This is a genomic window from Paenibacillus sp. ALJ109b, assembly GCF_010747435.1.
GTDB classification, from domain to species: domain Bacteria; phylum Bacillota; class Bacilli; order Paenibacillales; family Paenibacillaceae; genus Paenibacillus; species Paenibacillus taichungensis.
On sequence record NZ_JAAIFP010000015.1, the window covers coordinates 173,014 to 268,864 of the forward strand.

78 protein-coding genes and 1 riboswitch (1 of these 79 cut by a window edge) are annotated in these 95,851 nt (G+C 47.9%); of the genes, 19 read left to right on the top strand and 59 right to left on the bottom strand.

The genetic code is table 11. The annotated features are described in order from the left end of the window. A protein-coding gene (locus G3352_RS16795; protein ID WP_163758160.1) for an ABC transporter ATP-binding protein crosses the window boundary here: on the top strand, positions 1-226 show its 3' portion. Its footprint begins 1,487 nt before the window's first position; only the last 226 of its 1,713 coding nucleotides appear in the window; the start codon falls outside the window, past its left edge; it ends in the stop codon at positions 224-226. A 227-nt stretch (positions 227-453) separates the two neighbouring features. On the opposite strand, the gene G3352_RS16800 is transcribed toward G3352_RS16795, so the two are convergent. The 15 genes from G3352_RS16800 to G3352_RS16870 form a co-directional block, all read right to left on the bottom strand. Beyond that, positions 454-1,368: a class I SAM-dependent methyltransferase gene (locus tag G3352_RS16800; RefSeq protein ID WP_163758162.1), complete on the bottom strand. Its 915-nt coding sequence runs from the start codon at positions 1,366-1,368 to the stop codon at positions 454-456. A 211-nt stretch (positions 1,369-1,579) separates the two neighbouring features. Then, positions 1,580-2,803: an MFS transporter gene (locus tag G3352_RS16805; protein ID WP_063566966.1), complete on the bottom strand. Its 1,224-nt coding sequence runs from the start codon at positions 2,801-2,803 to the stop codon at positions 1,580-1,582. Positions 2,804-3,044: 241 nt separating this feature from the next. Then, entirely contained in the window at positions 3,045-5,108 is a 2,064-nt protein-coding gene (locus G3352_RS16810; protein ID WP_163758164.1) for a molybdopterin-containing oxidoreductase family protein, read from the bottom strand. Positions 5,109-5,560: 452 nt separating this feature from the next. Further along, positions 5,561-6,415: a formate/nitrite transporter family protein gene (locus G3352_RS16815; protein ID WP_163758166.1), complete on the bottom strand. Its 855-nt coding sequence runs from the start codon at positions 6,413-6,415 to the stop codon at positions 5,561-5,563. 212 nt (positions 6,416-6,627) lie between these two features. Continuing rightward, a complete protein-coding gene (locus tag G3352_RS16820; protein WP_163758168.1) occupies positions 6,628-7,989 on the bottom strand; it encodes an FAD-dependent oxidoreductase in 1,362 nt (453 codons plus the stop codon). A 367-nt stretch (positions 7,990-8,356) separates the two neighbouring features. Then, positions 8,357-8,839 (bottom strand): glutathione peroxidase, encoded by a 483-nt coding sequence (locus tag G3352_RS16825; protein WP_163758170.1) that lies wholly within the window; start codon positions 8,837-8,839, stop codon positions 8,357-8,359. Positions 8,840-9,025: 186 nt separating this feature from the next. Further along, entirely contained in the window at positions 9,026-9,838 is an 813-nt protein-coding gene (locus G3352_RS16830; protein ID WP_163758172.1) for a ferric iron reductase, read from the bottom strand. A gap of 90 nt (positions 9,839-9,928) precedes the next feature. Then, positions 9,929-10,816 carry an ABC transporter ATP-binding protein gene (locus G3352_RS16835; protein ID WP_090995058.1) on the bottom strand — a complete coding sequence of 296 codons (888 nt, stop codon included), beginning with the start codon at positions 10,814-10,816 and terminating at the stop codon, positions 9,929-9,931. 438 nt (positions 10,817-11,254) lie between these two features. Continuing rightward, a complete protein-coding gene (locus tag G3352_RS16840; protein ID WP_163758174.1) occupies positions 11,255-14,422 on the bottom strand; it encodes a GAP1-N2 domain-containing protein in 3,168 nt (1,055 codons plus the stop codon). Continuing rightward, positions 14,419-15,678 (bottom strand): TRAFAC clade GTPase domain-containing protein, encoded by a 1,260-nt coding sequence (locus G3352_RS16845; RefSeq protein WP_024632789.1) that lies wholly within the window; start codon positions 15,676-15,678, stop codon positions 14,419-14,421. The genes G3352_RS16840 and G3352_RS16845 overlap by 4 nt, the downstream gene beginning before the upstream one ends. A gap of 44 nt (positions 15,679-15,722) precedes the next feature. Beyond that, positions 15,723-16,370, bottom strand: coding sequence for a beta-mannanase (locus G3352_RS16850; RefSeq protein WP_163758176.1), 648 nt, complete (start codon positions 16,368-16,370; stop codon positions 15,723-15,725). A 20-nt stretch (positions 16,371-16,390) separates the two neighbouring features. Continuing rightward, complete coding sequence (locus G3352_RS16855) at positions 16,391-17,674, bottom strand: vWA domain-containing protein (RefSeq protein WP_163758177.1); 1,284 nt, start codon at positions 17,672-17,674, stop codon at positions 16,391-16,393. 226 nt (positions 17,675-17,900) lie between these two features. Continuing rightward, complete coding sequence (locus G3352_RS16860) at positions 17,901-20,432, bottom strand: transcription initiation factor TFIID (protein ID WP_163758179.1); 2,532 nt, start codon at positions 20,430-20,432, stop codon at positions 17,901-17,903. A gap of 1 nt (position 20,433) precedes the next feature. Next, positions 20,434-23,823 carry a tubulin-like doman-containing protein gene (locus tag G3352_RS16865; protein WP_163758181.1) on the bottom strand — a complete coding sequence of 1,130 codons (3,390 nt, stop codon included), beginning with the start codon at positions 23,821-23,823 and terminating at the stop codon, positions 20,434-20,436. A 277-nt stretch (positions 23,824-24,100) separates the two neighbouring features. Next, positions 24,101-25,894 carry a vWA domain-containing protein gene (locus G3352_RS16870; protein WP_163758183.1) on the bottom strand — a complete coding sequence of 598 codons (1,794 nt, stop codon included), beginning with the start codon at positions 25,892-25,894 and terminating at the stop codon, positions 24,101-24,103. A 266-nt stretch (positions 25,895-26,160) separates the two neighbouring features. On the opposite strand from G3352_RS16870, the gene G3352_RS16875 reads away from it, so the two are divergent. Together G3352_RS16875 and G3352_RS16880 are read left to right on the top strand one after the other, a co-directional pair. Next, entirely contained in the window at positions 26,161-26,325 is a 165-nt protein-coding gene (locus G3352_RS16875) for a hypothetical protein (RefSeq protein ID WP_161490672.1), read from the top strand. 2 nt (positions 26,326-26,327) lie between these two features. After that, entirely contained in the window at positions 26,328-27,260 is a 933-nt protein-coding gene (locus G3352_RS16880; RefSeq protein ID WP_099857405.1) for a hypothetical protein, read from the top strand. 236 nt (positions 27,261-27,496) lie between these two features. On the opposite strand, the gene G3352_RS16885 is transcribed toward G3352_RS16880, so the two are convergent. The 23 genes from G3352_RS16885 to G3352_RS16995 form a co-directional block, all read right to left on the bottom strand. Then, complete coding sequence (locus G3352_RS16885) at positions 27,497-29,053, bottom strand: DEAD/DEAH box helicase (RefSeq protein ID WP_163758185.1); 1,557 nt, start codon at positions 29,051-29,053, stop codon at positions 27,497-27,499. A gap of 566 nt (positions 29,054-29,619) precedes the next feature. After that, entirely contained in the window at positions 29,620-31,071 is a 1,452-nt protein-coding gene (locus G3352_RS16890; protein WP_163758187.1) for a SulP family inorganic anion transporter, read from the bottom strand. 749 nt (positions 31,072-31,820) lie between these two features. Continuing rightward, the gene (locus G3352_RS16895) at positions 31,821-33,491 is read right to left on the bottom strand and encodes an ABC1 kinase family protein (RefSeq protein WP_076287511.1); all 1,671 of its coding nucleotides are present in this window, start codon (positions 33,489-33,491) and stop codon (positions 31,821-31,823) included. Beyond that, complete coding sequence (locus G3352_RS16900; RefSeq protein WP_053782782.1) at positions 33,492-33,869, bottom strand: phasin family protein; 378 nt, start codon at positions 33,867-33,869, stop codon at positions 33,492-33,494. It lies immediately after the preceding gene. 72 nt (positions 33,870-33,941) lie between these two features. Further along, complete coding sequence (locus tag G3352_RS16905; protein WP_163758189.1) at positions 33,942-34,580, bottom strand: ThuA domain-containing protein; 639 nt, start codon at positions 34,578-34,580, stop codon at positions 33,942-33,944. A 35-nt stretch (positions 34,581-34,615) separates the two neighbouring features. Then, the gene (locus G3352_RS16910) at positions 34,616-35,338 is read right to left on the bottom strand and encodes an SDR family oxidoreductase (protein ID WP_240343108.1); all 723 of its coding nucleotides are present in this window, start codon (positions 35,336-35,338) and stop codon (positions 34,616-34,618) included. Between the two features lie 274 nt (positions 35,339-35,612). Next, a complete protein-coding gene (locus G3352_RS16915) occupies positions 35,613-36,449 on the bottom strand; it encodes a uroporphyrinogen-III synthase (protein WP_163758191.1) in 837 nt (278 codons plus the stop codon). 129 nt (positions 36,450-36,578) lie between these two features. Beyond that, positions 36,579-37,784: a GerAB/ArcD/ProY family transporter gene (locus G3352_RS16920; protein WP_163758193.1), complete on the bottom strand. Its 1,206-nt coding sequence runs from the start codon at positions 37,782-37,784 to the stop codon at positions 36,579-36,581. 54 nt (positions 37,785-37,838) lie between these two features. Next, complete coding sequence (locus tag G3352_RS16925) at positions 37,839-38,060, bottom strand: hypothetical protein (RefSeq protein WP_163758195.1); 222 nt, start codon at positions 38,058-38,060, stop codon at positions 37,839-37,841. Next, the gene (locus tag G3352_RS16930; protein WP_163758197.1) at positions 38,053-39,300 is read right to left on the bottom strand and encodes a Ger(x)C family spore germination protein; all 1,248 of its coding nucleotides are present in this window, start codon (positions 39,298-39,300) and stop codon (positions 38,053-38,055) included. The genes G3352_RS16925 and G3352_RS16930 overlap by 8 nt, the downstream gene beginning before the upstream one ends. After that, positions 39,257-40,717, bottom strand: coding sequence for a spore germination protein (locus G3352_RS16935; RefSeq protein WP_240343109.1), 1,461 nt, complete (start codon positions 40,715-40,717; stop codon positions 39,257-39,259). Before G3352_RS16935 ends, G3352_RS16930 begins: the two co-directional genes overlap by 44 nt. A gap of 303 nt (positions 40,718-41,020) precedes the next feature. Then, positions 41,021-42,007, bottom strand: a complete 987-nt coding sequence (locus G3352_RS16940; RefSeq protein WP_163758201.1) for a siderophore ABC transporter substrate-binding protein — start codon at positions 42,005-42,007, stop codon at positions 41,021-41,023. Between the two features lie 40 nt (positions 42,008-42,047). Further along, on the bottom strand, positions 42,048-42,806 hold the full coding sequence (locus G3352_RS16945) for an ATP-binding cassette domain-containing protein (RefSeq protein ID WP_163758203.1): 759 nt from the start codon (positions 42,804-42,806) through the stop codon (positions 42,048-42,050). Next, positions 42,800-43,762, bottom strand: a complete 963-nt coding sequence (locus G3352_RS16950; protein ID WP_163758273.1) for an iron chelate uptake ABC transporter family permease subunit — start codon at positions 43,760-43,762, stop codon at positions 42,800-42,802. The genes G3352_RS16945 and G3352_RS16950 overlap by 7 nt, the downstream gene beginning before the upstream one ends. Positions 43,763-43,764: 2 nt before the next feature. After that, positions 43,765-44,718, bottom strand: coding sequence for an ABC transporter permease (locus G3352_RS16955; RefSeq protein ID WP_076287502.1), 954 nt, complete (start codon positions 44,716-44,718; stop codon positions 43,765-43,767). A 243-nt stretch (positions 44,719-44,961) separates the two neighbouring features. Then, complete coding sequence (locus G3352_RS16960; RefSeq protein WP_163758205.1) at positions 44,962-45,297, bottom strand: hypothetical protein; 336 nt, start codon at positions 45,295-45,297, stop codon at positions 44,962-44,964. A 48-nt stretch (positions 45,298-45,345) separates the two neighbouring features. Continuing rightward, positions 45,346-46,047 (bottom strand): pirin family protein, encoded by a 702-nt coding sequence (locus G3352_RS16965; protein ID WP_163758208.1) that lies wholly within the window; start codon positions 46,045-46,047, stop codon positions 45,346-45,348. A 227-nt stretch (positions 46,048-46,274) separates the two neighbouring features. Then, entirely contained in the window at positions 46,275-46,685 is a 411-nt protein-coding gene (locus G3352_RS16970; protein ID WP_063567226.1) for a DoxX family protein, read from the bottom strand. A gap of 40 nt (positions 46,686-46,725) precedes the next feature. Further along, positions 46,726-47,586, bottom strand: a complete 861-nt coding sequence (locus G3352_RS16975; protein WP_163758209.1) for a M56 family metallopeptidase — start codon at positions 47,584-47,586, stop codon at positions 46,726-46,728. A gap of 1 nt (position 47,587) precedes the next feature. Then, entirely contained in the window at positions 47,588-48,004 is a 417-nt protein-coding gene (locus G3352_RS16980; protein WP_076287498.1) for a BlaI/MecI/CopY family transcriptional regulator, read from the bottom strand. 243 nt (positions 48,005-48,247) lie between these two features. Next, the gene (locus G3352_RS16985) at positions 48,248-49,711 is read right to left on the bottom strand and encodes a catalase (protein ID WP_163758212.1); all 1,464 of its coding nucleotides are present in this window, start codon (positions 49,709-49,711) and stop codon (positions 48,248-48,250) included. A gap of 314 nt (positions 49,712-50,025) precedes the next feature. Further along, positions 50,026-50,832, bottom strand: coding sequence for a winged helix-turn-helix transcriptional regulator (locus tag G3352_RS16990; RefSeq protein WP_099857384.1), 807 nt, complete (start codon positions 50,830-50,832; stop codon positions 50,026-50,028). Then, entirely contained in the window at positions 50,808-51,203 is a 396-nt protein-coding gene (locus G3352_RS16995) for a Fur family transcriptional regulator (RefSeq protein WP_076287495.1), read from the bottom strand. The genes G3352_RS16990 and G3352_RS16995 overlap by 25 nt, the downstream gene beginning before the upstream one ends. Positions 51,204-51,479: 276 nt before the next feature. Between G3352_RS16995 and G3352_RS17000 the strand changes: the two genes are divergently transcribed. Next, positions 51,480-52,607 (top strand): GGDEF domain-containing protein, encoded by a 1,128-nt coding sequence (locus G3352_RS17000; RefSeq protein WP_163758214.1) that lies wholly within the window; start codon positions 51,480-51,482, stop codon positions 52,605-52,607. A 131-nt stretch (positions 52,608-52,738) separates the two neighbouring features. Here the strand turns inward: G3352_RS17000 and G3352_RS17005 are convergent, their stop codons facing one another. Then, positions 52,739-53,677 (bottom strand): aldo/keto reductase family protein, encoded by a 939-nt coding sequence (locus G3352_RS17005; RefSeq protein WP_063567219.1) that lies wholly within the window; start codon positions 53,675-53,677, stop codon positions 52,739-52,741. 204 nt (positions 53,678-53,881) lie between these two features. Beyond that, entirely contained in the window at positions 53,882-55,528 is a 1,647-nt protein-coding gene (locus G3352_RS17010) for a cellulase family glycosylhydrolase (RefSeq protein ID WP_163758216.1), read from the bottom strand. A gap of 302 nt (positions 55,529-55,830) precedes the next feature. Between G3352_RS17010 and G3352_RS17015 the strand changes: the two genes are divergently transcribed. Then, entirely contained in the window at positions 55,831-56,844 is a 1,014-nt protein-coding gene (locus G3352_RS17015) for a LacI family DNA-binding transcriptional regulator (protein WP_163758218.1), read from the top strand. A 49-nt stretch (positions 56,845-56,893) separates the two neighbouring features. On the opposite strand, the gene G3352_RS17020 is transcribed toward G3352_RS17015, so the two are convergent. Beyond that, the gene (locus tag G3352_RS17020) at positions 56,894-58,534 is read right to left on the bottom strand and encodes a hybrid sensor histidine kinase/response regulator (protein ID WP_163758220.1); all 1,641 of its coding nucleotides are present in this window, start codon (positions 58,532-58,534) and stop codon (positions 56,894-56,896) included. 375 nt (positions 58,535-58,909) lie between these two features. Here G3352_RS17020 and G3352_RS17025 point away from each other — a divergent pair, with 375 nt between their 5' ends. The 3 genes from G3352_RS17025 to metE all read left to right on the top strand — a co-directional run bounded on the left by G3352_RS17025 (position 58,910) and on the right by metE (position 64,390). Then, complete coding sequence (locus G3352_RS17025) at positions 58,910-60,871, top strand: anaerobic ribonucleoside triphosphate reductase (protein ID WP_163758222.1); 1,962 nt, start codon at positions 58,910-58,912, stop codon at positions 60,869-60,871. After that, positions 60,868-61,374, top strand: a complete 507-nt coding sequence (gene nrdG, locus G3352_RS17030) for an anaerobic ribonucleoside-triphosphate reductase activating protein (RefSeq protein WP_163758224.1) — start codon at positions 60,868-60,870, stop codon at positions 61,372-61,374. Before G3352_RS17025 ends, nrdG begins: the two co-directional genes overlap by 4 nt. A 258-nt stretch (positions 61,375-61,632) precedes the next feature. After that, a riboswitch (cobalamin riboswitch) is annotated at positions 61,633-61,830 on the top strand. A 220-nt stretch (positions 61,831-62,050) separates the two neighbouring features. Further along, positions 62,051-64,390 (top strand): 5-methyltetrahydropteroyltriglutamate--homocysteine S-methyltransferase, encoded by a 2,340-nt coding sequence (gene metE, locus G3352_RS17035; protein ID WP_163758226.1) that lies wholly within the window; start codon positions 62,051-62,053, stop codon positions 64,388-64,390. A 102-nt stretch (positions 64,391-64,492) separates the two neighbouring features. On the opposite strand, the gene G3352_RS17040 is transcribed toward metE, so the two are convergent. After that, positions 64,493-67,312 (bottom strand): glycoside hydrolase family 3 C-terminal domain-containing protein, encoded by a 2,820-nt coding sequence (locus G3352_RS17040; protein WP_163758228.1) that lies wholly within the window; start codon positions 67,310-67,312, stop codon positions 64,493-64,495. Positions 67,313-67,692: 380 nt separating this feature from the next. Between G3352_RS17040 and G3352_RS17045 the strand changes: the two genes are divergently transcribed. The 5 genes from G3352_RS17045 to G3352_RS17065 all read left to right on the top strand — a co-directional run bounded on the left by G3352_RS17045 (position 67,693) and on the right by G3352_RS17065 (position 72,133). Next, positions 67,693-69,237, top strand: coding sequence for an FAD-dependent oxidoreductase (locus G3352_RS17045; RefSeq protein WP_163758230.1), 1,545 nt, complete (start codon positions 67,693-67,695; stop codon positions 69,235-69,237). A gap of 274 nt (positions 69,238-69,511) precedes the next feature. Then, positions 69,512-69,841 (top strand): PadR family transcriptional regulator, encoded by a 330-nt coding sequence (locus G3352_RS17050; protein WP_076287486.1) that lies wholly within the window; start codon positions 69,512-69,514, stop codon positions 69,839-69,841. Continuing rightward, complete coding sequence (locus tag G3352_RS17055; protein ID WP_163758232.1) at positions 69,834-70,424, top strand: HAAS signaling domain-containing protein; 591 nt, start codon at positions 69,834-69,836, stop codon at positions 70,422-70,424. The genes G3352_RS17050 and G3352_RS17055 overlap by 8 nt, the downstream gene beginning before the upstream one ends. Before the next feature lie 2 nt (positions 70,425-70,426). Next, the gene (locus G3352_RS17060) at positions 70,427-71,329 is read left to right on the top strand and encodes a DUF4097 family beta strand repeat-containing protein (RefSeq protein WP_163758233.1); all 903 of its coding nucleotides are present in this window, start codon (positions 70,427-70,429) and stop codon (positions 71,327-71,329) included. Positions 71,330-71,413: 84 nt separating this feature from the next. Then, positions 71,414-72,133, top strand: coding sequence for a 3-ketoacyl-ACP reductase (locus tag G3352_RS17065; protein ID WP_064641804.1), 720 nt, complete (start codon positions 71,414-71,416; stop codon positions 72,131-72,133). 220 nt (positions 72,134-72,353) lie between these two features. Here the strand turns inward: G3352_RS17065 and G3352_RS17070 are convergent, their stop codons facing one another. Both G3352_RS17070 and G3352_RS17075 read right to left on the bottom strand, forming a co-directional pair. Further along, positions 72,354-72,902, bottom strand: a complete 549-nt coding sequence (locus G3352_RS17070; RefSeq protein WP_064641803.1) for a helix-turn-helix domain-containing protein — start codon at positions 72,900-72,902, stop codon at positions 72,354-72,356. A gap of 56 nt (positions 72,903-72,958) precedes the next feature. After that, positions 72,959-73,327, bottom strand: coding sequence for a glyoxalase superfamily protein (locus G3352_RS17075; protein WP_163758235.1), 369 nt, complete (start codon positions 73,325-73,327; stop codon positions 72,959-72,961). Positions 73,328-73,548: 221 nt separating this feature from the next. Here G3352_RS17075 and G3352_RS17080 point away from each other — a divergent pair, with 221 nt between their 5' ends. The 4 genes from G3352_RS17080 to G3352_RS17095 all read left to right on the top strand — a co-directional run bounded on the left by G3352_RS17080 (position 73,549) and on the right by G3352_RS17095 (position 77,098). Beyond that, entirely contained in the window at positions 73,549-74,223 is a 675-nt protein-coding gene (locus G3352_RS17080; RefSeq protein ID WP_163758237.1) for an alpha/beta hydrolase, read from the top strand. Further along, positions 74,223-74,993, top strand: coding sequence for a DODA-type extradiol aromatic ring-opening family dioxygenase (locus G3352_RS17085; RefSeq protein WP_163758239.1), 771 nt, complete (start codon positions 74,223-74,225; stop codon positions 74,991-74,993). Before G3352_RS17080 ends, G3352_RS17085 begins: the two co-directional genes overlap by 1 nt. Before the next feature lie 199 nt (positions 74,994-75,192). Next, positions 75,193-76,194 carry a cation diffusion facilitator family transporter gene (locus G3352_RS17090; protein ID WP_163758241.1) on the top strand — a complete coding sequence of 334 codons (1,002 nt, stop codon included), beginning with the start codon at positions 75,193-75,195 and terminating at the stop codon, positions 76,192-76,194. A 403-nt stretch (positions 76,195-76,597) separates the two neighbouring features. Further along, positions 76,598-77,098, top strand: coding sequence for an NfeD family protein (locus tag G3352_RS17095; protein ID WP_076287481.1), 501 nt, complete (start codon positions 76,598-76,600; stop codon positions 77,096-77,098). A 407-nt stretch (positions 77,099-77,505) separates the two neighbouring features. Here the strand turns inward: G3352_RS17095 and G3352_RS17100 are convergent, their stop codons facing one another. After that, positions 77,506-78,585, bottom strand: coding sequence for a YiiG family protein (locus tag G3352_RS17100; protein WP_163758244.1), 1,080 nt, complete (start codon positions 78,583-78,585; stop codon positions 77,506-77,508). Between the two features lie 163 nt (positions 78,586-78,748). On the opposite strand from G3352_RS17100, the gene G3352_RS17105 reads away from it, so the two are divergent. Next, on the top strand, positions 78,749-79,381 hold the full coding sequence (locus G3352_RS17105) for a hypothetical protein (RefSeq protein ID WP_163758245.1): 633 nt from the start codon (positions 78,749-78,751) through the stop codon (positions 79,379-79,381). A gap of 237 nt (positions 79,382-79,618) precedes the next feature. Here the strand turns inward: G3352_RS17105 and G3352_RS17110 are convergent, their stop codons facing one another. Genes G3352_RS17110 through G3352_RS17125 form a run of 4 tightly spaced genes read right to left on the bottom strand, consistent with a single transcriptional unit; the run spans position 79,619 to position 83,402 of the window. Continuing rightward, entirely contained in the window at positions 79,619-80,692 is a 1,074-nt protein-coding gene (locus G3352_RS17110; RefSeq protein WP_076287478.1) for an ABC transporter substrate-binding protein, read from the bottom strand. Continuing rightward, the gene (locus G3352_RS17115) at positions 80,689-81,495 is read right to left on the bottom strand and encodes an ABC transporter permease (RefSeq protein WP_064641797.1); all 807 of its coding nucleotides are present in this window, start codon (positions 81,493-81,495) and stop codon (positions 80,689-80,691) included. The genes G3352_RS17110 and G3352_RS17115 overlap by 4 nt, the downstream gene beginning before the upstream one ends. Further along, on the bottom strand, positions 81,470-82,303 hold the full coding sequence (locus G3352_RS17120) for an ABC transporter permease (RefSeq protein WP_024632841.1): 834 nt from the start codon (positions 82,301-82,303) through the stop codon (positions 81,470-81,472). Before G3352_RS17120 ends, G3352_RS17115 begins: the two co-directional genes overlap by 26 nt. Further along, positions 82,293-83,402, bottom strand: a complete 1,110-nt coding sequence (locus tag G3352_RS17125) for an ABC transporter ATP-binding protein (RefSeq protein ID WP_079695543.1) — start codon at positions 83,400-83,402, stop codon at positions 82,293-82,295. The genes G3352_RS17120 and G3352_RS17125 overlap by 11 nt, the downstream gene beginning before the upstream one ends. Before the next feature lie 257 nt (positions 83,403-83,659). Here G3352_RS17125 and G3352_RS17130 point away from each other — a divergent pair, with 257 nt between their 5' ends. Further along, positions 83,660-84,931: an MFS transporter gene (locus G3352_RS17130; RefSeq protein WP_163758247.1), complete on the top strand. Its 1,272-nt coding sequence runs from the start codon at positions 83,660-83,662 to the stop codon at positions 84,929-84,931. A 37-nt stretch (positions 84,932-84,968) separates the two neighbouring features. Here G3352_RS17130 and G3352_RS17135 read toward each other — a convergent pair whose 3' ends face one another. The 10 genes from G3352_RS17135 to G3352_RS17180 all read right to left on the bottom strand — a co-directional run bounded on the left by G3352_RS17135 (position 84,969) and on the right by G3352_RS17180 (position 95,598). Continuing rightward, positions 84,969-85,439, bottom strand: coding sequence for an NUDIX hydrolase (locus G3352_RS17135; protein WP_163758249.1), 471 nt, complete (start codon positions 85,437-85,439; stop codon positions 84,969-84,971). 141 nt (positions 85,440-85,580) lie between these two features. After that, positions 85,581-86,786 carry a nitric oxide synthase oxygenase gene (locus tag G3352_RS17140; protein ID WP_163758251.1) on the bottom strand — a complete coding sequence of 402 codons (1,206 nt, stop codon included), beginning with the start codon at positions 86,784-86,786 and terminating at the stop codon, positions 85,581-85,583. A gap of 128 nt (positions 86,787-86,914) precedes the next feature. Beyond that, positions 86,915-87,394 carry a Dps family protein gene (locus G3352_RS17145; protein ID WP_163758253.1) on the bottom strand — a complete coding sequence of 160 codons (480 nt, stop codon included), beginning with the start codon at positions 87,392-87,394 and terminating at the stop codon, positions 86,915-86,917. Positions 87,395-87,734: 340 nt separating this feature from the next. Next, positions 87,735-88,472, bottom strand: a complete 738-nt coding sequence (locus G3352_RS17150; protein WP_163758255.1) for an HAD family hydrolase — start codon at positions 88,470-88,472, stop codon at positions 87,735-87,737. Positions 88,473-88,712: 240 nt separating this feature from the next. Further along, a complete protein-coding gene (locus tag G3352_RS17155; protein WP_163758257.1) occupies positions 88,713-90,470 on the bottom strand; it encodes an adenine deaminase in 1,758 nt (585 codons plus the stop codon). Between the two features lie 119 nt (positions 90,471-90,589). After that, positions 90,590-91,648 carry an ABC transporter ATP-binding protein gene (locus G3352_RS17160; protein ID WP_063567191.1) on the bottom strand — a complete coding sequence of 353 codons (1,059 nt, stop codon included), beginning with the start codon at positions 91,646-91,648 and terminating at the stop codon, positions 90,590-90,592. Between the two features lie 18 nt (positions 91,649-91,666). Then, complete coding sequence (locus G3352_RS17165) at positions 91,667-92,458, bottom strand: ABC transporter permease (protein ID WP_024632851.1); 792 nt, start codon at positions 92,456-92,458, stop codon at positions 91,667-91,669. A 4-nt stretch (positions 92,459-92,462) separates the two neighbouring features. After that, positions 92,463-93,281, bottom strand: a complete 819-nt coding sequence (locus G3352_RS17170) for an ABC transporter permease (RefSeq protein ID WP_163758259.1) — start codon at positions 93,279-93,281, stop codon at positions 92,463-92,465. 199 nt (positions 93,282-93,480) lie between these two features. Beyond that, positions 93,481-94,419, bottom strand: a complete 939-nt coding sequence (locus tag G3352_RS17175) for a nucleoside hydrolase (RefSeq protein ID WP_163758261.1) — start codon at positions 94,417-94,419, stop codon at positions 93,481-93,483. 108 nt (positions 94,420-94,527) lie between these two features. Continuing rightward, a complete protein-coding gene (locus G3352_RS17180; RefSeq protein WP_163758275.1) occupies positions 94,528-95,598 on the bottom strand; it encodes an ABC transporter substrate-binding protein in 1,071 nt (356 codons plus the stop codon). Positions 95,599-95,851: the final 253 nt, after the last annotated feature.

Genomic DNA, 95,851 nt, shown 5'->3' on the forward strand with positions numbered 1-95,851 from the left:
GACCTCAGCTCTTGATACCGAAACGGAAGCCGCCATTCAGTTGGCTTTATCTGAGCTGGCACAAGGACGTACAACGCTGATCATCGCCCATCGACTGGCAACGATCAGACACGCCGATCGTATTGTGGTTGTGGAGAACGGCGGCGTAGCCGAGCAAGGCAGCCATGATGAACTTCTGGCACGTCAGGGCTCGTATAGCCGATTGCATCAAGCCCAATTTGGATAGGTTGCGAATTATTGTGGATTATAAAGTTTAACGAAATACATTCACGTTATTACCACAAAACCAGTTGCAGGACTGCCTAATTGTGGAATTTGACGCTAATAACACGCGCTCGCCTCGTTAGACAGTACTAACGTTAAAGGGATGTCCCCCGTCATGTTCAATGACTTATGGGACATCCCTTTCTTATTCAGATCCTAATCTGTGATAATCATATCAGGAATAGGATTTTATTTTTTGACCGCATAGATGAAATGATTTGTTTCGAAGGCAGACAAGTCATCTGTACGATTGCTGAAATACCGATCCTGTATATGCTCCGGCGATAGATGCTCATATATGAGAAGTCCCATATCCGCCAATAACCGCTCCATCTCCTCGTAAGTGAAGCAGGATTGCATCGGCTCGCCCCCCATTGCAGCCATCTTAACCATATTTTCAACCCGGTTAAACCTTCCTTTTTCCTCAAAGAGATGCTCATCTGCATAATCCAATACAATGGAGCTCCCCGTTGGAAGATTCAAAAATACATGTCGGAGCAAGTTGGACAGATCTTCTTTGGTCAAATAATACGAAACGCCTAACAGAGTCACCATCGTCTTTAGCTTCTTCAAGCCTTCATTAGTCAAACGTTCATACGAAGGCTCATGGGTAAAATCCATTGGCACGAGATGAAGATTGTCCGGAATGATCAGATCGGCTTGATGCAGCCGCTCCCGCTTGAATTGCTGTGTTGCCGGATAGTCCACTTCAAATAGTTCCAGCATGTCCTTCAATTCCGGATGCCTCAAAGCAAATGTATCCATCCCTGCGCCAAGAATGACCACCTGCTTCAATCCCAACGTAATCTCATGCAACACTACATGCTCAAAATAGGCAGCCCGAGCCAATGTTATTGGAGATAACTGTATTTGCGTAATCCATTTTAGAATCGTATCTGGATCGTCCTTGATCAGGTGAGCCATGTCCGGATTGAAAAAATGGATACCTTGAATCATATTCTCGCGAATACCCGCAAACTCTTGAGGAGTAATAAGCTCTTTAGCTATATAATCATCGAAAATAAGAGGTGTATCGTATTGGCAGTGGTAGGCTCGACCAAAAGCCGAAATCAGGGATGTGATGCTGGACTCATTTTGCTTCATATTTTTATCCTCCCGTACAAACAAAAATAAGATTCCCCCTGGCCAGGAGAACCTTAGTATATACGGAATGTTTTTATATGTAAATTATAGCATAAAAAGATTTTTTTGTCAATCTACATTTACAGGATGATCCGACAGATCAAAGTGGCTTTCTTTGTCCCTCCACTCCAATCTGCCCTCTTCCTCCTTCATACCACTCAACCCGAAAAGGCTAAGCGTCCAATCCGTACTCCTTCACTTCACGGTTGCGGTTCAGCACCGCATGCAGTACAAAACCAAGCACCGCAATAACCGCCGTACCAGTCGCCAGCCACGCTACAGGGATCAGTCCCTGTTTGTCGTACATGACCCCCATTGCATATGGCCCGATAACCCGTCCAACCGCACCGATACCACCGGAGATCCCGATGTAGAAAGGTGCCGCTCTTCCGGCATGCTCTGAGATGAATGCCGGCGTAGCAGGTGAGATCAGCATTTCCCCAAAGGTAGCCAGTACCATCGCAAGCACCATACCCGGATAGCTATACATGGTGATCATGACGATGTAGGCCATGCCATAGAACACCGCACTTGCAGTCATCTGAGCAGTCGATGTACGGGCCATCGTACGCTTGACCCAATTGGTGAAGGGTTGTCCCACAAAGATCAGCACCCCGTTCAGGGTCCAGAGCAGACCGTACATTCTTTTCTCCATACCCTCGGAAATAATATACGGAGACACACCCGTATTCCAGATGGAATTACCGAACAGCAGGAACAGCACGCCCAGGCTCATGAACAGATATAATCTGGTGTTGCCCAGCAGCGCCCAGACGCCCGGCCCATCGGGAACCGTTTTGCGTTTGGTCAGATGTACTTCGCCCTGATCCGGTTCTGCCCGCGACAGATAATACCAGAAGAAAATCGCAAATCCTGCGGAGGTCACCCCGTTCAGTACAAAGCTGAGGTGATAAGAAAAGTCAGCCAAAAAACCACTGAGCGCTGTACCAATCGCCACACCGATATTGTTGGCGACATAGATCACATTGAACAATTCCCCGCGTCTCTCCGCAAACCGGAAGCCAATAAAGGCTTGAATAGCTGGTAACGACAATGAACTGAACAGGCCGATCCAGCCCATGGCACATATAAATACAACCCAATACGCGCTAATCCACGGCAGAGCAAACAGCCCTACCGCATTTAACGCCAGCGATCCGATGATCAGCTTCTTGACACCCACCCTGTGGTACAATGCACCGCCGAGCAATTGCCCGAAGATGCCGCCCAGCGACTGGATCAGAATAACAAACCCCGCGTTCGCCATCGTGCGTCCAAGCTCGTCAAATACATACATCGTGGTCAGCGGCCACATCAAGGCACTACCTGTCGCATTGACCAAACTTGCCAGCAAAAATATTTTCACTTCTTTTGGATACGTATCCAGCCATCTCATCATCTTGTTTATTCTCCTTAAGTACCTTCAAAAAGCATTTTTCCATAAAAAATAGACCCTTGCCCTGACGGCATAATTAGCCAGAGCGAAGGCCACTTGAATTTAGAATTTAGAATTTAGAATTTAGAATTTAGAATTTAGAATTTAGAAATTTGAATTCCGAATCTGGCTCTCTTTATCATTCTGCTTACGATCTATCCATTGTTCATCTTACCTGAAAAGATCCGATCTGCAAGCACATTCATTGACGCTTCACTTCGACAGTGGCCGAGAAGAATGTTGCCCCGTTCCCCATGTCGGAAAGACGATTGGACGTGAGCGAGTTCGCCCGCTGTTTTTTGCCATTGCCATCCCACCATAAGCCTTGACTGATCACCGTTCCTGGCAGCATGGATTCACTCACCTTGGCGGTTAGTTCGATCCGGCCACGGTCGTTCCATACGACCACAGCATCCCCGTCTTCCACCTGTCTGCGGGCGGCGTCCTCCGGGTGCATTTGCAATAATGGCATCTTCTCCAGACGTTGATGTTTGGCCGAATTGGCAAAGCTGGAATTCAGGAAATTATGATTTGGCGGCGACAGAAACATCAGCGGGTACACATCCGCTGGTCCAGCTGGGTTTTCTCCGTCATACCCCTCAACGAGAGCACTATACGTAGGTAACGGCGGCAATCCCTTCTGTGCCATCGTTTCCGAATACAGCTCAATTTTCCCCGAAGGCGTGGGCAACTGATCCAAATAGGAGGCATGTGCAGACATATCCAGCTTGACGAAATGATGCTGCTTCAGCCCCTCCAAGGTTACTCCGTTCATGTAGGGATTGCCCGTACCCTGAAGTGCTTCCTCGATCATCTGTTCCGGTGTCTCCCCGAAAATCTCCGGGTCATACCCCATCGCCTGTCCGAGCAAAGAAAACAATTCAACATTGCTTTTACTCTCACCCAAAGGCACAATGACTGGCTCTTGCAAATGAACATATTGATGCCAGTAGGACGTATACAGATCCGTCGTTTCAAATGAAGACGTCGCAGGCAGCACAATATCCGCGTATTTCGCCGTATCCGTCATGAATAGGTCATGGACTACCGTAAACAGATCCTCCCGTGCAAAACCTCGCTCCACCCGCTCGGTATCTGGTGCCACCACCAGTGGATTGCTGCAGTAGACCATCAACGCCCGGATCGGCTGCTCCGCTTCCAGCAGTGCTTCGCCAATCCGGTTCATGTTCACCACGCGCGGCTCCGGGTTCTGCCGCAGCTCCGGACGCTCGAGCGCATCGCTATTCGTGCTCGCGTAGCTGTTGGTACGAATAGCACCCCCGCCGCGCTTCAGCCACTGGCCAGTGATGGCAGGCAGACAGGCTACGCTGCGTACATTCATGCCACCGTTGTCGTGATGCTGGAGGCCATTGCCGATATGAATATGGGCTGCCTGTGCGTTACCATACAGCTCAGCCAGCTTCACGATGTCCGCCTCCGGCACACCTGTAATACGTGCAACGCGCTCAGGGGTGTAGCTGCGGACATGATCACGAAGTGCCTCATGGCCGACGGTATATTTTTGCATAAAAGCCTCATCTGTCAGTCCCTGCTCAAACAATACATGCATTAATCCGAGTGCCAATGCACTGTCTGTACCCGGGTAAAGTGGGATGAACCAGTCTCCCCATTGGGCGGTCCGATTGCGATGGACATCAATAACGACGATTTGGGCACCCTTTTTGCGGGCTTTCTCAGCCAGAACAACCTGATGCATATTGGTGCTGACGATGTTGCCTCCCCACACCAGAATGACATCCGCGTGCTCTGTATCCTCGGGCAAGGTTCCCCGGTTCGCACCCATCGTATATTTCCAGCCAGTATTTCCTGCTGCATTACAGATGGTCTGTTCGAGCATGCTCGCACCTAGCGCATTGAAAAATCGACGATCCATGCCGTCCACACCAAGAATGCCCATGTTTCCATAGAAGCTGTAGGGCAGGATGCTCTCCGGTCCGTAGGTAGCTGCCAGCGAACTGAATCTCGCCGTAATCTCGCCGATGGCTTCGTCCCAACTGATTCGCTCGAACTGGCCATCGCCCTTGGCTCCGATGCGTCGCATCGGATATTGCAGCCGCTCGGGGTGATACACTCGCTCCGTCATATTTCGAACCTTGTTACAGATGGCACCTTTTGTAATCGGATGGTCCGGATTGCCCGCTACCTTCACGATCTTACCGTTCTCCTTATGAAGCAGCAGGCCGCAAGTATCCGGACAATCGAGCGGGCAAACTGCCGGGAATACGCCATTCTCCTGATCGATCATATACAAGTTCCTCCCCCTTCAAAGCTATCCTCATATCATATCTTCTTCATGGTAATCGCGTAAAGAGAACAGTCTTTTTTTACTGCCACAACCGCTCCGAATTTTTTTTAAAAAAATCTTTTCCCCTTTGATTCATTCTCGAAATTCAAGGGTAAATTAAAAATAAGGCATTAGGCTAGTGTTTCCCCACTTCCTCCTCATGCCATATCATGGACCACTCCCGAAATTCGCCATGAACAGGTTTCGTTCCCCCGAACCTTGTCATGGCGAATTTATTTTGCGTGCATATTTTTACATTAAAAAAGGCGATTCCTCTTCCGCCCATCACAGCAGAGAGCCATGACTTGAACGAGATCAGAATCGCCTCTCCTGTTTACTTTGACTTGTCTTTTCACTCGTTTTCGCACTTGTACCACGGTTACAACGCTACTCTATTACTCGGAAAAATGCTGCTACGCCTGCTTGCTCCACATCGGTCTGGCTTCTGTCTCCACAGGCTGGGCCACCGCCATTGCCACCTCAGGCTTCACTTCCGGCTCATGCTTGCGCAGGTACACCATCCAGTAAGCAACCGCCACAAACAGCGCCCCTCCCGTCAGGTTGCCAAGCCATACCGGAATGAAATTCATGATGTATTGCCCCCACGAATAATGCCCTTCGAAGATCGCCGCAGGAATCAGGAACATGTTGGCGACAACGTGCTGGAATCCAATAGCTACAAAGGCCATCGTTGGGAACCAAATGCCCAGTACTTTTCCACTCATCGTATCCGATGCGTAGGACAGCCATACTGCGAGAGCTACCAGCCAGTTACACCCGATCCCGGATATAAAAGCCTGAAGGAAGCTGTCGTCCAGCTTGTGTCCAGCCATATCCACTACTTTGGTCAAATAGGCACCTTCTGCCGTCAGACCGAGCACATGCCCAAATGCATAGGCCACAAAGAGCGCTCCAAGGAAATTACCTATCGTCACTAAGGTGAGATTCTTCAACATGTTGCCCGTGGACAGTTTACGTGCAATCGTCGCAAGTGGGACGGCCATCATATTGCCTGTCAGCAGTTCCCCACCGCCAATCAGCACCAATATTAAACCTACCGGGAACACTGCTGCACCAATCAGATTAACCAAGCTGCCCCACTCGGCCGGAGCAGAAGCAATGACCCGAATATCCAGCAGAAATCCAAGCGCAATAAAAGCACCTGCCAGAAAACTGAGTATCAATACGGAGGACACCGGATTTTGAGCTTTCTTCATCCCCGTATACGCCGTATATTGTGCAACCTCAAGAGGTGTTTTTGCTGCCATAACGATCCTCTCCTTCACAGTTCATGAACATCATAATTCAACCTGTTTTGTTGATATGTTCATTGTATCGCGAAGGTTTCAAGAGGTTTGTTACTTTTATCACAAAGTCTGAAAACTACATTTTAATATTTCCGTTGTATGTTGCTTGATGTGCAGAAAAATAAAAAAAAGAACTGCCGCATAATGAATGCGGCAGTTCTCAGATATTATGGTTATACCATCGCTGGTGTTTTTACTTCTACTGGAGGCAACGCCTGAAGACCAGCCGAGTTCAGGAAGTTCCACGGTTTGTTGTAGTGTGGTTGGAAGAAGAAGTCGATGAAGGCCAGCTCATCTACCGTCATGTTGTTCTGGATGCAGACAGAGATCGTATTAATCGACTGTGTCAGATCAGCTTGTGACATGACCTGCGCACCAACAATGCGGCGCGTAGCCTGTTCATAGATTACTTTGAGCAGCAGCTTCTCTGCCGTTGGCATGAACTCTGGACGGTAAGCATCTTCAAGCGTTACAGCTTCAACCACCAGACCCTCATCCGCAGCAGATGCTTCCGTCAGACCTGTACCTGCAATATTTTGCTCATAAATTTTAATTCCTGATGTGCCTTGTGTACCCATATATCGTGTCGTAGGACGAACCAAGTTCCGTGCTACGAGTGTTCCCATCCGCACTGCATTGGTTGCCAGTGGAATGTACGCTGCCTTGCCGGTTGGGTTGTAATGAATTGCACAGCTGTCTCCAGCAGCGAAGACGTCTTTTTGACTGGTTTGCATATATTTATCCACGATGATTGCGCCGTTTGGCAGCATATCCACTTGGCCTTTGAGCAGCTCGGTATTTGGACGGAAACCAATGCACAGAATAACGAGGTCTGTATCGAACTCTCCTTTGGATGTAATGACCTTGTTCACTTTGCCATTCTCTCCGGTAAATTTCTGTACAGTTTGGCCCAGTGCCAGCTTGATGCCGTGTCCAGTTAACGTTTCTTCAATGGCATCCGTGAACTCGGGGTCGAGATATTTATTCAAAATCCGATCCACGCTATCAATCAGTGTAACTTCCTTGCCGTTCATTTGGAAAGCCTCCACCAGTTCAATGCCGATATAACCTGCTCCTACCACGGTAATACGTTTGGCATGTTTAGCTTTCTCAATAATCGTGTTGGAATGGTTGTAGTTTTTGCAAAGTAAAATGTTATCCATCTCGATGCCTTCCAGCTTCGGTACGACAGGCCATGAACCTGTGGTTACAATCAACTTGTCAAAGGTATCTTCAAATTCTTCCCCGGTTTTCAGGTTTTTAGCCTGAAGTGTATGGCCCGCCGTATCCACTGCAGTTACTTCATGCAGCATTTTGGTAACGACGCCTAGCTCGGCCAGTTGATCTGGCGAAGAGTAGAACAGTCCGTCAGGATCTTTAACCACGCCCCCCACATATAGCGCAATGCCGCATGATAAGAAGGAGATATTGTCATTGCGCTCATACACCGTGATGGTAGCATCCGGGTACAACTTGGCGGTGTTAACGATAGCTGCGGTTCCTGCGTGTGTACATCCGATAACTGCGATTTTCATAAAAAGTTCCTCCTCGAAATATATAAATAAGATATTGAATTTAACGTCATTGTAGTTGTGAAAAAATTCACTACTATGAGAATGGTGTTATGTGATTTATTTCACTTTATACACTCATTATAATGTGATATTTTTCACATTGCAAGAGGTTAATCAAAATAAATTTTGGTCGAAGGGGTTTTCTTTACGAGCAAGCGAGTTATCGACTCATCTTTAATAACTTCAGTTTTCCCCGCTAGTGGCTGATTTATGCTCCCAATAAGCGCCGTAACTACGGATGAAGGCCGTATACGAAGAGGAATGCGCTGGAAAATTGGATCAAAAAAAGCCTGTCCTCCAATACTGGAAACAGGCTTTATCATTCATTTTATACGCCAAGCAGCTTTTCGATCTCTGCAGTCATGGCTTCAGGGGATTCTTTTGGTTCAACACGCCCTACAACTTCACCTTCACGATTCACGAGGAACTTGGTGAAATTCCATTGGATGCTGTCGTCTTCACCAACACCAGGTTGCTGCTCACGCAAATACTTGAACAAAGGATGAGCATCCTCACCATTCACGTCGACTTTGGCAAACACCGGGAAATTAACGCCGTAGTTGATTTGGCAGAACGATTCCGCTTCCTCGCTGGTACCCGGCTCCTGGCCGCCAAACTGGTTACAAGGGAAACCCAGTACAACCAAACCTTGATCACGATAGCGGTCATAGAGCTTCTGCAATTCACCGTATTGTGGAGTCAGTCCACACTTGCTGGCTGTATTGGCGATCACCAACACTTTGCCTTGATACAGATCGAGTGGAACTTCCTGATTTGCGGTCGTTACCGCCTGAAACGAATATACGGACATGACTGATTCCTCCCATGAGTATGATGTAAGTTTGGGCTGCTGTATGTACTGTACCGAATGACCATGCGGCACACAGCCTGTCTCTATATTATAGACCTGAGGCGATCAATTACCAAATCTGTGATTAAACCCTGCTCAAGTTCATATCGTAAAAACCTTCGTCCGTCGACATGGACATATTCCCTTTTAGCCTGACTTCGCCGCCATAATAGCATCATAACGCTCTTGCCGCTCTGCCTTCGTCAGTTTGGGACAACTGTAGCAATAGTTCTGACCGCCATACACTTGATGGTGCAAGCAGCAGACTGGTTTCATCAGCATGGTTTCTCCAGGTTGATGCGGATTATCAATCTCCACCGGTTTGAAGGTTAGCAGGTTCTTCTTCAACCCCAGAATCTCTGGAGACATCGCGATTACATGCTCATACCCTTGTATAACCGTTTCACGTTCCGTCTCCGTGATGTTCATCTGTAACGCTGTCGTTTTGAACCATCTCAGCATGGATGCGAGTTGTGCCCACATCTGACCTGGATTTGCTCCTCCAGCAACAGCCACACCTTCAATCAGTGGACGCAGCTGTTCACCGTAATATGCGGTTAATACATCATTACGCCAAGAGGATGGAACGACTTGAGATCCTTCCATCAGATTCGGATGTGATTGCTCGATTGCATTGTTCAGTTGAAAACCAATCACCGGACGGTCATCCTTTACCTCCAGCTGCATATCTATGTTCTTCAGAGACAGATCCAGATAGGTGTCACATAACGCCGTCATGTAGTGAACCCCAATCATCAGACCACGAACCGAATGCATGAAATAAACAGCCGCAGAGCGAAGAGAATCGGCCTGAAGATGCTCATTATAAGCATCAAGCATAAGTTTGGCTTGCTCCGGATGTCTTAATTCTGACAAAGGCATGCCAAAGACCGGTTCATCGATCGTCCCGGTTGTTATTCGTCCATATTGCTGTAACCAGGTGTAGTTGATTTCTCCCATTCCTGTAGACCTCCTAGAATGCGAATGAGCCGCGTGCATAACGCACAGCGGCTTCATTCTATAGTTTAGGACCACATATGGTCCGTTTCATTAACTTCCTGTCGCGTGACGAACACGTTGCTCTGTCCGTCCTCCAGCATGAACCATTGCACTGTTCATGACCACTTGTTCTGGAGGTGCTGATTGCTGACGTTCACCCGCAAGGGCGTAAGGCAAGCAGAGCGGTACACCGGAACGTGGATCAATCACGATATCAGCTTCAATGTTAAATACTTCGCGCAGCACATCGGAGTTCATAACCTCTACAGGTGAACCTGTAGCGATGGCTTTACCTTTCTTAATACCAATCATGTGATGCGCATAACGGGAAGCATGGTTCAGGTCATGCACAACCATAACGATTGTACGGTTTGCTGTGGCATTCAGTTGCTCCAGCAATTGCAGTACTTCAAGTTGGTGAGCCATATCCAGGAACGTTGTTGGCTCGTCCAGGAACAGAATGTCTGTCTCTTGTGCAAGAGCCATGGCAATCCAGGCACGTTGACGCTGTCCACCGGACAGTTGATCGATTGGACGATCATGGAACTCCGTCATGCCTGTCACTTCGATAGCCCATTCAATCATGCGTTTGTCTTCAGCACGCATCGAACCAAAACCTTTTTGATAAGGGAACCGTCCGTAGGACACAAGTTCGGTTACAGTAAGTCCTTCAGGAGCTGTTGGATTTTGTGGCAAAATCGCAAGCTGCTTGGCTACTTCACGCGTAGACTGCTTATGGATGGACTTCCCGTCGAGCAATACACTACCTGCTTTTGGATTCATGATCCGTGCCATTGTTTTCAGGATGGTAGACTTTCCTGAACCATTGGCTCCAACAAGTGCTGTAATTTTCCCTTGAGGAATTTGAATATTCAGATCTTCAACAATCAGTCTTTCCTCATAAGCGATATCCAACTTGGACGTCTCCAGACGAAACATGCGATCATCCCTCTCTCATTTATCCCGGTTATGTATTCCGGCTATGACAACGAAAACGAAATTATAGTTCAGCTTATTTCCGGCGCAACAAGATCTTATACTCTAAAGATACTGATAATCATTATCATTTGTCAACAGTAAATACCAAATTCCATGACGGTTAAGAGCTGTTTTTGAAATGTTTTACTAGAAATCGGTCAGATTGTCCGCACTTTATGTGAGAGCTTTTCTCATCGTGTACGTGCATTTCATCGCTTTGCGTATGTTTATCCTTGCCCAGCATTTTAATAATGTGTCCGAATTGTGAAAAACAGGCCTGTATTGATTCATTTTTGTATATGTCATCCTCCATCGCTTGAACAAAAACAAAAATACAGCCCCTACGAAATTCTTCGAGGTGGCTGTATTCACATGAATAACACATTCAATTAATGCCGCTTAGAGCTTCGGTTCCGGGACTAGGTTGATCACAGTCGTTCCACTCTGAACACTCACGATGTCCTTCAGATCAAAATCGGCCGAAAGCTCCACTTGGTGCCCATAAGGATACAGACGATCTGCTTCTGCAACAGTCAGGTTTTCCACTGAAGATGAATCTGCTCTCGTAGACTGAGATGGATCTGAAGCCGTGCCGTCTGCATCTCCCTGTCCTGTGCCTTCATCCGTAGTGTCAGAGGCTGTGCCAGTACCTGCATCCGTCGTGCTCCCTGCTGCTGGGTCTGAAGTGTTGTCCTCCGTTGAGGCTGAATCTGCCCCCTGCTCGGCTTCTCCGCTCTGCTGAGTATCGTCCACATTATCAGAACCTGCTGAGCTTCCTTCAGACGTACCCTCTGAGCTGTCACCAGCTGTACCTTCGCCATCCGGCTCCTCATTTCGGTTGAAACTCTCCCATTCACCCTCAGCATTGAGCTTCTGTGTAGTACTATCTTTCAAGTTCCATTGGAGAGTGTCCGTTTGCAAAGCATTGCTGTCCGTTTCGTCTCTGTAACGGATCACCAACTGGGCAGGCGTCTGTGTACCGTCGTCCGCTTCGGATGCAGGAACGAGGTAGGCGATCTGTTCAGCGAGCTCCACCACCGGTTCAGCGGGAACAACGGGCTCCTGTGTCGGTGGAGGTGATGCCGCAGGTGTCCCCGCCTTATCGCTCATCAAAGCGTACGTGCCTCCAGCTATACCAAGAATCAGGATGACAATGACCGATCCTAGAAAAAGGTTCTTCCTTTTACCTGTCAGCATGCGCACCAGCGGGGAAGCCAACTCTGTTTTGGCGCGGTCGTAGGCCGGCTTCATCGTCTTGCTTGCTCTGGCATAATAGGGTTTGAAAGCTGACTTTGACTTGAAAGCTTCGCGATCATGGGACTTGAAATAAGCCACGATTGCATCCGAGTATCCCTTATGTGCGTTGGAGCCGCGAATAAACAAACGTTGATTCCCCGACCACTCCATAAATTGATACAACACTTCTGTGCGTCCTGAACTACTGTAGATAAATTCAATCAGGCCTGGATAATCGAGTCTGTTGCTGCCGCTACCACCGCGATAGAAAGCCAGTGGCAGTGCTTCAAATGAAGCCGTATCCGGGCGCTCGCGAAGCTCTCCGGCAAGCCAGCGACGCGTCCAGCGCTGGAGCTCATTACGTTCGGCCAAAGAGAGGGATTCCAGTTCCTCTTCCTCACGCCCTTCACCGCTAAGCCATGCTCTCGCTGCCAGCATCATGTTTGTACGCGCAGATACATCTGAGCCCTGGCGAGCAGCCCAGTCCCGAACCTCGTTTCCGTGCAACAAAATATCAATGCTTAACAGCTGTTCACGGTTAACCCGCTCCAGATCGAGATCCTGGATCATAAACAAGTTAATAACGTAAGCCAGCTTATCTGCGAGCCGGGTTAAATCCTCCTGATACGCTGGTGGTTGGACAGCGGGCCCAGGTCCACCTTTCTGGTTAGCGCGAACTGAAGCTCCAGACTGTCCAATCCGGGCGGTAATACCCGTGTCTAGGGAGCCTGCAACTGGTACACGATCCAATACACTAACCCGCTTAAGTGCCTCATTGGCAGACTGAACAGGGTTGGGTGCAGAACACAAACGTTCACGCAGCTCGGTTGAAGTCCGTTCCAGCAAGAAACTATTGTGAATGGCAGACGGGTGAGATGTAATCCATCTCTGGATCACTTCCACAACATCCGCAGCTGATTCCGTGCGTTTCAACTGATTATCCAGATAGGGCTCAAACAACAGTTTGGTCAGTGATTCGTTCGCGAGCACTTTGTCGAAGAAAGCACGGCTTAACAGGCTGTCCCGATCCAGCAAGCCGTACAGTTCCTGCACTGCACGCATACGTTTCTGCGAACGGGCGTTATTAATGCCATAGATGAAATAATCCACAATTCGGGACTGTACGACTGGCGCAGCGACCCGAAAATACTCCCCGATGCGTGCTGCAACTGATTCCTCAGGTACATTCTCCCGTTTGACGCTGTCCAGCTCACGACTAAGCAACGTCAGGAACAACTCATTCAAACGAGAACGTTGCTGCGCTCCGCCTTCAGGCTTCAAGTAGGTGAGCAATCCACTTAGGACATCGCTTTTGTTATCCAGGTACAACTCTTCCATCCCCTGCTCCAGACGATAGAACATAGAAAGTTCCCCGTATGCTTCAATGGAGAGCTCCCGTCCAGGTTCCATTCCAGTTAGCATCTCATCCGCAAAAGTATAAAATGAATCGGCTGCCGCAGGTTCGTGCAGCAATGACCAAGCGAATTCCGCATATGGAAGCTTCGCCACAGATGCATCTGCATGGGTAACTCTGCCCGATACCAGATCAAAGGTGAAATCCTTCTCCGTATTCCGATCTTTCGGACGCAGCGTGCCCCGCTCCACAAACTGGAGGTGGATGCCTTTCTTCGCCTGCGGCTCCTTCGCAAACGTCATGAATCCCAACTGCCGCCGGAATGCGTATGGTAAAGCCGTATATAACAAACGCAGCAGTCCCTTGGCTCCGGCAGTAACTTCCTCAGCGGGCACATCCAGCGCTATATATACCTTCCGACGTGTCGCTACAGCTTGCATGACGGCGTAGAGCAGACGCTTGAATACCACCTCGTCCATTTTCAGAGCACTAAGAATCTGGCTTGGGGAGCTTTGTCCAACACCAGCTGCACGTGGCAATTCAGTAAGCGCAGGCAGCACTGTGCCTTGTTCGATGTCATAGGACGTGGCGAACACAGCATCCAGCCAGCCGCCTTGCTTCATCTGCTCTTCCGAGCGTTCAGGAGACAAGACATAGTTATGAGCGAAAAAGGCGCTGCGCAGCCCGGTAAAATCAGCGGACTGGTACACATTTTGCCCAAGAATCGTCTCACCGCTCTCCAGATGCAGCAGATGAATGGACGGCGGGAATTTCGTCTCATCCTTCTCACTCCGCCCAGTCAGCTCCGCTGGAGCGTCATAGACGCAGTAGGGATGAAGCACTTTTTTGATAAAAGAAGGGTCCAGTCCCGGCGATGCGGCAACCGTATCGAACCCCTCCGTTGTGCGGAACACCCCGCGCCGCTCTCGAGTATACAGCTGTTGTTCAATTGGCGGGGTTACGGAAGAACGCATCATCCCACTCTCCCCTCAATGTACTTCAGCTTGTACAACAGCCAGAGGAAGGGTTCATCCACGCGAATCGGGCTAACCACACCCTGCAATTTCATATCCACCGGATTGCTGCCCAGCGCAGATACTGCGAAATAGGCTGTATCCTTGAAGTACACATCCATCGTGCCCTTGAACGGACGGTCCACCTTCTCGATAAAACGCCGGATCTCCCCGTCGATATTTTCGAACTCAGTTAAGTCAAACCAATCGCGGTGCACCATGTTGCGGAAAACATTACTGTTGGATTTGATATAATCGCCCTCTTCGTCCTTGAGGGAGTGCAGCATGTCACTTTTGGTGAGTACAACGGCTGTCGGAATATTCGTCTTGGCTTTGTCCTGGTACGCGATAAAGTCACCGAACATCGTTAACACCACATCACGCGGCTCATCGTATCTTGGCGTCCACTCGCCTGGCTCGTTGCCAAGGTTGATGCGGATTTTGTCCCGGATAGAACGAATCTGAAGCGGGTCCACCATGAACAAAATACCTGCCGAGTTCTTGATATGCTGCCCGTGAAGTCCCAGATAGTCCTGCTCCACCATACCTTCACCAGCGACGTCAAAGAACACCAGTGTCAGCGGGGCTTTATCTTCATCCTTGAATACAAATTGGAAAATAAACGGCTCCTGCAGTTTCTCCTTCTGCGTTGAATCCAGCAAATCGCCCCGCTCGAATAGCGGTTCTTCATAATCGGCTCGAAACCGGCGGCTAATCTCCGCATTCAGCGGCATGCAGGCCGCATCAAAATGATCGGCTGTGTAATGCTGCAATGTATGAATCAATGAAGTCATGTAGACGGATTTACCCACCTGGGATGCACCGATAATGGAAATGATATTGCTTGGTGCTTTGCCTGCTGTGACAGGCAGCTCGTTATGGCACTGTGGACACAGCCGACGCCGTGTAACCACACCATAACGATCGTTCAGGCCCATCACAATATTGTCCGAATAAATGCGATGTTCCTCAGGTACATCATGCGGAGCCAGCACAGCCTCCATATCAAACACCGTATCCAGTCCAAACCGTTCGCGATATCGATTGAGCTTCGCATCTTCCCCAAGTGCGTAGTCCTCATCGTCGTCGCGATGATGCGCAGCCCGGAACACAACCTCCTCCGGTGAAAACTTGCTGAAGCAATACGGACATACGATATCGTAAAACAACGGCCGCTCTTCCGGCTGCTGTCTCTTCAAAAATCGACTAAAAAAGCTCATAGCCGCTCCCCTCCCCTGATCAGTTAGACAAAAAGCCTAACTATCTAGTCTGATATAAGCCTATAGGCGGCTCCATACTTTGGTCCGTCCGTGAAGAACAACCTCACGTAATCGTCCTTGGCTACCTCCACGGGTGGCATTTCATTTCTCCCGGGAGCAAAATCACTCACAAAAGGGTACACCGTGCCATCTTCCTTATTTAACGGAACCCCGCCTTGCTTGCGGACATAACAGAGTGCTTCCTTCGGAACAGGTGCTTCCGTTGTAACGGTCATCAGTACACTTTTTCGTTTCTGAAAAAAACCGCTCTTGTACCGGATCGAAAAGCGAATATCCGCCTTGCCTGCACTGGCAACTACCGTGTTGTCTCCATCACGCTGACGCACCAGAACTGGCCCGTCCTCCTCCATCTGACACACATGCACCGTGTAACGAATTGCACCAAAACCCGTGATTCGATCCATATATCCATTGCTCGCCTTATATTCTTCTTTTGTGTATAACTTCAGCTTGCCCTGTGCAGCCTGCTCCCCGGTACGATCATCACCCATCATATCGAGCTCCAGCCGTTCAACATATACAGCTTCCACGCTCTCTGGCCAGAGCCAGCGAAGTGTACACTGGCTCTCATCCACTGCAAGTGTCAGTCTGCGAATCAGGGGCGCTGAAGGGTCTGCATCCGTAAAACGCATCTATCGCCTACCTCCAGACGTTAAAATCCTTTGCTGCGCGAATCTCTTGCCCGCTGACCGAATCCTTCCACCGAATTGGTTCCTCCGCCAGCATCGCGGCGTCCACGCGTCTTCCGCGGTGTATTTTCCTTGATCGGAATGATCCAGCTGAACAGGGTTAACACACCAGATAAGATGAGCATCGCTCCGAATCTTACAAATGTATCGCCAACCGTTGATCCGTCCAGGCCCCATTCGAGCAGAAGTCCTGCCAATAAACCAGACACGGCACCCCCAATTCCGAAACTGAGTGCGAGATGACGATTATCGAATACAAGTCCTAGCGACACGCCCAGTGCGACACCAATCAACAGTAAGGCAACCACTCGGAAAATAGCCAGATACGTACTGTGCTCCATCATGCCTGTACGTTCGGTCACCAGCGTTCGTTCATCAATCGTATCGTAAATTTGCTGGAATGCCAGATTAAGTCCCCCGGAATCCGGCACATCATAGTACATACCGCCCGTTTGCTGTGCGATATGACGAAGCAAGTCGGTTCCGGAAGGGTCCACCAGACTCAGACCTACCGTATTGACGGCAATCTGTTCATTCGCATACTCAGACAAAATGCTGGATGTGTCTGCATCACTGAATCCATCGGATAACAGGATTGCTACCGTTCCGCGTTTCGGGTCCTGTTTGCCCTTAATCTGCTCCATCGCTTCCCGCAGTACTGCATCGAAATTAGTCCCGCCCGAGGTCGTCACGATGCTGTCTATTTTGCTGTACACCTCTTTTTTAGCAGCTTCGCTGTCCAACGGGGTGAACGACTGGAGCAGCTCGGGTTGATCATCAAAGGTAATCACAGCCACCTGTTTATCGCTTTCCATTTGGCTGATCAGTGTTTTGGCCGCTTCAAAGCGACCGTTATCCGGGTCTGTCTCACTCATACTGCCTGAGTTATCGATCATCAGCACGATATCCTTGACTTGCTTCACACCGCCTGGGTTAATCTGATACAGCAATTGCAGGGCAAGTCCGACGACAAACAACAGCGCCAGCGTTGCTGGAACAAGCAGTTTCCAAGATAGTCCCAGATATCGCAGCTTCCAGGAAGCTCCGTTCAGCTTTGGCGAGATCATCTCTGCGAGTAAACAGAATAATCCGACGCTAAGCGCCAACACGCCAAAGTATAGTCCCATCAGCAATAGACGGGGCATTTCCCCGAGCCATTGACGCAGCATGATTTCTCCAGCCGCAAAGCCCACAGCTCCGCCAATTAGGCTGAACAGGACCAGGAGAAGATTAATTTTTCGCTGCATGTTTGCATGCATCCTTTCCAAACCAGCCGATGAACGGCTGAATTAATACGAAACCGGATGAAGAAAAACAAGAAATTTCATGTTCATGAACGGAAAACAGATCGACGACGTCAAGCCACTCCCGGATACAGCGAGCCAATAAGATGCACTTTGCCCGGCTTCAGGCCCCTGGTTCCGTCGTCCATCTGTACCTCCCTTCCGTCCATATAAGATACAGCCTTATGTTTTAACGCATGGGTGACAGCTTCTCGGCCAGATCGGAGGGATGGAGCTCATAACCATTCTCCGTATACGAATCGTAATACACCCGACCATTGCGATACACCATCAGGTCTTCCAGATGGAAGCCCCCCATCAAATTCAGCTTCTCCACACCACTGCTCCGTTCTTCGTATACCACACCCAGCTTATAGATCCGTGACGTTTCTTCGGCATGCGCCGCATAGTCCATGAAGGCACTATGATGATCACCAAAGAAATATTTTTCTTCATAACGATGTTCCTGCGTATAGTCGAATACTCTTACCCGAACGACTGCCTGTTCCTCCAGTGTGCGATACAATCGGCGGAACAGATCATCACGGGTCAGTACATTTTTGTCGCCATACGTAATGGTAACATTCGCCCGTAACAGCAATTCTTCTTCGAAAGGTACCCGGAGCGGTTCTGCTGTAAGCAGCATCACATGACATACCTCCATCAGGCGTTGCAGGAGTCGCTCGTTTCCTTCTGTGGCAAGCCGGTTCATGTCCCCCATATAGCGGTCCTCGAACCAGACATCCCGTCCACGCTTCGCTTCCAAATCTGCGATTAACACTTCCGTCACTTTGCCATAGTACTCCATTACGTTCTGACCGATATATTCATCTGCAGACGCTATGCTCTCTACCGCTGTCTCACGCAAAACACGCTCCAGCGTTGCCAGTGTTTCCGTTACGCTGCGGCTGAACGTATGCAGTTGTTCCATCTCTGTGTCGTAGACACGAAGCAGCTGCAATTCATTCTCCAAACGCAGCAATTCAACTTTCGGCACATACACGCGTTCCAGCAAACAATCGATCAGGTTGCGCACGTTCTGTTTATCACGGAACAAGGCCCGTTTGAACGATTGATCCTCTACCCGCTCCTGCTGACGCTGCTCAAGCAAGGCACGTGCAGATTCAAGCTGCACCGATTTATCACGAATCAGTCCAAGCAAAGCCTCACGCACGCTGCCGAACCCATTGTCACTCCAGGCGGCCCACTGAAAATAGCCAACCTCAGGATGCTCCGTACGTGATTGCTCAGCTTTGCGACGAAGGGAGTCTTCTGTGCTGCGCTGACGTACTCGTTCCTCGGCAAGACGGACCACGTTATCACGGAAGTACGCCTCTGCGCCTTGCCCAAACAGTGCTCTCTCCGCTTCACGCAGCGAGAGCGGCTTCAGATCGGAGAAGCTGACGTTATGCGTCATTATGCCGCTCATGCCGCTCACCAGATCCTCATCGGGAAGAATCCCTTCCACTTTGCGCTCTACCGAAGCCCCATCCAGTCCAAAAAAGGCAAGCTTGTCCTTGATGCTCCACTCAGGTTCTTGCTGCATCCGCTCAAGCAAATAACGATACAGATGATACAACACCGCGAGTGCAATAGGTTTGTTCGGCCGTCTAATCTCGGCAAAACCTGCACTGGCATAACCATGCTGATCCGAGGTCGTACGAATGTTATTTTTGAACGATGTATTGTTATACGTGTTGGCCCCTGTGCTTGTCACTGAACCAGAGTTATCTCCATCCTGCTTCCGGTTCTTGAGCAGGCAGATTCGGCAGATGATCTCGGCATTTTCGATCCACCCGCCAGGTACGCCAGTTCCCCGCTCGTTTTTGTCTGACAAAATATATACGAGATCGAATAGTGGAGAAGCGGGATGTACAACCGGAATGGAGATACCGTCCTCCGTAACCAGCAGATTGCCATTGAACGTATAGTCCAGCCCCTGCATGTAATCCAGTTCCCGCAGAAAAGCGAGTCCCGCCGCGCTTGCATATCCAAAGGAATCGACCTGCTCCATCTCGCTGACCAGCACATGCAAATCGGTCTGTACCGACTTGAAGGATTGAGCCAGTATCGTCTCAGTTAGCTTGGTAAGCTCCGGCAACAATACATTCAATGGATCATCTGCTCTGGTCACAACGGTCACGTAGATTCGATCGAACGATGAATATAGGCGTCCATATTCGGCAATACGATTACTCACCCGCCGCAAAGTACGATTCAGACCAAAGAGTGCCTGATCTGAATCGTGAAAACTGCGATGAACATCCTTGCGAAGCGTTTTGGAAGGTCGATCTGTCTGTATGGTGGACAAGGGAAGCACGTGACGTGTCACCTGACCATCATCCGAAGTGCTGCCATTCCTTGCATCACTTAAGCCGTTAACACGCGCATATCCTGAATGAGCACCCGCACTGTAATGGTCATGCTTCGTTTGCGCGGGGTCATGGTCACGATGTTGGGCATGCTCCTGATTTTCCGTTCCAATCTGTACATAGACTACACCTTCTCCGTTATCCCACTTCAGCCGGTTGATTTCCTGGACAGCAGACACTGCCGGAGCGACCTGGTCACCCACAAACAGGAACAACGCAGGGTAATGGATGCTGCTGCGACCATCACCCAGGCTGCCTTGACGCTCCTGCTCAGTTGCATACTGTGCTGCATACTTCTCCAGATTGCGTTTCAGAGCATAGTTCGAGCTGAACTCCATCCCGGCCGCCATCTTACTTCAGCCTTCTGCGAATGTCATTCAGTTTCGATGACATCGTTCTGTAGAACTGATAGATATCTTCCCCGTTCGCCAGTTCCACTCGCTCGTATTCCAGACGATCACGGGACTCCATGAACAATGCAGCCAGATCATCCAATTTCGTAAGCAGTGGCGTGATATCTTCGGAAGCGGTCAGGTCGTTATCGCGGCGGGACGCTTTGCGCAGCAATGTGCTGCGATCCTTCTCTGCCAATCCACGGAAGTTGCCAAACACTTCATATTCGGCAAAGTTGCGGCTCTTCATCAGGTTCGCAAACGGCTCCCACGCGTCTTCTTCCGGATCACGATCATAGACGTATAGCGCGCCTTTCTTCACGATGGTATCGGTGTATAGTGCTTCGATGAAGCGGTCATACCACTGCTCCTCGTCCTGATGCTGGGCGAGAATGCCTTCCAGCTCGGCGACTTTGGCCGAGATGGCGTTCATCTTCGCCAGTTCTTCACGTACCCGCGCGATCAGCTGCGGGGAACGCACCAGGTTTTCTTTGGCCATATCTTCATTAATACTTCCGAAAATGTCCTTCACCGACACCCGTGGCAATCCTTCGGATTGCAGGCGTTTCAATTCCATGACTGCCCGCTTCACTTCACCCAGGTTCGGGGTGGTGGACGTCAGGCGCATGTCGTAGGCACCCAGCTTCGCAGACAGGTCAAACGGTTCCGTTGTCACAATTGCATAGCGGTTGCTTGTATTCTCATCAATGGATTTGGCTGTCACAATGTTGTATCCAAGCGCCTGCTCGAATTCGGTACGTACACGGGCATTGTACTGCTTCACCCGGGCATTCTCGTACACATCTCCCCATGACTTTTCTGGAATTGGCGACGGCAGATAGGTCCAGTTATTCTTTTCGGTTTGCACCAGATGGCGTCCGATACCTTCTTTGTCCAAAATGGTACGTTCATAACTTTCCTCATATACTTTGAGTGGTGTGTACACAAACAATGGTACCCCGTTGCGAGTGTTCAGCCAGAAGATCCGGTTGCGCACTTCACTTTCCTTAACGGTAAAATGAGATTTGCCCACCGCATTATTCTGATAATTGCGAATCCCTCTCAGAATGCCCGGGGCCTGTGCCGGCACCGATACGAATCCCCAGGATGGGAAATGCAGACTGCCCGTGCTGTTGCTCAGATTGAACACCGGAACTGCCTCATCATCCAGTTTGCCTGCAATGAAGCGTTCCACGAATTTCTCTACCGACTCGTCCTGTCCATATTTGATAACCAGGAAGTCCTCCATCGAGCGGGTAATCAGATCTCCGAACTTCTCGGTCAAGAAATCAGAGATGGAGCTGACGATATCGATCTCGTTTTCTTTCACCCACTGGCTGGAGTTCTCCAGCAATTCACGCGAGAAATCACGGATCAAATCATCCGTATCGCGCTTGTCCAGCAGTCCATCCACCACACTGACGATATCCGGCACACTTACAACGTTCCAGTAATACGTTTTGTTGCCTTTGTGATCGGACTGTTCTTCGCCGCGTGTCAGGATATCCCCGTTTTTGGAGAAGATCGAGCTAAGTGCGTTCAGCGTTTCAGTAAATACGTTATAAATGCGGCTGTTCTCCTGGTTCAGCAATTCGTACAGGTCCTCGTAGAACTCGATCATCTGATCATTGCGTTCCACATCGGCGTGCAGCCAGTACTCATGAATTTTTGCTTCGATATAAGCATTCTTCTTCTTCTCTTTGGAGACAAACGCACTCTTCGCATCGCCCAGCTTCTCTTCGGACTGCTCCTGAGCGGCCTCAATGTCACGCGGAATGCGGAAGACATTTTCACGCAAGGTTTCAATGTATGACTGAATCATCTTCAGCACACAGAAGCCTTTTTCCGTGTAGATCAGACGGGAGACATAGAATGGACCCTGTTCAGGATGCAAAAACATACGCCGGATCTGTTCGGTGAACTGACCCGCAATTTCTCCCGGCAGTTGCTTCTTCGCCTTGATATATTCTTCACGGGCACGAGCCAGGAAGTTCTGCTCCAGTTCGGTGTCCATGTTCACGACCTGTGATTTCACCACATTGCCATAGGAGAGACGCTCACTGTTCTGATAACCTGGCAGCGGCTCCGGCACACGGGCTTCAAAGGACTTGACCACACTTTCGAGATCAATGCCCAGCTTGCGGGCAAACTTCTCGGTATCCTCCTGGTTCGGTGCTTTGGAGAACATGGTGTTCATTTTGTCGAACATGCGGTAAGCCAGATAAGTCGTCATTTCTTCAATCGGTAGTACCGCTGAGGATGCACCGATAATGTTGTAATCATAGTTGGCCGGATAGGCTTTGTTCATCTGTGCAATGTTCGTGCGAATGTTGCTAATATAATCGTGGATGGCAAACTCCTCGCCGGATTGCTTTTCCTCACTCGCCATAAAGTTAGTGATGTTCTCGGCGGTGACGTTCATGCAGTAATCATAGGCGTTCTCCAGCAGTTTGCCTTCCGTGTTGGTTGCGGAAATCAGATGACACAAGTTGAACGGTGGCAGCGGTGAATTCACCGTCAGAATGTTGCCGTATTTCTGAGAGAAACGCTCCCCCCGGCTATCCACGTTCATCCAATAATCCAGTTCCTTGAGCGCAGCGTATCCATTCTTGCGGATGTACTCACGAGTGTGCTCACTCAAGCTTTTATTGGACAGGTTCACGTCTGGGGTGAACAGATATCCAAGCGTGTTCACACGGTCAATCCCGGCAGAGCCGTGATCGCGTTCGATAATCCCTCGCACAATATAGGAAATATCGAGGAAGCAACCACTTCCCGTACCGCCGGAAAGACCTGTCAGCAGGAACACCATCAGTTTCTTGTTGGTGCCTACAGATAATGTTTTGATCTTTTTGTCGATCGCCTGCACGACCTGGTTAATCTTCGTGAAAAGCAGCAGTCGTCCAGCCTGGCGCACCCCTGCAGCGCCGTTCATGCCATCGGTGATGCTCAGCTCCGGAGACAGCCAGTCCGTAATATACGGCTCCAATACGCTGCGGTTCTGAAGCAATCCACCAATCTCGGCATTGGACAGCAATACGAATTCATTAATTGGATCGAGTCCGATGCCTTTATACTTTTTGGCGCGATCCTGTTCGTTGGTTTCAAAAGCAAGAAACTCCACGTTGGACGGTTTGTCCATTTTTTTCTTGGATACCGGGTCCTGTGGCAACTTGAAACGTCGGTTAATCTGGTATTTAAGACGCAACAGCGCATCGATACCTGTTCCTCCAAGACCGATAATCAGAATCGGGTTATCAATCGTATCGACTCTGATCTTCTCACTGACAATACCTCCGCCAAGCGATACATCCAGTTGCTGAATATGTTCTCTAACAATCGGTTTCATTCGTTGTCCTCCTTAGATTAACGCAGTCGGAACTACAACATAATTACACTTGCTACTCCGATGACAGAACAACCTTCCGATCGCTGTTATCCCCTGATTTTTTGATTTATTTTACAAAGGTGAAAATCTGGGGATAAGGGCGCAGCATATGCTTACGAAGCAGCTTTCTTCCAGAAAGCTTTTAACTCCGCTTCTTCAGGTTATTTCTGTCCTCTACGTTCTTGTGTAAATGGTTAGATCAAATTATATAGCTTACATTCACTTAGGCCATAATTCTTCACACCAGATACTCAATTAAAATGGTCTTATCCGCCTGTTGCAGCGGGATGCTCAGTCGGTCACCGTTCTTCAGTTCAACTCCTGAGCTTGCATCAACGGCACGGCCGGATTTCTCCAGCGTTCCGCCTGCGGTGTTGCGGATTATAATTCGATCCCCATTGCTGGGCGTAAATACATACTTCTCGGTTTCCTTCAATTCAGGGTCCAGCTGTAACAGCTGGTGCAGATGGAATCTGCCCCGGAAGGATGCCAGCTTTTTATATTGCGGGTACGACTTGTCCCCGGTATTTTCATCGCGAATTTCGACAACCATCTGTCCGACAAATCCACGGTTTTTGCGTTTCAACCAGCCTAGCAGGAACCATACACCCACAGCTACCACGATCAAGGCGATCACGCCCAAAATAACAGGCATCCATGGAAACGGCTTATCCTGATCGCCCGCAGGAGTCGTTGGCTGAGTTCCGCTACCGGCTGCTCCGCCCGCATTGATCGTAATTGGAGCACTTTCCCGGTAGAAGCTGTCTTCTTCTGCACGGATAACAAGCTCGTAGTTATGGTTGTCCGGCACTTCGAACGTTCCGGCGAACCCGGAGCCCGTGTTTTCGAGCGGCTGCTCCGTGCTTTTGCCTGTATCCTGATCGTTTACGACCAATGTCGCCTTCATATCGGCATACAGATCATTATCCTGTAGAGGCTGTCCTCCATTCTCTAGCTTGGCGGTCATATCCACTTTGTCGCCCTTCGTATAGGACTTGGTCTTAATTGGGTCCACAACGAGCTGGAGATCATAGTTGAACAACAGGTTGATATCGATGCTGTCTTTCGGAGCCCCTTTTACCCGAAGTTTCCAGTCACCTTCCTGAGGCTTGAGCAGCTTCACCAAGGAATAACTCTTCGAAGTCGAGAGCTTGGCTGCGTCAGAGTTGAGATCTACGGCCTTGCCAGAAGGATCGGTCAATTCAATCTGGACTTGTTTTGAAGACATAATTGAGATGTTGGCTTCAAGTACACTGTCGTTCGGTACGTTCACGGTAACTTCCTGATAACTGCCGTTTCCTGTAATGGAGGGCAGCTTCACGACATTCAGTTTGGCATGATCAGCGAAAATCTCACTCAGAATCTGGGGTAGATCATCCGGTGTATCTGTGATAAAAGACTTGCCTCCGGTCTGCTGAGCCAGATCTGCAAGTGCGTCCTTGTTCAGTTTGCCGTCTGCGTTCAGTCCAATCGTATAGACGGGAATCCCCTGATCCTGTGCTTCCTTGACGGCTTTTGCCAGATCCGCATCGGATTGAGACTGGGTGCGACCTTTCGTTTTGTTAAAATCGTTGTTGCCGTCAGCCAGCAGCACGATCATTGGTGAGTGAGATGCGTCTGCCCCATGGTTCAGCACATTCACTGCTTCAGCCACTCCGACAGAGATATCGGTATATGGCCCTCGGCCGAGCTGATCAATAAAATCTTTCAGGCTGCTCTTGTCCGCATCGGACTGAATCTCCAGCAATGCCTTTTCCCGCTCCACCTGATCGGTGTAAGCGACAATCCCTACCTTGTCCCCCTGGACCGGCAGCATATCAATAAACATTTTCATGGCTTCATTGCTGATCTTGTCACGGTCACTTGTATTCATTGAATTACTTACATCGGCTACAAGTACCGCATCGATTCCGCTTGTCTGTGCCTGAGCCGCTGCAGCATGTGGCAGCAACGCCTGAGGTAGCAGCAGCGTTAGAAATGCCAGCAGAACCAGAGTTCCGCTGAGCCAGCGTATTTTGCTTGTCCGCAGCATTGGGTGTACTCCTTCACGTTTGAGATTAAAATGGGAATAGTTTATTATAGGCGTCAAGCCTTAAGGAAATCTTAACAGTCTACTAATAAATTCTGAAAAGCACCCCTATCTTCAGTTACAGTTTTGTAATGACTGACAAAAATCGACGAATTCACGTCATTAACTGGCATGAAAGTTCCAACTATGGAAATATGATATAGTTATTGCCAGCAAACTGCAATATAACGACTTGATCAGTAAACATTATAACTACGCATATTTTAACTATGCCTAGAAAGGAACGGATTATGGTTACATACGGATGCCTCGCCATATTGTTTCTTTTTGTCATTATAAAGGTGATTGCGTTCCTGCTTCATCGGCGCAAACCCGTTTCCCGGGAAGATGCCGATCGAACCCTCTACACTATTCTGAATGGCGAGCGTGATTGAGCATGAGCACTAAACAAGTTGTATCCATCAGACCTTTTATAAGAACAACGCATGCGTTTCAAAAGTTGCGTGTCTGCAAGCGGTGCGGCCAGTATACCTGCCTGTGGGAGGATCACTGTACTGCCTGTGGGCGCGGCACCCTTGCTACAGTGGAAGAACGCGCCTCTTCCCGCGTGAAACGCCGGATCGCACGCGACCTGTTCATCACAGTAATTCTTGGTGCAGTTGCTACCTATTTTGGTGAAACCATAGACCAAACGATGGCGGCGGCCAGCGTCTCCCTGCTGCTTCTGGCTGGATTGATCTTCATGCAAAAGCGATCCTTCCAAGTTGAACAGCAGCGTGAACTTAAACGCATGCTGCGTCAGGATGAGGAAGCGATTCGCCAAGGCATTAACCGGAATTGGGCTCTTGTCGCAGAAGCGCGCAAGCAGGATGAAGCGCTCGCCTATGAAATGCTCAGGGAAATCGGTTCACTCGTCTATAACGACCGGATTCGTCTGCAGCAGGTTGCGCTGCTGCAATCCTTTGTACTGCGCAGTGATATGGATCTGCAGCTCAAACCTCTGCTGCTGCGCAGCTTCGAGCGGCTGCTCGCTGAATATATCGGTGAAATCGCACGGCTGAAGCCCGAATTGGTCCGTGAAGATGCGATCAGGTATATCGCCACGTACGAAGTGAATATTTTGCAGTTGCACAACGGGATTCAGATTCTGACAGCTGTAGCTGCCGCTGCTGTACGGAAAAGTAAATATATTGAGTTGTTCCCAAGTCTTATTACCCGCTACGCGCGCTTTATGCCCAAAGATCGGTTTATGCGGCTCTATCGAACTCTGGAGCTGTATCCTGGTAAGGCACGCGGTGGTCTGGCGGAGTCGGTTGGTCGGGTCTATAACGAGAAATATCGGGATTCGTACGCAGATGTTCGTGTGTAGAGTTGATGTATATGGACTCGAAATGTAAATTAGTGCAAACTCAATCCCTGCTATATAGACGAACCAAAATTCATTTACCCCTGCATGCGTATTGGATTCACGCGTGACATTGTATAGTTTTTATCATATAAGCTTCGACGAAAAAACACCCCATCCTTAGGTCTAGGATGAGGTGTTTTGATATTTGGAAAATATATGGTGTCCTTCCAGACTACTTGCCATGGGTTTTATCGTTTTTACCGCCCGCGACGAGAATCGCGGCGGTCGCTCTTGGCCGGCCCGCGCCCTGCGGAGTCCGGTCGGCGTGAACCTTCACTGCGCCCGGAGCTGCGCTTGTCGGCGCTACGGCCGCCCCAGCCGCTGCTGCGCTCATCGCCGCTGCGACCTGCACCACGTCCGCCTTGACCCGCTGCACCGCGACTGCTGTCGCTGCTGCGCGCGGAACCACGGCCTGCGCTGCGCTCGTCGCCACTGCGGCCGCCACTACGACCACCGCTGCGTCCACCTTCGCCGCCACGGGAACCACCACGACCACCACGTCCGCCTTCGCTGCGGCCGGTACGACCTGCGCCGCGACGGGCACTGCCTGTCCCAGCGGAGCGTCCGCCAGAACGTTCTTCATCACCCTGACTGTTGATGGAACGTCTATTGGCTCCAGTTGATGCTACCGGACCTTCACTTGTCCATTGGATACGGGACAGCTTCTGGTTGGTGCCTTCCTCAATACGAGCAAGCTCCGGTCTGTCGTGTTGTGTTGCAAATGTCACGGCAAGGCCCGTGCCGCCTGCACGACCCGTACGGCCGATCCGGTGGATATAGCTTTCCGCATCATGCGGCATATCGTAGTTAAATACATGCGTTACGCCTTCAACATCCAGTCCGCGTGCAGCAACATCCGTAGCAACGAGGATCTGCAATTTCGCGTCACGGAATGCTTTCATTACATTCTCACGCTTGGATTGGGACAGGTCCCCATGAAGTTCATCGCTCGCATAACCTGCTTCACGCAAATCTTCATTCAGCTTGGAGGCACGGCGTTTGGTCCGACAGAAAACAATCGCCAGGTACGGGCGATACGTATCAATCATGCCGCGAAGTGCCTCAAGTTTGCCACGATCCGTGCACTCCAGCACCTGCTGGCGAATCTGATTGATCGGAATTACGGACTTGGAGGATACCTTCACATCTTCCGGGTCTTTCATATAGTTCTTCGCCAGGATGCGAATGCCTTTTGGCATCGTTGCCGAGAACAGCATTGTCTGACGTTTATGTGGCAGTTCACGAAGAATGGTCTCCACATCATCCAGGAAGCCCATGTGCAGCATTTGGTCGGCTTCATCCAACACCAGTTTTTTCACATTATCCAGCTTCAACGTGCCACGACGCAGATGGTCCAGGAGACGTCCCGGCGTACCAATCACGATCTGTGTACCGTTTTGCAGTTTGCGGAGCTGTTTGTCCACATCTTGTCCGCCGTATACCGCGAGAACATGTAGCTTATCGTCGTTTGCAGTCAGCTTCTTCGCTTCTTCCGTAATTTGCAGCGCCAGTTCCCGCGTAGGGGCAATAATCAGTGCTTGCGGCGAGCGGTCGGATACATTAATTTTCTGTATAATCGGCAGCAAAAAAGCCAGCGTTTTCCCTGTTCCCGTCTGCGCCTCAGCAATAATATCGCGCCCACCCAGCAATACCGGAATCGAACGCTCCTGTACCGGAGTCGGCACGGCGATACCCTGATGTTTCAGGATCTCGCACCATTCCGGGCGAATGCCCAGTTGTTCAAAGTTTGCCAATCGTTACACCTCTGTATATTCATTTAGATAAGTCCATTTCATAATTGCTTTCACTTGGCTTCAATCAAGACTAGTTTTCCGTATATCAATCATGATTATGAAATGAATTTTTTAAAAAGCAATCGGTCCGTTGCTCTTCTTCTCCATACCCTGTAGTTTACACGTTAGTCAAGCAAAACAAAAGGGGATCGGGCGTTACTTTCCTGCATTTGTCCACAAATGTCCCGGATCGTTGTGTTTAAAGCGTTAACGAATCATACAGACCTTATACCGCAATCATGACACTCTAAGGAATTGTAACGAACTTCAGCCCTGCTATTCCGGCTAGATTTAGCGAAAAAATACAGATAGCGGGCATATAAATCGCCTAAGGTTCGTTAGAATATCGGAAGCTTGAAATTACAGGAAATAGGACTTGTAGGGGGCCTTAGACCTCAACTAATTAAGCATTTTGCTACCCTATAACAAAAAAGGGCCATCCCTGTCATGATCCATCATGACTTGCAGGACAGCACCTTTTATCATCTATCAATGTTACTCATTTGGATTTAGCTATAGCTATTAAATTACGAACTGTGCCCTTGCACCGTGGCAAATCCACTTTTTTCAAGCAAACGAGAGCTTTCCTCGTTCAGTCCGCGCAGATGTACCGTTTTGCCTAGCTTGGCATATTTGAATTTAACTTTACCAATGGCAACAACCGCCGTGTTATCCCAAATATGTGAGCCACCAAAATCAATTGTGATTTCCTGCGGATCAGCCTCAGCATTGAACTCATCGACGAAGCGGGAAGATGAACCAAAGAAGAAAGGTCCGTGGACACGGTACACCTTCTGCCCCTGCTCCTCATTTGCCTGCACACGAATCTTGGTCTGTTTCCAACCAAAATGAAGCACACTAAGAACAACGCCGACCATTACACCAATAGACAGATCGTGGGTATACACTACAATAGCAACTGTGACTACCATAACAAAGGCTTCCGCACGTGGCACACGCGCAATGTTCTTGATAGAACTCCAGTCAAACGTACCGATGCACACCATAAACATCACACCTACGAGCGCGCCCATTGGCACCTCTTTCACTACACCGCTAAGCAATAACAACAATATGGCCAGAAAAGCGCCAGCCGTAAATGTGGATAATCGACCTCGACCACCAGATTTCACATTAATAACCGACTGTCCAATCATCGCGCAGCCACCCATGCCGCCGAAAAGGCCATTAACAAAGTTGGCAATCCCCTGACCACGTACTTCACGGTTTTTGCTGCTCTTGGTCTCGGTCATTTCATCCACAATCGTTGCAGTCAGCAAAGATTCCAGCAAACCTACCAGAGCCATCGTGAACGAATAAGGCAGAAGGATCATTAGCGTATTAAGAGACCAGTCGATATTCGGCAGATGGAACATAGGCAGGGTACTCGTGAGATTCCCCATATCCCCTACCGTTTTGACATCCAGATGTAATAGCGCCGTAATGATCGTCATGATTACAATAGCAATCAGTGGAGCCGGAACGCCTTTGAAAAAACGTGGCAAAATATAAATGATCGCCAGCGTACCCGCTACCATCGCATACATAATCCAGTTCGCGCCCGTAAAATGGGTAAGCTGAGCCATAAAGATGAGAATCGCCAGTGCGTTCACAAACCCGGTCAATACGGAATGAGGCACAAATGTAATAAACCGACCCACCTTGAAAATCCCCAGAATAAACTGAATAATACCTGTCAGAATTGTAGCGGCAAACAGATATTCCACGCCATAATCCTTGACGAGTCCCACCATCAGTACCGCCATAGCACCCGTTGCTGCCGAAATCATGCCCGGTCTTCCGCCTGCAATCGAGATCACGATGGCAATCGTAATTGAAGCGTACAATCCGACCATCGGATCGACACCCGCAATGATCGAGAAGGCAATCGCTTCCGGAATAAGCGCCAGCGCTACCGTAATACCTGCCAGCACATCTCCGCGAATGTTACCAAACCATTGTTGTTTTAAAGTATTCATATCGTCCTTTGCCGGTCCTCCTACGTATTTAAACTCAAATTTGTCTTATCACCTGAACGGCAATGGAATGGTTCGTCACTGACCAACTACAACAGACAACACAAAACAGCGGAATACCCTCCGCAAAAATTCGTCTATATAAGTTAAATTACATGTTGGATTAACCATGATATTGGATAAGGCATCCGATACCATGTCCGTACATGTCTCGTCCGTTCCAGTGTGTACCTCTTATTTCCACTCCAACATTCAGGTGTCCTGCCTCCGAGAAATCGTGAACCAATCATGATGTCTCTAGGTTTTCCCCTCTCAGAAAAACCGGGTCCGTTAATGTACTGACCTATTATTATAGTCATAGTAAGCGATATGTACTAATAAAAATAAACTGAAAAAACAGAAGCATATCTCGTATTATCTTAATATTGCGTTATTTTCCTCCAACATACTCTCTTCTTAAACAAACTATTCTCATAAAAATCTGTTGCGACTCTATCCTTTAGCCCGACCGTTTTTATTTAATAAATATCTTACCAGATAAAACATAGCCAAAATTCCTGTAATTGCTAGACAAACAAATATGGCATTCATGGTTATGGTCCGAGCAATTACGTAATATGTAAAAATTCCAGTTAAAAACGATGAAATCAAGTTACTGATCATCTTTTTCAAACATGCCTCTCCCTTTCACAAATAAAAATAACCCGCAAAGATCCTTTTAAAAAAGTCTCTTTACGGGTCTTGTTGTTATACTAAAATCTCCCCGATTTAAATATCGAATAAAGCAGGAAGGCTACCATCAGAATAGCTACCAGAAAACCGATCTCAATGACCGGAATATCCCACAGCATGGTTGATTGATGACTAATCGAAGAACCGATGATCAATCCAACCATAATGATACAAAATGCGAGCAGTACAATACTGAAAGACAGCCGATTACTGATCTGGTCCATTCTGCGCATGAGCGCGTCCAGTTCAGGGACACTGATCTCCAGTCTCAACTTACCTTTGCTAATAATGGAAGACAATTGCCTTAACTGCCCAGGCAGACCCATGACACTTTCGGCCATATCCGCAGCACTGCGGAACAGACGATTCTTGATCCGCCCAGGATTGAAGCGTTCCTTGATAAGTTTTCGACCAAAGGGTTCTGCCATATCCACGATACTCAAGGAAGGATCAAGATGTTCGATAACACCTTCCATCGTGAGCAGTGATTTCCCTAACAGCAGAATGTCGGCAGGCATCACAACCCGATGACGCTGAGCCACGCCGAACAGATCATTCAATGCTTGACCCACGCTGATTTTGGAAAAGGGAATATCGTAGTATTTGCTGCGCAGCTTGTCCAGATCGCTATGAAGCCCTCGCAGATCCATATCATCCGGCATCATGCCCAGCTTCTCAATCGCCCGGATCATGCTATCCGTATCTTTGCGCATCAAACCAATAATCAGCGAAGCCAGGTGCTGCTTCATCTCATCACTCAGACTGCCTACCATGCCAAAATCGATAAAGGCAAGCCTGCCATCCTTCAGAACCATCAGATTGCCCGGGTGTGGATCGGCATGAAAGAACCCATGAATGAAAATCTGATTCAACAACGAATCTACCAGTCGCTGAGCAATGTTATTGAGATCATGCCCACGTTTAATCAACTCATCACGGTCATTGAGCTTGATGCCTTCAATGTACTCCATAGTGAGCACACGAGAAGAAGTTTGATCCCAATAGATCACTGGTATTTTCACTTTGTTTTCCTGCTGATATTGCTGTGCAATCTTTTCCGTATTACGGCCCTCGACGGTATAATCCAGCTCAGCCATCAGTGCCTGGGCGTACTCTTCTACCATTTGGGGGATCTGATATTGCTTCACCCAATCCCAGCGTTTCTCCGCCATCGCTGTCAATTCTCGTAAAATATCCAGATCACGCTGAACGATACGCGATATGCCGGGCCGCTGAATCTTAATAGCTACGGCCTCACCGCTTCGGAGTTTACCCAGATGCACCTGTCCAATACTAGCCGCAGCCACAGGGGTATCCTCGAACCGGGAAAAGATCTCCTCCAGCGGTGTATCCAATTCCTGTTCCAAAATACCCCGTGCCGTCTCCGAGGAAAACGGCGGGACCTGATCCTGCAGCTTCACCAATTCCCGGATCACAGACTCAGGCAACAAGTCTGCCCTTGTGCTTGCCAGTTGCCCCAGCTTAACGAAAGCTGGCCCCAGCTCCTGCAGCACGAGTCGTATGCGTTCACTCAATGTCTTGGTGGTGTGGGCTTCACGCGACATCCACCGCCGGGGTATGGCCAGCAACTGGAACAAACCCAGCTCCTCGACCATATAACCGAAGCCATGACGCACCAGCGCCATGGCAATTTCCCGGTATCTGCCGACATGTTTGATTCGCACAGCCATCTACTCGATCTCGTTTCCTTTGAGAGGAGGAACTTCAAGTGGAGCTGGGGATACATCAGGTTGAAGCTGTGGTGTGTGACCCAGTTCCGCAAGCTTTTTCTCAAGCACGGCAACACGCTGTTCCAAACTGGTTACATCACTCTCGGATGGAACGCCCACTTCCTGAAGGACGCGCTTGACCTGTTCGTGAATCATTCTTTTGAACTGGCCCTGCTCTTCATCGCCCCGTTCCATCAGGCGTTCAACCAATGCTTTGGATTCACCAGGCGCCAGTTCCCCGCGCTTGACCAGATCATCCACGGTTTTCTCAATTTTCTCCTTGCTTACAACAGTAAGACCGAGCCCTAACGAGATTGCCTTTTTGAACAAATCGCTCATTCTTGTCATCCTCCTCTTCGTTGATCTCTATAGTATAACCCTAATCAGCTGCTCACAAAAGAAACGGTCCGGCTATACGTAACGCGCAGCCCATTTTCCTGCCTGCAGAATTAACTGACGATAGGTTTCATGGGCAAAAGATGGTACATGATGTCCTGGCATAAGGTAAACAATGCGTCCAAGACCATATCTATGCGCCCATGCTGCAGGTTTCGGTCCTTCTTCGGATTGATATTCAAGCAGAATCTTTGTTTCGGCAAATGAACCGAATTCGAACAGATACGGTTCTTCTTCCATTGTAAATCCCGAAATGCCTTCAGTCACTGGATGGCTCTCTGCCGTTACTGTGAACTCCAGTGGGGCATAAGGTGGATGATGCAGGAATTTGGCACCGATCATCTGCTTCAGCTCATAACGATTTTGGAGCGAAATCCCGTTATGTATAATGACCAGTCCACCTCCATTACTAACATAGGACAATAAGCCTGCTGTCTGCTGTGGAGAGACTTTTCCCTTCCAATCATCCATGTAACAGATACATACATCAAATCCGGTTATATTTTCTTGCAGCAGCATGTTGCGATTCTCACTGCACTGCACAGTCATAGTATCGTGGAAAATCCGGCTAATTTCCGCATCCACACCTTGCAGCGGATGCCAGTCCGGATGAGTATAATCACCAAGTAACAACGCTTTTTTACGATGATCCATCAATAAAAACTCCTTTCAAATTACCTATAACAGAATTACCAAGGAAGGTTCTCCCCCTTGTAATCTACATACGCGGGCTGATCTCCCATGAACTCCTTATGGCGATCGATGAGTGCTGTGATATGTTGAGCCGATTGATCTGGCGTAAGGTCTGCATCGGTATTCAATTCCCCGCTCATATAACTCTGTACCCAGCCGGGATGTATCAGCATCACTTGCCCACCCTCATTCTTCAGACCATTGTGCACAAGGCGAGCCTGCATGTTTAACGCAGATTTGGACATACAATAGGCAAACCACCCATCTCGGCTGCACTGCTCAATACTGCCTGCCTCCGAAGATATATCGACAATCAGCTTGTTTGTCCCTTGCAGAAGGAGGGGCAATAGGGCATGAGTCACACGCAATGTCCCCAAGGTATTTACGTTGAATACTTCTGCCATCTCCGCCATATTTAACGGTCCGCGGATATGATCCGTAATACTTCCTAGTATAGCCGCATTATTGATAAGCATATCCAAATGCTCAGTATCCAGCTTCAGTGTCTCCGTGAACAAAGCTACGGACAGATCATCCGCAATGTCCAGTTCGATGATGCGTAAATGTTTTGGATAGGCATCCGTCAAAGTACGAATTCCTTGGGACTCTTCCATGTCCAACCCTGCCGCATAAACGATATAACCTCTCTTCAGCATTTGTGCCGTCAGAGCCAACCCCAGTCCCCGGGCAGCCCCGGTTACACATACGGTTTTCATCATGCTGTCCCTCCCTCACAAGCTTAATCTGTCTTTAATTCATTCCACATTATTATCCAAAAACCTTTAATTATGAATGGGTACAACTAACTTCACGACCAAAGTCTCAGGTGAATTCCCTTGAATCAGAGTCGTTCAGCTTATAGAAAGTGAACCGATCACATAAACAAAAACAAAAAAAGTTCTGACCCGTATTTCGGATCAGAACCGGGAACAACGTGGCATCTTAAATGCGTTACATTCAACGCATCCATATGAGTCCAGACGAGATCACATGTTACTGCAGAAGATGAGCCTTGTCCGCAGATCGGGCAGCGTAATAACGCCCCAGTTCAACGATTAGTGCACCCATCTTCTCATCCTCTGGGACCACGAGCGCCTCAATACCTTCTTCACGCATCGCGTTTGCCGTAACCCTGCCCACCGAAGCAGGCACTACGCTTTGTCGGAAGGCTTCCTGCATGGATTCTAGTTTTCCCTTTGACGCCGCGTGCTCAACCAAAAAACGTACTTGCGGCCCACTTGTAAACGCGACAGCATCAACTTCATGCAGCAAAATATCATTCAACAACTGTTCCAGTTCACCCTCTTCGGGCGGGACGTGACGATATGGAAGCACCTGACGTACTTGAGCCCCTTGTTCCTCCAGCCAATCGACCAATTTGGGCGCAGTTTCCCCATGCAGTTGCAACATGACCTTCTGTCCCTTAAGTTCATGAGGCGCAAATTCACGAATCAGCCCGTCTGTGCTGCCATCATCATCCCGCACCAGCGGGGTCAGTTTACGTTTTCGGAGTGCATTGACTGTTTTGTACCCTCGTGCTGCAATCAAGGATCCCGATAATACGTCCAGCAATTGATCAGCAATCTCCATATCCTCAGCCATATCAAAAATAGCGTCCAATCCCATACCCGTGGTTAATACCGTCCAGTCTGGCGGGTCGGATATCCAGGATACCAGACCATCCCGAATATTACGATCGTCCAGAAAAACAGTTCCCTGTGCAGGCCGGACTAGTGGAATCCCGCCCATTTTCTCAACCAGCAAGGACATCTCTTTGGATTTTCGTGGTCCTGTCAATGCTACGCGTATACCTGTCAAATGTTGAGCCATCCATGTTCCCCCCGTTAATTCAGCCGAATGTCATCAGTCTGACTACAGTATACAGGGTACTTCTATGGAGGGAAACTGAGTTTACCCTCTTTTAGGTGGTTCATCTATAACGATTTTTGATGGGATATATCAGGAAGGCTGTAGTTCTCCACCCTGATGTCCTTCACGTTTGTCCCCGTCGGAATTCTCTCTGCCCTGTGATGCTTTCCCTTGTTTGTCCTCTTTTGGTTGCTGCTTTTGTTTCTGGTTATCTGTTGTCCGTCGATCATTCGCACCTTTTTTGCGAGGACGAAGGAACACGAAAAGTATGATGGGAAACAGTACCTCGAACACAATCCCAATCCATGTCCATTCCCTTGTAAAGCGGAAGAGTTGAACAGCGTTTTTGAAAAACCAGAAACCGCAGACATATCCGATCAAAGCGACTGGCCCCGTCATGATCTTACCTGAGACTTTCGGGATCATTCGTTTCATTCCCCAACAGACAAAGTACAGATCAAATGCAATTTTAGTAATCATCGTAGGTAGAGTTGCCGCTGCTAGTGCAAGGTCAAACCGATCAAGGAAATCACTGATTTGCAGTTGCCTTGCAAGCTCATAGGAGGGATATACCAGTCTGGATGCGATTGGTACCCCCACCGCCAAGATGGTTTCGATGATAATCAGCATCATTACCAGAGCTGCAATCGTAATCCCCCACATGACGGACTTGAATCGAAAATCACTGCCTTTGATTACAAAAGGGATTGCAATCATCTCTCCAAAAAAGGAAAATATGTACCAGCTCCCCTTGCCAACACCAGCAACATCAATGTCAAAATACGGCATGAGATTATCCATGTTTATTTGCTGAATGAGCATAAACGGCACAATCAACGAATTCAGCAGAAACAAAGTAACATACAGCTCAGACATCCCAATTAAAGATCCCAACCCTCCCCTTACGATAAAAACAGACATGACCAACAGGGTCAATACAATTATGGAAATAGGGGTCGTCTCCAGTAAGGTAATACTTACATAGTCACCGATTAGCCGGATATCACGGGCAAATATGAAGAGAAAAAACAGAATATACAACATACCTGTCACACGACCCAAAAAGGGGAAACGCTCCACCAGAGATTCAAACAGATCCTGCTTGGGGAACCGTCGCTGAACACGGCTTAACATCCATAGTGATGCCACCATGACAAGAAACACAGGGATATAGGATAAATAGGCGTGCTGTTCAGCATAAAAAATAGCTTGTGCATGGGGCTGCATCATCGTACCTGTAATACTGAGCAGAATGATGAGCAGTACCAACTGACGACTGGTCACTCCCTGATTCATGAAATACCTCCTTTCTGTCTTATCTTTCATGCTTCGGATTCGTTGAAACAAGCCTTACGGTAAAGGTAGCCAACGCTGAATCACTTGGGTAAGCCATGTCGTGACGAAGACTGTTTTGCTCAAATTCGTTACATAGAACCAAATCCCGGCGCTGATGGCGATCAGTCCGTAGGATAACCAGCTATTAATGGCGGCTGCCTGCCTCACATGTTTGAAGTCCATGATAATTACGGCAATAACCATACCCAAATAAGTGAACAGCAGCGGCTTAATCATGGACAATATCCTCCTCTTGTAATCCAATCGGTTTATTAATAACCCCTACATTTTCAATAATGATGTGTGGTTCAACGATTACCTTTACATCCGGATAAATATCATCCCACCGATCCTTTATTTTCTTCCATTCCTTGGGGAGTTGCTGATGAATGGAACGACCCAGACCCAAAATATCCGCAGGATATTGTTTTTGAATCAGCCTGATCCCTTCCTTAATGTCATCTTCAATTTTCTGGTGAAGGGCCTGAGTAAGGCTCTTCATTTCCTGGGCTCGCAAATCACCATAATTGGATTCGTTATCTACCATGACTCCCTTGGCATAAAGTTCAATCGTCACCGACACTTTTCCATTTGCAATATGAGGATGCAATGAAGAGTTGTTTTCGTTCAGCTTGATGAAAAAATCACCTTTCCCACGAGGAGCTTTGACCATAATTTCTGGCTCGTTGGCTTCACCCATAGCCAATATAAGTGCATCAGCAGGAGCTTTCTCAATCATGCCTATCAGTTTGTCCTTCTTAAAGATAGCGAGTCCATCCAACTTGATGTTCGTCTTAACGTCCTTCCAATTGCTCGGCACATTGTCAACGGCCGAGGCGACTGGCAGAAATGGATCTACTCCCTCGGAAAGAATCGCATCCGTGAATGTCTTGAGGGAACGTGGTCTGCGCATATTCAGGAAGCATAATTCACGCACCATTTCCGAAGGGAATTTTTCAATCGGCGCATCGGTATCCAGCACCTTGTAAGCAGGCCCCTTGGTAATGATTGGTAATGCTGAGAAGCGGTTAAGCGGGAAACGTGTAAATAAATCCAGCATGGGGGCAACGCCATCACGGGCAAGATCTTCTCCAATCAGCATAGTACGCCGATGGGAATAATAAAGTTGACGGGAGAGTGCTTTTTGACTCTCAATAGACGTTCCACGCAAGGTTTTGGCTGTATTGGACAACATGAACCAAGATTTATCCCCGCTGGTGCCTCCACCGCCGCCTTCACTCCCGGAGGAACCGGACTGACCCGGGAGAGCAATTTGCAGACTTGATCTGTAATTGTTCTCCTCCTTGTCAATAGCAAGACCAATGACAAAAGCGACATCATTAATTTCCTTCCGATCCCAGCAACCTGATATGAAAATAGTACATAGGAGCAGTATGGCTACCGCCCGTCGTTTACGGATGAGAACCATGTGCTCACCACCCTTCTTCTGCTTCAGGCGAACCGTTGATCTTTTCATTCATCCGCTGCTGGTCACGATGAACCGTTGAAGGACGATTGATCATCTTCCACCATGGTGCACGAATAACAATATCCTTGGTATCTGTTTTGCTATAGGGACTGAGGCCTGACAGATAAGGTACACCGAAGGAAGTCATCTGCGTCAGATGCACGGAGATCAGCACCAGTCCAATGACAATGCCATACAAACCAAGCGCCCCGGCAAGCAGCATGATGGGGAAACGCAGCAAACGAACCGTAATGGCAAAGTTAAAACGAGGAATCGTGAAAGACGCAATGCCTGTCATGGATACGATAATAACCATGGGGGCAGAGACGATTCCCGCCTGAACCGCTGCCTGTCCAATCACAAGTGCCCCCAAAATACTGACGGCCTGACCTACCGTTTTGGGTAACCTGACCCCCGCTTCTCGCAAAGCCTCGAATGATAGCTCCATAATGAGGGCTTCAACCAGTGCAGGGAATGGAATGGCCTCCCTTGCACCTGCAATACTCAAAATCAGCGTGGTAGGCAACATATCCTGATGGAAGGTTGTAATGGCGATATAGAGTGCAGGCAGAAATAGAGCGATAGCTACAAACAAAAACCGAATCCACCGCACCAGATTGCTGATAAAGAACCGTTCGTAATAATCCTCACTCGCCTGAAGCATCTGCCACATGGTTACTGGGGCAATAAGTACAAACGGACTACCATCCACAAAAATGGCAAATCGCCCTTCCAGCAAGTTGCCCGCTACTGTATCCGGACGTTCGGTATAATGCATCTGCGGAAAAGGGGAATACGGATGATCTTCTATCAATTCCTCAATATAACCGGACTCAAGAATTCCATCGATTTTGATCTTATTGAGGCGTTTTTTGACATCCTTAATCAGCTTGGGATCAGCAATATCGCTGATGTAGGTCAGTACAACATTGGTTTTGGTCTCAGTTCCAATCGTCATGCTTAACATCTTAAGTGCAGGTGTTTTCAGCTTAAAACGAAGCAAAGCTGTGTTCACCCGCAATGTCTCGGTGAAGCCTTCGCGTGGTCCTCGGATAACCGACTCGGTTTGGGGTTCCTCGACACCGCGCCTCACACCGCCCTTGACGTTAAATAGCCAAGCCTCTTTGCTTCCGTTGATCAACAGCAGCGCAGAGGATTCCAGCACACCCTCCGCTGCGTCTGCCCAGGTATCCACTTTCTTCACCTGCGTCAGGGCGATACGTGTATCATCCAGAGGGGCAGCAGGTTCATCGGTTCTTTGCTCAATCAAACCGCGAATTAGAGGACGGAGCATATGATCCTGAATATCTGCCGAATTCACGATGCCCTCGATGTACACCAGAAGTCCTTCTACTTCATTAGAAATCTTGACATTGCGGAAGATCACATCCGAACAATCCGAGAATATATCTTCCAGTGCCAACATATGGCTTTCATGTGAAAGGCTTATCGGTTGCCTCAAAATGGGGGGAGACGGCAGCCCTAAGGGGATGTGTTTCTTCTTTTCTGAATCCCCGGAACCATCTTTCCCTGATGTTTTGTCCGCCATATGCCGCCCTCCGTTCCTGTTTTTTATACAAGGTAGCTTGTGCCAGAGCGCTCAGAATTATGTGGTCTTTTTATAAAATTCCCAATGGCTTATTCCATTCAGGCAACAAAAAAAGGCCTCTGTATGGATAACAGAGACCTTTGGGGACCTAATTAAAAGTTTGAATCAATCTTCATTCACTTAATTGATACTCTCGTCCACTTCTTTAATCATTTCTTGAATGGATTCCAAACCACCGCCGGACAAGTACCAGTAATCCGGGTCAAGATAAACAATGTGTCCATCTTTATAAGCATTCGTATTTTTGACCAAATCGTTCTCGATCACCTGTTTGGCTGGAGTTGCCTCACCACTGCCTGCAACCACCGCACTCCGATCTACCACGAACAGATAATCCGGATTTTTCTCCATAACATATTCGAAGGAAACGCTCTGACCATGGATAGACACTTCAATATTTGCATCTGCGGGAGTAAAACCGAACACATCATGAATGATACCAAATCGGGAACCTGCACCATAAGCGCTCAATTTACCTTCGTTCGTCAGAACAACCAGTGCATTCTTTCCAGCAGCCGTTACTTTATCTTTCAAAGCTTTAACAGAGGTATCAATCGATGCCAGTGCTTCTTCTGCTTCTTTTTCTTTACCAAAGATCTCTCCAAGTGTCTTCACATTTGAAGTCAGAGAGTTCATATAATCTTCTGTATCTACCGCCATATAAATGGTCGGTGCGATTTCGCTCAACTCTTCATATGAGTCTTGCAGTCGTCCTGAGATGATAATCAGGTCAGGCTTCAAGGCATTTACTTTCTCAAAATCAGCCTCTTTCAAACCGCCAACATTGGCGTACTTTGCATCGTTATACTTTTCCAGATAAGAGGGAACTCCTTCCTGAGGTACACCGGCAACCTCTACTCCAAGCTGATCCAATGTATCCAGCACCCCATAGTCGAACACAACCACTTTCTCCGGATTCTTCTTCACTGTTGTTTCGCCAAGTTTATGTTTAATGACGATTTCATCGTTGGACTGACCTGCTGCTGCATTCGCTTCTGATCCTGTGCCACTGCTGGCACCTGTATTTTCTGCTGTTTTATTTCCACCGCAAGCTGCCAGAACAACCGACAACACCACAAGCAACGTAAATAACCAACCCTTTTTCATAAATAGACACCTCTCGCTCTCTCTATATTGGTTTAACTTTTTAAGCAAAATACACACAAATCTTACGCCCATCAATCCATTGCACAGGGATGTGCATGTCATATACTTTCTGCAATACATCCGTATTAATGATGTCCTCCGTCTTACCTTCCTGCACGACACGCCCATCTTTGAGTGCCACGATATAGTCTGAGTAACAGGAGGCAAAATTGATGTCATGAATGACAATAACAATCGTCTTGCCCAATTCATCCACCATTTTGCGAAGCACCTTCATAATCTGCACGGAATGTTTCATGTCCAAATTATTCAATGGTTCATCGAGGAGAATATACTCGGTGTTCTGCGCGATAACCATGGCAATGTAAGCCCGCTGTCGCTGTCCACCGCTTAGCTCATCTATATACTTTTTGCGGAATGGAGCCAGTTCCATATAATCGATGGCTTCCTGAATCCACTGCCGATCCTCTGCCGTGAGTCTTCCTTGTGAATAAGGAAAACGCCCAAAAGCAACCAGATCCTCCACCGTCAACCTGATATTTATGTGATTGGATTGTTTGAGAACTGATATTTTTTTCGACAGATCCTTGTTCTTCCAGCCTTCAATCTCTTGCCCTTCGATCAGGACTTGTCCGGTATCCTTGCTGATTAGTCTGGTGATCATGGATAATAATGTGCTTTTGCCTGCACCATTGGGGCCAATAAATGACGTGATTTTCCCTTTGGCAATATTCAGTGATACGTCATCCACTACCCGGACGCCGCCGTATTGTTTGGTTACATTTCTGACTTCTACCACGACTTATTCTCCTTTAGCAGTAAATAGATGAAGTACACACCGCCTATAAAATTGATAATGACACTTACTGTTGTGGCAAAAGTAAATACTCGCTCCACAATGAGCTGCCCACCGACCAATGAAACCACAGCTATAATGACTGAACCCCAGATCAGCACTTTATGACGATGTGACCGGAATATCTGATGCGCCAGATTCACGACCAGCAGTCCCAGGAACATGATTGGTCCAACAAGCGCTGTGGAGATTGACACCAGAACCATCACAACCAGCAGCAACCTTTTCACAATGTATTGGTATTCCACCCCGAGATTAACCGCATGATCTTTACCAAGAGACAGTACGTCGAGATACTTAGTAAACTTCTGTGCATACAGCAAGATCAGTATAATAGCCACCATTGAGATGATCAGCAGATCCGTATTCACATTGTTAAAACTCGCAAACATCTTGCCCTGCAGCACAAGGAACTCATTAGGATCAATCAGTACCTCCATGAAGGAGGACATGCTCTGAAACAGCGTACCCAGAATAAGGCCAACGAGCAGCAGCAAATAGATATTGCGCCCCCGTTCTCTACGGAACATGAACTGATGCAGGAGTAAGGCAAACAGGGTCATTAACAGGACAGATACTGCAAAGTTAAGATTTTTGTTCACAAAGCTGATATGCGTGCTCCCAAACACAAACACGGCAAATGTCTGAAACAACATATACAGGGAGTCGAGCCCCATAATACCAGGCGTAAGAATTCGGTTGTTAGTTATCGTTTGGAAAATGGCAGTGGAGTACGCGATGCAAGCACCCGTGAGCACAATAGCAAGAATCTTTTTCCCTCTGCGAGGCAGAATATAATCCCAGTTGCCCCCGGATTGAATGACCAGAAATACACCAATCAACAGCACTGCCGCTGTAATCAAAATGCCAAATTTCCAGGTATTCGCCGTATACTTCATTCTCATGATTCATAAGCCTTTCTTCGAAGCAGTAAATACAGGAACAACACACTGCCCACAACGCCCACAGTCAAACTGATGGAGAGCTGATAAGGATAAATAATCAATTGACCCAAAATATCGCAGACCAGAACAAAAATCGCACCGAGCACTGCCGTATGAGGCAATGTATCCCGCAAGTTGTCACCCTTATACAACGTCACAATATTCGGTACTACAAGACCCAGAAACGGGATTGTACCTACCGTAATAATGACGACGGCTGAAACCATGGCAACCAGAATCAGTCCGAGATTAACCACTTTTCGATAAGCCAGTCCAAGGTTGGTTGAGAAATCTTCACCCATGCCCGCAAGTGTAAAGCGATTAGCAAACAGATATACGATAATGAGCAGCGGAATACTGATATAGATCAGTTCATAACGTCCCTTCATAATCGTGGAGAAGTCACCTTGCAGCCAGGACGACATGTTCTGGATCAAATCGTTCTTGTAAGCAAAAAAAGTCGTGACTGAGCTTACAATATTGCCAAACATCAAACCAAGGAGAGCGATGTATATCGTATCCTTGAATTTGACTTTCTCCAGTATCCGCATAAAGATTAGCGTTCCAGCCAGTGCGAAAGCAAAAGCGACCAGCATTTTTTGCAGTGGAGAAGCACCAGGAAACCACATCAAAGTAACAAGGATTCCCAACCGGGCTGAGTCCATTGTTCCGGCCGTTGTCGGAGAAACAAAACGGTTGCGTGTCAGCTGCTGCATGATTAGTCCAATGACACTCATACTGATACCTGCGACAAGGATGCTGATTAGGCGGGGAAAACGACTGACTTGTAACACCTGAAGCTGGACTGGGGTCAAATGAAATATATCCATGGGCGAAATGTCTGAATTGCCAATAAACAGGTATACGATAGACAAAAAAGCCAGTACGATCAACATATAGCCTAACTTCATCTCTCTACTAATCCCCTCACCAATAGCCGTAAAACACTTGTAGTTGTTCTACTTCGTGTCATTTGATATTGATACTCATTATCAATTAGGGTAATTATATCGATATTAATTTCGTTATGTCAACCTTCCTTTGTTTCTCTTTTGCGAAATTTCATGAAACAACCTGAAACACATATAATTCAAATTTAATTGTATATAAGGAAAAAGACCTTCCAATTGGAAGGTCTTTTTAAAATCATTCGGTTAGTCAGCAAAATAATCTTCAGGAATATAGCGGATCTCAGATTCCGCATATATCGTCAATGTATGGCGTTCTCTATCATACTGCACCCGGTCTCCCTGAACGTAATACCAGTGCTTCACCAAGGGCTGATCTTTACGCTGTACAAAGCGAAACACATTGAGCTCCTGTCTAAGCTCCATAATGCTATCCACCACCTGTTGTTCCAGACCCGTAACGTTAAAAACAAATCCAGTGCCTTCTTTTTGATAGCGATAGGACATCGAATCTGTTTTGCTGTTCACCAGCCCTCGCCCAGTCACTGCATGCTTAACCATGAACCATTCCTGCTGCGTCATAAAAGTACATCCTCCTTTGATCTTGGAGTTTCATTCCATTTCGGTAATCTAGGGCAGATCGATCAACATATAGAAAGCGTCCTCACTTGCATCCAGATTCATGGATGTCGTCTGTTCCACACGAGCCGTATCCCCTTCATTTAGCTGATACTCTCCGTTCAAGCCAAGCTTGCCTTCAATGGCAAAAATGTACATGCGGCGATCTTCCGCCTGTTCATATGTTAATGCCTGGCCTGCGGCCAATCGGCCAAGATAGATGGTCATATCCTGATGAATGGATGCGATACGCGCCCCACCTTCAGGGGATACCACGGGTACGAGTGCTCCCGCGAGTGCGTCCGGATCAAAAGAAGTTGTCTCATAAGACGGCTCAAGCCCTTTCGTATGTGGCATGAACCAAAGCTGTAATATACGCACTTCTTCAGAATCCGAGGCATTGTGTTCGGTATGGATCATGCCACTGCCTGCTGACATGCGCTGAATCCCACCAAATGATGTTACAGCCACATTGCCCAGGTTATCTTCATGACGCAACTTCCCGTTAAGCACGATGGACACAATCTCCATATCACTATGCGGGTGTGCACCGAAACCACGTCCAGGAGCAATTACATCGTCGTTAGCTACCCGCATGGGTCCTAACGCAGTATTCTCCGGGTCCTGATATTCACCGAAGGAAAAGCTGTGATTGCCGCGCAGCCAGCCCCGGTCGAAGCTGGAGCGGGAATCGGATGGAATGACGTTAATCATAAAGCGCACCCTCCTATATGTTCTCTTATTTTTTCTTAGTAGCATACTTATTCTCATTGTACCAAATCGATGGGCTTGTCGTCCAAAACAAAAAGCCTTTTCTTGGTTTGAACGGTTCACACGTAAAAATCGCGCGTAATCCGAACTAGCGAGAAAAGGCTTCTATGCAGGATATACCTGCTTGAATAAACTTGTTAGTCCATCCCTATTGGATGGTGATAAACCCGTTATGCACTCACATTCTGACGAGCGTTCCCTTGTCTGGAGAAGAAATGATCCACCGCCAGGAAACGGCTGCCTGTGAAGAGCAGTGTCAATGAACCCGCCAGCAGCAGGTAATCAAACTCGGTACCACTCATGAACGGCTGTCCCACTTTGGCAGTGAGCAGAACCCCACCCATCACTACGATGAACAATGCAGCAAATACACGTGTTCCCAAGCCCAGAATCATGGCTGCACCACCCACCAGCTCAATGATCGCTACAACCGATGCCAGAAAACCAGGAATGCCGATACTTTCAAAGAAACCGACTGTACCGCTAATTCCACCTTCGAATTTGCTCCAACCATGTAATACAAAGATGAGACCAATCATGATCCTTGAAAAAAACAAACCAATCTCCACACTTCTATTCATATTCATCTTCCTCCTTGGAGTATAAGTTCAACGTTACCTTTCACCCAATTGACCAAACAAACAAGACAGACAGCAGCAGGACCACTGTGGCAGAAATGAATACCGCATAGCGGGGAAGCGACAGTGAAACATCCTGTTCCGGGTCTAATAGACGGGAAATACGTACATTCACCGAAGTATCGGCAAAAGACGATTGAATAGCTGTCTCTCTAATTCTCCAAGGTTCAGGGCAAGCCCGGATCAGTTTGAGCAGTGCACTACCAATGCCCGCAGCGTTCCCTGTACGTTCAATTGCTTCATTGTCAGCCAGTATTTCTCTAATGATATTGTAATGTTTTGAAGTATGCTTCAACACCGGAATATAAGGCATCATCACGGCAAATACCGACAATAATGTCGTCTTGAGTGGATCACGATGCCACAGATGGTGCACTTCATGATACACAACCGCTCTTTCTTCTTCAGCATCCAGCATCGTGAGCAGCCCTGTGGAAAGCACAATACAAGGTTTCCAGAGACCAATCGTAAATGCCACCGGTGATGGCTTGTCCACCACAATGAATCCAGGTTGTTTCAGATGACGGTACCGCGCTTGAAGATCCTGAGACATGGCCCTATCTTCCATTGACCGAAGCTTCCTTACCGCTGCACGTGTCTTAATCATCCGATCGAACAGCAACCAGCCTGTACCTGCAAAAGTCAGGAGAACCAGTGCCATAAGAACATGCCCCATGGATAACCAGCCCAGCCTGCTCATCCAGTGATTACATAGCCAGAGCAGATTAAACGGAATGTCCCAACCGAATATTTTGTACATCGCGTACATGAACATCTGCATGAACACGAATAACGGAATGCCAAACCCGACGGTAAACAACAGCTTCGAGCGGGCCTTCCACATGTCAATCGCTATCCTTTTTCCATTGCTTAATCTTCTGCTCCAGACGCTCAATCAACCCTGCATCTGCTTCATCCAGCGCATCCAGCATGTGATTCACAGCAAGTACCCCGAATTCATCCACCAACTCATGTGACAATTCCTTGGATTGGTCGTTCATAAACTCCTCCCTGCTCTGTACCGGATGGTACAGTGACGTTCGGCCCTTCTGCGACTTGTGGAGCAGTTCCTTGTCCACGAGGCGATTCATCACCGTCATGACAGTATTGAAATTAACGTCTTTATCTTTTTCTAATGCGGTTTGCACTTCGCGAATGCTGCTGCCTGGACGCGCCCATAAAATGTCCATAATCTTCGCCTCCAGCGGACCGAAAAACCGGTTCAGCCCACGCTCACCCACTTTAAAATTGTGTATTCTCATGTTCAGACACCCCTCACACTACCCATTGTAGTGCCAACAAACGAGAAGTCAACCTCTATGTCAGCTATTTATTGTAAATGATTTGTAAATATGTTTTCCATTTCAGAATATTATTTGGATGCACAAGATCAGCTTATCGTTAAAAAAAGCATAAAGACCGGGTAGGTCTGCTATTCTGCAGACCTGCCCGGTCTAATTCATAAATCGATTATTCATTTCTGAAATAATGATGAAATCAGTGCTTTATTTACGATCCTGTGAGGGCATAAATGCGGAAATATCCACACCGAGTCCATGAGCCAAACGACCACCGAGCTGTCCATCTGCCTGGAAGAAATGGCACAAGGCACGCAACTGGGTCTGTTCCGGTACAGCCTTCAAATCATTGATCAGGTTATCAAGCAGATGTTGCTGCTCCAACGCCGTGAATGAACGGAACAGCTCCCCTGACTGCGTATAGTTATCGGTCTTCTCAATTTTCTCACGCGTAACATGACCCTGTAACGGAGCTTGACTGTCACGATATTCAGGTGCTTCCTCCGGGCTGTTGCCCGAGCTGTTCGGTTCATAGTTTACCGGGGACGGGTCCTGATTCACATTCATCAATCCATCACGCTGATGATTGCGAACCGGAGCATAAGGGCAGTTCACCGGAATCTGCAAATAGTTTGGTCCGAGCCGGTGGCGCTGTGTATCCGGATAGGAGAACAGGCGGCCTTGCAGCAATTTATCTTCGGAAGGCTCGATTCCAGGCACCAAAGCGCTTGGTGAAAAGGCTGCTTGCTCTACTTCTGCGAAGAAGTTTTGTGGATTTCGGTTCAATGTCATGGTTCCGATTGTCTGGAACGGTAGTACATCTTCCGGCCAAGTCTTGGTTGGGTCGAGCGGATCGAAGGCGAAATCATCCATCTGCTCCGGCTTAAGCAACTGTACCTGCAGCTTCCACTGCGGGTATTGCCCGTTTTTGATATGATCGTGTAAATCCCGGGTGGCATGGTTAAAATCCTGTCCTTGCACCTCAGCTGCCTCTTGACGTGAGAAGCCTCGTACGCCTTGAGCCGATTCCCACTTGTATTTCACATAATGGACTTGCCCTTGAGCATTAATCCATTTGAAGGCGTGTACGCCGAATCCATCCATTTCACGGTAACTTGCTGGCGTACCCAGATCGGAGAACAACCAGGTCATCATATGAGTCGACTCGGGTGATAGTGTCATGAAGTCCCAGTAGCGTGCAGGGTCCTGGATATTCGTATCCGGCGCAGGCTTCAGGGAATGAACCATATCCGGGAACTTCATGGCATCACGGATGAAAAAGACGGGTAAGTGGTTACCCACAATATCGTAGTTCCCTTCACGGGTGTAGAACTTCACGGCAAATCCACGTGGATCACGCGCTGTCTCCGGCGAACCCGTACCGTGAATTACAGTCGAGAACCGCACCAGTACATCCGTCTCTGTTCCCGGGTCTTGTAAGAAATCGGCTGTCGTATAAGCCTTCATGCTCTTCTCCAGCGTAAACACGCCATGTGCACCAGCACCTCTCGCATGAACGACCCGTTCCGGAATACGCTCACGGTCAAAGTGTGCGATCTTCTCAAGCAGATGATAATCCTCAAGTAATGTGGGGCCTCTTCTTCCTGCGGTACGGGAGTTTTGGTTGTCACCTACGGGTGCGCCCTGATTGGTTGTCATGCGTTCTGTCATATCGTTATCCTCCTCATGTTGGTCTCATGCCTGCTGTATATACTCTATTAAAATCATATTCGCCATCGGTTTAAATATACATTTAGACTTGATCTAACTTTTAAATTGATTCTAACATGTCCCACTCACCCCTTGCATGAGGTTCGTATGAGGTTAAGATGAGTTTCTTGCTCATTTCATGAATGAAATATGAACATCAACTTGGAGTGAGATGAGCATTGAGCCATTCCGATTGGCTTGATCTACTATATCTAGTGGATATATCCGCATACGAGTGACATGAACAGCATTTTGTGTGCACAAAAAAAAGCGGACTAATCCGCTAGGCGGTAGCCCACTCCTCTTACCGTTACTATATATTGAGGCGAAGCCGCGTTATCGCCAAGTTTTTTACGCAAGCTTTTGATATGAACATCCACCACATTGCTTCCACCCGTAAAATCAGTCTCCCAAATATCGCTGAGCATCTCCTCACGGGAAATCACTGCACCTTTGGCATCAATCAGCTTCAGCAGCAGATCATACTCTGTCTTGGTCAAATGAATGCGGTCATTATTGCGATGCACGCTCATCCGCTCACGATCCAGCCAAAGATCCTTGAAGGCAATACGTTGGCCTTCCTGAGGAAGAAATCCTCGTTTCGGTGCTGCAGGACTATTGCCGATCATGCGTTGCACACGATACAACGCTTCCTGCGGACGAGCCGGCCAGACCAGTAATTCCTCTTGAAGCATCGGGCCACTGGCACTGCCAATCATCTTCTCCCCGACCAGATACAGACATGGTGTTGCATGCTCCGCTTCACGATTCAATCGGCTGCTGATTCCCGCAAAAGCATCAATGGTTCCAGCAACAGACAGGTCATAGATCAACAGATCAAATACAAGCCGTTCATGCAAATCAGGCTCCCAGCGGTGGAACACCAGCACATCGAAACAGCTATCCGTAAGTGCCTTAACCAGTTCATGAACTTGCCCGGGCATCGGACTAATCAGAATGACCCGTCTCGTAACCGGACAATTATCCACAAGGGGGGTTGAATCCGCAAGGGCAGGCTTGACCCGGAGCGGCAAACGACGACCGGACAGGTTGATTTTTACTTGACCCGTTTGTTTCTGCATTCCGCGCAGACACCTCCAAAGACCACATGAGCGTGATCAATCGCATACCCGGTTTCCTCCGCGACTTGCTTCATCCATTGCGGAGGAACTTCCGTCATGACTTCATCTACCTTGCCGCATACTTCACACATAATATGTTGATGTTCGTCCATGCGGGCATCATAACGACTGGCCGTTTCGCCCAACTTGAGCTCCCGAATCAATTCTTTATCTGTTAAATATCGGAGTGAATTATATACCGTACCATAAGCCAAATTATAACCTTGCTCCACCAGACGGTTCATCACTTCTGCTGCCGTTGGATGGTCTTCGGAATGACGGACTACATCGTAAACGGCTTGACGCTGTATCGTCAGATTTAGAGTTCTCACCAGCAATTCTCCTTTATTAACCCATTCAATAGTATATAAGATGACACAGCAATCTACTGATTGCTATGATTCCCTGAAACATCAAAATCAATTTTGATTTAGATTAAGTATAAATCTCATTGTATAATGAAGTCAATATCCGACTATTTTATTCATGAATAGTAATATCCAAACCATCTTCTACGTAGCCGTTACCGCTACTTGGGATAATATGGTTCGCTACTATACTGCTTTTCAGCTAAAATATAGTAATGTGCGCTAAAGGAGGGATGCTTGTTGTTAAGCACGTTTTTCGTCAATCTCTGTGTCATGATCACGTTCATGTATGTGTCCGGAATCATAGCCAAATTCTATCGTATCCGCGTGCCCTTTCCCTCGATGCGTGTTCAGATGATCGGTGGTCTGCTGTTCGGGATCTATGGAACGGTACTGATGAACTATTCCTTTCCTTTAAATGAAACTACCATTGTAGATTTACGTCATTTGGCCATTGTCACAGCAGCCGTATATTTAGGAGGACTGGCTTCGGTCATCTCGGGACTTGTCATTTCCATCCTGCGTATTGTCATATTTGGAATGTCATCCGCTGCCATCGATGCAGCATTCGTCATGACGATCATCGGACTGTCCGGTGTATATTTCGCCTATGCTCCTTGGTCCCGATTAACCAAAATTATTACTATGAACCTGCTGGGTATGACGCTGATCTTTGTGATCCTGATGCTGAATACAACCAGCATGAACTCATTATTGAAAGTATATCCTTTACAGATGACCATTGCTTTTGTCGGTGGAATCTTTATTTATTTCATCGCAGAATTCATTAATAAATCGAATGAAATGTTGTTCCTGCTCGAACGCAAAGCGACCACCGATCACCTTACCAACCTCAGTAATCGCAGACAATTTGAGAAATCACTTGAGTTTGAACTAGAACGGGCACGTGAGTACAAGCAAAAACTATCGCTGTTGGTCATCGACATTGATCGGTTCAAAAAAGTAAATGACACTTTCGGTCATACTTCAGGTGATGCGGTTCTAAAACAACTCGGACAATTGCTCATTGAGCATGCCCGCTCAGCAGATATCGTCTCTCGGAACGGAGGCGAGGAATTCGCTATACTATTGCTCGATTGTGGTCATCACCAAGCCATGGCCATTGCCGAGTCCATCAGACAATCGGTCGAGAAGTACCATTTCGCGCTGCCTGATGGCAATACGATCCGGCTGACTATCTCTATCGGGGTCGCTGTTTTTCCAGATCACTGTGACGACCGGGATGATAACGATTTCTTTGAACAGGCAGACCGTGCATTATATGAAGCCAAAAATACGGGCCGGAACCGGGTATGTGCCATTCCGTTGCGTTCCAGGTCGCTCCCCAGCGGCCAAAACTCATTCTAATCTCACACTCAAAAGGGATGTCCCCATAGCCTACAGGCTAGCCGAGACATCCCTTTCTTATCTCACCATTTTGCATCCTTCGAATCAACTCGCTTACGGATACAAGAACAACCTGTGGAGTTGAGTTTGCCTTAAGCTAAAATTTGTTCGATTTCTTCAACGATAGCAGCATCCAGCTTCACACCGGAAGCGGCTGCGTTCTCTTTCACCTGTTCAGGGCGGCTTGCTCCTACAAGCGCACTGGACACGTTATTCTGGCGCAGAATCCACGCCAGAGCCAATTGGCCGACCTTCAAGTCCAGCTTGTCCGCCACTTCAATTAACTGGCGAACCTTGCCGATCCGATCAGCGTTAATCTTCCCTTCATCCCATCCCAGCTTCGCTGCCCGGCTGTTCTCGGGAATATCGGACACCGAAGTGTATTTCCCGGTCAACAATCCTTGTGCCAGTGGGGAGTAGACAACTTGTCCAATACCTTTGCGCTCGCCCAACGGGATGATTTCACTTTCGATGTAACGGTCAAACATGTTGTACACTGGCTGGTTTACCACGATATGATCCAGCAACAGGCGGTCAGCAGTACCCAATGCAGCTTCCATCTGTGCCGCGGTCCATTGACTAACACCTACGTAGAGCACCTTGCCTTGACGCACCAGATCGTCCAGTGCTCGCAGTGTCTCTTCAATTGGTGTTTCGGTATGATAGCGATGGCAATAATATATGTCTACATAATCAACACCCAGCCGTTGCAAGCTGGCTTCGCATTGTTCCTTAATATGTTTACGGGATAACCCTTGGTCATTTGGACCGTCACCCATTTTACCAAATACCTTGGTTGCAAGGACATAGGAATCGCGGGAATACGCTTTCAACGTCTGCCCCAGCAGTTCTTCTGCTGCACCCCGCTCGTACACATTGGCTGTATCGAAAAAGTTGATGCCTTCATCGAATGCGGCTTCAATTGATTTCACCGCGTTTTCACGTTCCACATATCCTCCGTATGTCAGCCAGCTACCCAGGCTAATCTCGCTTACTTTCAGTCCGCTTCCACCTAATCTACGGTATTCCATTGAATGCACATCCTCCTCTAAACTGATTAATGATGAAGTTCCCTTTCTATTGTATCGTATTCGGCTCGGATTAAAAGGGCTTTGGAGAAGAATTTGGGAAATAGATAGGGATGAATATGAAAAGCTCCGCTAAAAGAGCGGAGCCTCGATACGCGTCAAATATTACCCAGCCACCACATTTTAATGAATGGGCACTAGCTCATTTTAGTTAGCTGTTACGATAAATTGTTCCCATGCTCCGCCCACAGCGTTACGATTGGCATACAGCACGCCTCCGTTATTCAGATCCGAACTGACATATTTACCGTTCGCCACGGATTTGAAGGCAACCAATCCTCCGCCCAGATCTTCTCGGGTAAACTTCTCCCATGTGGATGGGTATGTGGCCGAGGCGATCAAACGCCCGCCATTATTCAGATCGGCTTGCACATATTTAATATTGCTCATCGACAGGAAGGATACCGTCCCATCCGAATTCTGGATGATTTTGAACCTTTCCCAATGTCCGGCAGTATCCCGATTGGCTATCAGCGCATCTGCACCGCCATTCTCTGCGCTGACAAAAGTGCCATTAGCGTTGGCTTTCAGGCTGGACCATGTTTCTGTAAAAGGAGCCGTTCCCGTATGTTTCTTGACCACATTCTGGAACGAAGTATTAGAGGCAAAGTTCGCCGTTGTGAACTTGCTCCATTTGGAAGCAATCGTTGCTGCACTGTCGGTATTCAGGTTCGGTGCCGGGTTATTGTTGTTATTGTAATAACCCCAAGTTCCGCCCCCTTTGACCTTATAACTCCAGTTCGTCCAAGAAGCATTCAGTGCATTCAGTCCGGACAGCCACTTCTCGGTCAGATCATCCTGGCCAAAAGAGAACTCGCCCGCTAAAACCGGAACATTCCAATTCTTCTGATAGGACGCCATATCCTTCAGCCAGCGATCCATCTCCGAATTGGTCAAATCCCAGTTGTTATAGTCCGTGAATTGATAATGGTGCGTCTGATACATCACATTCGTCCAGCCATAAGTCGTTGGTGGTGAAGCTGCCCACCAGTCGAAGAATGCCGCGATGATGATCATGTGATCGGCATCCTTGGCACGGACAGCTTTGTACATCCGGTCATAGAAATCCATCTTTTGCTTGATTTGAGCAGCATTTTCACCCGTTCCCATGGTCACAAGAGGTTCATTGAGCAAGTCGTACGCAGCAACGGTTGGATTGCCTTTGTAACGTGTTGCCATCCGTTCCCAGATCTGAATAGTCCAGTTCTGGTATGTAGAATTGGTCCACAGTTGGTTGGAATTCTCCTGACCGCAGGAATGCCATGGACAAGCTGCTCCCGGTGCACCGTGCAGATCGAGAATGACATACAGGTTCCGTTTGCCCGCTTCATCAATCAGCCAATCCAGTTTGCGGAACGTAACCGAATCAGGCTTCATGACACCGCTGGTGTTCATAAAATCCTCCCAATAGATCGGCACACGCACAACGTTCATGCCCCAGTACTTGATGTTATCCAGATCACCAGCCTGAATCCAGGTGTCCTGATATCCATTGATCAGACTCTGTGCACCCGATTCCCCAAAACGATTCGTCAACGTGCGACGCAGCGTGTACTCATCTACTGCTCCAGAGGGCGTCATCCATTCTTCCTGCAGCAGCCAGCCACCCAAATTTGTTCCACGCAGATTCACCACATTGCCTGTACCCGAATTATTGCGGACAACCGTCCCGTTAGCCTTCAGGAAATCCCCTGATCCAAAAGCCGCACTTGCCTTCGGTGAACCTACGGCCGAAGCCAGCAGGCCCAGCAGCAGACAGCTGCACAACAGCATGATAGTGCTCTTCTTCAACATGTTGACGCCTCCCTTAAATGGTCATATCTTGAGGTATGACTGAACCAGGATGCAGCACTCACGACGGGTAACGATAATGCTATATAAACAGCGGGTATACGGGGGTACGATCCATGGATGTCCGCTATTTATCACAAGTGAAGGGGTGGTGAAATCGATTACATTTTATCGAATATTAAACCCTTTATCTCTCCACTATCCCCAATTATTGTTTCAAACGGTTATAACTTGTAATCGTTTTCAATTGGAATTATAATGAATTTGAATTAATTGTCAATCACTTATTTGGAGTTGTGAAGAATATGGATGTCAAAATCATTGATGTAGCTGCCATTGCAGGTGTGTCCCCGGCAACTGTATCGCGGGTCATTAATCAGCACAGCAAAGTAAGCACCAAGACCAAAGATAAGGTGATGCGCGCCATCGAGCAACTGGGATATCACCCCAACGCAGCAGCCAAGAATCTTCGTTCACAGCGAACGATGACGATTGGCGTCATCGTTCCGGATATTAACAACTCCTATTATGCCGAAATTATTAAAGGCATTGAGAACATCGCCTACGCCCGCCATTACAAGGTCATTATATGTGATGCTCATAACCTGAAAGAGCGAGAAGTCGATTATCTCAATTTGCTGCTGGATCGGACCATTGACGGTGTCATCATTATCACGCCCATGCTGGCGGATGAGGAATTATTCCACCTTGCAGATAAGGGGTATCGCATTGGCATCGTTGGCAAATACATTGAACATGATCAGATCCCGTGCATATATACAGACAACGTGAAATTTTCCCAGGAAGTTGTTCAGCATCTCGTTGAGGCCGGACATCGGAATATCGTTTTCTTAAACGGTTATCCTGAAGCAATCGACAGCTATGAAAGGCTAGAAGGCTACTTGAAGGCCCTGCGCAATCATCAGATTCCGTTCCGTCCCGAACTGATCGAGAATGGGAACTTCAATGAGGAAGGTGGGTACGAGGCCATCAAAAGATTGTTTAACAAAGGCCTGTCCTTCTCCGCTGTATATGCGGCAAATGATGAGATGGCGCTAGGTGTATACAAAGCATGTACGGAATACGGAATACGCATTCCCGAGCAATTGGCTATCGTAGGTGTAGATAACAATCGAATCAGCAAATACATCCATCCTACGCTAAGTTCGGTGAACCAACCCAAGTATACGATGGGGGCCATTCTTATGGAGAAGATGATTGATACGATGAATACGAATGAATTTCAGGATAAACGTGTATTTAAAGTCGACTCGGAGCTGCTTGTTCGAGGTTCCTCTTCCTTTAAAATAACAATATAAAGCGCACCCGTGACAGGTGCGCCTAGTTTAATTTTATTTTCTCATGTTCTTAATGCACAATGATGCTTAACGCATTCAACAAATCAGCCTGCTTCACCGGCTTGGTCAGGACCGCATCGAAGACTTCTGCTTCATGCGGATCGATATGCATGCCATACGGAATCAGCACTATGACCGGGGAATCTGTAACCAGGCGCTTCAACTTGTGTACAAAATCCACAGCACCGCCCTCCAGCAATCCCATATCCACAACGGCCACATCCGGCTTAAAGCCCTCCTGAATCCAGTCGTACGCTTCGGTCGTAACCGAGGTCATATGCACATCCATCTCCCATCTGCGCATCAGGGAAGAGGCCCCTTGCAGAATGTCAGGGTCCTTGGCAAGCAGCACCTTTTTGCCCTTAAGTCGATGCTGAATATTGGCAAGCTGAGGCAGTTCCCAATGTCTGCGGAGCGGCAGGCAGATCTCGAATTCTGTCTCCTTGTCTCCCATGCCATGCACCTGAATACGGCCGTTCATAAGGATGGCGAGGTTTTGGCTGACCGCCAGTCCGAGATTGGTTCCAACCAGCTTCTGTGTACTTATATTTCCGTCCAGATTGTTAATTGATCTAAGCTTATTGTCCGAAGACAACATGCGTCCGGTGTATTTCACTTGGAGTTGAAGGATACCCTCATCCTCTGCATCTCCACCATCTACGGTTGCTGTAATCAATACCGAACCTGTCCGTGTTGAATCTAGAGCATACTGAATGACATGGGCCAATAGTTGCCCGATCTTGATTTCATCCCCGACAAAAACCTGGGACACATTCAGATCAAGGTTCAATCCCAGCTCAATGTTCTTGCTCAGCGCCAGTCCCGCATAGAGATAAACGGTATTTTCAATCGTCGCTACCAGATCAAATGGATCATCATGTACGACCGTTTTGCCTGCATCATTGACGTTATTAAAACTCATCATGTTATTCAACAGGGAAAGCAGAATATTACCGCTGGTTTCAATCATATTCACATATTCTGTCTGCTCGTCCGACATATCCGGTGTACGCATCAGGTCGGTTAATCCCAGAATGCCGTTCAGGGGATTACGAATCTCGTGGCTCATCAGCGACAGCATCTGCGTCTTGGTCATCGCCTCAGACTCCGCACGTTCCTTCTCTGCCTGCAATTGCTCTTGTAATTGCTCCGAATCATTCAGCTTCTGTTCCTGAACTTGAAGCGTATCTTCCAGATCCACCACATACCCGAGAAAAACGGCCATGGCCTGCAGTGTTTTCATATCCGTTTCACTGATCACATAATCAGGATCATCCATCAGACAGATCGTACCGAACGTTTCCCCGGACCTCCGCATAATGGGAATCCCTACAAAGAAACGATTTCCCAGTCCGCTTGTTACGTCCATTGATTTCGTAAGAGGATGTTCACATGTATCCGTGATGATCAGACTGCTGCCCTTATCTCTTAATACCAGGCTGCAATATGAAGCTTCAAATGGAAGTTCACTACCTTTGGCGATCAACTCTTCCTCGCGGTTAAAAGCCTCGATAATAACATTGGTCACGCCATCATTCGTGGCAACGAAGATGGTGTTCACCTTTAAGATTCCGCTTAATACGTCAACAATATGGGACGCGGCTTCCTGTATATTTTCATAGAAGCCCCTTGTAATGCTTACCGTTCCCATGACTCACCCCTCTTGTCTTAGCTGCATTTCAAACCCGTATTCCACAGTATGATTCAATCGATTAACGAGGGTTCAATATTCCGAAACAGCTGTCACAAACTATTCATATATGAAGTTTTCTATCCTTTTTTTTCAAGCATCGTCAACTGAACTTGCACGGTAAATAGAAATTATACGCTTACCCTGAAGCTTTGAAAACCTCTATCATTCAGGGCTATAAATCATGACAGTCGACCAGCTTCTCCCATGTGATCATTATCACACCTAAATAACAATATATAGTTTATAAATGGATAAAGAAACTCTACATGTAGTGTTCAGTGAATGAACATTATCCCTATACAATTTCAATTTCATTATTTAGGAGGAACTGATATGAACATGCTTGAGTATGCCTCTCCACCGGCATCCGATCAGCTATCTGACCTGGGAAGACGAATTATTGGTGCTGAAGACGCCGATACGCTGAGGGAGAATGCCAATCTGAACGGAGACTCATTCAGCGGCAAGATGAGCAGGCTCGGTTCGGAGACCGCCAAGTGGCATGCTCTGCGTCATGTGCTGCCTAAGGAGCTCGCTCTAGCTGTGGAGAACGGGGATCTGTATGTACACGATCTGGATCAGTATGCCCTTGGAACGACCAACTGTATCTTTATTCCGTTCGACCGGCTGCTGGCCTCCGGATTCAATACCGGCAACGGTTCGGTTCGTACACCACAGACGATCATGTCTGCCATGGCACTGGTGGCTATTATTTTTCAATCCCAGCAGAACAGCCAGTACGGCGGTGTATCCGCCAATAAAATCGACTGGGATCTCGCACCTTATGTGAAGCGTTCGTTTCGTAAGCATTACCGGAAGGGACAACGGCTGTTCGAGGAGATTGCCTCAATTGAGGATGAGCAACTGCATCTGGATAGCGATGAAGCAAAGGAGAAGTGTCCTCGAGCCTTTGCCTTTGCCTATGAAGAAACGGAACTGGAGACCGAACAGGCTGCCGAATCCCTGATCCATAATCTGAACACCATGAGCAGTCGTGCTGGGGGACAAATTCCGTTCACTTCGCTGAACTACGGACTATGCATTTCAGCCGAAGGTCGACTCGTGTCCCGGTCGTTGCTGGAAGCGACCATTCGGGGACTGGGTAACGGAGAAACTCCCGTGTTTCCACAACATATTTTCCAGTGCAAGCAAGGAATTAACCAATCTGAGGGAGATCCGAATTATGATTTATTCCGACTTGCTGTGACCTGTTCCTCACGGCGCATGTATCCGAACTTTGTCAATGTGGATGCTTCCTTCAACCTGCCCTATTATCAACCGGAAGATCCCGATACGATCATTGCGACGATGGGATGCCGGACACGCACACTTGCTGATCGCTTCGGACGCAATCGTCAGAGCGGTAAAGGGAATCTGTCCTTTAACACCATCAATCTGGTCAAGCTCGGCATTCGATATGGGATCTGCCAGGGAGCAAGAGCCATCGCTGACCGGGCTGGCTTCTATACGGCGCTGGAATCGGTCATGCACAATGCTACGGATGGTCTGCTGCACCGGTATCGAATTCAGATGAACCAGCCTGCCAAAGCATCGGACTTCATGATGCGGGAAGGAGTATGGGAAGGCGGTGAACAATTGGCTCCAAATGAACCGGTGGCCGATCTGTTGAAACATGGTACGTTATCCCTTGGTTTTATCGGACTTGCTGAATGTATGACCGCTCTATATGGCCGTCACCATGGACAAGACCTCCATGTACATCGAGAAGCCTTGAATATCATTCGTACGATGAGAGAATTCTGTGACCGGATGAGTGAGCAGCACAACCTGAATATCACCTTGTTCGCTACGCCCGCTGAGGGCCTATCCGGCAAATTCACCAAGATCGATCGTGAGCGATACGGCAGCATCTCAGGGGTCAACGACAGGGAATACTACACCAATTCATTTCACATTCCGGTCTATCATACGCTTCCTGCCTATCGCAAGATTGAACTGGAAGCCCCCTTCCACTCACTATGTAATGCCGGAGCGATCTCATATGTCGAACTCGACGGGAATGTAAGGGCCAATACCGCCGCTTTCCAACGAATCGTTCAATACGCGCTGGCCCAGGACATTGGGTATTTCTCCATTAATCACCCGATTGACCGTTGTCCGTCCTGTGGCTATGAGGGCGTTATTGGAGATGTATGTCCCGGATGTGAGGCTCATGAAGACCATGTACATTTCCAGCGACTGCGCCGGGTTACGGGATATCTGACCGGTGACTATAAAGTGCGCTTCAATGGGGCGAAGCAGGCCGAAGTGAGAGACCGGGTGAAACACCGGTGAATCTGTATGGTTACATCCCGGAATCAGTGAACGAGGGGCCTGGCCTGCGTGCCGTGTTGTTCATCAGCGGATGCCGCCACGCTTGTCCGGGCTGTTTCAGCCCCGGCTCATGGAGCTTCCGTGCAGGCGAACCATTTACGGAGAAGGGTCAGCAGCAGATTTTGCATGAAGTGACCTCACACCCCTTGCTGGAAGGGGTAACGTTATGCGGAGGTGATCCTTTTTTCTCTGCAGCAGAATGCGCCTCCTGGGTTCGGCAGCTTCGGGCTGCTCGACCTGATCTGACTGTATGGGCATACACGGGGTTTGTATATGAGGAACTGATTACAGACCCGTCACGGGCGGAGTTATCCCGGCTATGCGACGTCATTATCGATGGGCCTTACATCGCAGCTGAGCGTGATGTGTCTCTTCCTTTTCGCGGCAGTCGTAATCAGCGCATCGTTAATGTGGGTGCAACAATGGCTGGCCAGACAATCGTTACCATGCAGTTAGATGCATAGTAACGATTTTTTATTTAGGGGAATCAAGCACATCTTGCGAGATAATTTGCTTCATTTTAAGGAGCCAAATCTACCAAGTAAATCAAGGATTAATAGAACAAAATTTTATTTCCGATCGGATTAGTAATATATGTTGCAAGCCCGTAGGTTATCGTCTATGATTGGTAGCATAAGAGCAAGTATACGACGATTGCATCATGATACAATCTATCATCTATGCTTGGTCGCCAATTTCATAGCCAGAGATGTGTACGCACATTTCTGCACACGGAAACAGGTGCCGACCGCGCTACATGCGTGGTCAGGCTTAAAAGGGAAGCACGGTGTAAGTCCGTCGCGGTCCCGCCACTGTATACGGGGAGTCTATGCATATAATCCACTGGTGCAACCACCGGGAAGGAATGCATATGGCCATGATCCGCAAGCCAGGAGACCTGCCTGTTTCGACAGCATCGCATGACCTACGGAAGATAGGGAGGTGTTAGAGCAGCCGCTACAACTACTTATAGCAGGTGTTCTTTCCCATTCTATCTTTGTGCACAGTCGTCATTCATGATGCCTGTTTCTCGGGGTATGGAATCGGAAGGAATGCCTTTTTTTGATGCCTTCAAAAGAAACACACCACAATAGCTTCAACTTGATGAGTTTACCTATTATAAATGAGGAGGAATTTTACATGTCGCAATCACAGCAACAAGTACTGACAGGCAACCTCGGTTATCCCCGCATCGGTGCGGGGCGCGAATGGAAAAAAGCACTGGAGTCCTTCTGGGCTGGCCGAATCGATGAATCCACGCTTTATCAGGAGCTGACCACGCTTCGGTTGCAGGATCTGAAGAAACAGCAGGCACAGCAGCTCGATCTGATTCCTGTGGGCGACTTCTCCTACTATGATCATATTCTTGACGTATCCGCGATGTTTGGCGTCGTTCCTGAGCGCTTTAACCATACAGGCGGACCGGTATCCGTATCTACTTATTACGCCATGGCCCGGGGTAATGATCAGGCAACGGCCTGTGAGATGACCAAGTGGCTGAACACCAACTATCACTACATCGTACCTGAGATTCATAATGATACTGCATTTGCATTGCTTGAAAATAAACCCCTTGCCGCCTATCGCGAAGCGAAGCAGGAGCTTGGGCTGGAAGGTAAACCGGTTGTCGTCGGCCCGTACTCATATGTACGGTTCGCCAAAGGCTATGACTCGGAACACTTTGCAGAGATCGTCACACGCCTCGTTCCCGTATACGCCCAGCTTCTGTCTGAGCTTCAAGCAGAAGGCGTACAGTGGGTACAGATCGACGAGCCTGCTCTAACGCTGGCTGTCTCTTTCGAAGATGAAGCCTTGCTGCAACAGGTGTATGCTGCCTTGGCACAAGCTGCACCGGAGTTGAAGCTGCTGCTTCAAACGTATTTCGAATCGGTGGAAGCTTATCCGGTCGTGACAGCTCTGCCTGTTGCCGGAATCGGCCTGGACCTGGTCCACGGCTATGAAGGCAACCTCGCCAGCCTGCGGGAGCATGGCTTCCCGCAGGATAAATGGTTGGGCGCCGGTGTCATCGACGGGCGCAACATCTGGCGCGCCGATCTCGCAGAGACGGCGAAGCTGCTGGAACAGGTGGCTGAATTCGCAGCCGAAGGCAAGTTGATCATTCAGCCTTCCTGCAGCCTGTTGCATGTACCGGTTACTGCCGCTCAGGAGAGCGCGCTTGATCCGGTACTGCGCAATGCCCTGGCCTTTGCCGACGAGAAGCTGGAGGAAATTGCGACGCTCGGCACGTTGTTGTCCGGCGGTGCGAAGCAGGCGGACCAAGCAGCGGCTTTGGCTGAAGCCAGCCGCCGCGCCCAGGCAAGCACCGAAGCGGTGCGCCTGCTGAGCGAGTCCGAATCACGGACACGCCTGAGTGGTGCGCCTGCAGGGGTGCACGCTGATGAGCAGCTGCTTCGTAACGCGTCATTCCAGGAGCGACGCGAATTGCAGCAGCAAAAATGGTCGCTCCCGCTGCTGCCAACAACAACTATTGGCAGCTTCCCGCAAACGGCTGATGTGCGCAAAGCACGTGCACTCTTCCGTAAAGGGGAGTGGAATGCGGAGCAATATGACGCTTATGTGCGTGAACAGATCCAGGAGTGGATTACCATCCAGGAGGAAATTGGTCTGGATGTGCTGGTACACGGTGAGTTCGAACGTACCGATATGGTCGAGTTTTTCGGTGAGAAGCTGACCGGATTTGCCTTCACAAAAAATGGCTGGGTACAGTCCTACGGCTCACGCTGCGTGAAGCCACCTGTAATCTACGGAGATGTGCTGTTCAATGAACCGATGACGGTGAAAGAAACGGCGTATGCCCAGACACTGACCAGCAAACCGGTGAAAGGCATGCTCACAGGTCCGGTAACGATCCTGAACTGGTCCTTTGTCCGCTCGGATATTCCACGCAGTGAAGTATCCTACCAGATTGCTCGCGCCATTCGGGACGAGGTTGAAGCGCTGGAGCAAGCAGGCATTGAGATGATTCAGGTCGATGAGCCAGCTCTGCGTGAAGGACTTCCACTCAAACGGAGCAAGTGGGATGAGTACCTGCAATGGGCCGTGGAATCCTTCCGTTTAGCTACTGCAACCGTAAAACCAACAACGCAGGTGCATACCCATATGTGCTACTGCGAGTTCGATGATATTATTGAAGCCATCAGCGACCTGGATGCAGATGTGATCTCGATCGAGACATCCCGTAGCCATGGGGAACTGGTAGGCAGCTTCGAGCAGAATACGTATGACAAAGGCATCGGACTCGGCGTATACGATATCCACAGTCCGCGTGTTCCAGGAAAGGACGAGATGTTGAATATGATTGAGCGTGCACTTCAAGTGCTGCCAGCAGATCTGTTCTGGGTGAACCCTGACTGCGGACTGAAAACACGTGGTAAAGCCGAAGTTGTAGATGCATTGAGCATCATGGTGGACGCTGCTCGTACAGCAAGAGAACGAGTAACCGCTGATTCCTCAATCTAAACGAAGCTTGTGATTGCAAATAAAAGCCTCCGAATTCCTTCGGAGGCTTTTTTCATTTACCATCATTCTATTTGTTTATCTTGATAGGTCTTTTTATCCGACTTAATGAATCTCGAAATGGCTGACACGTACTCCTGCGGACAACACAAGGTATACATCCTGTTGACCTGTTACGCCTTTCAGGTCCGCCTTAACCGTGGACCACTGCTGGGCCTCGCCTTGTGCCAGTTCCACGCGTCCTGCCAGTGTACCGTCAGGTGCGCCCAATCGAACTTCCAATACCGCATCTGCCTGCTCTGATGATACACGAGCTTCAAGCGCTGCTGCATTGCTGCCCAGATCTGCATCCTTGAAGGCAATCCATCCTTGTTCACCAACCACACGGACAGAAGTTCCGCCCTCTTTGCTCTCATCCAGATCCACACCGAAGTATGCATCGTAATTTTCGGCGCGAGTAGCCACACCCAGATTACGTGCAGGAATGGTCTCCCCTTGTACTGTCAGGTCAGCAACAAGCTGAACATCGGCAGAAGATTTGCCCACCATAATGGAATAGGTGCCGCTTTCGACCACATAACGATCACGGGTTACATCCCAGATCGCCAGTTCCTGAACTGGCAGTGTGAAGCTGACTTTTACTGTAGCTCCAGCTTCAATATGAAGACGACGGAAACCTTTTAACGTTTTGAGTGGACGTTTCACACGGGACTGCCCGGCACGCACATACAACTGCACAACCTCATCACTGGCGATCGTTCCTGTATTTGTCACATCCACATGCACAGTAATGATCTCTTCGACTCCAGCTTGGGCCGGGTTCAGCTCCAAATTACTGTATTTAAACGATGCATACGTTAATCCATGTCCGAATGGATACAGTACATCACCTTCAAAATACTGATACGTACGTCCGGATTGAATGATATCGTAGTCTCTGATATCAGTCAGCTGATCTGCGGATTGTACCCACGTCATATTCAGGCGGCCTGCTGGTGCATAATCGCCATATAATACGTCAGCTATAGCGTTCCCCAACTCTTGTCCTGCATGGGATGTATACAATACAGCCGGAATGTTCTCCTGCACCCAGTTGGACGTGAACGGGTAACTTCCCACGATAACTACAACGGTATTTGGATTCGCTGCATACACGGCTTCAACCAGACGCTGCTGGGATTCAGCCAGGTCCAGACTTGGGCGGTCGATCTCTTCTTTACCATTTACAAGCGGATTGTTGCCGACAAATACAATCGCCGTCTCCGCTTCCTTCGCGGCCGCTACTGATTCTTCCAATCCATTCACCACAATATCCTTTTTGAACGTTTCCGTAGCACCGAAAGATTTCAACTCTTCGGATACCGCAAACACATCGTTTCCACCATTGGGTGCCGTTACTGTTTTACCGTTCCAAGTCGTCAGCCCCACGCTTCCGTCTTGTTGTGGCAACAGATGGAATACTTCCTTCACAAACCAGCCATATACTTCATCCGCTGATGCCGTAACCGTTTCTTCATCCGTCGTCAGGTATTTCCCATTACTGTCTGCCTTCAGCGTGTAACTGCCAAAGCCCCAGTCACTAAGTGTAAATGTCTCCGCATTTCCCGAAGCAATGATGGATGATTTCTCATCTTCAGCCAATCCGACAGCCTTGCCGCTTGCGACGGAAGTCAATGTAATTCGGTCATTGCCATCCTTGAATGCAACCTTGTCGCTTCCTACTTTGCCGCTGATCGCTTCAAGCGGGGATACGCTATATGGCATAGTGCCTGCATACCAGTCACGATAGACCGTTCCGCCCAGTTGACCAATCACAGCCACTTTGCCGGATTTTGTTTTATCCAGCGGCAGTGTGCCTTTATCATTTTTGAGCAGTACCACTTGTTCTCTCGCTGCTCTCAGTGACAGGGCCTTCGCCTTCTCCGTCATCATTGCTTCTTCACCAATCGAAGCATATGGATTGCCCTCAGCCGGATCGAATTCACCCAGACGGAAACGCACACGGAACGTATTGAACAACGCCAGATCGATGTCTTCCATTGTGAGTGTGCCTTGCTCCAGCCCTTCACGCAGTGCCTGTTTCGACAGATCCGCATCATCGGTAATGCTGTCAATTCCGGCTTTGACGGACTCTACTGTTCCTGGTGTGTGGGAATCATAGTATTTATGATCGTTCTTGATCCCCATGACATCCCCTGCATCACTTACGATGAAGCCATCCATGCCCCATTCGCCCTTCACAATCTCGTTTACAAACGGATGCAGCAATGCTGGTGTACCATTAATAGAGTTGTACGCGGTCATCATTGACTGCGCGCCGCCCTCTTTGAACGGTTTCTCGAACGCCTTCAGATAATATTCACGCATGTTGCGCGGATCAATGCTCGATGAACCACTGCCACGGTCCACTTCATTATTGTTTGCAAGGAAATGCTTCAATGTGGCAATCGCCTTGTAATACTTCGGATGATCGCCCTGAATTCCCTTAACCAAGGCCGTTGTCAGCTCAGCAGTCAGTTCCGGGTCTTCACCATAAGCCTCTTCGTTCCGACCCCAACGTGGATCACGCTCCATATCAACCGTAGGTGCCCACAAAGTCAGACCGTTTACTGCTGGATTGCGTTTGTAAAATACACGTGCCTCGTCTCCGATCACGGAGCCGATCTCTTTCATTAGGTCCGCATCCCAGGTACACGCCAGCCCTACTGGCTGCGGGAAGGAAGTCGCTTCGCCAAGCCAGGCCAGACCATGGGCTGCTTCTGTTCCGTGTTTATATGCTGCGATACCCAAGCGTTCTACTGGGGGTTGGTATTGCAGCATCGATTCGATTTTCTCATCTTCCGACAGACGGGAAACGAGGTCCTTTACACGTGTATCAAGCTCGAGCGTTGTATCCTGGAAAGGATATTTCGTTTGGTTGGTCATGATATGGAATCTCCTTTAGTAATTCATTGATTTATTTAGAATGATAGCGGATTCATAATTGGTAAATTAATACGATGTATTCTTGATGTATCCAACCTCACAATTCGAAGATTTAACCTTTTAGAACAAGCACTTTACAAGCCATCGTTAACTCTTCTTTTTATTTACTAAAACGGTTTCGGTAAATCTATCATATAGCATGTTTAGCAAAAAAAACAGGGGTGCTTCACAGGAAAATGTGAACTTTCCTCAGGAAAGTATGCGGACAATCGTTTTATTCTGGTACAGGATGGTAATCATGGATAGGAGTAAAGATATGACGTACTTATTGAGCTAGGCATAGTCCTTAATGAAAAAGAATATTGAAGGAGGAAAATCGAGTGAGTGACCATCAACAGCACCCCACGGGTTTGCCTTCCATTCCGGAATCGCTGTGGAGAGCAACAAACCCATTCAATGAATATCCGAAACTGACAGAAGATACAACCGCTGATGTAGCCATTATTGGTGCAGGAATTGCAGGCATTACAACAGCCTATTTGCTGGCCCAGAAGGGCATGCGTGTGGTTGTGCTTGAAGCCGGAAAAGTACTGGATGGCACAACAGGCCATACAACGGCCAAGGTATCGGCACAGCATGGCGTGATATTTGATGAATTGCTTCATCATTTTGGAGAAGAACAGGCCCACATGTATTATGAAGGCAATGCAACAGCTGCCAAGTGGATGCGCGATCTGGTAAAAGAGAAACAGATTGATTGCCAGTGGGCTGAGGAAGATGCCTATGTCTACATTCAATCCGAGGAAAATCTCAAAAAGCTGGAGATTGAGCTGACAGCCTATGGCAAGCTGAATATTCCTGGTCAATGGGTTGATCCCCTCCCCATCCCTGTTCCGTCCAGGGCAGGGATTAAGATGCCGGGACAGGCTCGCTTTGACCCGCTTAGTTATTTACATTACTTACTGGAATCCGCAGTCAAGAAAGGTGTACGCATCTACGAACATACAACGGTAACCGATGTAGAGGAGGATGCCTCGCTACATGTGCGGACATATGAGAATGGTCCATCCGTAACGGCCGAACATGTCGTTGTTGCCTCCCATTTCCCGGTCTATGACCCCGGATTTTATTTTTCACGGCTGCACGCTGAACGTTCCTATGCTGTTGTTGTTGAACCTCAGAAACCTTTCACCGGTGGCATGTATATCTCAGACGATGAACCCTATCGATCCCTGCGTACTGTCATTCATAAAGGGAAGGAACACATCATCTTTGGAGGGGAAAATCACAAAACCGGACAGGGCATCTGTACTGTCGGTCATTATGAAAATTTGGAGCGCTATGCAGCAGAAACATTTGGCATTCGCAACATCCCTTTCCGCTGGTCAGCCCAGGATCTGATCTCCATCGATAAGGTCCCTTACATTGGGCCAATTACTGGACGACATGAACGTGTCTATGTGGCTACCGGCTTTGCCAAATGGGGCATGACCACAGGAACGATGGCTGGGCATATCCTTACGGACCGGATTACCGGACGCGACAACGCTTACGCTGCTGTATTCGATCCTGCAAGATTCAAGGTAGACCCTGGTGTGAAAAACTTCCTTGTAGAGAATGTCAATGTAGCCGCGGAACTGATCTCCGGTAAAGTCGGCATTATTCACAAGAACACGGGAGAACTCGGCAACGATGAAGGCGCTGTTGTTCGCCATGATGGTAAACGTGCTGGCGCCTACAAGGACCCGACGGGCAAACTCTTTCTGGTGGATACTACCTGCACCCATTTGGGTTGTGAAGTGGAATGGAATGCTGGGGAACGTTCCTGGGATTGCCCATGCCACGGCTCACGCTTCGATTACGCAGGCAAAGTCATTGAAGGCCCTGCTGTTAAAGACCTTAAGGTGCTGGAAGCACAAGAATAAACTAAGCTGATACCCCCATCGTTGTATACCTTCATCCCATAGACCCGGATCGGAATCCGTCTTCAGACGGAAGTAACCGATTCGGGTTTTGCGTATGCTGATCTATAGATTAATTAGCGAGAAAACGAAGTTAGTCCAACTTAGCGGGACATCGTGATACGGAACTATTTTAAAATCACTACCTTGCATTAAACACTACCGGATGCTATGATGAATTCACGACTACTGAACAATACACACTAGTGATTGGATAGAGCAACAAGGAGGAACCCAAGTGAATGTTAATATTCAATTCAAAAAAGGGGTGCTGGAACTATGCGTCCTCGTGCTGATCAACCGCCAGGATCGTTACGGCTACGAACTGGCTCAGGCTGTATCCCAGCATATTGAAGTGGCGGAAGGTGCGCTGTATCCCCTTTTGCGGAGATTGGTCAATGACGGCTATTGTACGACTTACCTGCAGGAATCCAGTGAAGGCCCACCACGTAAGTACTATAAACTGTCTGATACCGGCCGTGACTATATGAAGACTCTAACGAATGAATGGAATAGTTTTGTGCGCAATGTCGCAAATCTTATAGAGGAAGGTACCCCAAATGAATAGACAACAATTCATGCAGGCAATGGAGATTCATCTAAGACCGATGGACCCGCTGGAACGGGCCGAATTGCTCGCTGATTATGAACAGCATTTTGAGATGGGATTAAGAGAAGGAAGAATGGAAGAAGAAATTGCACGGGAACTGGGGCATCCGATCGAGATTGCCAAAGAAGCTTTAGGTGACCGGTATGATGCATATACGCCAGGATCTGATCCGTTTTATGCGCCAACATTCGAAGAAATGCGTTCACAGCAAAAGAAGGGAAATCGGGCTGCACGCAACTTCTTCACGGCAATCGGACTTTTTTTCTTGAACATCATACTCGCGATTCCGCTAGGACTGACTCTGTGGTCGGTATGGCTCACCATTGCCAGTTTGTCGCTGCTGGTATTAGCCCCGGTTGCTGCTGCTGTGGATTTCTTATATCTCGGCCATTTCGAGTATTCTGAATTGTTCGTTTCGATTGGAGTATTCGGTATAGGCATCCTATTCGCCATTGCAACAAAATTGGTGTTTAAAGCCTTTAAGTCAATCACTCTTCAGTATATAAGATGGAATCAAAAGACGATGAAAGGGGATGTCTAATCATGAGCACCAAAAAATGGATTGCTTTAGCCATACTATGTATCGGCATCGGTTTGCTCGGAACCTCCATATACGGAGTTCAGTTCGGAGACAAGAGAGAGCCCTACTCCAAACGTTGGGAATTTAAAAATGATGAGCTGCACAATATCATGATGAATGCCAACTTAAGCGCAGATATTGAATTCGTTGTCAGTCCGGATTCCAATGGCTACATTGAAGTCGACGGAAAGTGGGACCCGGCCACCATTGAAGGTTTTAAACAGGCTTCGATAACAGATGGAACCTTTACGTTAAACCAGGAAGAGCGTTTGCGTTTGCAATTTTTCACACTTTATTGGAATAATCAGCAGCAAACAATTACGGTTGCGTTACCTGAAGGACATCAGCTGGATGAAGTTAACATCGTCTCTTCTTCCAGTGATCTGGATCTGAAGGGTCTGCATGCCAATACCTTGGACCTTAACACTACGTCTGGAAGCATTCACCTTCAGGATATTACCGTACCAACCATTCAACTCGATCTAACTTCAGGAGACATTAAAGCTGCGGCAATTGCGGGAGATATGGAAGTCAAACAAACTTCCGGAAGTTTCACGCTGAATGGCATTGATGGCGATGTGACCCGAAGTGTACAGTCAGGAGATACCAAAATTACGCAATTGAACGGTGCAGCAAATGTTAAGTTCACTTCCGGTAGTGTGAAAATTGAGCAAGAAGTTTCAGGTCCAATTGATGTATCGGGACAATCAGGAGATATTTCCATACAGGCAGCGCCCGATTTTGACGGCATTTACGATGCACAGGCCACATCCGGTGATGTAAATATACCTGATTCCCCCATGGTAAGCCGTGAGGTCATCAAAGCTCGCACCACTTCAGGCAGCATCAAGATCAAACAATCATAATAAATCATGATGAAGCAAATATTCGAACTGTGGGTAATATAGTATAATTAAATGCTAGTCCAATTCTAAGGAGGAGTTACCCACATGGAACTTAAAAATAAAACGGCTGTCATCACTGGCGCCGGTAAAGGTATTGGCCGTGCCATTGCTGAAGCACTTGCCAAGGAAGGTGTACATCTTGGACTTATCGCTCGGACGGCCTCCGATCTGGAGGCTCTCCAGCAATCGCTGAGCCAGGAATATGGTGTAAAAGTAACCAGTGCTATTGCGGATATTTCCGATCGTACTCAGGCTGAAGCAGCCGTAGCTGCGATTGAGATGGAGCTTGGCGCAGTCGACATTCTGATCAACAATGCAGGCATTGCAAGCTTCGGCACACTGCTGGACATGGACCCGGAAGAGTGGGAACGTATCCTGCATGTTAATGTCATGGGTACATACTATGTAACTCGTGCTGTACTGCCAAGCATGATTAAGGAAAGCAGCGGCAGCATTATCAACATCGCCTCCACCGCAGGCGAGCGTGGATTTGCTACAGGCTCAGCTTACTGTGCTTCCAAATTCGCACTGCTCGGCATGACCGAATCCCTAATGCAGGAAGTGCGCAAATCCAATATCCGAGTTACTGCGTTAACACCAAGTACAGTGAACACGGAGCTGGCAACTAATGCCGGACTCAAAATTGGAGATGAAGACCGCATGATGCAAGCGGAAGACGTAGCTGAACTGGCTTTGGCGACGCTCAAACTGTCGGACCGTGTATTTGTTAAAGCCGCAGGCATCTGGACAACTAATCCACAGTAAGCAGGATCAGTCAGACTATTTATAAAGAACAATGAATGACGGAAGCAACCATTTCTAATGATGCACTCCGTCGCCATCCAGCCGCCCGAGAAACCTCTGGGCGGCCTTTTACATATTCAGCAGCCGCCAACGTGTCCGAATATGATTCATCATGCTGATTCTCTACCCTTATGATTAATGCAGCGTTACTTCTCTCATTCTCCATTCCACGATCCTCAGCTTATGCGTTCCACAAATGGTCCAAATCCAACTCCTTGGACACGGCGATCAGTACTACCGCGGGCTCCTCCCCAATATTGGTTACTTCGTGGGGAACGATGGCATTCCAGCTGAATGAATCCCCCGCTTCCAGAATCTCTACATCCTCACACTGCTCTGCGCGAATTCGGCCTTGCAGAACCAGATGACTCTCTTCTCCGGCGTGCTTATTAACCCCAGTCGATGCACCTGCTGGCAGCTCTACAATGGACATGCGCATGGCACCCTTTGCCGTTAGATGCTGTACTTTGATCTGCCCACTTCCGGCAGTCGTCTCCTTGCGCTCATCCTTGCGCACCACGTTCATCCGCTGCTCCGGTGACAGCAGCAAGTATGGCAGTGGCACTTCCAGATAATCTGCGATACTTTCAAGCGTCGCGATGGACGGTGATGTTTTATTATTTTCCACGTTGCTGATAAACCCCTTGGACAGCCCCGTACCCTCGCACATTTGCATGATGGTGATCTGTTTTTGTTTGCGGATCGTACGAATGGCTAGACCAATATCCATGCTGCAATCCTCCCCCTTTGATCTGTATATCCGATCTGAATAATCAATACTCAATCTTATTCTGCGTTAGGTTCATAAAAAACAATCCGGTTGCCAAACGGATCAATCACTGTCATTTCCCTTAAATTCCACGGTGTGTCGGTAATGCCAGGTCTGGAATGCTTGTACTTTTTCCGATTGAGCGCCTCACATAATGCATCGAGCGCATCCGTTTCTATTCGCAATGCCCCTCCAGGCGTACAATCGCCATGATGTCCGGATAGATGCAATTGAATGGAGTCCAAAGATACCTGCATATATAGAGGCAAATCTGGCTCAAACCGATGTTCCCAATCCAATCGAAAACCCAGATATTCCAGGTAGAACTCTTTCGCCTTGTCTTCATCAAATATCCTCAGAATAGGTACGATTCCGTTGAGCATCATTATCACGTCCTTGGGAGTAATATGTGGATTACTTTGGCGATCCGCCTGCTACATCGTTATAGAGCATTATAGATTTTTTATACGGAACATATTTTCATAATACAAAAAAAATATTGACCCTACAATGGAATCATGATAAATTTTGTTCATCAATAAGAATATTAATTTCATATTAGTGAACTTTATTTTGATTACTCATTTCTTAACAGGTGGTGGTTGCATTGAATTATTCATTGACTTACGAGGTTCGGCTTCCTTCCAATTACAATACAGAACAACAATACCCCGTTATCTTTGCCCTGCATGGTATGGGTTCGGATGAGCAGGATATGCTTCGTTTAATGGAGCCTCTTCAGTCCGATTTTATTATCGTCGCCGTACGTGGGCCCATTGTTCAGGGTAGTGGCTACGCCTATTTTCAAATTAAAAGCATTGGCAATCCCGTCCGTGAGTTGTTCGACGCCTCTGTTCAGGGACTGCAACAGCTAATGGTTGACCTGTCCGCCCAATATGCCATTGATCCCGCACGGCGTTACATCGCCGGATTCAGTCAGGGAGCCATTATGGCGATGACGCTCTCGCTGATCATGAGAGATGCAATCAAGGGAATTGTAGCCATGAGTGGTTACATTCCACAATTTGTGAAAGACGAATACAAGATACAGCCCAACTCGGAGTTATCTGTATTTATTTCGCATGGCGATCAGGATCATCTCTTCCCGCTGCAACTTGGCGAAGATAACGCCAGCTTTTTCCGGGAACAGACCAATAACGTTACGTACGTTCCATATCACGGTGGACACCAAGTCACCCCAGACTTATATCAACAATTTCAACTATGGCTTCGGACGGATGCCAAGCTAACTGCCGAAGACCCGAAAGGACTGAATTCATAATGATGCCATCTCTGTTTATCGCTCACGGTGCGCCATCACTTGCACTGGAGGAAAATGCATACACTGAATTTCTGCAAAAACTTGGACAGGAACTGCCGAAACCCAAAGCGATCGTATTGTTCTCTGCTCACTGGGAATCTACAACTCAATTGGTTTCTTCAGTAGCCAATTATGAGACCATCTATGATTTCGGCGGCTTCCAGCCCGAGCTATATCAGATCAAATATCCTGCTCAAGGACATGAAGAGACAACAGCGGAAATTCAGCGCCTGTTCGCGAATGTTGGTATTCCGGTAGAAAATGACTCCATTCGTGGTCTGGATCACGGTGCTTGGGTCGTCCTACGCCTGCTTTATCCGAATGCGGACATTCCGGTCATTGCATTATCCGTGAATCGATATCTGTCCAATGAACAGCAATATCAGGTAGGACAAGCGCTGGCTACATTGCGTGAGCAGGACGTTCTAGTGATTGGCAGTGGAGGAACGGTACACAACCTGCGTCAGTTAAACTGGGAAAGCGCAGGCGTTGATCCTTGGGCCATGGCATTTGACAACTGGCTGCATGACAAACTGGTGGGCTGGGATACAGCGTCCCTCTTCGCCTATGACAAACTGGCACCATCAGCCCAAGCAGCCGTGCCAACTCCAGAGCATTTTGTACCATTGCTGCTCGCCATGGGTGCGGGAGATCAGAACAAACAGGCATCCCTTCTGTTCAAAGCCTATCAGTATGGCAACCTGAGCCTGTCTTGCTGGAAATTTGATTGATCCATTGATATAACACCTTATATAAAAATAACCAGACACTCGTGCGAACTCGCACGGGTGTTTTTAGTGATATGACCTTTTTTGCATAATGCTGGGAGTTGTAAAGCAAGCTATAATAACATTTAGTGGAAATGACCAAGCTGTAATTAAGGAATACTCTTTCTACACCTATCACATCTTTCTGGGAGGAACATTCGAAGTGGCTGAACAACCAAAGTCTGAGAGCTTAATGTCTCTCGTCAAAAAGGGAAACACATCCTCGGCCGTAGCTATGGCAGGAAATGCCGTACTTGCACTGTGTAAAGGAGGAGCCTTTCTATTCAGTGGCAGTGGCGCCATGTTCGCCTCGGCGATGCACTCTTTGGCCGATGCCATCAACCAAGGGTTTGTCTTTGTCGGAAGTGTGTTGTCCGAGAAAAAACCTACACGCCGCTTTCCGACCGGATTCGGGCGAGTCATCAACATTTTCTGTATGATTGCCGTTATCGTTGTTACCATTATGGCGTATGAAACGATCCATGAAGGGATTCACTTGTTACTGCATCCGGCTGCTCATTCCGGCGGTATCTGGATTAACATCGGCGTGCTGGTGCTTAACATTGTGATCGATGGAGCCATTTTGATTAAAGCGATGAAAGAAATTATACACGAAGCACGTGCGCCCAAAGCGTCGGGCCTCGCCCTGTTCCCTGCTGCGATCAAAAATGTAGGACGCGCCGCACCGTCAACACGCCTTGTATTTTACGAAGATATTGTAGCGGTACTCGGTGCGACACTCGCACTGATCTCTGTCGTCGTCATTGCACTGACCAATTTTGCATTGCTCGATGGAATCGTGACGACCATTATTGGATGCCTGATGATTGCTGTCGCTTTCCGTGTCGGTTATGACAATATGATCGGACTGATTGGTGTAGCGGCTCCACAGGATGTTGAGGATAAAGTATCCCAGACCATTCTGGCAGACTCTCATGTTGCAGATATCCAGATGATGCGCATTATTCAGGAAGGTCGTTATTATCACGTAGAAGGTCTGATTGAACTGACCAAAGGATTGAGTCTTGCCGATGCCGATGATATCAAGTTCCGTATCCAAGAGAAGTTAATGACAGATCCGGACATTGCTGATGCGGCCATTTCGATTATCGAAGATGATGGCGTGAACAGCTGGGGCAAGAAGCATTCTGATGTATTGAAATAACGGATTTTCCTGTTTTAATAATAGAAAAGGGCCCACTCTTCGCGGAGTGGGCTTCTTCACATAGCAAACAACGCGACATAGCTAATATAACTCCATGGCTGCTAAAGTTGAGCTAAACTTGTTGGTTAGCATTCGCTGAGTGACCGGCATGGGGTTTACTTCTGCCACCTTGCTTCATGCCCATCTTTATCAATTTATCCAGCCATTTCAGACGGAACGCCTCAGTGGAGCCTTTGATTGGACTAATCTCGATTGCATGTTTTAACCTAGACTTTAGTCTAGGTTCAGTTTAACTCCAAAGACCGAGGATACCCATTTGCGGTTCATGGTATGCTGTGAATAACGAGAAAACATACTCCATGACCGTTCGGGAATTGATCTTGTATTGAAAAGGAGAGATATTATGGCTAAACGCACCATCCTTGCGCCTGTGCTTATTTTGCTCGGCGTGTACCTGATTTTGAACCAGGGAGGTTCACTCGGTCCTGGTACAATCTTTGCCACGTTCTGGCCCACCCTATTTGTGATTCCACTGGGGCTATTCTTCCACTGGCTGTACTTCTCCATGATTGGACGAGGGATCGGATTGCTGGTTCCCGGGGGCATCTTGCTTACGGCAGGTATTGTCAGCCAGATCGCCATGCTCTTCGGTAACTGGAGCACGATGTGGCCTGGCTTCATTCTTGCGGTAGCGGTAGGTTTGTTTGAATTGTATTGGTTCGGTGGCCGTAACAAATGGTTGTTGATTCCGATCAACATTCTGACGGTTATCTCACTGTTATTCTTCTCCGTCATGTCGATTGGCACGATGCTGAATAGTCTGTCTTTTGTCCAGCCATTCGTGGCCATTGTGCTGATTATGGGCGGGGCGTGGATCATTGTGGGTCGCAAAAAGCGCATGTAAATCATCTTATATCGTTTACACTGACCACTCCGATGGCAGAACAACTTTCGATCGCTGTTATCGTCGGATTTTTTTGATCCCCCTTAATGGAGGGTAAAATCCGGCGATAAAGGCGAGCGCTTCGCTTCTCCAGTTTGTTCTGCCCTCTCCGTTATTGTGTAAACTAAATAGAACAAAACACTTGAGCTATTTGCTCTGAGGTAGGGTAAAGAAAAAGCCAAACATCCCCTGGTCCATTAAAGGATCAGGGGATGTTTGGCTAAGAGTCATGTATGCATGCCTCTATACTGGCAGGCGTGTGTGCTGATATATATTCGGCATATAGAAATACTCCGCATGGCTATGCATTTTAAATTCGAGGAACAAATCGTTATATTGCGTATACTTTGAGCTTGAAAGTTAGCCTCTCACTGGATGCCCTGATTGTATATATTAATTGCCGCAATGACCGCAGCGTTATACTTTTCAGGCGTTCCTTTTTCATGTTTAAGCGCAAATTCCGCTCTTAACTTATAATCGGGAACTTTATTCTTATCGTTGATCCGCTCGATGATTTCAGATGCAGCCACTTTCACTGCTTTGGCATTATCTATGAACATGTTCAACTGATTCGGTGAAAAACCTTCTGACTGCACCCTCGTATCGTCAGAGGAATACTGGATCAAGGACTCCATGGTACTTTTTAGAGAATCGTACATCTTCTTGAATTTCTTCATATCGATATCTAGCACATTGCTTGCGTTGATGCCCTGCTCCTCCATCTCTGCCTTTAACGCATTAGCATCGCTTATAAATTGCAACGCGCTATATCGGAGTAGCTGATCGTTCTCCTGCAATTGTTCCATCGTTTCCTTTAGATGCTGTTCTGACATCTTACTCAATGCCAGAATGAAAACCTCCTTTGCTTTCTCATACTCATCATAGGATGAGAGAATCTGATTATGTAGTTGCTTGCCTTTTTCGAACTGGTCATCCACATACATTTTCAAATCATAATAGTCATGCGCTTCCTTGACGTACCCAATCAGCTTATTCATGGATGGTTCCAAATTAAGAGCGGCTGTATCCAACGGGTCAAATGCCGGTTCTTGACGGGCAAGTTCAAAGGCTTTCTTAATGTATGTCTCATCCCTGTCCACGAATGACCTTACCCAATAGTTATGTTTTTTGTTGAATTTAATATTAGGCTTGCTACTAAATGTTTTTAAATAATGCTCCATTACATCGTTCAGCCGCCCAGTTATAATATTATTAAGCATGATATAGGCGTTATATTTGTTCATTTTAAGTTCTTCTGCCTCAGCTTCACTAAGCTTGTCTTTATGATCTTCAGATACAGATTGTTCTGTCTGTACATCCCCCGATGTACTAATTCCCTCGTTAGGACTTACCTTGTCCGCATTCGGCTTGCCAATCTCATGTTTGGTACAACCACTTAATACCATAATGATACTCAGAACAATTGTTATGCTGCGCCAACTTTTCATTTCCTTATCCTCCAAAATTTTGTATAAGCATCCCTATTTCATCGGCAAAACCATAAAATAAATTAATCCTTTATTAGATTTCTTTTTTTATTTTGTAAACATTTAACTTTAATTGATAAACTCCGATAAATATATAGATATTAGCTAAGGAGGATTTAATTAAATGACAGAGGAATGGACTATTGAGAGCTTCGACATGGACAAAAACAGGACATTAATTCTTACTCCCGAGTATCTGTATGTGAAAATTCCCAAAGAAGATGCACTAAGATTTGTTACAGAAGGTAAGCAAGGGAACTGGGAGTGGACTGACAACGTCAACTCCAAAGATGTTGTTCACTTAAGCTCGATTCATCGTGTAAAAGCCAACAAAAAAGATTCGATGGTAGACATGGATTTGGATAATAATTCACTCAAAAAGTACAACTTCTATTTTTTCATCGACGAACCAGAGATCAAGCAGCAATTTCTCGAAAAATTGCATTCTTACCTAAACGAAAGCCATACATACGAAGAAAAACAGGTTTCTCCGCTGAAATCCGCCTTCAAACCTTTACTTACACTGTTTATAACAGCGGCTGTTGCTTTTATTCTTGCTTATCTTGCCTCTAACCCTTTGGAACCAGGCAAAAGCTACAAAGTAAGGTTGAAGGTTAAGGTACTTTTCGACTTCCTTACCGATATTGGCCCTGTTCCCATTATCATAACGGCTAGCTTGATTGCACTCATCACAGTCATAGTCATGTTTGCACGTATCAAAAACCCACCGCTTCTCGTATCCTTGCAAAGAAAATAATTAATAAGCACAACATTTTAGTAAGGTTCTTGTTATATAAATTGAACACCTATATACACGAGAACATAAAGGACAAGAATCCTTTATGTAGTAGCAAAGGTTCATTCAACACAACATCAGCAAGGAAAAATCAAAAAAAAAAAGCAGCAACCCTCGCCCGATTTGTACTGGGAGATGGTTACTGCTTTTTTTGTTAGCTTAGCAATATAACAGCATATTCAGCTACGAATCGCCTTCTTATTTGCTATGCATTTTAAATTCGAGGAACAAATCGTTATAATGCGAGAGCATTTTTTTGCCCAGATTATTGTACACTTCCAGCTTACCCGTCAGTGTCTCATCTGGATAGAATCGCTCATCCTCCGAAATATCCTCTGGCAGCAGCTTCAATGCCTCGGCATTTGGTGTAGAGTACCCGACATATTCAGCATTACGAGCTGCATGATCCGGGTCCAGCATGAAGTTGATAAACTGATGAGCGCCTTCAATATTACTCGCCGTCTTCGGAATAACCATGTTATCGAACCAAAGGTTCGAGCCTTCCTCAGGAACCACGTAATCCAGCTTGTCGTTCTCATCCATAATTTCTGACGCATCACCGGACCATACGAGTCCGACTGCGGCTTCCTCGTTTGCCAGCAGCATTTTGATCTCGTCTCCGACAATCGCTCTCACATTAGGCGTGAGGGTGGACAGTTTCTTCAAAGCTTCCTGCAGATGATCTTCGTTCGTATCGTTCAACGAATATCCGAGGCTGTTCAGCCCCATACCGATGACTTCACGGGCACCGTCGAGCAGCAAGATTTGATTTTTTAAACGTGGGTCCCACAGGTCGTTCCAGCTCTCAAATGTTAACCCATCGACCAGTTCAGGATTGTACACAATACCCACCGTTCCCCAGAAGTAAGGGATGGAGTACTTGTTGTCCTCATCAAAGGATAGGTCCATGAACCGGGAGTCGATGTTGCTCAGATTGGGCAGCTTACTGTGATCCAGCGGAATGAGCAGGTTTTCCTCTTTCATTTTGCTAATCGCATACTCGGAAGGAATCGCCACATCAAACGTCGTTCCGCCCTGCTCAATCTTGGTTAACATCGCTTCGTTCGAGTCAAACGTTTGATAGATCACCTTGATGCCGGTCTCTTGCTCAAATTCCTTCAGCAAATCGGGATCGATATAATCGCCCCAGTTGTAAATCGTCAGTGTATTGCCGCCGGAATACCCCTGACTCTTGTTCAGATACGAAGCGAGAATCATCAAGGCAAAGGCAGCCACAAATACAATTGCAAATGTCCGAACCAGTTGCTTCATGGACGCAGCCCCCTTCCGGCAGGCGTACGCGCGGCACGGCGGTTAATGAAGTAATACCCAACCACCAGTAGCACCGTCAGCAGGAACAGCAGTGTGGACAGCGCATTGATGGACAATGACACGCCCTGTCTTGCTCTTGAATAAATCTCCACAGAGAGTGTGGAGTATCCGTTACCCGTGACAAAGAATGTTACTGCGAAGTCATCAAGCGAGTACGTCAATGCCATGAAGAACCCGGCAAAAATACCCGGTTTAACGTATGGAAGCACGACACGGGTCAAGATCTGCCATGATCCAGCACCCAGATCGCGCGCCGCATCCATCAAGGTCGGACTCATCTCCTGAAGCTTTGGCAGTACCATAATTACGACAATCGGCACGCTGAATGCGATATGAGACAACAGTACCGAAGTGAATCCAAGCTTGATGCCAATCATGGTGAACAGAATCAGAAAGGATGCACCGATGATGACATCCGGACTAACGATCAGCACGTTATTGAGTGACAGCAACGTATTCTTGGTCCGTTTGCGCCGCACATGGTAGATCGCCAGTGCCCCTGCCACACCGAGCATCGTCGAGATCGCAGAGGACAGGAGCGCAATAATAAACGTATTCAGTACAATGATTAGCAGCCGGGTATCGGCAAATACTTCTCTGTACCATTCTAATGTAAACCCTTCGAAGCCGCGCATATGCCCGCCACTGTTGAAGGAATAGAAGATCAGATACGCGATCGGTGCGTACAGTATGGCGAATACAACGGCCAGATAGACGTTAGACAGCTTTCCGTTTCTTCCCATTACGCACCTCCTTCTTGCCTGATCCAGTCAGGAACATAATGATCGCCATCGCAATAATCAAAAAGACTGCAATGGTCGAACCCATCCCCCAGTCCTGGGTGACGAGAAAATGCTGCTCAATCGCTGTTCCCAGCGTTATTACCCGGTTCCCCGCAATAAGGCGGGTAATCATGAACAAGGATAGCGCCGGAATAAATACGGCCTGACAGCCAGATTTCACACCGCTGAGCGTCAGCGGGAAGATAACCCGACGGAACGTCAGCCATGACGATGCCCCAAGATCCCGGGCCGCATAGATCAGCGACGGATTCATCTCTTCCAGCGCGTTGAAGATCGGCAGGATCATAAACGGAATGAAGATATACACTGAGACAAAGATAAAGCTAAAATCGGTGAATAAAATCTGTTGCGTGCCAATGCCCACCACTTCAAGCAGGGAATTGGTCAAGCCATACGTGCCGAACAGGCCGATAAAGGCGTACGCTTTTAACAACAGATTAATCCAGCTTGGCAAAATAATAAGCAACAGCCACAGCTGCTTGTGCTTCGTACGAGTCAGTAAATACGCCGTCGGATACGATACCAACAGCGAGAACACCGTGATCAGAAATGCATACCAGAACGAGCTCAGGGTCATCTGCATGTACACAGGTGTAAAGAACCGAGCGTAGTTACCCAGCGTGAAATTGCCCTCCACATCGAAGAACGAGTAATACACCACCAGCAGAACCGGAGCAACTACAAACAACACCATCCATAATACATATGGAATCAGATACGCATTGCGTGTACTCGCCTTAGTCTGCATGAACGGCCTCTTGGTAGGCTTCCAGACGTTTATCGAACTCTTCTTCCGTCTCGTTAAAGCGCATGACGTGGATGGCTTCCGGGTCAAAATACAGTCCAATACGAGCGCCTACGACGGCTTTCTTCGTGGAATGCACCAGCCACTCATTACCCGCATCATCGTAGGTCGATATCTCGTAATGCACCCCACGAAACAGCTGAGAGTCAACGTTGACCTGCATCTTGCCCTGTTCCTCGGTTGTAATTTCCATATCCTCTGGACGAATCACAATCTCCACAGGCTCGTCCCGCTGCAAACCCTGATCGACACACTCGTACTCTGCGCCAGCGAATTCCACCACAAAGTCCTGCTTCATTTTGCCGGATACAATGTTCGATTCACCAATAAAGTCAGCCACAAAACGGTTAATCGGCTCATCATAGATATCATTCGGCGTTCCGCTTTGTTGAATGACGCCACCGTTCAGGACAAAGATCTCATCTGACATCGCCAAGGCTTCTTCCTGATCATGCGTGACAAAAATAAACGTAATGCCCAATCGCTGTTGCAGCTCGCGCAGTTCATACTGCATTTCGGTCCGCAGCTTCAGATCGAGCGCCGAGAGCGGCTCGTCCAACAGCAAAATTTCAGGTTCATTGACAATCGCCCGCGCAATCGCAACACGCTGCCGTTGTCCGCCGGACATCTCGCCAATTTCACGGTTCTCATAACCGGAGAGATTGACGAACTTGAGTGCTTCCAGCACTTTGCCGCGAATTTCAGCGGTTTTCATTTTTTTGATCCGCAAACCAAAAGCTACGTTCTCAAATACGTTCAAATGTGGAAATAACGCGTAATCTTGAAATACGGTATTCACCTGCCGCTGGTGAGCCGGTACTTGGTTAATCAGTGCACCGTTAAAATAAATACTGCCCTGTGTCGGCTCCGCAAAGCCGGCGATCAGGCGCAATATCGTTGTTTTCCCGCAGCCTGACGGGCCGAGTAGCGTATAAAATTTACCCCGCTCAATCTCGAAGCTGACTTCCTTCAATACGGCTTCATCCTGATCGTATTGCTGGGTCACCCGGTCGAACCGGATAATCGGTTGTTGTTCTGACATGCTTCATTTCGCCCCCTTTAAACTTGAGGTATACCTTGAGCCTGTACACTTCTTTTCATGCATGCTTCATTACAAATCCCATCTATTATATATGATTCAGCTATATCCGCAATGGTTTTGATGTAAACGCCATGTGTTATTTCTTCTTATTCTCACAAATACAGCATACATTACGGGTATATGTCGATATCTACGCATCCAAGTAGAGCGATTTCATGAGGATTTCGGAATCAAGTCATGTGAAAGGAGTCCTGTTCGTGGATATTCGCCGTAACCTGCCTTTGCTGATGATCATTTGTTTTCTGAGTCAGATGGGCGGTTTTATGATCCTGCCCCTGTTCCCTTTGTTTATTGAGGAATTCGGCCTGTCCGGCTGGATGATGGGGGTTATTTTTGCACTCTTTTATGTCGGCAAAGTAATTGGCGGGGTGCCCGCTGCGGCACTCTATCGGAAAATTGGGGGTAAGCGGGCACTTATTGCCATGCTGCTGCTGCTCGCTGTTTGTATGGGTGGTTTCGCTGTATCTTCTGCCGCGTTAGTATTCGGTCTGCTGCGGCTGCTGCAAGGGCTCGCTTCTACCGGACTTACAGTCGTCGTGCGTTCCATCATCGGGGATGAGGGGAATGTCGACAACCGGGGTCTGTACAATGGTTATATCAGCAGCAGTGAAGGCGGGGGTATGGTGCTGGGTCCGGTCATCAGCGGCTGGCTCTCATTGCATTGGCCTTTATCGGTGCCTTTTTTACTCGTTACCGTGTGCTGTCTGATGGCTGTGGTTGCGGCAATGGGGATGAAGACAGCAGTAAAGCGCAATCCTGTATCTGAAAATGTGGCGGACGGCCACGACTTAAGTGAGTCTCCAACTGATGCCAAACCAACGCAAACGCCTGCCGATTATACAGTTTCTCCAGTAAACGCTACTCCTAGCCCAACCACTCCTGAACCGTCCACCGGACTTACCCGGAGGCAGCAACTGATTGGCTACGGTACGGTTCATTTCCTGGAGATGAGCGCTTATGCCGTGTTTCTGACTTATTTTGCATTGTATGCGGCTCATATCATGCACTGGGATCCGTTTGCAATCAGTCTTGCCTTTACCGTCGTTGGTATCTCTACACTCGCGGCTGCTCCGGTGGCCGGTTACCTGTCTGATCGGATGGGTGACCGTCTGCTGCTCTGCATGTTCGGCATGCTGATGATTGGCATCGAAGTGGTCGTTTTTCTGAGCACATCTTCGTATGTGCTGGTTTACGTGGGCATGCTGATCGGCGGCGTAGGCGGTGCATGTTACATGGATTCGTTCTTTGCTCACATCGGGGATCATATCCCAGACGAGGGTAGGAGCTCCGTCATAGGCAAAATTGTCTCTGTGGCAGAGATCGGTTCCATCGTATCCCCTCTGGTGGCTGCTCTGCTTGTGGAGCGTGGATCGCTGTATACCGTGTTTGTGTTCAACCTGCTTCTGATTGCTGCTGCCATTGCCGTTCAGGCAGTGATGCGCAGCCGTTACAGATCGAAACGAGTGTAGACGCACAAGGCTGACCACATCAGTGGGCAGCCTCCATTCATTTATTTACTCTTAATAAAGTTGCTATATGTAGTGCATTTTCTTCGATTTTACTTTTTAGATAAGGGTCTGTGTTCTCAGGCAATTCCGTCGGCTTGTAAAACTTCGCTTCAAGAACTTCCACCCCATCGGGCTTCAACTCGCCTTCGAACTCTGTGCAAATATAACCAATGACCACATTATAATATTCATGTCCATTTCTTAATTTCGTATATAACTCTTTCCCCGAGAAGACGCCGTATAGCACAAGTTTCTTGATCTGAATTCCAATTTCTTCTTTGACCTCTCGCCTCGCAGACTCTTCCACCGATTCGCCTAACTCCATAAACCCACCCGGTACTCCCCAGGTATGATCCACATGTCGTACCAACAACATTTCACCTGATTTATTCAATATCAAAATACTCGGTCTCACCAGAATAACTGGTGCATTGCCAACCATTTCTCGAAGCGATTCAATATAGCCCATAGCTAACCCTCCTATATTAAGTCATGATCCTTATTATAGAAGTTCAATTAATTTCCATATAGAGAAAGAATATTCAGATTTATTTCCTATTTTAGTCCGTGCTTTGATGAAAAAACAGCAAAAAAACGACCCGCTCGCACATCAGTGTGCAAACGGGCATTTCATTGGTGGGTTCTCAGCCTGAGGCTGCTGATCGCCCTTGGTGTGTTGTTTTTCCCTGTCCAACCGTTCGGCTTCCGATTTCTCTGTATCTAGTTTGTAGGAATGATCTCCATAGAAAAAGTTGGGCTTCACAATCTCATTGCGGTATGAACTGTGAAAAATATGCGTCGTTGCCGGCGACACCGGCGGAATCAGCCAGACCCAATCACCTGTCAGTTCGCGCCCGGCTTTCTCTTCTCGCTGCTCAAACAAGGCAAATTGCGCTGCCGCTGTGTGGTGATCCACAATGCTAACGCCTGCTTTCTTGAATGAATGCAGCACAGCTACATTCAGCTCTACCAAAGCCCGATCCTTCCACAACGTCGTTTCACTCGACGTATTCAGGCCAAGTGCTGCCGCTACCGCTGGTAGTTTATTATAACGAAACGTATCCGCCAGATTGCGTGCACCAATCTCAGTCCCCATATACCAGCCGTTGAATGGTGCTGCCGGGTAGGATATGCCGCCAATCTCCAGTAGCATATCAGCAATCATTGGTACACCGTACCAGCGCATGCCCAGTTCGGCAATTTCCGGACGTTCCGGATGTTCAATCTTCACTTCCAAGATGTCTTCCTTGGGAACAGGATACCACTCTGGAGCTTGTCCCTGAGCCTGGATAATCAATGGCAGCACATCATAAGGCGTGCCTTCCCCCTGCCAGCCAAGCGACATGGCTGTCTTCGTTAACTCAACGGATGCAGGATCACCTACAATACCTTCCGTCGTCTCATATCCCGCATAACGGATCAATTGGTGATTCCAAATTCTCACGGGGGCTCCGTTCGGTCCATCAGGTGGAAGGATCGTAATCATGGGAATAATCTTCCCTTTGTTGGAAGCCGCTCTGATGTGCGTCATCACAGCATCTGCTGCCGTTCCAACCGTATCTGCATGACGTGCATCAACGATGCGCAGTTTATCCCAGAATAGCCGCCCGATGCAGCGATTGCTGTTCCGCCATGCCATTTTACAGCCATGCTCCAGTTCCTCCGCAGTATGCACATATGTACCTGTGTGCTCAATCTCGTTCAAAACTGCAACAAGCCGGGCCTGCGCGTCTTCACGCGAATGGCCCAGCTCTTCATAACATCTATATATAAACCGTTCAGCTTCTTCCCGCAGTTCATCCAGGTCTGTCCGCATTATTCACTCCACCAATCTATACATCTTGAATGCCATCATTATACGGCAAGCACACCGGATTTGTAAGCGAACGGGCACTTTGTTCACGGACTCTACATATCGTTGTTCAGGATGCAGGTTAACTTAGCTTATTTGCCCAGAAATGCGTTTAACATCCAGACCTCTTTATCCAAGGCAGCGGTGAATCCAATCAGCATATCTTCAGTCGCATTATCCTCAGCTTCGCCTGCTGCTTGAATACCCTGGTTAATAACACCCACCATCGCTTGCAGATCAGCAACTACGGTTTCCACCATTTTTTCAGCCGACAACTGTCCCTGTGCTTCCTCAACAGGTGACAACCGTAGTTGTTCAGCCATCGTTGCGACCGGACGTCCACCAATGGCCAACAGACGTTCTGCGGCTTCGTCCATATTCGCCGTAGCCAAATTATACAACTCTTCGAATTTGGCATGCAGTGTGAAGAAATGAGGACCTTTCACATACCAGTGGAAGTGGTGCAATTTGGTGTACAGTACAGACCAACCTGCGATCTGGCGGTTCAGGACCTCTTGAAGTTCAGTGGCATGGTTTGCAAAAGTATTGTTTCTAGTTTGGATTGTGCTCATGGAATTTATCCCCTCTCGAATACGATATAGTTTTGATTTTGATAACGTAATTTAACTTGCTTCCAGTTATTTAATTTAGACTTAATCTAAATCTTGTTTTAATTATAACACTGCCCTTATCCTTTGTGAAGGCTTTAGCCTACTCTTTCGAATGAAGATTCCATGAAGGTGCCTTCATGTTTGGACAGTGTAAGAAGACCCCTTTTAACACCTCTTACACTTAGTATCTATACCTCTATTTTCGCCAGTGTACAATGACAATCCTCACGTGGTATATAACAAAAAACAGCCCTGATCCTCACTGAGGATCAGGACTGCACCAACGCACATAGCGCACGCTTTATTGTTGAATCAACTCGGATGTAAGGATACAGCTTACCTCTTCATAACTACGAGCAACATGATGAGGCTGATGCTCTGATTCTGGCAAAGCATCACGATGGTTGAACCAAATCACTTTCCATCCGGCATCCACCGCACCAACAACATCATTGCGCCAGGAATCGCCGATATAATAACTGGAACCGGAATCCGATCCCGTCTGCCTGCTTACATGCTCAAACAATCTGCGATCCGGCTTGGCGTAACCAAGGGTACCCGATATGAAAATGCGTTCCTCGGGAATAAGACTGAGTACATCCAGCGCTTCGAGCTTCCGCTGCTGATGTTTTCCTTCTCCGTTGGTAATTAATCCCACCATATGCCCTTCTGCAAGAAGTCTTCGGATAAGTTCATATGCTCCCTCAAAGGGCTGGATCTGAAACTGTCTACTCAAATACTGTGCTTGCAGTTCTTCAGCCTGTCCCTGTTGCAGGGGATTTCCAAATTCCGCCATGGTCAGCTCAAATCTGCGATGACGCATCCTTTCTACCGCTTCGGGTTCAGGTACAGCAGACAAGTCCTCTTGAGCAGACAGCCAGTCGCTATAATAACGGAAGCGATGGTATGCCTCCCCATACGGGAAATCATCCGGTAAACCAAGAACTTGCTGTAATGCGCCACGAAGCGGCTGCAAGTGGTCATACAAGGTATCGTCTACATCGAAAAAGATGGTTCTTGTTTTATTTAATTTTTTCATAAATGCTACTTTCCTCCTGATGTTGGCTCCGAACATTCTCTTCTTACTATATATGTATTCAGTTGCTTCGTCCAAATAATGAATCACTTCCAAGTCCCCTCTGTTTGATCCTGCACATAAAAAACACCCCGTCTCACAACATGATGATAATGAGATGGGGTGTCACCAATTTTTTAATTTAACATTAATTCACGATCAACAATCTAATTGTAGATACATCACGAATTATGTGTATTCCAATTAAAGTATCAACGGTACAACCTTGCCTGCATTCACATCAATCAGGCCATGATCCGTAATTTTCAGAGCCGGACTTACCGCAAGGGAATGGGTACTGATGGACATGATTGGGTTATAGTGCACGTAACCAAGAGACAACATCGCTGCACGCAGCTCTTTCACTTGGTGTGACACTACCGCTAGCGGTTCCTCCGTCAAAATGCCACCCACTGGAAGTTCGAGATGAGACAACACTTTGCCGTCTTCCACCACACAGAACCCACCTTGGCTCGAAATTACCGTGTTAGCTGCTAAGATCATATCTTCACGATTGCGCCCTACGACCAATAGGTTGTGGTTATCATGTGAATATGTTGTTGCAATGGCACCACGCTTGATCGTGTCTCCACCAATCAAACCGTGTGCTCGGTTACCGTTCACACCATAACGTTCAAAGGTCGCAATCTGTCCATATTCGCTTTCTTCCCAGAGCAGTTCACCTTTCGCAGCCTGAACCTGTGCAATATGTTCTTCCACAAAGGTTGAACCATCCTTCACCATCATAACCCGGCAGTTTTTTAAACCATTTTCAGATAACTGCGCGTCTGAATCAGATCTTTCACTTTGCCCATTCACCTTTGGATCAGACAAACGGATTGCAAAATCCTCGGCTCCCAGCAGATCCAATTGCACGCTTTTGTAAAAGTGAGGTGGGAACTGTCCACTAATTCGGTCCTGCTTGTACGGTTCGTAGTCGTCATAAGCTTTACGGCCATTTTTGTATACCTGCTCTACTGCAAGTGTATCTAAGTTGGACAGCAGCACATAGTCCGCCACTTTGCCTGGGGCAATGCTACCGCGATCAGTCATTTTCATACGGGATGCAGGGGTTGAGGTTGCAGCGTAAATCGCATCTTCGGGGCGCATCCCCATCCGAATGGCTTTACGCACGATATGATCCAGATGTCCTCGTTCCACTAGCGAATCTGGCATAACATCGTCTGTTACGAAGCAGAAATGCTGAGCGACATCATGCTGAATCAGGTATTCCATGACTTCTGGCGTCATCGATTTTTCCTGAATTTCAATGAACATACCTGCCGCAATTCGTGCCTGCAAGCCTTCAATGCTCTGATGTGTATGATCCGAATCGATGCCCGCATAGATCAGTCGGTGCAGATCCAGCCCAAGCAATTTCGGTGTATGACCTTCGATCACAAGATCTGGATAGTTTTTGCGAATATGCTGAAGAATCTGATTGGTCTTGCATTCCGGATCACGGATGACGTCCACATAGTTCATGATCTCACCCAGACAGATGATCTCTCCAGTAGCGAGCAGCACATCCATGTCTTCGATTTCGATTGAACCACCTGTTGTTTCCATAGGCGTCGCTGGAACGGAGCTTGGGATAGCGTAGAACATGTCCACCGTTGTCTCACGACTGGCCGACATCATCTCCTGCACACCTTCCAGCCCAAACACGTTCGCCATCTCATGCGGTTCCGCCACAATGGACGTTACCCCGCAGCGGATCAGGCCATGGGAAAAGGTTGCCGGTGTCACCATCGTACTCTCAATGTGCAGATGAATATCAATAAGGCCCGGAATCATGTAACGTCCGCGTGCATCGATCACTTCATCAGCTTCAATCATCTCCGGGCCGCCTGGACCAACATACATAAATCTACCGTCCAGTACAGCCACGTTGTTCATTTCGAATCGTTTATAATAACTGTTATACACATGTACATTCTTAATTAGTTGATCTGCACGCATGGGGCATAATCTCCTTCTTCATGAGCATCTTACAGCGATCCAGAGCAGCAGTTACAACTAGCTATATTGCTCTGGATTCAGCTGATAAATGCCTCTTTTGCTGCTTCTGCTTCCTGCTGCTATTCCACAAGGACAAGTTTATCCTGCGGGAAAATCAGATTAACCCGCTGTCCGCTGAGATAAGGTGTCTCCATCTCCTGATTGGCTGTGAAGTCGCCAAGTTCTGTCTCAATGACGTACTGATAACTGCGTCCAAGGTACGTGCTTACTTTGATAATCCCTGGCAAAGCATTTGCCATGTCCCCAGAGGTATCTCCGCTAACCATCAGATCATCCGGGCGAATCGCACCTTTGCGTGCACCGGGACGTGCTGTTCCAGGATGCGCTGTTGCCGTGAACAAACGACCACCCGCTTTCAGCGTGATCACCTCTCCTGCATCACTGCGCTCTGCGAATTCAATAAAATTGTGGAAGCCGATAAATTGGGCTACAAATTCTGTGGCTGGGTATTTAAAAATCGTCTCTGGGCGGTCGAGCTGCTCGACAACGCCTTTGTTCATAATCGCTACCTGATCCGAGATGGAGAAGCACTCCTCCTGATCATGAGAAACATAAAGCGTCGTAATGCCCAGTTCCTGCTGAATCCGGCGGATCTCCACCCGCATATTCAGCCGCAGGTTGGCATCCAGGTTACTAAGCGGTTCATCGAACAACAGCAAATCCGGTTCAATGACGAGTGCGCGGGCAATCGCCACACGCTGACGCTGTCCACCGGACAGTTCCTGCGGGAAGCGTTTCTCGAAGCCGTTCAGGTTCACCACTTCAAGGATGCGCATTACGCGTGAAGAAATATCCTTATCTTTTACCTTGCGCATCCGCAGGCCGAAGGCCACGTTGTCATAGACAGACAGATGCGGGAACAGCGCATAACTCTGAAATACAAATCCGAAATTCCGCTTGTTTACCGGAACCTTCGTGTAATCCTTGCCGCCGAACATAAACTTGCCCTGTGTTGCTTCCAGGAATCCGGCGATGAGGCGCAGCGTAGTTGTTTTGCCGCAACCGCTCGGTCCGAGCAGGGAGAGCAGCTTACCTTTTTCCAGCTCCAATTGAAAATCCTTCAGGATCGTCTGGTTATCGTAAGCCACCGATACGCGATCCAATGTCAGCAATGCCATAGCGTTCTGCGCCTCCAATTAACGTTTAGTAAAGTATGAAAATCCGCCCATGATCCGTTCGATCACGAACATTAAAAGTCCAGTTAATACCATCAAGAGCACGGAAATGGCTGCAATGGTTGGGTCAAAATAATTTTCTACATAGGTCAGCATCTGAATTGGCAATGTGCTTACCCCTGGTCCGGTCATAAACACGGAAATGTCCACGTTGTTGAACGACTCCAGAAAGGCAATCAGCACCGCCGCGAGAATTCCTGAGCGAATGTTAGGCAGCACGATCTGGAAGAACGTTCTTACCCGTCCCGCGCCGAGACTCAGGGCTGCTTCTTCTACTGCAAAGTCAAAGCTCGACAGACTCGATGCGATAACGCGAATGATAAACGGAAGCATGATAATCGTGTGACCGATCAACAATCCGAGATACATCGGCAGATGATAGATCACGATCAGGTATTTCATCAATGTAAAACCAAGCACGATTCCCGGAATGAGTACCGGGGACAGGAACAATGCATTCAGCACGGACTTGCCTTTGAAATCATAACGACTAAGTGCGTACGCAGCCGGAACCCCGAGCAACAGCGCCAGCAAATTCCCCAGCAGGGAAATGATGATGGACGTCTGGAACGTACGGAGGAAACCGCCTGTGTTGAAAATATTCTCGTACCAGCGGAGGGAGAAGCCCTCCGGCGGAAATTTGAGTACCGTCCCCGGTTCAAACGAAGTCACCGAGATGATCAGAAGCGGGCCCAGCAGAAAGATAAAGACCAGCAGACTGAACAGGCCCAGCCCGATATGTTTCTCCCGCATATGTCTACCCCTTCGGATTTAAAGTTTTGGCCATTTTGTTCATGACACCGACCACGACAAACGTAATGACAATCATAATCGCAGCAACGACCGAGGCCAGATACCAGTCGTTCAGGGTCATGGCGTTCTGATAGAGGAACGTCGCAATTACGCGCTGTTTGCCTCCCAATAGTGCAGGCGTCGTATAAGCCGTCAGGCTTCCGACAAAAACAAGTACGGCTCCGATAACAAGCCCTGGCACAGCCAGCGGGAACACCACCCGGCGGAATGCCGTGAAACGGGATGCACCCAGGCTCTGCGCTGCCTTGAGCAGATCACCATCGATGTTCTCAAGCACACCGACCAGTGAAATGATCATGAGCGGCAGGAACAGATGGGTCAAACCAATCATCATGGCTGCCGGCGTATACAGAATATCCAGCGGCTTGTCCACGATACCAAGCCCAACAAGGGTGTTGTTAATCAGCCCTTTGCGTCCGAGAATAATCATCCAGCTAAACGAGCGCACAACCGGGCTCGTAAGCAGTGGGAAGATTGCCAGCGCGAGCAGAATGCCTTTGCGACGCGGCGCTTTCTGTGAAATATAATAAGCTGTCGGGAATCCGAGCACCACGCAGACGATGGTGGTGACCACGCTGACCTGCAGCGTCGTAAGCAATATTTTCAAAAAGTAAGGGTCTCTGAAAAAATGCATGTATCCTTCAAACGTGAAGGAGTTTTCCTGAAAAAACGTCGATCCGATCGTCAGGACAATCGGAATGATCATAAACGCCGCCAAAAACACAAATCCCGGCAGCAATAGCCAGTATACTGATTTCTTCATCGCGGTACTCCTGACATAAGAATTAGAGATTTATACTCGGATACTCCGATTGCAGTACCGTCCTTCGATCCCTGTTATCCCCCGATTTTTCTGATTCCTTTTCAATGGAGAAAATCGGGGGATAAAGGGGAACGCTTCGCTTCTCCAGATCGGTTCTGCACTCTCCGCAATCGTATAAATATCTTATTGGGTCGAGCAATTAAGAATTTAATGCATTAATAAATAGCTCAAGGAATGCTTCGGCGTCTACCGTTTCGCAGACGAGTGTGTTAGGTTGTTCGCCCAAACGGTTTTGGAAGTCACATACCATCTGACCATCACACAGGCGGCTGGCCGTCTCTACATCGACGTAATACGATTTGCGTCCAACCAGTTCCGGGGCAAGAGCGACGCCAACGGCCAGTGGATCATGCAGGGCACAGGCGCGTATGCCGTTCATTTCTTCATACCGCTTGATGTAAATCTCTGTGCTCTGTGCCACGTAATCGCGCAATACCGGATCAGTCAATCGTCCGATGGCTTCTTCATTCAACAGCGTTTGGCGGGTAACATCCAAGCCCACCTGCGTAAGCTTCTCGAAACCTGCATGCAATACAATGCGTGCGGCTTCGGGATCAGCGTACGTGTTGTACTCCGCAGTAGGTGTAATGTTGCCATGCCCACGAACAACACCACCCATGAAGATGACTTCCTTCAATAATGTAGGTAGTTCAGGACACTTCATTAACGCCAGAGCCAGATTCGTTAACGGCGCAGTCATGATCAATGTTAGTTCGCCTGGGTACAACTTCGCTTGTTCAACGATAAAGTCTGGGGCAAAGCCTTCATCCGCCTGCTTGGACACGGCCGGATCGGGCAGCGCACCACCCAATCCGTCTTGTCCATGTACCCGGTGCTCAAAGTGAGACTTGCGTGTGAGTGGCCCAGCTGCTCCGGCAATGACCGGAATGGAGGGTGCTCCCACCAGCTCGAGAACTTTGCATGTATTATCCGTTGCCTGCTGGAGCGATACGTTCCCGCAGACCGTGGTAATCCCGAGAATGTCCAGCTTCCGACTCTTGACGGCCAGCAAGATCGCCAGCGCGTCATCAATACCGGTATCCACATCCAGAATGATGCGATTTCCTGTTTCACTCATACATGCCCAACTCCTCTGCCGTTAAACTATTGCTTGCTGCAAATTTTTTGTTTGTCTAGCACAATCTATACCTGTCTCTAAACCTTATCGTTCTAACGCTAATTATGCTTATTGTGCAATCTCACGGTTCCAACGATCTGTCCATGCTTTAGCCTGTTGATTCACAAATTCCATATCCAGCTTGTTCAGCTTGCCAACCACGTCTGCACCATACGTTACGCCTTCAGCTTCTTCGGCATTCAATTCAACTTTTGTATTTACCGGGGAATCCACTTTAGCTTTGGCGGATTTGGTTTGTACATCCTGGCTCAACTGCCAGTTGATGAATTCTTCGGCGAGTTCTTTGTTCTTGCTGCCTTTCACGACATTGATTGTATTCATGACGGCATACGCACCTTCGCTAGGTGTAACAAACTTCGCATTTGGCACTGCGGCTTTCAAATCTTTGAAGTACATTTCCATAATCGGTCCGCCAGCAATCTCTTCCTGGGAGAACATGTTCACGAATTCGGAAGTTTGCGTGTAAAATTTAACAACGTTGCTACTTAATTTTTTCAGTTCCGCAAATGCTGCATCTTCATTAAACGTTTCGTTACCAGCTACACGGGAAGCTGCATCCAATACCATTGGGCCTGCTGTTGCCGTAATGTTCGGAATGGTCAGGTTACCCGCAAACGCCGGGTCCCACAGATCAGCCCATGAAGTGACTTCTTTGTTAACGAGGTCCGGGTTATAAGCGATTCCGAGCTGTCCAACGGTGTAGGCCGGGCCGTAATCTTCGCCAAGCGGTGCTTTGGCAATATCATAAATATCATTCACATTCGGAATTTTGGAGCGGTCGATTTTCTCAAACAAACCTTCATCAATACCTTGCTGTGCATAGTAATCGGACAAATAGATCACATCAACATTGGATGTACCTTGGCGGATTTTGTTCAAACGCTCAGCGTTGTTACCTACTTCAAGCACGATGTCTACATTATGTTCTTTTTCAAATGGACCAAACACTTCTTCATTGAAGAAATCTTCCGAGAACCCCCAAGTGGAGATGACCAGCTTGTTTGGCGCCGTGCCTCCGCTGCCTGATCCGCCTGTTGCGTTCTCTGTACTGCTGCCGCATCCTGCAAGTAATACCGATGTCATTGCCACTGCAGCCAAACCGCTAATCCACTTTTTCATCATGATCCTGATTCCCCCTAATATGTGTGTTTTAACAAACCAAGCCATTAAGTTGAACTAGCTTGATATTCTCAACTAAAAATTTTACACAATAACGTAGAGGACAGAAAAAACCTGAAGTAGCGGAGCTAAAAGCTTTCTGAAAGAAAGCTGCATCGAAAGCATACGCTTCGCCTTTATTTCCGGATTTCACCTTTTCTAAATACAATCAAAGAAATCTGGGAATAACAGCGATCGGAAGGTTGTTCTGTCA

What these genes read in the sequence shown, in the direction of transcription:
- G3352_RS17015 (WP_163758218.1), top strand. Translation starts at nt 55,831, where the DNA reads ATGGATGTCAAAATCATTGATGTAGCTGCCATTGCAGGTGTGTCCCCG.
- G3352_RS17155 (WP_163758257.1), bottom strand. Translation starts at nt 90,470, where the DNA reads ATGCGTGCAGATCAACTAATTAAGAATGTACATGTGTATAACAGTTAT.
- G3352_RS16950 (WP_163758273.1), bottom strand. Translation starts at nt 43,762, where the DNA reads ATGAAGTATACGGCGAATACCTGGAAATTTGGCATTTTGATTACAGCG.
- G3352_RS17065 (WP_064641804.1), top strand. Translation starts at nt 71,414, where the DNA reads ATGGAACTTAAAAATAAAACGGCTGTCATCACTGGCGCCGGTAAAGGT.
- G3352_RS17145 (WP_163758253.1), bottom strand. Translation starts at nt 87,394, where the DNA reads ATGAGCACAATCCAAACTAGAAACAATACTTTTGCAAACCATGCCACT.
- G3352_RS17180 (WP_163758275.1), bottom strand. Translation starts at nt 95,598, where the DNA reads ATGAAAAAGTGGATTAGCGGTTTGGCTGCAGTGGCAATGACATCGGTA.
- G3352_RS17135 (WP_163758249.1), bottom strand. Translation starts at nt 85,439, where the DNA reads ATGGGCTATATTGAATCGCTTCGAGAAATGGTTGGCAATGCACCAGTT.
- G3352_RS16920 (WP_163758193.1), bottom strand. Translation starts at nt 37,784, where the DNA reads ATGAATCAGGGAGTGACCAGTCGTCAGTTGGTACTGCTCATCATTCTG.
- G3352_RS16855 (WP_163758177.1), bottom strand. Translation starts at nt 17,674, where the DNA reads ATGCAGCGAAAAATTAATCTTCTCCTGGTCCTGTTCAGCCTAATTGGC.
- G3352_RS16970 (WP_063567226.1), bottom strand. Translation starts at nt 46,685, where the DNA reads ATGAATAGAAGTGTGGAGATTGGTTTGTTTTTTTCAAGGATCATGATT.
- G3352_RS16835 (WP_090995058.1), bottom strand. Translation starts at nt 10,816, where the DNA reads ATGTTTCGTCTGGAGACGTCCAAGTTGGATATCGCTTATGAGGAAAGA.
- G3352_RS17125 (WP_079695543.1), bottom strand. Translation starts at nt 83,402, where the DNA reads ATGTCAGAACAACAACCGATTATCCGGTTCGACCGGGTGACCCAGCAA.
- G3352_RS17150 (WP_163758255.1), bottom strand. Translation starts at nt 88,472, where the DNA reads ATGAAAAAATTAAATAAAACAAGAACCATCTTTTTCGATGTAGACGAT.
- G3352_RS17115 (WP_064641797.1), bottom strand. Translation starts at nt 81,495, where the DNA reads ATGGGAAGAAACGGAAAGCTGTCTAACGTCTATCTGGCCGTTGTATTC.
- G3352_RS16955 (WP_076287502.1), bottom strand. Translation starts at nt 44,718, where the DNA reads ATGAAGTTAGGCTATATGTTGATCGTACTGGCTTTTTTGTCTATCGTA.
- G3352_RS16840 (WP_163758174.1), bottom strand. Translation starts at nt 14,422, where the DNA reads ATGATGCGTTCTTCCGTAACCCCGCCAATTGAACAACAGCTGTATACT.
- G3352_RS17060 (WP_163758233.1), top strand. Translation starts at nt 70,427, where the DNA reads ATGAGCACCAAAAAATGGATTGCTTTAGCCATACTATGTATCGGCATC.
- G3352_RS16860 (WP_163758179.1), bottom strand. Translation starts at nt 20,432, where the DNA reads ATGGCGGCCGGGATGGAGTTCAGCTCGAACTATGCTCTGAAACGCAAT.
- G3352_RS16800 (WP_163758162.1), bottom strand. Translation starts at nt 1,368, where the DNA reads ATGAAGCAAAATGAGTCCAGCATCACATCCCTGATTTCGGCTTTTGGT.
- G3352_RS17140 (WP_163758251.1), bottom strand. Translation starts at nt 86,786, where the DNA reads ATGCGGACAGACCTGGATGAACTGCGGGAAGAAGCTGAACGGTTTATA.
- G3352_RS16810 (WP_163758164.1), bottom strand. Translation starts at nt 5,108, where the DNA reads ATGATCGATCAGGAGAATGGCGTATTCCCGGCAGTTTGCCCGCTCGAT.
- G3352_RS16820 (WP_163758168.1), bottom strand. Translation starts at nt 7,989, where the DNA reads ATGAAAATCGCAGTTATCGGATGTACACACGCAGGAACCGCAGCTATC.
- G3352_RS16905 (WP_163758189.1), bottom strand. Translation starts at nt 34,580, where the DNA reads ATGGATCATCGTAAAAAAGCGTTGTTACTTGGTGATTATACTCATCCG.
- G3352_RS17025 (WP_163758222.1), top strand. Translation starts at nt 58,910, where the DNA reads ATGAACATGCTTGAGTATGCCTCTCCACCGGCATCCGATCAGCTATCT.
- G3352_RS16845 (WP_024632789.1), bottom strand. Translation starts at nt 15,678, where the DNA reads ATGAGCTTTTTTAGTCGATTTTTGAAGAGACAGCAGCCGGAAGAGCGG.
- G3352_RS16830 (WP_163758172.1), bottom strand. Translation starts at nt 9,838, where the DNA reads ATGGGAGAAATCAACTACACCTGGTTACAGCAATATGGACGAATAACA.
- G3352_RS16965 (WP_163758208.1), bottom strand. Translation starts at nt 46,047, where the DNA reads ATGATTAACGTCATTCCATCCGATTCCCGCTCCAGCTTCGACCGGGGC.
- G3352_RS16895 (WP_076287511.1), bottom strand. Translation starts at nt 33,491, where the DNA reads ATGGCTGTGCGAATCAAACATGTCGGCAGATACCGGGAAATTGCCATG.
- G3352_RS16990 (WP_099857384.1), bottom strand. Translation starts at nt 50,832, where the DNA reads ATGCAGAAACAAACGGGTCAAGTAAAAATCAACCTGTCCGGTCGTCGT.
- G3352_RS17100 (WP_163758244.1), bottom strand. Translation starts at nt 78,585, where the DNA reads ATGAAAAGTTGGCGCAGCATAACAATTGTTCTGAGTATCATTATGGTA.
- G3352_RS16915 (WP_163758191.1), bottom strand. Translation starts at nt 36,449, where the DNA reads ATGGCTCAACATTTGACAGGTATACGCGTAGCATTGACAGGACCACGA.
- G3352_RS16825 (WP_163758170.1), bottom strand. Translation starts at nt 8,839, where the DNA reads ATGTCCGTATATTCGTTTCAGGCGGTAACGACCGCAAATCAGGAAGTT.
- G3352_RS17105 (WP_163758245.1), top strand. Translation starts at nt 78,749, where the DNA reads ATGACAGAGGAATGGACTATTGAGAGCTTCGACATGGACAAAAACAGG.
- G3352_RS16890 (WP_163758187.1), bottom strand. Translation starts at nt 31,071, where the DNA reads ATGAATACTTTAAAACAACAATGGTTTGGTAACATTCGCGGAGATGTG.
- G3352_RS17165 (WP_024632851.1), bottom strand. Translation starts at nt 92,458, where the DNA reads ATGCGGGAGAAACATATCGGGCTGGGCCTGTTCAGTCTGCTGGTCTTT.
- G3352_RS17085 (WP_163758239.1), top strand. Translation starts at nt 74,223, where the DNA reads ATGATGCCATCTCTGTTTATCGCTCACGGTGCGCCATCACTTGCACTG.
- G3352_RS16875 (WP_161490672.1), top strand. Translation starts at nt 26,161, where the DNA reads ATGCCTAGAAAGGAACGGATTATGGTTACATACGGATGCCTCGCCATA.
- G3352_RS16880 (WP_099857405.1), top strand. Translation starts at nt 26,328, where the DNA reads ATGAGCACTAAACAAGTTGTATCCATCAGACCTTTTATAAGAACAACG.
- G3352_RS17095 (WP_076287481.1), top strand. Translation starts at nt 76,598, where the DNA reads ATGGCTAAACGCACCATCCTTGCGCCTGTGCTTATTTTGCTCGGCGTG.
- G3352_RS17070 (WP_064641803.1), bottom strand. Translation starts at nt 72,902, where the DNA reads ATGGATATTGGTCTAGCCATTCGTACGATCCGCAAACAAAAACAGATC.
- G3352_RS16925 (WP_163758195.1), bottom strand. Translation starts at nt 38,060, where the DNA reads ATGATTAAGCCGCTGCTGTTCACTTATTTGGGTATGGTTATTGCCGTA.
- G3352_RS17055 (WP_163758232.1), top strand. Translation starts at nt 69,834, where the DNA reads ATGAATAGACAACAATTCATGCAGGCAATGGAGATTCATCTAAGACCG.
- metE (WP_163758226.1), top strand. Translation starts at nt 62,051, where the DNA reads ATGTCGCAATCACAGCAACAAGTACTGACAGGCAACCTCGGTTATCCC.
- G3352_RS17010 (WP_163758216.1), bottom strand. Translation starts at nt 55,528, where the DNA reads ATGTTGAAGAAGAGCACTATCATGCTGTTGTGCAGCTGTCTGCTGCTG.
- G3352_RS17170 (WP_163758259.1), bottom strand. Translation starts at nt 93,281, where the DNA reads ATGAAGAAATCAGTATACTGGCTATTGCTGCCGGGATTTGTGTTTTTG.
- G3352_RS16815 (WP_163758166.1), bottom strand. Translation starts at nt 6,415, where the DNA reads ATGGCAGCAAAAACACCTCTTGAGGTTGCACAATATACGGCGTATACG.
- G3352_RS16980 (WP_076287498.1), bottom strand. Translation starts at nt 48,004, where the DNA reads ATGAGAATACACAATTTTAAAGTGGGTGAGCGTGGGCTGAACCGGTTT.
- G3352_RS17160 (WP_063567191.1), bottom strand. Translation starts at nt 91,648, where the DNA reads ATGGCATTGCTGACATTGGATCGCGTATCGGTGGCTTACGATAACCAG.
- G3352_RS16910 (WP_240343108.1), bottom strand. Translation starts at nt 35,338, where the DNA reads ATGATGAAAACCGTATGTGTAACCGGGGCTGCCCGGGGACTGGGGTTG.
- G3352_RS16805 (WP_063566966.1), bottom strand. Translation starts at nt 2,803, where the DNA reads ATGAGATGGCTGGATACGTATCCAAAAGAAGTGAAAATATTTTTGCTG.
- G3352_RS16960 (WP_163758205.1), bottom strand. Translation starts at nt 45,297, where the DNA reads ATGACGCAGCAGGAATGGTTCATGGTTAAGCATGCAGTGACTGGGCGA.
- G3352_RS16930 (WP_163758197.1), bottom strand. Translation starts at nt 39,300, where the DNA reads ATGAAAAGATCAACGGTTCGCCTGAAGCAGAAGAAGGGTGGTGAGCAC.
- G3352_RS17040 (WP_163758228.1), bottom strand. Translation starts at nt 67,312, where the DNA reads ATGACCAACCAAACGAAATATCCTTTCCAGGATACAACGCTCGAGCTT.
- G3352_RS16850 (WP_163758176.1), bottom strand. Translation starts at nt 16,370, where the DNA reads ATGCGTTTTACGGATGCAGACCCTTCAGCGCCCCTGATTCGCAGACTG.
- G3352_RS16870 (WP_163758183.1), bottom strand. Translation starts at nt 25,894, where the DNA reads ATGCTGCGGACAAGCAAAATACGCTGGCTCAGCGGAACTCTGGTTCTG.
- G3352_RS17005 (WP_063567219.1), bottom strand. Translation starts at nt 53,677, where the DNA reads ATGGAATACCGTAGATTAGGTGGAAGCGGACTGAAAGTAAGCGAGATT.
- G3352_RS16935 (WP_240343109.1), bottom strand. Translation starts at nt 40,717, where the DNA reads ATGTTGGCACTGGAAGATATATTCTCGGATTGTTCGGATGTGATCTTC.
- G3352_RS16985 (WP_163758212.1), bottom strand. Translation starts at nt 49,711, where the DNA reads ATGACAGAACGCATGACAACCAATCAGGGCGCACCCGTAGGTGACAAC.
- G3352_RS16865 (WP_163758181.1), bottom strand. Translation starts at nt 23,823, where the DNA reads ATGAAACCGATTGTTAGAGAACATATTCAGCAACTGGATGTATCGCTT.
- G3352_RS16940 (WP_163758201.1), bottom strand. Translation starts at nt 42,007, where the DNA reads ATGAAAAAGGGTTGGTTATTTACGTTGCTTGTGGTGTTGTCGGTTGTT.
- G3352_RS17110 (WP_076287478.1), bottom strand. Translation starts at nt 80,692, where the DNA reads ATGAAGCAACTGGTTCGGACATTTGCAATTGTATTTGTGGCTGCCTTT.
- G3352_RS16900 (WP_053782782.1), bottom strand. Translation starts at nt 33,869, where the DNA reads ATGAGCGATTTGTTCAAAAAGGCAATCTCGTTAGGGCTCGGTCTTACT.
- G3352_RS16975 (WP_163758209.1), bottom strand. Translation starts at nt 47,586, where the DNA reads ATGTGGAAGGCCCGCTCGAAGCTGTTGTTTACCGTCGGGTTTGGCATT.
- G3352_RS17175 (WP_163758261.1), bottom strand. Translation starts at nt 94,419, where the DNA reads ATGAGTGAAACAGGAAATCGCATCATTCTGGATGTGGATACCGGTATT.
- G3352_RS17020 (WP_163758220.1), bottom strand. Translation starts at nt 58,534, where the DNA reads ATGGGAACGGTAAGCATTACAAGGGGCTTCTATGAAAATATACAGGAA.
- G3352_RS17075 (WP_163758235.1), bottom strand. Translation starts at nt 73,327, where the DNA reads ATGATGCTCAACGGAATCGTACCTATTCTGAGGATATTTGATGAAGAC.
- G3352_RS17120 (WP_024632841.1), bottom strand. Translation starts at nt 82,303, where the DNA reads ATGCAGACTAAGGCGAGTACACGCAATGCGTATCTGATTCCATATGTA.